76 protein-coding genes and 2 riboswitches (1 of these 78 only partly in view) are annotated in these 97,226 nt (G+C 37.3%); of the genes, 27 read left to right on the forward strand and 49 right to left on the reverse strand.

Features of this window, described 5'->3' with window-relative positions:
• The 22 genes from metF to ABD792_RS06095 all read right to left on the reverse strand — a co-directional run.
• On the reverse strand, window positions 1-200 hold the 5' end (the start) of the coding sequence (gene metF / locus ABD792_RS05990) for a methylenetetrahydrofolate reductase [NAD(P)H] (RefSeq protein ID WP_345004942.1). It extends 757 nt beyond the left edge of the window; only the first 200 of its 957 coding nucleotides appear in the window; the start codon lies at window positions 198-200; its stop codon lies beyond the left edge, outside the window.
• A 74-nt stretch (window positions 201-274) separates the two neighbouring features.
• Window positions 275-2,950 carry a methionine synthase gene (gene metH, locus ABD792_RS05995; RefSeq protein WP_345004943.1) on the reverse strand — a complete coding sequence of 892 codons (2,676 nt, stop codon included), beginning with the start codon at window positions 2,948-2,950 and terminating at the stop codon, window positions 275-277.
• Window positions 2,950-3,231: an antibiotic biosynthesis monooxygenase family protein gene (locus ABD792_RS06000; protein WP_345004944.1), complete on the reverse strand. Its 282-nt coding sequence runs from the start codon at window positions 3,229-3,231 to the stop codon at window positions 2,950-2,952. Before ABD792_RS06000 ends, metH begins: the two co-directional genes overlap by 1 nt.
• Before the next feature lie 20 nt (window positions 3,232-3,251).
• A complete protein-coding gene (locus tag ABD792_RS06005) occupies window positions 3,252-3,713 on the reverse strand; it encodes a GNAT family N-acetyltransferase (RefSeq protein ID WP_345004945.1) in 462 nt (153 codons plus the stop codon).
• 9 nt (window positions 3,714-3,722) lie between these two features.
• A complete protein-coding gene (locus tag ABD792_RS06010) occupies window positions 3,723-4,730 on the reverse strand; it encodes a homocysteine S-methyltransferase family protein (protein WP_345004946.1) in 1,008 nt (335 codons plus the stop codon).
• A gap of 152 nt (window positions 4,731-4,882) precedes the next feature.
• A riboswitch (SAM riboswitch) is annotated at window positions 4,883-5,003 on the reverse strand.
• Window positions 5,004-5,089: 86 nt separating this feature from the next.
• Window positions 5,090-5,986 (reverse strand): metallophosphoesterase, encoded by an 897-nt coding sequence (locus tag ABD792_RS06015; protein ID WP_345004947.1) that lies wholly within the window; start codon window positions 5,984-5,986, stop codon window positions 5,090-5,092.
• A gap of 103 nt (window positions 5,987-6,089) precedes the next feature.
• Window positions 6,090-6,980 (reverse strand): cysteine synthase CysM, encoded by an 891-nt coding sequence (gene cysM, locus ABD792_RS06020; RefSeq protein WP_345004948.1) that lies wholly within the window; start codon window positions 6,978-6,980, stop codon window positions 6,090-6,092.
• Complete coding sequence (gene epsC, locus ABD792_RS06025) at window positions 6,967-7,701, reverse strand: serine O-acetyltransferase EpsC (RefSeq protein ID WP_345004949.1); 735 nt, start codon at window positions 7,699-7,701, stop codon at window positions 6,967-6,969. Before epsC ends, cysM begins: the two co-directional genes overlap by 14 nt.
• Before the next feature lie 43 nt (window positions 7,702-7,744).
• Window positions 7,745-8,797: an NAD(P)/FAD-dependent oxidoreductase gene (locus ABD792_RS06030; protein ID WP_345004950.1), complete on the reverse strand. Its 1,053-nt coding sequence runs from the start codon at window positions 8,795-8,797 to the stop codon at window positions 7,745-7,747.
• A 1-nt stretch (window position 8,798) separates the two neighbouring features.
• Window positions 8,799-9,386 (reverse strand): precorrin-2 dehydrogenase/sirohydrochlorin ferrochelatase family protein, encoded by a 588-nt coding sequence (locus ABD792_RS06035; protein WP_345004951.1) that lies wholly within the window; start codon window positions 9,384-9,386, stop codon window positions 8,799-8,801.
• Window positions 9,387-9,390: 4 nt separating this feature from the next.
• Entirely contained in the window at window positions 9,391-10,152 is a 762-nt protein-coding gene (gene cobA / locus ABD792_RS06040) for a uroporphyrinogen-III C-methyltransferase (protein ID WP_345004952.1), read from the reverse strand.
• 10 nt (window positions 10,153-10,162) lie between these two features.
• A complete protein-coding gene (locus ABD792_RS06045) occupies window positions 10,163-12,274 on the reverse strand; it encodes a HEPN domain-containing protein (protein ID WP_345004953.1) in 2,112 nt (703 codons plus the stop codon).
• A gap of 61 nt (window positions 12,275-12,335) precedes the next feature.
• Window positions 12,336-13,583, reverse strand: coding sequence for a sulfate adenylyltransferase subunit 1 (locus ABD792_RS06050; RefSeq protein ID WP_345004954.1), 1,248 nt, complete (start codon window positions 13,581-13,583; stop codon window positions 12,336-12,338).
• A gap of 114 nt (window positions 13,584-13,697) precedes the next feature.
• Window positions 13,698-14,603, reverse strand: coding sequence for a sulfate adenylyltransferase subunit CysD (gene cysD, locus ABD792_RS06055; RefSeq protein WP_345004956.1), 906 nt, complete (start codon window positions 14,601-14,603; stop codon window positions 13,698-13,700).
• A gap of 22 nt (window positions 14,604-14,625) precedes the next feature.
• A complete protein-coding gene (locus ABD792_RS06060; RefSeq protein WP_345004958.1) occupies window positions 14,626-15,246 on the reverse strand; it encodes a phosphoadenosine phosphosulfate reductase domain-containing protein in 621 nt (206 codons plus the stop codon).
• Window positions 15,247-15,257: 11 nt separating this feature from the next.
• Complete coding sequence (locus ABD792_RS06065; protein ID WP_345004959.1) at window positions 15,258-15,515, reverse strand: DUF2061 domain-containing protein; 258 nt, start codon at window positions 15,513-15,515, stop codon at window positions 15,258-15,260.
• Between the two features lie 168 nt (window positions 15,516-15,683).
• A complete protein-coding gene (locus ABD792_RS06070; protein WP_345004960.1) occupies window positions 15,684-16,097 on the reverse strand; it encodes an RrF2 family transcriptional regulator in 414 nt (137 codons plus the stop codon).
• A gap of 66 nt (window positions 16,098-16,163) precedes the next feature.
• Window positions 16,164-16,931 carry a hypothetical protein gene (locus ABD792_RS06075; protein ID WP_345004961.1) on the reverse strand — a complete coding sequence of 256 codons (768 nt, stop codon included), beginning with the start codon at window positions 16,929-16,931 and terminating at the stop codon, window positions 16,164-16,166.
• A gap of 38 nt (window positions 16,932-16,969) precedes the next feature.
• Entirely contained in the window at window positions 16,970-18,145 is a 1,176-nt protein-coding gene (locus tag ABD792_RS06080) for a trans-sulfuration enzyme family protein (RefSeq protein WP_345004963.1), read from the reverse strand.
• A 7-nt stretch (window positions 18,146-18,152) separates the two neighbouring features.
• On the reverse strand, window positions 18,153-21,554 hold the full coding sequence (thrA, locus tag ABD792_RS06085; protein ID WP_345004964.1) for a bifunctional aspartate kinase/homoserine dehydrogenase I: 3,402 nt from the start codon (window positions 21,552-21,554) through the stop codon (window positions 18,153-18,155).
• Between the two features lie 11 nt (window positions 21,555-21,565).
• Entirely contained in the window at window positions 21,566-22,840 is a 1,275-nt protein-coding gene (locus ABD792_RS06090; RefSeq protein ID WP_345004965.1) for an O-acetylhomoserine aminocarboxypropyltransferase/cysteine synthase family protein, read from the reverse strand.
• Between the two features lie 115 nt (window positions 22,841-22,955).
• A riboswitch (SAM riboswitch) is annotated at window positions 22,956-23,101 on the reverse strand.
• A 78-nt stretch (window positions 23,102-23,179) separates the two neighbouring features.
• Window positions 23,180-24,730 (reverse strand): hypothetical protein, encoded by a 1,551-nt coding sequence (locus ABD792_RS06095; protein WP_345004966.1) that lies wholly within the window; start codon window positions 24,728-24,730, stop codon window positions 23,180-23,182.
• Window positions 24,731-24,878: 148 nt separating this feature from the next.
• Here ABD792_RS06095 and ABD792_RS06100 point away from each other — a divergent pair, with 148 nt between their 5' ends.
• From ABD792_RS06100 to ABD792_RS06140, 9 genes are all read left to right on the forward strand, one after another.
• Window positions 24,879-26,051, forward strand: coding sequence for a 2-isopropylmalate synthase (locus ABD792_RS06100; RefSeq protein WP_345004967.1), 1,173 nt, complete (start codon window positions 24,879-24,881; stop codon window positions 26,049-26,051).
• Window positions 26,052-26,070: 19 nt separating this feature from the next.
• A complete protein-coding gene (gene leuB / locus ABD792_RS06105; protein WP_345004968.1) occupies window positions 26,071-27,189 on the forward strand; it encodes a 3-isopropylmalate dehydrogenase in 1,119 nt (372 codons plus the stop codon).
• Between the two features lie 462 nt (window positions 27,190-27,651).
• The gene (locus ABD792_RS06110) at window positions 27,652-28,488 is read left to right on the forward strand and encodes a LytTR family transcriptional regulator DNA-binding domain-containing protein (RefSeq protein WP_345004969.1); all 837 of its coding nucleotides are present in this window, start codon (window positions 27,652-27,654) and stop codon (window positions 28,486-28,488) included.
• A gap of 148 nt (window positions 28,489-28,636) precedes the next feature.
• Window positions 28,637-29,854: a cytochrome-c peroxidase gene (locus tag ABD792_RS06115; protein ID WP_345004970.1), complete on the forward strand. Its 1,218-nt coding sequence runs from the start codon at window positions 28,637-28,639 to the stop codon at window positions 29,852-29,854.
• A 78-nt stretch (window positions 29,855-29,932) separates the two neighbouring features.
• A complete protein-coding gene (locus tag ABD792_RS06120) occupies window positions 29,933-31,441 on the forward strand; it encodes a parallel beta-helix domain-containing protein (RefSeq protein WP_345004971.1) in 1,509 nt (502 codons plus the stop codon).
• Window positions 31,442-31,504: 63 nt separating this feature from the next.
• A complete protein-coding gene (locus ABD792_RS06125; protein ID WP_345004972.1) occupies window positions 31,505-34,585 on the forward strand; it encodes a SusC/RagA family TonB-linked outer membrane protein in 3,081 nt (1,026 codons plus the stop codon).
• 11 nt (window positions 34,586-34,596) lie between these two features.
• A complete protein-coding gene (locus ABD792_RS06130; RefSeq protein ID WP_345004973.1) occupies window positions 34,597-36,075 on the forward strand; it encodes a SusD/RagB family nutrient-binding outer membrane lipoprotein in 1,479 nt (492 codons plus the stop codon).
• A 29-nt stretch (window positions 36,076-36,104) separates the two neighbouring features.
• Entirely contained in the window at window positions 36,105-37,025 is a 921-nt protein-coding gene (locus ABD792_RS06135; protein ID WP_345004974.1) for a PKD domain-containing protein, read from the forward strand.
• Window positions 37,026-37,089: 64 nt separating this feature from the next.
• Window positions 37,090-38,454 carry an aldehyde dehydrogenase gene (locus ABD792_RS06140; protein ID WP_345005042.1) on the forward strand — a complete coding sequence of 455 codons (1,365 nt, stop codon included), beginning with the start codon at window positions 37,090-37,092 and terminating at the stop codon, window positions 38,452-38,454.
• Window positions 38,455-38,548: 94 nt separating this feature from the next.
• Here the strand turns inward: ABD792_RS06140 and argH are convergent, their stop codons facing one another.
• The 20 genes from argH to ABD792_RS06240 form a co-directional block, all read right to left on the reverse strand.
• The gene (gene argH / locus ABD792_RS06145; protein WP_345004975.1) at window positions 38,549-39,823 is read right to left on the reverse strand and encodes an argininosuccinate lyase; all 1,275 of its coding nucleotides are present in this window, start codon (window positions 39,821-39,823) and stop codon (window positions 38,549-38,551) included.
• Between the two features lie 166 nt (window positions 39,824-39,989).
• Window positions 39,990-41,057: a M20 family metallo-hydrolase gene (locus tag ABD792_RS06150; protein WP_345004976.1), complete on the reverse strand. Its 1,068-nt coding sequence runs from the start codon at window positions 41,055-41,057 to the stop codon at window positions 39,990-39,992.
• Between the two features lies 1 nt (window position 41,058).
• The gene (argB, locus tag ABD792_RS06155) at window positions 41,059-41,835 is read right to left on the reverse strand and encodes an acetylglutamate kinase (protein WP_345004977.1); all 777 of its coding nucleotides are present in this window, start codon (window positions 41,833-41,835) and stop codon (window positions 41,059-41,061) included.
• Between the two features lie 101 nt (window positions 41,836-41,936).
• The gene (locus ABD792_RS06160) at window positions 41,937-42,878 is read right to left on the reverse strand and encodes an N-acetylornithine carbamoyltransferase (RefSeq protein WP_345004978.1); all 942 of its coding nucleotides are present in this window, start codon (window positions 42,876-42,878) and stop codon (window positions 41,937-41,939) included.
• A 54-nt stretch (window positions 42,879-42,932) separates the two neighbouring features.
• On the reverse strand, window positions 42,933-43,697 hold the full coding sequence (proB, locus tag ABD792_RS06165) for a glutamate 5-kinase (RefSeq protein ID WP_345004980.1): 765 nt from the start codon (window positions 43,695-43,697) through the stop codon (window positions 42,933-42,935).
• 2 nt (window positions 43,698-43,699) lie between these two features.
• Entirely contained in the window at window positions 43,700-44,896 is a 1,197-nt protein-coding gene (locus tag ABD792_RS06170; RefSeq protein ID WP_345004981.1) for a glutamate-5-semialdehyde dehydrogenase, read from the reverse strand.
• Window positions 44,897-44,958: 62 nt separating this feature from the next.
• Complete coding sequence (locus tag ABD792_RS06175; protein WP_345004982.1) at window positions 44,959-46,101, reverse strand: aspartate aminotransferase family protein; 1,143 nt, start codon at window positions 46,099-46,101, stop codon at window positions 44,959-44,961.
• A gap of 1 nt (window position 46,102) precedes the next feature.
• Window positions 46,103-46,897: a pyrroline-5-carboxylate reductase gene (gene proC / locus ABD792_RS06180; protein WP_345004983.1), complete on the reverse strand. Its 795-nt coding sequence runs from the start codon at window positions 46,895-46,897 to the stop codon at window positions 46,103-46,105.
• A 109-nt stretch (window positions 46,898-47,006) separates the two neighbouring features.
• A complete protein-coding gene (gene argC / locus ABD792_RS06185; protein ID WP_345004984.1) occupies window positions 47,007-47,984 on the reverse strand; it encodes an N-acetyl-gamma-glutamyl-phosphate reductase in 978 nt (325 codons plus the stop codon).
• A 3-nt stretch (window positions 47,985-47,987) separates the two neighbouring features.
• A complete protein-coding gene (locus ABD792_RS06190; protein ID WP_345004985.1) occupies window positions 47,988-49,163 on the reverse strand; it encodes an argininosuccinate synthase in 1,176 nt (391 codons plus the stop codon).
• 210 nt (window positions 49,164-49,373) lie between these two features.
• Window positions 49,374-50,000 carry a GNAT family N-acetyltransferase gene (locus ABD792_RS06195; protein ID WP_345004986.1) on the reverse strand — a complete coding sequence of 209 codons (627 nt, stop codon included), beginning with the start codon at window positions 49,998-50,000 and terminating at the stop codon, window positions 49,374-49,376.
• A gap of 537 nt (window positions 50,001-50,537) precedes the next feature.
• The gene (locus ABD792_RS06200; protein ID WP_425568121.1) at window positions 50,538-51,314 is read right to left on the reverse strand and encodes a 3-keto-disaccharide hydrolase; all 777 of its coding nucleotides are present in this window, start codon (window positions 51,312-51,314) and stop codon (window positions 50,538-50,540) included.
• Window positions 51,315-51,365: 51 nt separating this feature from the next.
• Window positions 51,366-52,103: a 3-keto-disaccharide hydrolase gene (locus ABD792_RS06205; protein ID WP_345004988.1), complete on the reverse strand. Its 738-nt coding sequence runs from the start codon at window positions 52,101-52,103 to the stop codon at window positions 51,366-51,368.
• Between the two features lie 39 nt (window positions 52,104-52,142).
• Window positions 52,143-52,850: a gluconate 2-dehydrogenase subunit 3 family protein gene (locus tag ABD792_RS06210; protein WP_345004989.1), complete on the reverse strand. Its 708-nt coding sequence runs from the start codon at window positions 52,848-52,850 to the stop codon at window positions 52,143-52,145.
• A 12-nt stretch (window positions 52,851-52,862) separates the two neighbouring features.
• Window positions 52,863-54,581 (reverse strand): GMC family oxidoreductase, encoded by a 1,719-nt coding sequence (locus ABD792_RS06215; RefSeq protein ID WP_345004990.1) that lies wholly within the window; start codon window positions 54,579-54,581, stop codon window positions 52,863-52,865.
• Window positions 54,582-54,613: 32 nt separating this feature from the next.
• Window positions 54,614-55,666, reverse strand: coding sequence for a sugar phosphate isomerase/epimerase family protein (locus ABD792_RS06220; protein WP_345004991.1), 1,053 nt, complete (start codon window positions 55,664-55,666; stop codon window positions 54,614-54,616).
• Between the two features lie 100 nt (window positions 55,667-55,766).
• Window positions 55,767-56,906, reverse strand: a complete 1,140-nt coding sequence (locus ABD792_RS06225) for a Gfo/Idh/MocA family protein (protein ID WP_345004992.1) — start codon at window positions 56,904-56,906, stop codon at window positions 55,767-55,769.
• A gap of 43 nt (window positions 56,907-56,949) precedes the next feature.
• On the reverse strand, window positions 56,950-58,131 hold the full coding sequence (locus ABD792_RS06230) for an MFS transporter (protein WP_345004993.1): 1,182 nt from the start codon (window positions 58,129-58,131) through the stop codon (window positions 56,950-56,952).
• A gap of 30 nt (window positions 58,132-58,161) precedes the next feature.
• Entirely contained in the window at window positions 58,162-59,115 is a 954-nt protein-coding gene (locus tag ABD792_RS06235) for a sugar phosphate isomerase/epimerase family protein (RefSeq protein WP_345004995.1), read from the reverse strand.
• Window positions 59,116-59,236: 121 nt separating this feature from the next.
• A complete protein-coding gene (locus ABD792_RS06240) occupies window positions 59,237-60,259 on the reverse strand; it encodes a helix-turn-helix transcriptional regulator (protein ID WP_345004996.1) in 1,023 nt (340 codons plus the stop codon).
• A gap of 110 nt (window positions 60,260-60,369) precedes the next feature.
• Here ABD792_RS06240 and ABD792_RS06245 point away from each other — a divergent pair, with 110 nt between their 5' ends.
• From ABD792_RS06245 to ABD792_RS06330, 18 genes are all read left to right on the forward strand, one after another.
• Window positions 60,370-62,094, forward strand: a complete 1,725-nt coding sequence (locus ABD792_RS06245; protein ID WP_345004997.1) for a GMC oxidoreductase — start codon at window positions 60,370-60,372, stop codon at window positions 62,092-62,094.
• A gap of 12 nt (window positions 62,095-62,106) precedes the next feature.
• Window positions 62,107-62,697 carry a gluconate 2-dehydrogenase subunit 3 family protein gene (locus ABD792_RS06250; RefSeq protein ID WP_345004998.1) on the forward strand — a complete coding sequence of 197 codons (591 nt, stop codon included), beginning with the start codon at window positions 62,107-62,109 and terminating at the stop codon, window positions 62,695-62,697.
• Between the two features lie 42 nt (window positions 62,698-62,739).
• Window positions 62,740-64,458 (forward strand): GMC oxidoreductase, encoded by a 1,719-nt coding sequence (locus ABD792_RS06255; RefSeq protein WP_345004999.1) that lies wholly within the window; start codon window positions 62,740-62,742, stop codon window positions 64,456-64,458.
• Window positions 64,459-64,462: 4 nt separating this feature from the next.
• Window positions 64,463-65,071, forward strand: a complete 609-nt coding sequence (locus ABD792_RS06260; protein ID WP_345005000.1) for a gluconate 2-dehydrogenase subunit 3 family protein — start codon at window positions 64,463-64,465, stop codon at window positions 65,069-65,071.
• Window positions 65,072-65,087: 16 nt separating this feature from the next.
• Window positions 65,088-65,882, forward strand: coding sequence for a 3-keto-disaccharide hydrolase (locus ABD792_RS06265; protein ID WP_345005001.1), 795 nt, complete (start codon window positions 65,088-65,090; stop codon window positions 65,880-65,882).
• A 4-nt stretch (window positions 65,883-65,886) separates the two neighbouring features.
• Window positions 65,887-66,852 carry a formylglycine-generating enzyme family protein gene (locus tag ABD792_RS06270; protein ID WP_345005002.1) on the forward strand — a complete coding sequence of 322 codons (966 nt, stop codon included), beginning with the start codon at window positions 65,887-65,889 and terminating at the stop codon, window positions 66,850-66,852.
• A 22-nt stretch (window positions 66,853-66,874) separates the two neighbouring features.
• On the forward strand, window positions 66,875-68,197 hold the full coding sequence (locus tag ABD792_RS06275) for a Gfo/Idh/MocA family protein (protein ID WP_345005004.1): 1,323 nt from the start codon (window positions 66,875-66,877) through the stop codon (window positions 68,195-68,197).
• Window positions 68,198-68,209: 12 nt separating this feature from the next.
• The gene (locus tag ABD792_RS06280; RefSeq protein WP_345005005.1) at window positions 68,210-69,139 is read left to right on the forward strand and encodes a hydroxypyruvate isomerase family protein; all 930 of its coding nucleotides are present in this window, start codon (window positions 68,210-68,212) and stop codon (window positions 69,137-69,139) included.
• An 8-nt stretch (window positions 69,140-69,147) separates the two neighbouring features.
• Window positions 69,148-70,587, forward strand: a complete 1,440-nt coding sequence (locus ABD792_RS06285; RefSeq protein WP_345005006.1) for a Gfo/Idh/MocA family protein — start codon at window positions 69,148-69,150, stop codon at window positions 70,585-70,587.
• A gap of 316 nt (window positions 70,588-70,903) precedes the next feature.
• On the forward strand, window positions 70,904-71,272 hold the full coding sequence (locus ABD792_RS06290; RefSeq protein ID WP_345005007.1) for a transmembrane 220 family protein: 369 nt from the start codon (window positions 70,904-70,906) through the stop codon (window positions 71,270-71,272).
• Window positions 71,273-71,306: 34 nt separating this feature from the next.
• Window positions 71,307-72,113, forward strand: a complete 807-nt coding sequence (locus ABD792_RS06295; protein WP_345005009.1) for an EboA domain-containing protein — start codon at window positions 71,307-71,309, stop codon at window positions 72,111-72,113.
• Between the two features lie 7 nt (window positions 72,114-72,120).
• The gene (locus tag ABD792_RS06300; protein ID WP_345005010.1) at window positions 72,121-73,020 is read left to right on the forward strand and encodes a TatD family hydrolase; all 900 of its coding nucleotides are present in this window, start codon (window positions 72,121-72,123) and stop codon (window positions 73,018-73,020) included.
• A gap of 78 nt (window positions 73,021-73,098) precedes the next feature.
• Window positions 73,099-73,989 carry a UbiA-like protein EboC gene (gene eboC, locus ABD792_RS06305; protein WP_345005011.1) on the forward strand — a complete coding sequence of 297 codons (891 nt, stop codon included), beginning with the start codon at window positions 73,099-73,101 and terminating at the stop codon, window positions 73,987-73,989.
• Window position 73,990: 1 nt separating this feature from the next.
• Window positions 73,991-75,139, forward strand: a complete 1,149-nt coding sequence (locus ABD792_RS06310) for a 3-dehydroquinate synthase (RefSeq protein WP_345005012.1) — start codon at window positions 73,991-73,993, stop codon at window positions 75,137-75,139.
• 14 nt (window positions 75,140-75,153) lie between these two features.
• Window positions 75,154-76,365 (forward strand): metabolite traffic protein EboE, encoded by a 1,212-nt coding sequence (gene eboE / locus ABD792_RS06315; RefSeq protein ID WP_345005013.1) that lies wholly within the window; start codon window positions 75,154-75,156, stop codon window positions 76,363-76,365.
• Window positions 76,366-76,368: 3 nt separating this feature from the next.
• On the forward strand, window positions 76,369-77,751 hold the full coding sequence (locus ABD792_RS06320) for an alkaline phosphatase family protein (protein ID WP_345005014.1): 1,383 nt from the start codon (window positions 76,369-76,371) through the stop codon (window positions 77,749-77,751).
• Between the two features lie 290 nt (window positions 77,752-78,041).
• Complete coding sequence (locus tag ABD792_RS06325) at window positions 78,042-79,106, forward strand: NHL repeat-containing protein (protein ID WP_345005015.1); 1,065 nt, start codon at window positions 78,042-78,044, stop codon at window positions 79,104-79,106.
• Between the two features lie 125 nt (window positions 79,107-79,231).
• Complete coding sequence (locus tag ABD792_RS06330) at window positions 79,232-82,594, forward strand: ThuA domain-containing protein (protein ID WP_345005017.1); 3,363 nt, start codon at window positions 79,232-79,234, stop codon at window positions 82,592-82,594.
• Between the two features lie 63 nt (window positions 82,595-82,657).
• On the opposite strand, the gene ABD792_RS06335 is transcribed toward ABD792_RS06330, so the two are convergent.
• The 7 genes from ABD792_RS06335 to ABD792_RS06365 form a co-directional block, all read right to left on the reverse strand.
• Window positions 82,658-83,353, reverse strand: a complete 696-nt coding sequence (locus ABD792_RS06335; RefSeq protein WP_345005018.1) for a fibronectin type III domain-containing protein — start codon at window positions 83,351-83,353, stop codon at window positions 82,658-82,660.
• The gene (locus ABD792_RS06340; RefSeq protein WP_345005019.1) at window positions 83,350-87,360 is read right to left on the reverse strand and encodes a discoidin domain-containing protein; all 4,011 of its coding nucleotides are present in this window, start codon (window positions 87,358-87,360) and stop codon (window positions 83,350-83,352) included. The genes ABD792_RS06335 and ABD792_RS06340 overlap by 4 nt, the downstream gene beginning before the upstream one ends.
• Before the next feature lie 215 nt (window positions 87,361-87,575).
• Window positions 87,576-89,153: a discoidin domain-containing protein gene (locus ABD792_RS06345; protein WP_345005020.1), complete on the reverse strand. Its 1,578-nt coding sequence runs from the start codon at window positions 89,151-89,153 to the stop codon at window positions 87,576-87,578.
• 18 nt (window positions 89,154-89,171) lie between these two features.
• On the reverse strand, window positions 89,172-90,371 hold the full coding sequence (locus ABD792_RS06350) for a DUF5000 domain-containing lipoprotein (protein WP_345005021.1): 1,200 nt from the start codon (window positions 90,369-90,371) through the stop codon (window positions 89,172-89,174).
• 27 nt (window positions 90,372-90,398) lie between these two features.
• Window positions 90,399-92,294, reverse strand: coding sequence for a RagB/SusD family nutrient uptake outer membrane protein (locus ABD792_RS06355; RefSeq protein ID WP_345005023.1), 1,896 nt, complete (start codon window positions 92,292-92,294; stop codon window positions 90,399-90,401).
• A gap of 12 nt (window positions 92,295-92,306) precedes the next feature.
• The gene (locus ABD792_RS06360; RefSeq protein WP_345005024.1) at window positions 92,307-95,708 is read right to left on the reverse strand and encodes a TonB-dependent receptor; all 3,402 of its coding nucleotides are present in this window, start codon (window positions 95,706-95,708) and stop codon (window positions 92,307-92,309) included.
• A 203-nt stretch (window positions 95,709-95,911) separates the two neighbouring features.
• A complete protein-coding gene (locus ABD792_RS06365) occupies window positions 95,912-97,108 on the reverse strand; it encodes a FecR family protein (RefSeq protein WP_345005025.1) in 1,197 nt (398 codons plus the stop codon).
• Window positions 97,109-97,226: the final 118 nt, after the last annotated feature.

Consider the following 97,226-nt stretch of genomic DNA (forward strand, 5'->3'; position numbering starts at 1 on the left):
TCATAAAGCCCATTACCTTTATCAACATAGATGTACTCTTCTCTAGAAGTTGTTACATCTATAAATGGTGGTTTGAACTCCATTAACGGATCTATATTATTATACAAATCCTGAATATTTTTTCCTTTTTGTGGGGGTACTACTTCAAAAGAAAACAATGTCTCTCCGTTGGCTCTTTTAATGTGTTCAGTTACTTTCATATGCGTTTTATATTGCTATAGTAATCTTTTTGGTTTGCTATTTTCTTGACGCTATTCTTCGCAAAAATATATAATTATTCTTCGGCCAAATTAGGATGCAACCATTTTCTGGCTTTATCTTTAGAGATCCCTTTTCGTGTGGCATAGTCGGTTAATTGATCGTCAGTAATTTTCCCCAAGCCCATATACTTGGCTTCAGGGTTTCCAAAGTAATAACCTGATACGGCTGCCGCAGGCCACATAGCTAAACTTTCGGTTAAGGCAACACCTATAAGCTTTTCTACTTCTAGCAGCTCCCAAATAGTTTCCTTCTCAAGGTGATCGGGACATGCAGGATACCCTGGCGCCGGACGAATTCCTTTATAACTTTCTTTAATCAGCTCCTCATTCGATAAATTCTCATCGGCTGCATACCCCCAATGCTTGGTTCTCACTTGCATGTGCAAGTACTCGGCAAAAGCTTCGGCGAATCTATCTGCTATGGCCTGAACCATAATAGCATTATAATCATCTCCTTTAGCTTTATATGAATCTGCTAGTTCCTGTGCACCAAATATGCCTACACAAAAAGCTCCCATATAATCTGTTTTACCAGTTTCTTTTGGCGCAATAAAATCGGCCAATGCAATATTAGGCACACCTTCTCGCTTTTTTAATTGCTGACGTAAGGTTCTAAAAACAGCTATTTCTTTTCCTTTCTTTTGAATGGAGATATCGTCATCATTTACCGTATTGGCCTCAAACAAACCAAAAACTGCTTTTGGCTTCAACAATTGTTTTGCTACGACCTCCTTTATGATTGTTTGCGCATCTTCATATAACTGCGTAGCTTGCTCACCTACAACCTCATCGGTTAAAATATCAGGAAACTTACCGTGTAAATCCCACGAAATAAAGAAAGGCTTCCAATCGATATAAGGTAACAATTCTTTTAAACTTAGTTGTTTTAAAACTTGTACGCCTAACTCTTTTGGTTTTACTATCGGTGATGTTTCCCAGTCGATCTTATACTTTTTATTTCTGGCTTCACTAATAGATATATAAGACTTTTGCTTTCCTCGCTTTAGGAATTTTTCCCGGAATTCATCATAATCTCTTTTTAGCTTATCCGTGTATTCATGTCCTGTTTTCTTGTTCAATAAATCACCTACAACGGTTACTGCTCTGGAGGCATCATTAACGTGCACTACAGCGTTTTCATATTGTGTATCAATTTTAACAGCTGTATGTGCTTTCGACGTTGTTGCCCCACCTATTAACAATGGCAACTCGAAGTTTTGGCGTTGCATTTCTTTTGCCAAATACACCATTTCGTCAAGCGAAGGTGTAATGAGTCCTGATAAACCAATCGCATCTACTCTTTCTTTAATGGCTGTTTCAATAATTTTTTCTGGTGGTACCATGACCCCCAAATCTACTATCTCATAATTATTACAGGCCAATACAACACTAACAATATTTTTTCCAATATCGTGCACATCTCCTTTAACTGTAGCCATCAATATTTTACCTACAGGTTCTTGCTTGTCTGTTTTTTCGGCCTCAATAAATGGGTTTAAATAAGCTACCGCTTTTTTCATCACTCTTGCCGACTTTACTACCTGTGGTAAGAACATTTTTCCTGCACCAAATAGATCTCCTACTACATTCATTCCGATCATTAAATGACCTTCAATAACATCGATAGGCTTTTCTGCTTCCAATCTGGCCTGCTCGACATCTTCAATAATGTAGGCATCAATACCTTTAACCAAAGCATGGGTAATGCGATCCTGAATAGGGTTTTCCCTCCAGGACAGATCCAGAGTCTTTTCCGTTTTTGTACCCTTTACTGTTTCGGCAAAGTCCAACAAACGTTCGGTAGCATCGTCTCGTCTGTCCAGAATTACATCCTCCACGTATTCTAACAGATCCTTCGGAATATCGTCATATACTTCCAAAAGTGCCGGGTTTACAATCCCCATGTTCATACCTGCTTGAATCGCATAGTATAAAAACACCGAATGCATAGCCTCACGTACCCTATCGTTCCCTCTAAACGAGAACGAAACATTACTTACCCCTCCACTTACACTGGCATTAGGCAGATTTTCCCGTACCCAACGCGTAGCCTCTATAAAATCGATCGCATTCTTTCTGTGCTCTTCCATCCCTGTGGCTACTGGGAAAATATTTAAATCGAATATTATGTCTTCTGAAGGGAAGCCTACTTTATCCACCAGAATACGGTAGGATCGTTCACATATTTCTATTCTACGTTCATAAGTATCTGCCTGTCCAACCTCATCAAAAGCCATGACTATAACGGCAGCACCGTAACGCTTAATCTGTTTGGCCTCCCATATGAATTTGTTTTCACCTTCTTTTAGGGAAATGGAGTTTACCACACATTTGCCCTGCACAACCTGAAGCCCTGCCTCTATGATTTCCCATTTGGAACTATCTATCATGATTGGCACACGGCAAATATCCGGTTCGGCTGCAATTAGGTTTAAGAACTTAACCATGGCTTCTTTACCATCAATAAGACCATCGTCCATATTAATGTCAATTATCTGGGCGCCTCCGTCTACCTGATGTCTTGCTATATCTAAAGCTTCATCAAATTTTTCTTCTTTAATAAGCCTTAAAAATTTTCGCGACCCGGCCACATTGGTACGTTCACCAACATTAATAAAATTACTGTTCTCGTTTAAAACTAAAGGTTCTAAACCAGATAATTTCATGTATTTTGTTTGTTTTATCTTCATTATTTATAATGCTCTACTGTTGGAAACGGTTCATAAAAATGGTGCAACATTTTTTTCCACTCCTGATATTCAACAGATTTTCTAAATCCTATTTCATGGTCTTCGACGGACTCCCAATTAACCAATAAAATGTATTTATTGTCATGCTCCAAACACTTTTTCAATTCATGCGATATATATCCCTTCATGGAAGAAATGATGCCTTGTGCTTTTTGAAAGTTGTTTTCAAAATCTTCTGAAAGTCCCTCCTTTATATTTAAAATAGCTACTTCTAAAATCATCTCTAGTTATTAGTTTCTGGTTATTGGTTATTAGCAATTGACATTATCAATAATTTTCTATTTTCATCAATGGCTTCAACACCTTCTTCTATAAACCCCATTAATTTGTATAATTTTATTGCTCTTTTATTGTCTGCATACACGTCCAACCAAATCTTACTTGCTTTATAACCTTCAAAACAAATCTTCTTAACCAATTGGACTGTATCTTTCCCATATCCAGATCCTTTTTTAGATATTACAATTCTTCTGAATTCAATAATCTTATCCGAACTCAAAATCCCGGCTAAAATCACAAATCCAATGAGTAAATTACTTTTTCTTTCAAAAACAGATAAATGACTCTCAGATTCTAATATTTCTTTATGCTCACTAAAATTATATTGTTGAACAAATTGATTATTATCCGCTTCAAAATTCAATATCCTTTCAATATCTTCAAGCTTGGTTTTTCTTAATATTATTTTATCTGTTTCTACCAACCTGACAATTCAATAACTATTAACCAATAACCTCTCCCGTGGTTTATATTTTGCGGCAATATCTGCGATCACCCTAATGTGTTCGGGCGTTGTACCACAGCAGCCACCAATGATATTAATTAAGTTTTTCTTTAAATATTCTTCAATTTGCGCTCCCATTTCTTCTGGTGTTTCATCGTATTCACCAAAGGCGTTTGGTAATCCCGCATTAGGATGGGCAGAAATAGCAAAATCCGTTTTATTTGCAATAGCCTCTAAATGGGGCTGCAACAAATTAGCTCCAAGAGCACAATTAAACCCAATAGAAAACAATGGAACATGTGACACCGAAATTAAAAACGCTTCGGCTGTTTGCCCCGATAAGGTGCGTCCGCTCGCATCGGTTATAGTACCGCTTAACATGACAGGCATTTCAATATTGCGTTCTTCTTTTACTTCCTCAATAGCAAACAATGCTGCTTTTGCATTTAAGGTATCAAACACCGTTTCTACCAGAAGTAAATGCGCTCCTCCATCTATCAATGCTTCAACCTGTTGCTTATATGCTACTCGTAATTCATCAAAAGTAACCGCTCTGTAACCAGGATCGTTTACATCGGGAGACATACTAGCCGTACGGTTTGTTGGTCCTATAGAACCAGCTACAAATCTAGGTTTATTAGGTTCTTTAGCTGTAAACTCATCTGCAACTTCCCTTGCTATCTTTGCCGATTGATAGTTTAACTCATACACCAAATCTTCCATTTGGTAATCTGCCATGGCTATAGTTGTGCCAGAAAACGTGTTTGTTTCTACAATATCGGCTCCTGCCTCAAAGTATTTAGCATGGATTTCCTTGATAGCTTTTGGTTGGGTTATAGAAAGCAAATCGTTATTCCCTTGTAAAGGAATAGGATAATCCTTGAACCGCTCTCCTCTAAAATCGGCTTCATTAAACTTGTAAGCTTGAAGCATGGTTCCCATAGCCCCATCTAACACGAGAATACGCTCTTGTAAAACCTCTTGTATATTTGACATCTTTTCGATATTTTTTTATTATCTACCAAACGTAACACGCAATCTTACTGTATTATAGCAAACACAATACAGTGCGTAACTATCTATCGCTTTTAATTAAAACCGACAAATTCTTTTAATACTATGTTATCAGGAAAAGTAATGGAACATTTCCGTTATCTTTCCAACAATCCTTTATCTTCTGACTGTTAGTAGAACGTAGCACCTTCTTTACAAGATAAAGGGTTGCCAAGGCTTCACTGGGTCTATTCCCTCTGCCTTTCTTGATAACACTATTAATACGTTTATGAACTAGTGTGCAAAATTAACACTTTATTTTTGATTAATCATTATCTAAAGCATAGATAGTAAAAGGCTGTTTAAGGCTCTTTTATTTTTAACCTTCTAGACACCTCTCTTCCATACCCTTTTATAATGATGGAATCCTTCTTAATTCTTGCCACCGAAAAAGCCGTTTTGTCCTCGCTATCTACCATCCCTTTAAACGTAAGGAAATGCACTCCATTTTTTTCAATGTAATCACCATGGTGATTATGCCCATTAAAATAGAACTTAACATTGCTATAGCCTTCTATTAGTTTTAAAAACTGCTTAAAGTTCCATAGGTTATGGACTTCTTCTTCTTTGGCTACAGGAAAATGACTATAAAAACCAACCATTTCTTTATTATGTACAGCTGTTTCTAACTCGTCTTTTATCCACTTCAGCTGTTCATTGCTCAATCCGCCATTCCATTTTTGTAAGTTTGGCAAACTGTCTTTCTTCAATAGGTTAAACAGAGAATCGGTCTCTTGTTGTTTTCTTTCAGAATCTGCCGCATAATAACTTAGGTCGTTTCCATCCAAAACAATAAAACGCCAATTATTCGTTTTAAAACTATAATAGCGTTTAGACAAACCCATTCTTTTTGGGACTAAAGGTTTTAAAGAATCTGAAACACTAAAATCATGATTGCCTAAAACATGCTTTGTATTCGATTTCAACTTTTCCCAAACAGGAAAAACAGAATCAAAACTGGCATAATCCCTATCAATAAAATCTCCTAAATGAATTACATAATCTAATTCTTTGGAATTCAACACACGTACAGCTTCCTGAAGTTTTTCCTTTGCCCCTTTATAAAACCTAGTGTTGGTACTAGCACAATCGCAATATTGACAATCGGCAATAACACCAACATTAATATATTCTGGAACATTGCTTTTTTTGTTTTTACAAGCAGTAAATAAAAGTAATAAACATAATATATACTTCATTTTCTAAGAAGGCTTACGTAAGTATTATAAAATAACCTTTATTGATACGCTGGGAGGTTTAAATGTTTTCTCATACACCTCTAGGACTTCGTTCTGAAGTAATTTATTCAAATAATGTTGATGACAGGTAACGATCGCCTCTGTCACAAATAATGGCGACTATAACTCCTTCTTCTAATGTTTCCGCTAATTTTAAAGCGGTAAACACGGCACCTCCACTACTCATACCAGCAAAAACACCTTCATCTTTAGCCAATCGTTGGGTCATCGCTTTAGCTTCCACTTCGGTAACTTCAATTACTTGATCAACCTTAGAACGGTCGAAAAATTTGGGCACATATTCGGGTGACCATTTTCTAATACCTGGAATCCTTGAGCCATCGGTTGGCTGGGCTCCAATAATTTGAACAGCTTTGTTTTGTTCCTTTAAGTAGGTAGACACGCCCATGATGGTACCGGTAGTTCCCATAGCCGATACAAAGTGGGTAATCTCACCATGTGTATCTTTCCAAATTTCAGGTCCGGTAGTTTTATAATGTGCCATCCAATTATCATCATTCTCAAACTGATTGAGTAAGGTATACCCTTTTTCATCCCTTAACTGAAACGCAACGTCCCTAGATCCTTCAATACCTGCATCAGCTGGTGTTAAAATAACCTCAGCACCATAGGCTCGCATTGTTTTTACGCGCTCTTCTGTAGAGTTCTCTGGCATAACTAAGACCATATTAAGCCCTAAAAGTCGTGCAATAAAGGCTAGGGCAATTCCTGTATTCCCACTAGTTGCTTCAACCAAATACCCTCCTTCTTTAATGTCGCCTCGCTTTAAAGCTTCATTAATCATATTAAAGGCGGGTCGATCTTTAACACTACCTGCTGGATTATTACCTTCTAACTTTAAAAGAAGCTTTACTTTTTTATTTGGAATAAGCTGACTTGCCTCTACTAATGGGGTATTGCCAATAAGGTTCAAAATACTTCTACCGTATGCCATTCTTTTTGGGTCTTATCTTAATTTCTGTTTGATAGGTGACTAATGAGTTTTCTGGTACCGATTGGGTAATCCAAACGTTAGCTCCTATGGTACTATTGGCACCTATAACGATATCACCACCCAAAATGGTAGCATTGGCATAAATACAAACGTTATCTTCAATGGTAGGGTGTCGCTTTGTGGATGCTAAGCTCTTGGCTACTGAAATCCCTCCTAAGGTAACTCCTTGGTATATCTTAACTTGGTTACCTATGATGGAGGTTTCCCCAATCACGATTCCCGTACCATGATCTATGTAAAACGCTTCACCTATGGTAGCACCTGGATGAATATCTATCCCTGTAATACCATGTACATATTCACTCATCATCCTAGGAATAATTGGCACTTTTAAAACGAATAGCTCGTGACTTAGACGGTACACCGAAATTGCCAAAAAGCCAGGATAAGCCAGATAAACTTCTTCTATGCATGTAGACGCCGGATCATTTTTTAAAAATGACGTGGCGTCTAAATCTAATTTTTCTCTAATAGCGGGAAATTGCTCTTCGAATGTTTCCCAAATAGTCTCTGGATTAGCAATGGAAAGCTTTTCGGCTACCTCCAAAAACGTTTGTTTTAAAAATAACGTTTCGGATTCTTGAGGGTCAAAGAGGTTATAAAACAACCGCTTTGTAAACGTTTCCATTACTTCTCTTAAACGTACATTATAATTTTTCATCTATTACTTATCGTAAAATACATGCGAAATTTACATAAATATTTTATGATATAGACTGCACTACAGCTTTTGGTGCTTCTTTACGAGAACCATCAAACCCATCAATACCACTTACAGTTGTATACTTTAAAACATATTTTTTTCCAGGATTGATAATTCTGTATGCTGCCTGACACATCAATGTTGCCTCGTGGAAACCACAAAGGATTAATTTTAATTTTTCAGGATAGGTATTTACATCACCAATAGCAAAAATACCAGGAATGTTTGTTTGATAATTTAGTGAATTATCTACCTTGATGGCATTTTTTTCTATTTCTAAGCCCCAGTTACCAATAGGCCCTAGTTTAGGAGACAACCCAAATAATGGAATGAAATGATCTGTTTCCAATACAGTTTCTTCTCCATCTTTGGTTACGGTAACAGCTTCAATTTTCCCATCGCCATGTAAACCTGTTACTTCTGCCGGCGTAATTAAGTTTATTTTATTTAAAAGAGTTAGTTCTCTTACTTTTTCTACTGAATCTAAAGCACCTCTAAATTCATTTCTTCTGTGAATTAATGTAACTTCGGAAGCAACATCTGAAAGGAAAATACTCCAATCTAATGCAGAATCACCACCTCCTGAAATTACAACTCTTTTATTTCTGTAAATTTCTGGATCTTTAATAATGTACTCAACACCTTTGTCCTCATAATCCGTAAGACCTTCTATTGATGGTTTTCTAGGCTCAAAAGATCCTAAACCGCCCGCAATGGCGACAACAGGTGCTTGGTGTTTAGTTCCTTTATTTGTTGTAACAATAAAAGAACCGTCTTCTTGCTTTTCAATGGTTTCAGCACGTTCCCCCAATGTAAATCCGGGTTCAAACTGCTTACCTTGTTCTAACAGGTTTTTAGTTAAATCGCCTGCTAGTATTTCGGGAAATCCAGGAATATCGTAAATAGGCTTTTTAGGATAAATTTCTGAACATTGTCCACCTGGCTGCGGTAAGGCATCAATTAAATGACATTTTAACTTCAACAATCCAGCTTCAAAAACCGTAAACAATCCAGTTGGTCCCGCTCCTATTATTAGTATATCTGTTTTAATCATTTTATGCTTCTTTTTTTTCAATTAATCCTTTAGTAAATTCATTTAGCTTTTCTACCTTTTGCTCGAAATCGCCTTTTATTGTTTTTCTATATTTATTTAAATTTATTACCAATTCGTCTACATTCTCTGGAAGTACATCTTCAAAAAACTGTCTTAACCTCTTGGCTGTTGTTGGTGATTTTCCATTTGTTGAAATCGCCACTTTCACATTACCTTTTGTAACGATACCACCCATATAAAAATCACAATATGGTGGGTTGTCTGCTACGTTAACCAAAATACTTCTTTTTCTACAATGCTTATACACTTTAGCATTTACTTCTTGTTTATTGGTTGTAGCTACAACTATATGGTGTCCTTTTAAATACTTTTTATCATATGCATCTTTCACTAAGGTCACATCGCCCTGCTTTGCTAGGTTAATGGTATCTTCCCTAAACTCAGGGGATACAATAGTAACGTGAGCATCTGGACTCGACTTTAATAAAAACCCCAACTTCTCTTCTGCCACAAAGCCTCCACCTACTATTAGCACCTTGAGCTGTTGCACTTTTAAAAAGATAGGATATAAATTATTACGTCCTTCCATCTTATTACTTTATAGCCAATGCATTATAAACCGTATCTAAAATAACACGCTCTTTTACCACGTCTCCAATAACAATAATGGCTGGAGAGGCTAATCCCTTTTGGGCAACGAGCGCTTCCATAGTGCTCACTGTTCCGATTGCAACCTTTTCACTCTCCCTTGTTCCATTTTGAATGATCGCCATTGGTGTGTTTTGTTTGTTCTCTTTGGTAAACACCTTTACAATCTCATTCAATTTATGCATTCCCATCAAAATAACTACTGTAGCAGTAGACTTGGCCGCTAAAGGCACATCGGTTGATAACTGATGATTCTTTGTTGTTGCTGTAATTACCCAAAAACTTTCGGATACATTACGTTTGGTTAACGGGATACCTTGGTATGCAGGTACTGCAATTGCCGAAGTTATTCCCGGAACAACATACGTTTCTAAACCATATTTCCTTACATAGTCTATTTCTTCTGCACCCCGTCCAAAAATAAAAGGGTCTCCTCCTTTTAATCTAACAACATGGCCTTTTTGCTTCGCCTTTTCGACAATAAACTCATTTATTTGGGCTTGTTGAAATGCATAACACCCCTTACGCTTACCTACAAAAATAAGCTCTGCTTCTTTTGACGCATAAGCTAACAGTTCGTCATTGATAAGCGCATCATACAGGATAACATCGGCAGACTCGATTGCTTTAATGGCTTTAAGCGTTATCAAGTCCTTGTCTCCCGGCCCGGCACCTACAACTGTTAACTTAGGGGTTTTAGTACTCATTTATATTTTTTTAAACAGCTTTTACTTCTAGCTTATTATCTTTATTTTCAGCATCACGATATGTTCTTACCTTTTCTAAAAATCGCGTTGCATCTTCTATATATCTAATGGCAAACTCTTCTGTCGGCGCATTTTTGTTTATCTGATAAATTAATTCAGAAAATGTTCCTGTTAAGTCTATCTTATTGCTTTCAACAAAAAGTTCATCAAACTGACTAATAATACCTGCATGTGTATTTGTTTTCTTGTTTTCTGACAACAGTAATGCCTTTGCCGAATTTACCATAGAACTGTAGGCATGGTAAACAGCACTTGAATAGACTTTATTATCCAAAGATTCCTTTGCATTATCAATTTTTTCTTCGCTTTCAAAAAACAAGGTTGCAATTAAATCTATTACTACACCTGCACATTCGCCAATACCAATTTCTTTTACATATGCTTCTTCGGTTCCCCAATCAATAAAATCGTCTTGGGTTAGATTAGTAACATCCGATAAGTCGGTTAACAAATCGTAAAAATACTTCTCACCAGTTACTTTATAATACTCTAAAAACGTTTTCCCGTTGGCATTTGCTTCAAAATCATTTAAAATTCTACGCAAAGCTTCTGGTCCTCTTTTACTTGGCACTTTTACAACCTTATCGGCAAAAACGCCTTTCCCGTCACCCAAATTACCACCTCCAAGCAGTACTTGTAATGCTGGTGCTACCAACTTATCTGGTGTACGCACAGACATTCCTTGAAATCCTATGTTAGCCATATTGTGTTGTCCACAAGCATTCATACAGCCACTAATTTTTATAACCAGATCTTCATTATTTAAATACTGTGGGTACTCAGCCTTTATAACACGTTCTAATTCATCAGCGATACCAGTACTACTTGCTATCCCCAAATTACATGTATCTGTCCCTGGACAGGCTGTAATATCAACTGCTTTATTATATCCAGCCTCTACAAACCCAAGTTTTTCTAATTCTGTATAAAAAAACGGAACTAATTCTTCTTTAACAAATGGAATAACAATATTTTGTCTTAACGACAGACGAATTTCCCCAGCGGCATAGTTTTCTACCAAGTCTGCTAATAATCTAGCCTTATCGGTGTAAAAATCACCTAAAAGCACTTTAATGCCTATGGCTACATAACCTGCCTGCTTTTGCGGTATTAAATTGGTCGATTTCCAAATATTGAATGCTTCCTGATCTTTAATGGTTACTTGAGGCGCTTCAACCGATACTGGTTTTGACACTTTATACGCATCGGCATCAATAGGCACCGATTTAAGAGCAATGGCCTTTTGTTCCGCAGCAACCAAATCCTTAAATGCTTCTAGACCAATGTCCTTAATAAGAAATTTCATTCGCGCCTTAGAACGGCTTTTACGCTCTCCATGACGATCAAATATTCTTAAAACGCCTTCCATTAACGGAATAATCTTATCTGAAGGCAAAAAGCTATAGAGCTCATCGGCTTCACGTGGTTGAGAACCCAATCCACCACCAATCATTACTTTAAAGCCACGAATGCCATTTTCTACTTTAGCAATAAAACCAAGGTCATGCATATATGAGAGACCTGTATCTTCATCGGAAGCAGAAAAAGAAACCTTAAATTTACGTCCCATTTCTTGACAGATAGGATTTCTTAAGAAGAAACGAAACAAAGCATCGGCATAAGGCGACACATCAAAAGGTTCGTTAACATCAATCCCTGCAGTTTCCGAAGCTGTTACATTACGCACTGTGTTTCCACAAGCCTCTCTTAACGTAACATCATCTTTTTCCAATTCTGCCCAAAGCTCTGGTGTTCTGTTTAAATCGACATAGTGAATTTGTATATCCTGGCGTGTTGTAATATGCAAACGACCACGTGAATATTCGTCGGACACATCCGAAATGCGACGCAATTGATTGCTTAACACCTTTCCATAAGGTAATTTAATACGAATCATCTGCACACCTTCTTGACGCTGACCATAAACACCACGTGCCAAACGAAGGCTTCTAAATTTCTCCTCATCAATTTTACCGTTGTTAAATAACTCTATCTTATTGGCTAATTCAATAACATCCCTTTCAACAACAGGATTCTCTATTTCTGTTCTAAAACTTTGCATTTTACCCACCTTCTTAAGAAGGATTTTTTTTAGTGTTTATCTTTTGAATAGAACAAGCTTTTTACTGAATAAAGCCAGCTCCAACAGTATTATTTGATTGTGTATCAATTAAAATAAAAGACCCGTTTGTTCTATGATTTTTAAATTGATCGTAAAAAATTGGTTTATTTAATTTAAACGTTACCGAGGCGATGTCATTAACACCCAATCCAGTTACATCTTTTTCTATTCCCGAATAATCCGGGTGAATTTTATGATTGATACGATCTACTTTTGCCAACACTTTATTAACACCATGTTGTACAACATATTTTGCTCCTGGTGTTAATTGGTTTGCATCCATCCAGCATACATTTGCCGTAAATTGTTTATCTATAGTTGGTATGTCTCCTTCTTTAACAATCATATCACCACGGCTCACATTAATATCATCTTCTAAGGTTATCGTTACCGACGATCGTCTTGATGCTGTTTCATATTTCTCGTCATAGAAATAGATATCCTTTATCTTCGATCTCGTTTTTGATGGCAACACAATAACATCGTCACCTACACTTAAATTACCACCGTATACTTTACCTGCATAGCCTCTAAAATCGTGAAACTCATCTGTTTTTGGACGAATAACATATTGTACAGGAAAACGTGGCGTACCTACATTAAAAATATCGGCTTTATCTAATTGCTCCAAGTGCTCTAATAATGCTTCTCCTTTATACCAAGGCATTTTTTCTGACTTGTGTACAACATTATCTCCTTTTAATGCACTTACTGGGATAAATGTTATTTTTTGATCTTGGTAATCTCTTTTACTCATTAATTCCTCGAAATCTGCCTTGATACTATTGTAGGTCTCTTCGGAGTAATCAACTAAGTCCATTTTATTAATGGCAACCACAATATCTTTAATACGCAATAAGTTATTGATAAAAAAGTGACGGTTAGTCTGCTCAATAACGCCTTTTCTGGCATCTATTAAAATGATGGACGCCTGAGATGTTGAGGCTCCTGTAACCATGTTTCGCGTATATTCTATATGGCCTGGTGTATCGGCTATTATATAGCTTTTTTTAGCTGTTGAAAAATAAATATGTGCTACATCTATAGTTATACCTTGTTCTCTTTCTGCTACCAAACCATCTGTTGCTAAAGAAAAATCCAAATAATCGTAACCAAGTTGTTTACTTTTACTTTCTATGGCCTCTAACTTATCGGTTGTTAATGATTTGGTGTCGTATAGAATACGTCCTATTAAGGTACTTTTTCCATCATCTACACTTCCCGCTGTTGCTATTTTTAATACTTCCATTTTTTTATTCAGCTATTGGCTTTTAGCTTTTGGCTATCGGCCTAGTTTTTATTTTTTTAGTTTTGCTAATGACCAATTGCCAAAAGCTGGGGGCGAAATTTGCTTTTGCAAATTTTAAAAATACCCTTGTTGTTTACGCTTTTCCATGGCTGCTTCTGAACGTTTATCATCAATACGAGCTCCGCGCTCTGAAATTGAAGACTCACGAATTTCCTGAACAACCGTTTTAATATCGGTTGCATCTGAAAGCACTGCTGCTGTACAACTCATATCTCCTACTGTTCTAAAACGCACCATACGATCTACAACTTCTTCATCATCTTCGCGGTAAACCACATCGTCTTCAGCAGACCATATTAATCCATCTCTTAAGAATGTGGCTCTGGTATGAGCAAAATAGATAGATGGTATTTCTATATTCTCTTTTTCGATATACGACCACACGTCCAACTCTGTCCAGTTTGAAATAGGGAATACACGTACGTTTTGCCCCAATTCAATCTGACCATTCAACATATCGAATAATTCAGGGCGCTGGTTTTTTTCATCCCATTGACCAAAATCATCCCTTACTGAAAAGATACGTTCTTTAGCTCGTGCCTTTTCTTCATCGCGACGTGCACCGCCAATACATGCATCAAACTTAAATTCTTCGATGGCATCTAGAAGGGTGGTAGTTTGTAATTGATTTCTACTAGAATACTTACCAGATTCTTCTTTTACTTTTCCTTCGTCTATAGAATCCTGAACATGTCTTACGATTAATTCCAGTCCCAACTCTTTTACTAAACGATCTCTAAACTCTATGGTTTCTGGGAAATTATGCCCCGTATCTATATGCATTAAAGGAAACGGAATTTTAGCAGGATAAAATGCTTTTACAGCCAGCCTTACTAAGGTGATTGAATCTTTTCCTCCAGAAAATAACAATACCGGTCTTTCAAATTGTGCCGCTACTTCTCTAATAATGTATATAGCTTCGTTTTCTAGCGAATTTATATATGATGTATCTTTATTCATTATATTCATTTTATCAATTATCTTATGCGTGCAAACCACACTCCCTGTTTTCTAAAGCCTTAGTTGGATCAAAATATTTAAATTCATTTGGCAAATCGTGTTCTTCCAAATAGGTATCTAAATCAGCATCAGACCAATAGTAAAACGGACTTACTTTTAGGATACCATCTTTACTTAAACTAAAAATACCGATACTATCTCGAAATGCAGTTTGTCCTTGTCTTAAATTAGTAAACCACACTTCGGGCTTATGTGCTTCCATCGCACGTCTAAAAGGCTCTAATTTAACTTGTTCTGTAAATAGTGCATGCTCTGGAGCATCAACACTTGGTATCCCCATGACTACATCTCTATACGCCGCTGTTTGTTTAGGCACATATAAGGACACATTCAATTTTAAAGCGTCTATTACTTGATTGGCATGCCTGTATGTTTGCGGCGTATTATAACCTGTATCACACCAAACGACAGCAATTTCAGATTTTTCTTTGTTTACCGCGTGTAAAATAGCAGCTTCATAAGGTCTAAAATTGGTAGTTACAACAGCTTTACTGCTAAGCTCTAAAGCCTTTCTTATAATTTCAGAAGGCTTTGCATTTTTAAAAGCCTCATTCAAGTCCTGTATTTGATTTTCTGTAAACATATTTCTCTTAATTATCTTCCCCATTTTATGATATTCCAAATTCTCTCATGAAAAAAGTACAAAATCAATTTTGTAATAAAATCTACGGATGCAATAGAAGCGGCTATTTTAAAATCTCTTGCCAAAACAAAAGAAACCACTAACGTATCTAAAGTACCTACAACCCTCCAGCTTAGAGCTTTGGCGACACTTCGTATTGGCTTATCGTTGGTGCTATCTGCTTTATAAGTCGATTTTTGCTTATCTTTTAATATCACTTGTCCTATCATTTAAACTCGTTTTATATTAACCCTATCGGTTTAATAGGAATTACAAAAGTAAAACTTTTTTCCACATAAAAAACAGATTCTAACATTTTTTAGAATAATGGCATATTTTAAGGGTAAATGGAAGAAAATAAATAAAAAGAAGTAGTTTTATTATTAAATTTTCATTTTTTAGCTACCTGACAAATCGGCTAAAGTGGTATTTCTGAACACATTAAGCGTACTATCCCTAACTTGAATCATGAGTTTATGGACACTGCATTCGTTTTCATCGGGGCAATCGTCACACTTTTCATAAAAGTTCAAACTCACGCAGGGCACCATAGCTATGGGACCTTCTAAAATGCGCATAACTTCGGTCATAAGAATCTCTGAAGGTTCTTTTCTAAGGTAATACCCTCCATGTTTTCCTTTCTTGGACCCTAAAAACCCAGATTTTCTCAAACTGGTTAATATACTTTCCAGAAATTTTTGTGGAATCTTCTCGTTAGCTGCTATTTCACCTACCTGCACAGGTGCATCGCCTTCTACCCTAGCGATGTAGGTAAGTGCCTTTAATCCGTATTTTGTTTTTTTAGAAAGCATGGTGCTAAGATAGGTAATTTAAAAAAAGGAACAACCTCGAAGCAAAGCGTCTAAGAATTCTTTAGATTAAACTTCTTTAGTAACTGGTCTTGGCTCCATATCATAAACCATTTTAGAAATACTAACTTGAAACCATTTCTTAAACATTTTATAAGATCTTTTTTGAGGCCATTCTTTTTTATTCACATGCCAATCTTCCAATTCCATAACAAAAAACTTATCGTATTTCTTTTTCAACCATTTTTCTAAGTCCTGTATACCATCGTCAACGAGATAAACATTTGCCTCTTCAACCCTTGTAATAGTTTCTTCTGTATATATGGTATTAATCCATTCAAAAAAGGGTTCTAATGGTTTTAATATAACAGCATAACGGTTAACGTAATTCTGTTCAAAATCTTCTTCAATTGGTTCATACGAAAACCTATCTTCTAAACTTTCATGAAAAGCTTCGAAATCCCCAGCTACAACCTCTAATCTTAATTCATTGCTTACCTCCTTTAAAGTAAAATCAATTATAAAGCGTTCATACTGACCAAATGCATTGACCTTTGCCTCCAACATTTTTTCAAAAATCACTTTCTCTTTGGTGTTCAAGTTTTTTGATGGAGATAAAATTTCATCAAACTCTTCTGGAGGCACAACACTTTTTAAATTTCCAAAGTTCCAAACTTGAATGGCAAACTCCAGAACATCATCGATATCATAATTTTCATCAAAGTCATGCTCAAAAGGTTTTATAAAATCGTTTAAAAGTTCAGAATATTTTACACCTTCATTTTGAACGATTCTCTCCTTACCAAATAAATCAATTACTTTGTTAGTTTTCTTCATGATTTTGCTTTTAGTTAAAAAAGTACACTAATATCACATTAGACCCCTAAAGCTTGCCTTAAATCTGCAATAACATCATCCACATGTTCCAATCCTACAGACACCCTTACTAACCCATCAGTAATACTCACCTCTAATCGATCTTCTTCTGATAATTTACTGTGTGTTGTAGATGCAGGGTGCGTTACAATAGTTCGGGTATCACCGAGGTTCGCCGATAGCGAACACATTTTTATGGCATTTAAAAACTTTCGCCCGGCTTCTATACCGCCTTTAACTTCAAAGGCCACTATATTACCTCCAAGTTTCATTTGTTTTTTAGCCACTTCGTATTGTGGATGCGATTTTAAGAATGGATACTTCACCCAATTCACTTGTGGATGTACTTCCAAAAATTCTGCCACCTTCAATGCATTTTCACAATGCTTATCAACACGTACGGAGAGTGTTTCCAAACTTTTTGACAAAACCCAAGCATTAAATGGTGATAAGGCGGGGCCTGTGTTTCTGGAGAACAAATAAATTTCCCTTATCAAATCCGAACGTCCAACTGTTACACCGCCCAACACACGTCCTTGTCCGTCGATTAATTTCGTCGCGGAATGAATCACCAAATGCGCTCCGTACTTTATGGGCTGTTGTAAATACGGCGTTGCAAAACAATTATCAATTACTAAAATTAAATTATACTTCTTTGCAATGTCCCCCAATACTTCAAGATCCAAAATATCAACTGCCGGGTTTGTTGGGGTTTCTGCGTATAAAATTTTTGTTTGTGGCGTTATCAAGCTTTCAATGGTATCTGCCTCATCTACCTTAAAATAACTCGTGGTAATATTCCACTTTGGCAAATATTTAGTAAATAAAGTATGTGTTGAGCCAAATACAGAGCGTGAAGACACAATATGATCGCCACTGTTTAACAAAGCTGCAAAGGTTGAAAATACGGCCGCCATTCCGGTTGCAAAAGCATAACCACTTTCGGCGCCTTCCATTTTACAAATTTTATCTACAAACTCAGAGGTATTAGGATTTGTAAATCGGCTATAGATATTACGTTCCTTTTCTTCCGAAAAAGAAGCACGCATATCTTCTGCATCTTCAAAAACAAAACTGGACGTTAAGTACAACGGACTTGTATGTTCTAAAAATTCGGTACGCTCTAATTGCGTTCGAATGGCTTCTGTTTCAAACTGTTTATTCTTTTCGCTCATAATCCTTCTAATTAATGTGTTTAGACAGCCTTAAAATATCTCCAAAAACACCTCTTGCTGTTACTTCTGCTCCAGCACCGGCTCCTTGAATAACTATTGGTTGTTCGCCATAGGACTCTGTAAATATTTCGAATATCGCATCCGATCCCTTAACATGCCCCAAAGTACTATCCTCAGGTATAGATATTAATTTCACTTCCAAATTACCCTTATCTCGCGATAAATCTCCTGAAAGATCTCCTATATATCGCAGTACATGACCTGGTTTTTGATCTTCTTTTATCTTTTGGAATTCATCGTCTAATACATCCAGTTGTTTTAAAAATGCTTCTACGGGAATACTTTGATATGCTTCTGGTATCAAATTCAAAACAGACACATCTTCAAATTCATTTTGTAAATCCAACTCTCTCGCTAAAATTAATAACTTTCTGGCCACATCATTGCCCGAAAAATCTTCTCTTGGATCTGGTTCGGTAAAGCCCTTATCAATCGTTTCTTGAACAATCTCACTAAACGGCTTGTCTTGTACGGAGAAATTATTGAACAAATAACTTAGTGTTCCTGAGAAAACGCCTCTAATTCTGGTAATGTTTTCTCCCGATTCATGTAATAATTTAATAGTATCGATTAAAGGCAAACCAGCTCCAACTGTCGTTTCGTACAAATACTGCTTATTATTCACCTTTAGTTGCGCTCTCAAATCGGTATAAAACGTATGCGAAATCGTATTAGCTATTTTGTTTGATGATACGAGATCGAAACCAGCTTCTGCTAATGGAATGTAATTTTCATGAAAATTCGGACTTGCGGTATTGTCTACTGCAATTAGATTTTCCAAATGGTGGGCATCGGCAAAATCGATAACATCCTGTACCGAGCTGGATAAATTACTTGATGCTATGGCTTCTTTCCAGTCTGTATTTACGCCATCTTTGTCCAACAGCATTTTTTTAGAGTTCGCAATAGCAAACACATTAAGATTAATTCCTTTACGTGCTTCTATATCTTTACGCGATTTTAAAATTTGATTGATCAAAGCACCTCCCACCAATCCATGACCAAAAATGGCAATATTTATTTTTTTTGAAATACCAAATATCTCTCCGTGAATAACATTTAAGGCTTTATGAAGCTGCTCTTTTTTAACCACCAAACTCACATTTCTTCCGGTTACCGTATTGTTAAACAACAGCGGTGTGATCTGGTTTTTAATAAGGGCATTGAATGGTTTATGGAATGAACTTAGCTCGATCCCAATAATAGAAATAACCGATACATCATCAATAACTCCAATTTTATTGACATCTTGTGAATAAAAATCCTTTTCAAATTCACGTTCTAACGCAATAACCGCCTGCGTGGCATCATCTGCATTAACAATCAAACCGATACCTCTTTCTGAAGACCCTTGAGAAATAATACTAACACTTATATTCTGGTTTCCTAAAGCGCCAAATATCCTAGCATCGACACCACTTTTACCTAACAATCCGCGCCCTTCTAAATTAAGTAAAGCCACATTGTCCAGTACAGACAAAGAGGTAACTTCTTTAGAGCTTGGTTTGGATGTAATTAAAGTCCCCTCATCGTCAGCATTAAACGTATTTAATATACGTAAATTGATATTTTTCTCTACCAGCGGAATGATGGTTTTGGCATGCAAAACTGTAGCTCCAAAATTAGCCAACTCATTAGCTTCACTAAACGAGAGTTCCCTTATTTTTTGGGCATCGGCTACTAAATCGGGGTTGGCGGTATAAATACCATTTACATGTGTATAGTTTTCTAGTTCTTCGGCATCTAAATAATTAGCTAACAAAGCCGCCGTGTAATTACTGCCATTTCTACCCAAAGTGGTTGTTTCATCTTTTAAATTAGATGCTATAAAGCCAGTAACAATATGAACCGTTTCGGCTCCATTCTGTTTAAAATAGGCTTTGACATTATCTTTAGATAATTGCAAAATAGGTTGGGCATTACCAAAGGTTCCATCGGTTTTTATCAATTTTCTGGAATCTGCCGCCTGTGCTTTTATTTGCCTTACATTCAATAAAGCGGCTACCATTTTAATAGACATTAATTCGCCCTGAGCTAAAATTTCGTCTTTGGTTTTTTGGCTGCAATCATGCAATAAGCTAATACCTTCGAATAACTTCTCTAAAACCTCAAATTCACTTGAAAAATCGACCGTTGGCAATGGCTCTTTCTGATAATTTTTAAAGGCCTCAAAATCTTCGTGATAAGATAGGCCTTTTACAGCTTTATTCAAGATGGCTTCCAAATCATCCGTTGCAGATCCCCTTGCGGAAACTACCGCAGTAATTTTTTCTCCTTCATTAACTTTATCCTCGATAATTGAAATAACTTTATTCAATCCATCACCGTTTGATAAAGATTTACCTCCAAACTTTAATACTTTCATCCTTTTCTTTTTAGAATCTGGCACAAAAATGCCTTCTATTATTTTTTCAACTTGTTCGTATTCTATTAAAAATGCGTCATGCCCGTGTACCGAATTAATCTCATTATAGGTCACATTGGGATGTGTTAAAGCCAATTGCTTGTGTGTTTGCCTGTTTTCTTCTGCCGTAAAAAACAAATCGGAATCCACTCCTACAATATGTATATTAGCTTTTATGGTTTCCAAAACATTAAAATCTTCGGCTCTGTCTTTTGTTACATCAATAGTTTTCAACAATTGATTCATTAGCTTATAGGCAGATAATTGAAAACGTTCTTGCAATTTCTTTCCGTGATGGAGCAACCAGCTTTCTACGTTAAAAATCTCCAAATCTTCATTTTTTGAACGTTGAAAACGTTCTTTGAAAGATTCTGGAGTGCGGTAACATAACATGGCATGCATCCTTGCATCATGTACGGGATTTTTAGAATTTAATAGAAATTGTTCTTGAATCTGACAGTTGGCAATTAACCAGTCGGTAGACTTCCAGTCGGTTGCTACTGGTATAAGATGCTCTGTAATATCTGGTTTTAAAACAGCCATTTCCCAAGCTATTCCTCCTCCCAAAGAACCTCCTATAATTGCAAACAGTTTTTTAATCTTTAAGGTTTCAAGACCAATTAAAAACAATTTTGCAATGTCTCTAGCAACAAAATCTTTGTAGTTGTCAATTACAAAACCATCAAAACCATTACCAGGAATGTTAAATGCCAAAACCGTATACAATTTGGTATCGATAACTTTATCATCCCCTATCAAATCTTTCCACCAACCATCATTTCCGGCTACGTTGCTATTACCCGTTAAGGCATGGTTAACCAAAACAACAGGAGCATTCCCTAAAGCCTGACCAAAAACCTGATAACTAAGCTTTATCTCCTCATTGAGCGTATTGCTTATAGTGGTATAGTCTTTTACAACGATATGTTTCAATGTCTTTTTCAAGAATGTTTGTTTTAAATCTTATTAAATGCCGCTTTTAAATCGGCTTTTAAATCTTCTATGTTTTCTAGCCCCACAGACAATCTAATTAAATCACCTGTAACACCAGCCGATTCTTGCTCTGCTTCTGTTAACTGTTGGTGCGTGGTACTTGCTGGGTGTATAATTAGTGATTTTGTATCTCCTATATTTGCCAATAACGAAAAGATTTGTGTTTCGTCGGCAATGGTTTTTGCAGCTTCAAAACCGCCCTTAGCTCCAAAAGTAACAATCCCGCTTTGCCCCTCTGGCAAGTATTTATCTGCCAAATCTTTATATTCACCTGACTCCAAGCCCGGATAATTAACCCATGACACTTCGTCTTGTGCTTCTAACCACTTAGCCAACTCTAAAGCATTTTCACTATGCTGCTTTATTCTAATTGGTAATGTTTCTAAACCTTGAATGATATTAAAAGCATTTTGCGGACTCAATGCACCACCAAAATCTCTTAAGCCTTCTAGTATTAGCTTAAATGTATAGGCTGCTGCTCCTAAGGCTTCACTATAAACTAAACCATGATAACCAGCTGAAGGCTCTGTAAACTCGGGAAACTTTCCGTTTGCCCAATCGAACGTTCCGGCATCAATAATAGCACCTCCCAATGAATTTCCTTGTCCACCAATATATTTTGTTAAAGAATGAATCACAATATTTGCTCCATGCTTTATAGGGTTTAACAAGGCCGGAGTTGCCACCGTATTATCTACAATAAAAGGCACACCTGCCGTTTTTGAATGTGCTGCAATAGCTTCTAGATCCAATACATCTAATTTAGGGTTTCCTAAGGACTCTACAAAAAACGCTCTGGTATTATCTTGTACTGCTTCTTTAAAGTTATCTGGGTTATTGGCATCTACAAAAGTTGTTGTAATTCCCAGTCGGGGTAAAGTTACTTTTAACAAGTTGTAGGTACCACCATACAAGCTACTTGAAGCAACGATATGGTCGCCAGCTTTCAATAAGGTCAACAAGCCTGTAGAGATAGCCGAAGTTCCCGAAGCAAATACCACAGCTCCAATACCTCCTTCGACAGCAGCCAAACGCTCTTGTAAAATCTGGTTTGTTGGATTGTTGAGTCGTGTATATATAAACCCTAACTCCTTTAATGAAAATAAATTTGCTGCATGATCGGTGTTATTAAAAACATACGATGTTGTTTGGTAAATAGGAACCGCTCTTGTTCCTCCTGTTTGTGCTACATCGTGTCCTGCGTGTAATGCCTCTGTGGCAATGTTTTGAATACTCATTTTTCTAATTTTTTTGAATTAATAAATTAAACCAAAAGCCAAAATGCGTTATTACTAACGTACTTAATAGAAAAATGTTAAAAAGAAATCTTAAAACTACAGAAAGTAATTTTATCGGTTATCTATCCGTAAAATCCTAAAACCAACTTTAGGACGGGGTAGAATTTAGCACCTTCTTTAAGATCCTAAATTGGTGGCAGGACATGTAAAGGGTTGCTAAGGCTTCAAAGGGTCTAATCCCTCCACCTTTCTTGATAACATTTCAATAAGTTCTTGAACTTTGTGAATGCAAATATTCAGTTAGAAAAAGTTAAAATCCTAATTTTTTTTGTAAAAATTTTACTTTCGCGCTATATTTTCGTGAAATTTATTTCTAATTACGAGATCTATAGGTCTGTTTTGAATTTTAGATTCCAACCAGGAAATAATATCCAAATATAAAAAGGCGCGACTTTGATACGGATCTTCTTCATATTCCTTTAACTTTTTGTGTAGTTTAATAAACTCACCTTTAACCTCATGAGGATAGATATCGCCTAAACCTCTTAAAAACTTGATAAACTCTTTCTGTACTTCATAAAGATCCTCCATTTTAATCAAAAATTTATACGTGCTTTTAATAAGCACATCCAAATTATAATCCAGTCCCGCTTCATAATGGGCCACAAGATTTAATATTCTGGAAAAACACAATAAATCTTCACGCATCTGCAACGATTTATTGCTAATTATTTTGTCTAAATACAGAATACACTTCTTATTCTCACCTGCCCCAAAATACATACTTGCAATTTTATAATAAAACACCATAACATGGTGCTCATCAATTCGGTCGTTATATTGCTTTAAACGTTCCAAGACTTCCTCAACCAAAGAAAGCCCTTCTTTAAAACTTCCTTCGATAAAATGTAAATTAAACTTGTTGTTGTAGATATAAAGAAATGCCAAGCCTTTTAAGTTATCATCTACCGGAAACCATTTTTCATTGGTTACACTTTCTAAACGCAAAAGCGTTGTTTTAAACTTCCCATAACGGCGCAGATAAAACAAAGCTTCTAACAAATAATGGTTGCCTCTTAAAAAAAAGACAGGGTTTAAAACAATCATGTCTTTGTTATCATAAAACAAATCCACCCATTTAGAAGCATATTTATAGCAAGACAAAAAATCTGAGGTTAAAAAACTATACCACAAATAGGCTTTGTACAACCATAATTTTTCCCTAAACCCTAACTTATTTATATCATATTTAGGTAATCTGTCATTAAAATATTTGGTAACCCTTTTAAACTCCTTGTCATTTTTTATGTAACCGGTCTTTAAAAAAAGCCCATATAACTGAAGCGATATATTAGATAACTTACTTGCCATTACGTTTTGCATACTAAGCTCCTTAGCCTGAACGGTGAGCTCGTCTGCCCGGTTACTTAAACTCCGTGTAATATATTGCGATTCAATAACCTTTTCTAGTTCTACAATTTCGTAAGCTATATTCTTTTCTTCATTAGCAATAGCCAGTGCTTTTGCTTTATCAAGAATTTTTAAACTTTGTTTATACAGACCCTTATGATATAAAATAGTAGCAAAGTCTAACTGCTCCCTAATTTGAATTCTTGCATTTTGATGCGAAGGATTCAACCTCAAACTAATTAATATCTGTTTGTATAAATGGGCCTTTAAGTTAGATAGCTGCTGTTTCTTTACCACACCCCTTTTAAGGATTACCGATTCATCATAAACAGAAAGCTTATCCAAAATATTAAAAAGCGTTAGAAATTTGGAATCCTCATTAACTCCCAATCTTCCCACATAAAGTTTAAATTGTCGCTTTTCCGATTTAGACAGCGACTTTACTAATACAAACAAATTATCTTTTTGTTCTTTTGTCATAGTTACAAAATAACACTCAAATACCTGAAAAACAGATATTTGTGATTTAAATAAATATGTTAAACATCGTAAAAAACACCTATTGAATTATCCTTTTAGGAAACCAAAATATACATTCGTATTACAATACGAAAATATATTTTAATAAATGTCTGATACTAACGTACAAATTTTTGATACAACGCTTCGCGATGGTGAGCAGGTTCCTGGTTGTAAATTAAACACTGAACAAAAATTAATCATAGCTGAGCAACTTGACAATTTAGGTGTAGATATTATTGAAGCAGGGTTCCCTGTATCGAGTCCAGGTGACTTTAAATCGGTAGAAGCTATTTCTAAAATTGTTAAAAATGCAACAGTTTGTGGACTTACACGATCGGTTGAAAATGATATTAAAGTAGCCGCTGAAGCGTTAAAATATGCTAAAACACCTCGTATTCATACTGGGATAGGAACTTCTGACTCTCATATAAAGTATAAATTTAGATCCACCCGAGAGGATGTTCTTGAACGCGCCTATGCCGCTGTTAAATATGCAAAATCCTTTGTTGAAGATGTTGAATTTTATGCCGAAGATGCAGGGAGAACCGACAATGAATACCTTGCACGTGTTTGTGAAACTGTAATTAAGGCAGGTGCCACCGTACTTAATATTCCAGATACAACTGGATATTGTTTACCAAGTGAGTATGGTGCTAAAATAAAATACTTGAAAGAGAATGTAAAAGGTATTGATAAAGCAATTTTATCATGCCATTGCCATAACGACCTTGGACTAGCTACTGCCAACTCTATTGAAGGTGTTATTAATGGCGCCAGACAGATCGAATGTACCATTAATGGTATTGGCGAACGTGCCGGAAATACTGCTTTAGAAGAAGTAGTAATGATCTTGAAACAGCATCCGTACTTGAATTTAGACACTAATATTAAAACAGAAATGCTTTACGGTATTAGTCAATTGGTATCCGATAGCATGGGGATTTACACCCAACCAAACAAGGCAATTGTTGGTGCGAATGCCTTTGCCCATAGCTCGGGAATTCATCAAGATGGTGTCATAAAAAATCGTGAAACCTATGAAATCATTGACCCTAAAGATGTTGGCGTAACAGAGTCTGCTATAGTATTAACAGCCAGAAGCGGAAGGGCAGCCCTAGCCTACAGAGCTAAAAATATTGGTTATGAATTAACAAAGCTACAATTGGATGAGATTTATCAAAGCTTTTTAGAATTTGCAGATAAGAAAAAAGAAGTAGATGATAACGACATTCATCAAATTATAGAAAACAGCAGAATATACAAAGAGATTAACTCTTAACGATAATAGTTAAAAATACATGAAATTAAATATCGCCGTTTTACCAGGAGATGGTATTGGACCCGAAGTAACAGCCGAAGCCGTTAAGGTTTTAAAGGCTATTGCTATGGAATTTAATCATGTATTTACTTTTGATTATGGTCTTATTGGTGCTAGTGCCATTGATAAAACGGGCAATCCTTTGCCAGATGCTTCTTTAGAGCTTAGCAAAAAAGCAGATACAATATTGTTTGGCGCTATTGGAGAGCCTAAATACGATAATGATCCTTATGCTAAAATAAGGCCAGAACAGGGGCTTTTAAAGTTACGTAAAGAACTTGATTTGTATACAAACATAAGACCTGTTATCGCTTACGAAGACCTGTTAAACAATTCTCCTCTTAAGAAAAAATACATTAAGGATGTTAATATTTGTATTTATCGTGAGTTAACTGGCGGGATTTATTTTGGCGATAAAAAAGTAAGCGAAAACGGTAATAACGCATCAGATATATGCGAATATTCTAGGTTTGAGATAGAACGTATTGCCCATATGGCATTTAAGGCTGCTCAATCCAGAAAACAAAAATTAACTTTAATAGACAAAGCAAACGTACTTGAAAGCTCCAGGCTTTGGCGAAAAGTAGTTAAAGAACTTGCTTCTCAATATCAAGATGTGACTCTAGACTTTTTGTTTATAGACAATGCTGCCATGCAAGTTATTACAAATCCAAAACAATTTGATGTTATCTTAACTGAAAACATGTTTGGTGATATTATTTCAGAAGAAGCTAGTGTTATTGTGGGATCTATTGGTTTATTGGCATCAGCTTCCATAGGAGATACGCATGCTATGTTTGAACCGATTCACGGCACCTATACTATGGCTCGCAATAAAGGAATTGCCAATCCTATAGCGGCAATTCTATCAGCGGCTATGCTATTGGATCATTTTGGACTATATGATGAAGCGTCTCTTGTTAGGGAGGGGGTAGAAAAATCCTTGAAACTTCATATCACAACACCAGACCTAAACACCAAATACGATAATATAAGCACCAGCAAAGTTGGTGATTTTATTGAAGATTTTATAAATAATCCCGATGAAACGAATTTAAACTTTACAAACATACATTTAGGGCAGTCCACTATAATTTAATTATTTGGGTTAGTCACCAAAATTAAAATTCATGGAGTCCTTAAAAGCGTATTCGAAAGAGTACGCTTTTTTAATTATGCTAAAAATAACATACATTACTTGCTATTCATAATATGAACTTTGCTTAAAAGCAAGTAAATCTATTCTGTTAAAACCCTACAAGGATTTTGTATTTAGAAACACTTCGAACTTATGATTTTATTGCCTACCTAAAGACCGATAGACAGTTTTTCAACACACCAAATCACAGATTTGCAGACTTACTCACAAAAATTTCTATCTATAAACTCACGTCAATTACATCTTTCTAATAAGCATTCCACACTTTACCCAAAGTAAGAAGGCTCTGTTTAAAATCATTTTGTTATTTGCATTTTAAATAGTGTGCAATTGACTAAAATTTGTACCTTTATTTCTTAGGCAAGTAAAAACCACTAAATAATATTACCGATCTGTCCTAAAATGACCTCCATACTAAAACCATTAAAAAAAGACATTCCTCCTTTAAATTTTTTCAAGAATAGGTTTTTACTAGTAGCTTTTGTTTTTCTATACGCCCTTTTTTTTATTAATGTATACGAACCTTTTAATATTAAGGAGTGGGGACAAGCATATTATTGGAGTTTTACTTTGATAGGTTCAGGTATCCTACTAATTACTCAAACCCTCTTCCACTTTGTATTTAAATCATACAGATCAAAACTTTATAGTGCATTGTTATACTGTATTTTTGAAGTTTCCATAATAGCCCTGGTCTTTTTTTTATTGGAAAATGCCCCTTTAAACTCTTTCAATGAAAAGCTGGAAGAATACCTGCTCACCTTCAGGTACACTAGTCTAGTGATTATGGTGCCCTACCTTCTATTTTTATGGTACATTCAACTTAGGGTGAAGATTTCTGGTTTGAAAAAAATTGAAGAAACTGTAAAAGTCAACACCAATAAACTTATAACCATAACCGAAGAAAGTGGAAAAGTTTCTCTTGCCATAAAACCCAATCAATTGGTTTATGTAAAGTCAGCCGGAAACTATTTAGAGTTATTTTACTTAAAGGGCGATAAATTAGCAAAAGAGCTTATTCGAGGTAGCGTAAAAAACTTTGAAGCTAAAATAGCCGACAATACAATTATACGTACACATAGATCCTACCTTGTAAATTTACAACATCTCTCTTCCTTTAAAAAAACAAGAAAAGGATACGCCCTTACTATCCAACATGTTCCCAATGAAATCATCCCCATTTCACCTTCTTACAAACTAGGTTTTGAAGATGCCCTTAAAAACAGGGGTACCCATTAGTACCAATTAAGGGACATTTCATCACAAACCCCTGAAATTAGGCTTGTTAAAAATAGTAAGCTCATTAATTTCCCAACAGTTGTTTATACAAATAAATTAGATAGTCGATCTTTTAACGACTATTAATTTTAATGAATTAAAACGATTGATGAGCAGAAAAAACACAATTCTAAAATGGGTTGTTCCCGGAATTTTAATGATTACTTTATTGACTGTACTCATAGCAGCCAATAAAGTTTCTCATACCCATTACGTACCCAAACTAAACTGTAATTGTCCTCCAGGTTTTAAACTGAATGACAAAAACGAATGCATCGCTCAAAATCTTTATATGGCTTACAGCACAAATAATGACCCTGGGGTTGGTGGATTAAAAACAGCGCTCCCCAAAGTACGTGACGGGTTTTCGCCTCAACAAATCGATCTGGGAAGGTATCTCTTTTTCGATCCAGTCCTATCGGCAGATGGTACTATCTCCTGCGCTTCTTGTCACGATCCGCAAAAAGGATTTAGTGATGGCCTAACAGCCAGTGTTGGTATTAATGGACACCAATTAAAACGCTCTTCCCCCTCCCTGTGGAACGTTGCGTATTTAAAACTATTCTTTTGGGATGGTCGTGCAAGTACCTTGGAAGAACAAATGCAGGGTCCCTTGTTTTCCAAAGAAGAAATGGGAAACACGCCTGAAAATCTATTAAAAACGATTAATGGTATTGAAAATTACAGACATCTTTTTTCTGAAGCATTTCCAAACAAAAGTAGTTCAGATCCCATAAGCCTTAATGAAATTTATACTGCGATCACCGCCTTTGAAGCCTCTCTTATTTCGCTTAACAGCAAATACGATCGCTACGCCCACGGGTATCATGAGGCATTAAACGCACAGGAGATAGAAGGTATGAATATTTTTAGATCCTTTGTAGCCCGTTGTGCAGAATGTCATACCCCTCCATTATTTACCAATCAGCAAATAGCAGTTTTGGGTACTCCGGAGCCTAATGGAGCAACATTAGATCCAGGCGCTCAAATACCATTTAAAGATAGTACCCTAAGAGGTGGGTTTAAAGTACCCAGCTTAAGGAATATTGAAAAAACTGCACCATATATGCATTCAGGAAACTTTGCTACGCTTAGAGAAACTGTTCAGTTTTATACTGACGGACGTGGACACGCGGTTCCTAAAGAAGAAAACCTAAGAATACACTGGCATATTTGGGAACCTGAGCTAACAGACTTCGAACTGGACAGACTGGTCGACTTTTTAAAAACCTTAACAGACGAGTCTTTTATGCCCAAAGTTCCAAAAGTGCTTCCTTCAAACCAAGCAGCTTTTACCAATAACCAAAATCAAGAATCAATACAATGAAATTATCTTAGAGGTAGATTATACATACCCTATAGCATACCTGTTTTATAATTTTTAACAAACACTAAAAAATTTCATATGAGAACAAAATCCCGCTTTTTAAAAATTGTTGTATCCCTCGCTTTATTTGCCATGGGTATGTTATTTGGAAAAATGTTCCTTAAACCCCAACCAGCAGATACGGTACCTATGCCTACAACTATGAAATATCGCAACGTAGGTTCAACAAATGACACGCTAACTGTTACAAATCAAAATACCTTTAGTGGTAACATCATTCAAATAAAAGATGGAGAATCCATACAAGAGGCTGTCTTAAAAGCCAATCCAGGAGATTTGTTACGTGTTTACCCTGGCACCTATTCTGAAACCGTTTACATTGACAAGGACAACATTAGCATTCAAGGCGTTATAATTGATGGTGTATGGCCAACTCTTGACGGCAAAAAAGCTTTAAATGATGCTATTCTATACTCGGGGAACGGTATTACGGTCGAAAATCTAAAAATAATAGAGTATAAAGGAAATGGTATCATGGGGCAGGCTGGAAACAATTTTATAATCCGAAATAATTGGATTATCGATACTGGTGTATACGGTATTTTTCCTCAATATGGTAAAAATGGTCTCATTAGCCATAATATTTTAACAGAAATTGAAGATGCTGCCATCTATGTTGGCATGTGCGACAATGTAGATGTGAAATTCAATGAAGTATATGGTAATGTTGCCGGCATTGAAATAGAAAACTCCAGACATTGTCTGGTTGAAAGCAATCTGGCATATAACAATACAGGAGGCATTCTAGCATTTCTCACCCCCGGACTTCCGATCAAAACCGTATTTGATGTTATTATAAGAAACAATTTTATAAGTGGCAATAACCACGAAAACTTTGGAGCACCAGGCTCTATTGTTTCTGGAATTCCTCCCGGAACGGGCATTCTGGTTATGGCCGCCGATGATGTTATTATAGAAGATAATATTATTTCTAACAACGATAATGCAGGTATTACTATAGTAGACCTTCCAACTGGAGCTCCTACTGCAAACGATCCCAATTCCGAACCCAACCCCGACAGAGTTGTTATCCTTGACAACTTTATGATTGAGAACGGTAACAACCCTGTTGGTGAAATTAAAGCACTAATGCTATCACAACTTAAAACCAAAGGCCCCGACATTCTTGCTATGGGCGGTGGTGTCGGGAGTACTATTCGTGATAAAAACCGCTATCGCACGTTTGGATTGGACAACTATGCCCCAGCTCAAATTACAGACACAAAAGATGTAACAACGCTGATGTTCGATAAGCCTGTAGCCCCAAGATCGGTTTCCAAAGAAGAGTTAGGAGAACTTACCTACTATGGTGTTTGTGCTGGTTGCCACGCTTTTGACACACGCCTCATTGGTGTACCAACACAACTTATCCAAGCCATTTACAAAGACAATCCACAGGGCATTGTAGATTATATAAACGCTCCCAGAAACCTAAGAGACGATTACCCGGAAATGCCCCCACAGAATTACTTATCCGACGAAGCAAAAATAGCTGTAGCAGAGTATATTCTTTCCCTTAAAAGATAGGAACAGACACCAAAAAAATCACTAAAAACACTAATAATTAACCAAACTAAAAAAGACAACCGTATGAATAAACTCTTAACACTATGGGCTTTAATCACCTTATCGGTTACAGCCTCGGCTCAAAAAACAATTACAGGTCAGGTGTTGGAAAAAGACACCAACGAGCCTCTTTTAGGGGTTAGTGTACTCATAAAAGGAACGAACAAAGGCACCTCATCTGATTTTGACGGTAGCTTTAGACTCCAAAATGTTAACGAGGGGGAAGTCATGGTTTTCTCCTATATAGGATACACAACTTACGAAATGACCGTAAATGACCAGGATAAACTCGTCATTTACCTTGAACCTGGAACGGAAATTATAGACGAGGTGGTAATTACCGCACTAGACATACAAAGAGACAAAGCCTCACTAGGATATTCTGTGGACCAATTACAACCCGCTGAGTTCGCTATAGCACAGGAAAACAACATAATGAACTCACTCTCTGGCAAGGTATCAGGACTACAAATCACACAAGGTAACACAGGAGTAGACGGTTCGTCTCGAATTTTATTACGCGGTGTTACAACGATAAACGGAAACAACAGACCACTTATTGTTATCGACGGTATACCTGTTTCCAATGCCAGTAGTGGCGGAAACCCTAACGGAGGCAGAGATGGTGGAGACGCCCTTTCTGATATTAATCCAGATGATGTGGCTTCGGTAACTGTTTTAAAAGGTGCTGGTGCCGCCGCAGCCTATGGTTCCTTAGGTATGCACGGGGTAATACTTGTTACAACTAAGTCGGGTGTTAGTAAACGCGGTATAGGTGTTACAGTAACATCTTCATTTAACATTACCGAAATAGCGTTAACACCAAGACTTCAAAATGAATACGGTATGGGTGCCTTTGATGCTTTCTCTCCAGTTGGTAGTGACGGCAGACCTAATTTGGACTACCCGGGCTCATGGAGTTATGGCCCTAAAATGGAAGGTCAAACCTATACCAACTGGCTTGGCCAAACAGACACCTACTCCCCTAGAGGAAATCCTTATAAAGAATTTTATCAAAAAGGATACTCTATAACCAATGGTGTTTCCTTTGAAGGCACCACAGACAAAAGTGCCTTTAGAGTCTCTTTTACCAACCAAAACACACAAGGTATTATACCTAACAATACACTTGAAAAAAATACGGTAAATTTTCGGGCCTCTTCCAATTTAACCGAAAAGTTAAAGATTGACGGCAAAGTAACCTATATCAAGTCCCATGTAAAAAACAGACCAGAATTAGGCGAAGGCGCTTCCAATACAGCCTTACAACTATCCTTAATGCCAAGGGATGTACGCCTTACCGATGCCAAAAACAATACTATTGACGCTAACGGAAATGAAATTAAGTGGAATTTAGACAATACCTTTAACAATCCATATTGGGCTTTAAACAACGTTTTCAATGAAGACCATCGGGATCGCTTTCAAAGCGCATTCTCTGCCAAACTGGATATTTCAGACGCCTTCTATATTACTGGTAAAACAGGCTTAAACTACGTCGCAACAGAAGGCACCGAACACGCTGCCAGAGGAGGTCAGGCGAATTATAATGGGTTAGGAGGATACAGCACCAATACCAGTAAGAGCAGCTCTTGGAACTCCGATATATTAGCAACCTATACCACTAGCTTTTCTGGTCTTAACATCACCGCAAGTGTTGGAGCTAATTACAGATCCGATTCTGGTAAATCCATAGGCGTTTCAGGAAGGGATGAAAAAGTTCCTAATTTCTATAGAATCTCCAACTATGCCGTCGTTAGTGATTCCGATTATTTCTGGGAGAAGACCATGTATTCCTTTTATGGACTGGGACAAATTAGTTATGGAGGTTATTTATATCTGGATGCCACATTACGTAACGATAACTCGTCGGCTTTGCCAGCAGCCAATGATTCCTATTGGTATCATTCAGAAAATTTGAGTTTTCTTTTTTCGAAATTCTTCGGTTTAACTTCCAACACGTTTAACAAGGGAAAAATAAGAGCATCCTATGCTAAGGTAGGTAACGACACTAGTCCCTACAGAACGCAATCATCATACAGCATAGATCAAACCAGAACTTTGGATTATACGGTAGCTTCAATTCCAGGTTCCATACCAAACCCTAATTTACGTCCTGAAGTTTCCCATTCCTGGGAATTAGGTACAGAGTTGGGTTTCTTTAAAAACAGAATTCATTTGGACTTCACGTATTATGAAACACTAACCGAAGATCAAATCATGTCAATTCCCATTTCTGGAACTACTGGATTCGGGTCTTACACAACAAACGCCGGATCTATAAAAAACAAAGGATATGAGGCGCAATTGAACATCATCCCTTTTGAAACTGAAAACTTTAGTTGGGACATGGGACTTTCAATTACCAAAAGCAATTCAACTGTAAAAAGCATTGATGAATCGGTAGAGGCTATTACTCTAAACTCCCTAATGGCAGTATCAGTTGAAGCCAGGCCCGGAGAAGAGTTTGGTTCTATCTATGGCCTGGATTATTTGAGAGATAATTTTGGAAGAAAATTAATTACAGATGCCGGACTGGCACAACCAGGCGAACGCATTAAGCTAGGCTCTATTAATCCCGACTTTTATGGCGGTATCAGTAATAACTTTAAATACAAGAACTTCTCATTAAGAACGCTGGTAAGCTATCAAAAAGGTGGTGAGTTCTTTTCCTGGGGACGTGGTTACAGGCAAATGTTTGGTACAGACGAAACCTCATTAGTTGGTCGTGTAAATGGTATAGTTGAAGACGGCATCAACGAGCACACCGGCTTTGAAAATACAGTAGCTATTAATCCGCTGTTAAAAAATTACACAAACAATTTTGTCAGTAATATTAGAACCGACTTAATCTTTGATGCTTCAAACGTCAGAATGAAAGAAATTGCACTAACCTACAGTATACCCAAAAAAGCATTGGGAAATTCAGGCATTCAAGGTGTTAGTATATCAGCCACAGGTAGAAATTTGTTTTTCATCTACAATGCCGCTGAAGACATTGATCCCGAAGCCAGTAATGGTAGCAGTCCAACCGCAACAGCTTTAGAGCACGCCTCCTTACCCTCCACTAGGACTTATGGCATAAACGTAAACATCAACTTTTAAAACTTAAGGCAATGAAAAGAATACAAACTATACCCTATAAATTATTGGTTGTTTTACTAGTTGGAATGGTGATAACCTCTTGTGAGAATATTTTAGACGACGTAAGGCAAGATCCAAACAATGTGACCATCATAGATGATGCACCTCTATTCGCCAAAGCCGTCAGAAGTTTATTCAATGGCACTCTGGATGAAGGGTCGTATCGGTTTGCAGGGCAACATGCCCATTATTATGTTGCAGGAAGTACCGCCAGACCGCCAGATCAATATACAGATGGATTTGACGGTGCCTACAACGGCATTTACAACGGTATGTACAGTGGCGTAATTAAGCATATTGAGGAAGTATTGTATATTACCTCCCAACCAGAAACCGAAAACCCGGTCCGTTATGCTATGGCTGATATTATTGGGGTCATGGGATATGCCCGTATAACCGACGGTTTTGGAGAAGTTCCTTATACCGAAGGTGGCAAAGGTAAAACCGCTGATATTCTAACTCCAAAATACGATACTCAGGAATTTATTTATAACGATTTAATTCAGCGTTTAACGGCTAGCATTAATATTTTAACCGCTGCCGATCCTGCAATGGGCTACCCAAAGTCAGATCCTATTTTTAGCAACGATCTATCCAAATGGATACGATTGGCAAACTCGATAAAACTCCGATTAGGGATGCGATTAAGGTATGTTAACAACAGTTTATCTAAACAAATCGTAAACCAATGTTTAACCGCTCCTTTAATGGAAGACAATAGTCATAATGCGTCCATGATTGAAACCGAAGGAGATGGCAATGCTTGGTACAACAGACGCCTTGGCTATCCATCAATAAAAATGTCTACCATGTTAGTCAATCAATTAAAAGATACGTCGGATCCCAGACTTTCTGTTTTTGTGGCTCAGGATGCTAACGGTAATTATACCGGGCAAACCAACGGACTAAACGATGAAGCTTTTGGAAAATCAGATCTGGCGAGCAAATCCGATATGGGACTGACACTGTCTTCTCAGGACAGCAAACTTTATTTGATGACCGCTTCAGAAGTTTACTTCTTGAAAGCAGAAGCAGCCTTAGTTTACGACAACGATCCTGCAGAAGCTAATAACCTTTACAGAATGGGTATTGAAACTTCATTGAAACAATGGGATATTGATTCGGGGTCTATAACAACTTTCTTATCAAGCTCCACAGGAACTTTATCGGGAAGCACGACAGAACAAGAATCACAAATCGGCACCCAAATGTGGCTTGCTTTAACACCTAACTATTATGAAGGCTGGTGCCATATAAGAAGAACAGGATACCCCGCTATTGCAGAAAGAACCGATAGCGATCTGGAACGTGGTGTTACTAATGGTATCATGCCATCCCGCTTCTTGTATAGTTCTTTTGAATTAAGTACCAACGGCACAAATGTATCAGAAGCCATTGCCAGACAAGGAGCCAACAAGATTGACACACCTGTATGGTGGGATAAAAACTAAAACCGACAAAAATGATAAACCATATAATTATGAAACCATTTAAGATATTCTTCATTTTATTCATGTCGTTAACATGCATGCAATGCGACAGTAACGATGAGGCACCTCTGTTACCTATTGCCGACTTTCAGTTTCTGGTTGATGGTGCTTCCGTTACCTTCAATGGCACCGTTTCTAACGACACACAATCATACCTATGGGATTTTGGTGACGGCAATACGAGTACCGAAGAAGATCCTGTTTATGCTTATGCCGCGGCTGGCGATTATGAAGTTAGCCTAACAGCCACCAGTCCCAATGGTACTTTTGTAGAAACTAAAACAATTACCATTTTGCCCTCTTTTGAGATCTTGCTAACGGGTGGCCCTGCCAAACCAGAGGGAAAATCGTGGCGTCTTAAGGCCGCTTACACTGCCGGTCTCGAAGGTGCCAGTGGTGTAGAAAATTCGTTAAGCATCTTCCAGCCTTCGATTGATAATCTATTAAATGCTGTCGGGTTAGAAAAATCATATGAAGACACATTTACCTTTATTCATGATGGCAGCTACAAAATTGACAATGTAGACGGCAATAGTTTAATGGCCCTGATATATGCGAACTTCGAAAGGCAAGCAGACATTCGTGAAATTTCCTGGGATCCAAATCTGGTGCCTCTAGCCAATGTAATGTATACCCCTGTAACAGATGCCACCTGGAGTATTAGTGACGAAGATTTTTCGGTAACAGCAACAGATCCCGCAACAGGTGCTCCCTATCAAGCAGATTTTAGTGGAAAAAGGCGCCTTATTACCGGTGACTATTTCGGGTATAAGGATGCCAACGGGTTCGTTATTGTAAAGAGTATTACTGAAACTACAATGAATGTTGCCTTATCCATTGGCGCAGTGCCTCACCCCGACCTATACACGTTCCCGACTTTGATGTTTCATCTATCGTTTGAAGCAATATAAATAGTATTTTTAGTAGGTGAACAAAGAACGCATTTTATCGGTCAACACAAGTTATTTTGAAACAATGGAGATATTACAGAAACAACGTGATTTTTTTCAAACACAAAGAAGCCAACAAATGGCCTATAGAAAAGAGGCTTTAAAAAGGCTTGAACATGAGATCCTGTCGCGTGAGGACATGATATCCGATGCTATTTATGCGGATTTTAAGAAGCCTCGGTTTGAAACCATTTTTGCCGAAACCCAGTTTGTATTGGCAGAATTAAAAACATCCATAAAGTATTTAAGTACATGGGCAAAACCTAAACGCGTGAGACCATCCTTGGTCAATTTCCCATCATCCGATTGGGTTTACAAAGAACCTTACGGCAATGTTTTAATTATAGCCCCATGGAATTACCCATTCCAATTGGCTATTGCGCCTTTAATTGGTGCTGTTGCAGCGGGCAATACCGTTATTTTGAAACCATCGGAATTGACTCCCAACACCTCTAAGATCATTTCAGAAATTGTAGAAACCGCTTTTGCTCCCGAACATGTAGCGGTTGTTGAAGGAGGTGTTGAAGTATCACAAACTTTACTATCTCAAAAATGGGACTATATCTTTTTTACAGGTAGTACCCGGGTAGGCCGGATTGTTTATGAAAGCGCTGCTAAACATCTAACGCCCGTAACACTCGAACTAGGAGGCAAGAACCCCTGCATTGTGGATGAAACTGCTTCTTTAAACCTTGCCGCTAAACGGATTGTATGGGGTAAATTTTTAAATGCCGGTCAAACTTGTATCGCCCCCGACTATATTTTAGTGCATCAAACTATAAAAGACCAGTTCGTAGAGGCCCTGAAGAAGCATATTGAGATATGTTATGGTTCGAATATTGAAGCTTCTCCTGACTTTTCACGCACCGTTAGCGCGTCTCATTTTAACCAATTAATAGCGCTTTTAGAAGGTCAGGACATCCTTTTTGGAGGCCATAGTAATCCTGAAGACCGTTTTATAGAACCTACACTTGTTAACGAACCGGCTATGGACAGCCCACTTATGAAAGGCGAGATCTTTGGCCCCATACTTCCTATCCTTTCATATCAGGACGACACAGATATTGCCAAAATTATTACTACTTACGACAAACCTTTGGCTACTTATGTATTCTCTAACAAAAAAGACTTTCAGAAAAAAATTATAGACACCTACAGTTTTGGTGGTGGCGCTATAAATGACACCTTAATACAAATAGGCAATAAAAGGTTACCCTTTGGAGGCGTTGGACAAAGTGGTTTAGGTGCTTATCACGGAAAATTGTCTTTCAATCTCTTTTCGCATCAAAAAGCAATTATCAAAAAAGCAAACTGGCTGGACATCCCGTTACGTTATGCACCGTACAATTTACCTTTGCACTTAGCTAAAAAAATAAAACATTTTTTTTGAAAAGAATAAAAAAGCTATTATCAACATTTTGTTAGTCACCAAAACCCGTTTTTGGATATTAAAAAGCGTATTCAATTGAATACGCTTTTTACAACTAACTTGGAAATTTATCTCTAATTCTATCTAAACACAAATTATGGATACTCCCTTCGTGGGTATGGTGTTTAGACATATCTGGAACATAAGTACCATCTTGCACCTGCCCGCCAATTTTTTGATAGGCTTCTCTAAACGTCTGCCCTTCCATTACAAGCGTGTTGATGTTATCTACTGTGAATAAATACTTATATAAATCACTATTAATATCCACATCTTTAACGATAACCTGTTGGATAGAATAATTGAAAATATCTAAAATATCCTTGATCTCTTCGAAGGCAGCAATCATGTTTTCTTTTAATAGCTGATAATCCCTATGGTAACCACTTGGTAAATTATTGGTTATTAAGACCATTTCACTTTGTAGCGCCTGAATCTTATTACACTTGCCGCGAATCAACTCGAATACATCTGGATTCTTTTTATGAGGCATAATACTACTGCCTGTTGTTAACTCATCTGGAAAAGAGATAAATCCAAAATTCTGACTCATATACAAACAAATATCCATTGCAAAACGTGCCATGGTATTGGCTAAACTGCCTAATGCCGCAGAGATCGTACGCTCATTTTTACCGCGTCCCATCTGTGCTGCAACAACATTGTACTTCAATGTTGAAAAGGCCATCTCCTGTGTGGTAAACTCTCGGTCTATTGGAAACGAACTTCCATAACCAGCAGCCGATCCAAGCGGATTCTGATCTACGGTTTTAATGGCTGCATCTAACAAGAATACATCATCAATCATCAGTTCGGCATAAGCCGAAAACCATAATCCAAAGGACGAAGGCATGGCTACCTGCAGATGTGTATAACCAGGCAACACCTTATCTTTATAGGTTTCGGATTGTTCGAGGAGCGTATCGAAAAGCGCTTTTGTTTTTTCTCGAACGATGATTAAGTTTTCTTTGTAATACAAATGACAAGCTACCAGAACCTGATCGTTTCTGGAACGTGCAGTATGTATCTTTTTACCAACATCGCCTAAAGCCACCGTGAGTTCGTATTCAATTTTAGAATGTACGTCTTCAAACTGGGCATCGATAACAAATTCGCCCGCTTCAATTTCATTTTCCAAAACCTGTAAACCTCCCAACAGTTGCTCTAATTCAATTGTAGTGAGTATTCCTATCTTATGCAACATCTTAGCATGTGCCTTGGAAGCAATTACATCGTATTTAGCGATATGAATATCTATTTCCCTATCGTTACCTACTGTAAATTGCTCTATTTTTTTATCAATCGATATGCCTTTGTCCCAGAGTTTCATTTTAATATTTGTTTATGTGTTTAACCGTTTATTTGTTAAATTGTATGATTTATTACACACGATTACACGATTACACGATTACACGATTACACGATTACACGATTACACGATTACACGATTACACGATTACACGATTACACGATTACACGATTACACGATTACACGATTACACGATTACACGATTCAACAATTCTACGTAAATATTTATTCCTTCTTCAATTTCATTAAGATAAATAAATTCATTTGCCGAATGCGAACGTGTGCTATCTCCTGGCCCCAATTTCAACGACGGACAGCTTAATACGGCCTGATCGGATAATGTTGGTGATCCGTAGGTCGTTCTTCCCATAGCCATACCTGCTTTAACCAAATCATGATCCATTGGAATGGACGATGAATTTAAACGCAAACTTCGCGGTGTGATACTTGTACACGGCGATTGCGTTTGTAAGATCTCTGCTATTTCCGCATTGGTATAAGCATCATTTACACGTACATCGATAACCAAATCGACATGACCGGGCACCACATTATGCTGCGATCCTGCATTGATTTGAGTTACTGTTAGTTTTACATCACCTAAAGCTTCTGAACCTTTATCAAATTTAAAATCTTTAAACCACTGCAACACACCTATCGTATTATAAATAGCATTATTATCGTTGGGATGTGCTGCATGACTTGGTGTTCCTGCAACGACAGCATCAAACACAACCAATCCTTTTTCGGCTACAGCTAAATTCATTAGTGTAGGCTCCCCCACAATGGCCACATCAACCTTAGGAATTACAGGTAACATACTGTTTAACCCATTAGGGCCACTACTTTCCTCTTCTGCAGAAGCCACGATAACCAAATTGTATTTTAAATCTTTTGAATTGTAGAAATAGGTAAACGTTGCTATTAAAGACACCAAACAGCCTCCAGCATCGTTACTTCCTAATCCGTATAATTTACCATCTTCAACAATCGCTTTAAACGGATCTTTAGTGTACGCACTATTGGGTTTTACGGTATCGTGATGCGAGTTTAACAACAATGTTGGCTTACTGGCATCGAAATGCTTATTAACAGCCCAAACGTTATTTTGTGTACGCTTATAATCAATATCATAACGCTTAAACCAAGCCTCAATATGTAATGCCGTTTGATCTTCTTCTGAAGAAAAAGACTGCGTTTCTATTAATTGTTTTAATAGCGCAATCGCATGGGTTGTTAATTCTTGTTGCGTCATATTATAAGGTTATGGTTGTAAAGTTATTGTTTTCCCGGGTTAACATGGATGTATTCCCCATATTTATACTCGCCACACCATTATGCAACGCATCGAAACAATTTTCTAATTTCGGTAACATACCATCGGCAATAATACCTTGCTCCAACAACTCCTCATATCGTTTAGCATCGATATGCTTAATGACCGAGTTTTTATCATTTATATCTTCTAAAACACCATTAAGCTCAAAACAGTAGTAAATAGATGTTTCATAAAGGTTGCTCATGCCAACAGCTATCTGTGAGGTAATGGTATCGGCATTCGTATTTAAAAGCTGGCCATTACCATCGTGCGTAATCGCGCAAAAAACAGGCGTAAAACCGGCTTCAATTAGTTTATTTACGGAATGATATGCCACTGATTTTACATCACCAACAAATCCAAAATCAACATCTTTCACAGGGCGTTTATCGGAAGTGATGCTATTTGCATCGGCTCCTGTTAATCCTACGGCATCAATTTTTAGAGCTTGCAACTGGGCTACTATATTTTTATTCACCAATCCCCCATAAACCATGGTAATTACTTCTAAGGTTTCAGCATCGGTAATACGACGTCCATTAACCATTTTGGATTCGACACCTAACTTTGAAGCAATGTGTGTAGCACGTTTACCACCTCCATGTACTAAAATTTTCTTTCCCTCCAGCTTTGAGAATAGATTTAAAAAGGCTTGCAGTGCCGAAACATCTTCAATAATGTTCCCTCCTATTTTTACTATGGATAGTTTTTCCATGTATATTTTAATTAGTCATTACGAGTCGTATTCGACGAAGTGATCTGTATCTAATACAGAGATTGCTTCAATCGTTCCTCATTTGCAATGACGTTATTTTTCTATTTATTACTTTCTAATATTTTCTTAAGTACCAATTGCGCTGCATATGTTCTATTGTTAGCTTGTTCAATAACTAGTGAGCTATCACTATCTAAAACGGCATCTTCAACAATAACGTTACGTCTTACGGGTAGACAGTGCATAAACTTGGCATGGCCTAATTTTTCTTTGGTAATCATCCAATTGGGATCGGTATTTAAAACTTTCCCATAGTTCTCATAACTACTCCAGTTCTTAACGTAAACAAAATCGGCATCCTTGAACGCTTTTTCCTGATCGTGAATCACAGGGGTGTCCCCTACAACATCTGGACTTAAATCGTAGCCTTCGGGATTTGCTATCACAAAATCCACATCCATTTTTTGCATGGCCTGAGTAAAGCTATTGGCTACAGCATGCGGTAATGCTTTTATATGAGGTGCCCAGCTTAGCACCACTTTTGGTCGCTCTTTTTTAGCATACTCTGAAATTGTAATTGCATCGGTTAATCCCTGTAATGGATGCCCTGTGGCACTTTCCATATTTACAAGCGGAACCGAAGCGTAAGTTTTAAAGGCATTCAAAACCTCTTCACTTTCATCCTTTGCTTTATCCGTTAGTGTTGGAAATGCTCTAACCGCAATAATATCACAATATTGTGACACCACTGCTGCCGCTTCTTTAATATGTTCGGCTGTATTACCATTCATAACGGTACCATCACCAAACTCAATGCCCCAAGCATCTCCTGAAACATTCATTACAATCGGGTTCATCCCCAAGTTCAAAGCCGCCTTTTGCGTACTTAAACGCGTACGCAGACTAGAATTAAAGAATAACAGCCCAAGTGTTTTATTACGTCCTAATTCCAAATGCTTTAAGGGGTTCGACTTTAATGTTTTTGCTTCCTCAATCCAAGAATTTATATTATCTATATCATGTATAGAGGTGTAATGTTTCATGTTTTTATTTTTTTATTTGTTAGACCTATAAGGTTATACCCCTCTTGATAGGTCTTATTTAATTTTCGTATACGGTATTTTATTCTCGATAGCGTTCAATATAAACTGATCTTCCAACCCGTTGACTATCCAGGTCTCTATATTCGATTTTTTGGCTACAGCCGCCGCCTCTATCTTCGATTGCATCCCGCCACTACCATGCGATGACTTCGAATTGACCACTTCGCGCTGCAAAGCTTCAAAATCCTCAACAACCTCAATGGTTTTTGGCGTCCCATTTTCCATCGACTCTTTGGTATAAATACCATTGGTATTAGTAGCTATAATGAATAAATCAGCATTCAATAAAGAAGCTGTTAATGCGCCTAGTTTGTCATTATCTCCAAATTTTATTTCATCGGTCGCCACAGTGTCATTTTCATTAATGATCGGAATGTAATTATTATTTACCAGTACGTTAATGGTATTCACTATATTGGTCTTGCTTTCCCTCTTTTCAAAATCTGAATACGACAATAAACACTGTGAAGACAGTAAGCCATACTCTCTGAAAATTTCCTGATAAATCCTTATTAAGTGTGGTTGACCAATAGATGCCAGGGCCTGTTTTACAAAAACTTCCTTTTGTTTACTTTCCAGTTTAACAAACTGCTTGGCTACAGCTATGGCTCCCGAACTAACAATAATAAACTCATGCGTATCCTGAAGTGCAGCTATCTGGCTCGCTATATCCTCAATTTTACCTCTGGAGATGTTATTGGTCTCTTTAGTAAGCGTGTTAGAACCGACCTTTAGTAATATACGTTTCTTTTTTTGCATGCCTATCGTATTTGTCCGTTACCATGCACATACCATTTATTGGTCACTAAATGTTGTAACCCTATAGGCCCTCGCTGATGCAATTTATCTGTGCTAATCGCCAATTCGCCTCCAAGCCCTAATTGCCCACCATCAGTAAAACGGGTAGAAGCATTATGATAAACCGCTGCGGTATCTACATTTTCCATAAACACTTTGGCCTCATCTTCATTAGTTGTAATGATAGATGACGAGTGCCCTCCCGAATATTTATTAATCATGGCTATGGCTTCCTGTGTCGAATCGATTTCTGCTATTGCGATCTTAAAATCTAAAAATTCCTGATACCAAACAGCATCTGATTCGATTGGCTCAACACTTTCAAATTTAGTTACACTTTTATCTCCTAAAATATGAACATCAAACTTCTTTAATTCTGAAATTAAATTGACTATAAAAATTTCTTTATCTGGAAGGTTTGCATCTATCAATACCTTATCAAGTGCGTTGCACGCCGAAATTTTAGCTGTTTTAGCATTAATAATCACCTTTAAAGCGGTTTCCAAATCCGCCTCTTTATGCACATACACAAAATTATTACCACGGCCACTAACAATAACCGGACAGGCAGCGTGTTGTTTTACAAAAGCAATTAACCGTTCGCCCCCTCGAGGCACAATTAAATCCACTTTTTGTGTTGGCTTTTCTAAAAAGGCCTGGGTTTCGGTTCGGTTATATTGTAAATACTCAACCCAATCTGTTGTGGAGCCATTAGCCTTTAAAGCTTCGTGCCAAAGTTCAACAATTTTTAAATTGGACTTTGTGGATTCCTTCCCGCCTTTTAATAAAATTTTATTTCCCGATTTAAAAGCAATACCAGCCGCCTCTACAGTTACATCGGGACGTGATTCGTAAATAATCAATACCGTACCGAATGAGGCTGTTTTATTATACACTTGCATCCCGTTATCATGCTTAAAACTAAAACGCTCTACTCCCACCGGGTCCTCCTGTGAAGCCAAATGTGTCACCGAAGCAATCATTTCATCTACTTTGGCATCATTAACTTTCAAACGATCGTACATGGAAATATCATCACCATTATAGGCTTCTAAATCACCTTTATTAATGGCTATAATTGCAGCGCGTTCTCGTTCTAAAAGGGATGCCATTTCTAGCAATACAGCGTTTCTTGTTTCAATTGATAATAGGGTATTCATTTTTTAATTTCTTATTTTCAAAGCTTAAAACTATAAGATTACAGCTATTTCACTTCATTTTGTTATTCAACTTCTACCAATGCCAACGCTTCTTTAAGCGCCACGAAGAACTGATCTACATGTTCCTTTTTAATGGTTAACGGAGGTAGAATACGTAACACATTAGGATTTTTAGCACTTCCTGTAAATATTTTGTGTTTAAAAATGAGTTCTTTTCTCAGTTCCGCAATGGGGAAGTTAAACTCCAAGCCTAGCATCAACCCTCGTCCTTTTAACTGCTTTACCCCTTGTATGGCTTGGGCTTTTTCTATGAAATACGCCGAAACTTCCTCCGCATTTTGCATAAGGCTTTCGCTTTCCATAACCTCCAAAACGGCCAGTGCTGCAGCACATGCCAGATGATTTCCTCCAAACGTGGTACCTAGCAACCCAAAAGAGGCTTGAATATCGGGATGGATTAAAATACCACCTACTGGAAACCCATTCCCCATACCTTTGGCCATGGAAATAATATCGGGTACTATACCATGCTTCTGAAAGGCAAAAAAATCGCCCGTACGCCCATAACCGCACTGAATTTCATCGGCTATGTACAAAGCCCCGTACTGCTTACACAGCGTACTCAGGTTTTGATAAAAATCGGCAGAAGCTTCATCAAGTCCTCCTATACCTTGAATACCTTCAACGATAACAGCACATACATCATCTGTCTTTAAAGCTAATTCAACCGCTTCAACATCACCTAGATCGGCAAAAATCACTTCTTGTTGTGCATTGATAGGCGCAATAATTTTGGGATTATCGGTAGCTGCTACTGCCGCCGAAGTTCGTCCGTGAAAGCCATTTTTAAAGGCTATTACTTTTTTCTTTCCAGTGTGGAACGATGCGAGCTTTAAAGCATTTTCATTGGCTTCTGCTCCGGAGTTACATAAAAACAATTGATAATCTTCACAACCTGAAAGCTTCTCCAATTTATCGGCCAAAGCTACTTGCAAGGGGTTTTGAATAGAATTACTGTAAAACCCTAAGTTTTCCAGTTGCTCGCTCACTTTAGAAACATAGGTTGGATGTGAATGGCCTATGGAAATTACGGCATGTCCCCCATAAAGATCCAGATATTGTGTTCCTTCTTCATCATAAACCCAAACATCTTTAGCTTTTACGGGTGTTACATTGTATAATGGATAAACGTCAAATAATGGCATTTTAATTCTTTTTAATTTGATTAATTTTTTCAAATGAAGCGACGATACCTTGTATTAAGGCCGAGCTTAACCCTTGGTGCTCCATAGCATTCAACCCCTCAATAGTACAACCACTAGGTGTAGTTACACGGTCTATTTCCTGCTCCGGATGTTTTCCAGTTTCAATTAACAGACTCGCTGCTCCAAAACAGGTTTGTACAGCTAATTCGTGCGCTTCATGTGCTTCGAAACCTAATTGGATCGCACCTTGCGTGGTAGCACGTACCAAACGCATCCAGAAAGCGATTCCACTGGCACAAATAACCGTAGAAGCCTGAATAAGCTCTTCAGGAATAACCAAGGTAGTTCCTAACTGATTGAATATATCCTGTGCTAAAGCCACTTTATCCTGCGCTTTATCATTGGCCGCAATACAGGTCATCGATTTACCGATAGAAATGGCTGTATTTGGCATGACCCTGATAATATTTTTATCACTTCCAACAATTCCTTCTATTCGTGGTATTTCAACGCCTGCCGCAACCGAAATAACAATGTGCTTATCGGTAATTTTTGACGACACACTTTCCAGAACCTTATCAATATGTTTAGGCTGTAATGCAAAAATGACCATATCAGACTGTTCTACGGCCAACTCATTATCATTCGTAACAGTAACATTATCCAATGTTCTGTAACCATCCACATTTACCGTGTTTTTATCACTTAAATACAACGACGTAAACGTATTATTCTTAATAAGTCCTTTGGCGATCGAACTTCCTAAATTACCTGTTCCTATAATGGCTATTTTCATGTTATATTTTTTTATTTGTCATTGCGAATCACGTCAAAGCATGATGTGGCAATCTCTTTAATTTGAAGAGATTACTTCGTCGTACCTCCTCGTAATGACGTTTTAGTTATCAAAAATAGGTTCCTTTTAAATGCAATCCTGTTGTTTCTTCCAGCGCAAACATCAAATTCATATTCTGAATGGCTTGTCCTGAAGCTCCTTTTAATAAATTATCTATAACACTTGTTATTAACAATTTGCCATTGTGTTTATGTAAATGTATTAAACATTTGTTGGTATTAACAACTTGCTTTAAATGCAAAACATCATCTGACACAAAGGTGAAGGCTGCCTCTTTATAAAAATTAGTATAAAGTGTTTTAGCCTCTTCTACCGAACCTTCAAAATCGGTATATAGTGTTGCAAAAATACCTCTCGAAAAATTCCCTCGGTTAGGCATAAACAAAATATCGGAAGAAAACCCATGCTGTAATTGCTTAACCGACTGATTGATTTCACCCAAATGCTGATGCGTAAACGGCTTGTAATAGGAAAAGTTATTGTCCCGCCAAGTATAATGCGTCGTTGCCGATAACGAAGTTCCTGCTCCGGTCGCTCCGGTAACTGCATTGATATGCACGTCGTTATTCAACAATCCTGCATTCGCCAATGGTAATAACCCTAACTGAATTGCCGTTGCAAAGCAGCCTGGATTGGCAATATAATTGGCTTCTTTAATCGTTTCTCTTTGTAATTCCGGCAATCCGTAAACAAATGTTTTGTTATTAAAAATCTTGTCTGCTTCCAGCCTAAAATCGTTACCTAAGTCAATAATTTTAGTTTTTTCCGAAAAGGTATTAGCCGATAAAAATTTGACCGAATTCCCATGCCCCAGACATAAAAATAAAACATCTATATCGGGATACACCGTATCGGTAAACTCAAGTTCTAGTGAGCCCACCAGGTCCTGATGCACTTTACTTATTTTATTTCCTGCGTTAGATGTACTGTATACAAAGTTAATTTCTGCTTGTGGATGATTTATTAAGAGTCTAATCAACTCACCCGCAGTGTAACCTGCACCACCAATAATTCCAACCTGAATCATAATTTAAGAGTTTACTTGTTGATATATTTTGTTTTGGTTTCCAAAGATTTTAATAAATCCTTTCGCTTCGTCTGCTGTCCAACCTTTATTCTCTTCTCCATAACTGCCAAACTTCGCACTCATTAAATCATGTTCTGATGAAATACCATCCAAGGTAAAGTGATATGGCTTTAACGTTACAGTTACATCTCCGGACACTTTATCCTGACTACTTTGTAAAAAGGCTTCCATGTCTCGCATGACAGGATCTAAATACTGTCCTTCGTGCAAGTGCATCCCATAAAAACTGGCAATATATTCCTTATGTTGTAACTGCCATTTAGTAAGGGTATGCTTTTCAAGCAAGTGATGTGCTTTTATTGTGATTAGAGCTGCGGCAGCTTCAAAACCAACACGCCCCTTAATACCAACAATCGTATCACCAACATGGATATCTCTTCCAATGGCATAGGCAGAGGCTAAATTATTTAAAGTTTCAATATTTATCTCCGGATCGTTTTCTATACCATTTACTGCGACTAACTCTCCCTTCTCAAAAGTTAATTTCACCTTTTCTTCTTCAGTATGTTTTAACTGCGAAGGATAAGCTTCGCCCGGCAATGGCTTTTCGGAGGTCAAGGTCTCCGAACCACCAACGCTGGTTCCCCAAAGTCCCTTATTAATCGAGTACTTTGCCTTTTCCCAAGACATGTCAATACCATTGGCTTTTAAATAGTCAATTTCTTCCTGTCTAGTTAATTTTTCATCTCTAATAGGCGTGATAATCTGTATTTCTGGTGCTAGTGTTTGGAAGATCATATCAAAACGCACTTGATCGTTTCCTGCTCCAGTGCTTCCGTGTGCTATGTATTCTGCACCAATACTCTTAGCATACTCAATAATTTCAATAGCTTGAATAATGCGTTCTGCACTTACTGATAGAGGGTAAGTATTATTTTTTAATACATTTCCAAAGATTAGGTACTTTACCACTTTTTGGTAAAAGGTAGCCACAGCATCTATATTTTTATAGGTTGTAACTCCCATTTTATAAGCATTCGACTCAATGTGGTCAATTTCTGTTTTTGTAAATCCACCCGTATTAACACTTACTGCGTGTACGTCGTACTCCTTTGATAAGCTTACCGCACAATAAGAGGTGTCTAATCCTCCACTATAAGCTATGACTAATTTTTTCATACGTTTAAATTTTGATAATTCATTTGATTTTATATTAATTATAAAATTGAGAACGTATGCAATCGCTACGCTCTCACATTAAAAATTTTAAACATTCCCTTTTGTGAAAAAATGCTTAAATTTTATTAATGTTCATTTTATGTGTTCAATTTTATTGTTTTATCGAAAAGTAACTCCCAAATTATTCTATCTAAAACTATTATTTGGTCACTACCTGTCCGTTTTTTTATCTTTTTTTAAAAACATTGTTTCTTTAATATGCTTAAGCCTATTAAAAACCTTTTCTTTTATTATTTTATGTTTCCTTTTGCCTACAGCTTTAGGATCATACAACATGCCCGTACACAAGCACATTTTTCTATTGGTACGCGTTAACACATCGTAATTTTGACAGGTTTGGCAACCATCCCAAAAAGACTGGTCATCGGTTAACTCTGAAAACGGTACGGGTTTATATCCCAAATCGCTATTTAGCTTCATAACAGCAACTCCTGTCGTGATACTAAACACTTTAGCATCAGGAAATTTAGTCCTGGAGTGCTGAAACACTTTATGTTTAATTTTTTTAGCCAACCCTACACCTCTGTAGTCTGGATGCACTATCAAACCTGAATTCGCTACATATTTACCATGTCCCCAAAGTTCGATGTAGCAAAATCCGGCAAACTTATCACCATCTAAGGCTATAACCGCGTTACCATTCTCTAGCTTTTTTGTAATGTATTCTGGTGTACGTCTAGCGATACCAGTCCCCCTTACAGCAGCTGATTCGGCTATAGTTTCGCAAATAATTTCTGCGTATTTAGAATGTGATTTATCAGCAATAACAACTTTCATTGTTTTGATTTTGAATTAACTTTTGTAAAATATTTTCTATTGAAAAAAGAACCGGACTCACCTGTGTTCCAAATAAGAAGCGCACCCTTACGGGCGACGGGGAAAAAAGCGACGCTCACCACAAGAAATAACTGTAGTAGAATTGAAATATGACGATATGTTCAATATATCTGTAAACATCTTTGTTTTTAGAAAGGTAAAAGTATTATTTTATTTTTTACCATAAAAACGAATCTCTCAGTTTTTAGAAAATATTGCGAATTATTGACACATTAAGTTTTTTTGTGCAATAATTTACAAAATAACGATCGTTTATTGTGTTTTTACTAAAGCTCTTTTCTTATCCAGCTTAATACGCTTCTTGTCTACATCTAAAAGTATAAATAAAAGGCCATATACTTTTTCCCCTACATTGTTTCGTACTAACTATGTTATAAGACTTTGATATATGGGACTCAACCGTTTTTATAGTTACCACCTTAAATAAAAGCCTCTCAAGAATAAAATTGAGAGGCTTTTTTATCCATTATATTTCGGTTAATCCAATTCTCTTACCCAAATATTCCGATAACTAACACCACTATTATCGCCATGATCCTGAAGCATCAAAGCCGCCTTTCCGTGTGGTTTATTTTTTGGCCATCCAATATACTCAGTTGTCCCTTTAATCTCCACATGATCCTGAATTAAGACATTATTGTGCAACACTGTAATGGTTGCCGACTTAGTTTTAATACCATTGGCATCAAATTCTGGAGCGCGGTATATAATATCGTAGGCATTCCATTCGCCAGACGGCACTGAAGCTTTTACCAGTGGCACATGTTGCTTATAAATAGCACCTACCTGACCATTCACATAGGTATCATTATCATTATTATCTAACACTTGAACTTCGTATCGCTTTTGCAAAAACACACCACTATTCCCTCTATGCTGGCCACTCCCCCTTACCTCTTTAGGAGATCGCCATTCGATGTGCAACTGAACACTGCCAAATTTACGTTTGGTTTGAATATTTCCTGATCGGTCTTTAACGGTCATACTACCATCTTCATTTAATATCCAACTAACCTTACCTAAATCTTTTGAAGATTCCCATTCGTTGAAATTTGTTCCGTCAAAAAGCACAATAGCATCTGAGGGTGGCAAATTATTACTTCCGGGAATTACTTTTTTAGGTTTTGGCTCGTAAAACTCTGTGGCTTCAGGTCTTGTAGGTTCCGCTTTATGCTCTTTAACCGATATACCACCATTACCTTGAGCCTGTGTATAACAAGAGATACAGACAGCAGTACCGAGAATTATTTTCACAAACTTCATAGCTATTTATTGTATAAAACGTCCAATCAAATACTGTATCTATTAAAGCTCTTTGATCTTAATATTCCTAAACCAAACTGGATTTCCATGATCTTGCAAACCAATATGACCTGTTTGATATTTACCAAAGCCTTCCCAGCCTTTAAATTTTGAGTTATTTACCATTTTATCCCAGTCTTCGCCATGCACCGGAAATGTCATTACTTCGGTTCCGTTCATTGAGACTTTTCCCTGGTTTGTTTTATGATTCACTTCCAAAACACACAAATTCCATTCTCCCGCAGGCTTTACTAAGTTATCCGGACAAGCGATCATATCGTACAGCGAACCTGCCTTATGAGTACCTCCTTCCACGAACGAATCAGGATGTTTAGCATTATCCAACACCTGGATCTCAGGACCGGTCTGATAAGCTTCATTAAATTTTTCATCTTCAAAAACGCTCCAGAAAATACCACTATTGCCTTTTTCAGATATTTTCCATTCTAAAGACAGCACAAAATTGGTAAACTTCTGTTTTGTAATAATATTTTTTCCTCCTTTTTCTCCAGGTGTAAAAGCCATTGCTCCTTCTTCAATAGTCCATTCTGAGGGCATTTTATCCATACGATAGCCTCGCCAATTATCAAATGAAGTGCCATCAAAAAGTGTAACCCATTCCTTTTTGGTATTAGTTTCTATAACTTCAGCCGAACTTTCTTCAACAATTGCATTTTCTTTTTTTTGTTTGCAAGAAACAGTTACCACTAAGGTTATTAACAAATAAATAAATGATCTCATATGTTTAGTTTTAAGTTTTCTTTTTAAATAATTTGGTTCTTAACTAATTAAATTCCCTTCATCGTCCCATTGGGCAATGTCACCCCTTTTTGATTGGTCTACACATTTAGCCAACCAAGCTTCTTCATATTCAAAACCATGTTTTTTAAGAATATGATCTGGTACACCATCCCATACATTTGGTGTGTTACCTTTGTACCCCAACTCTTCCATTCCTATTTTTGAAGTATAGTAGCCCGTAAGCGTTAAATTACGTAGTCTGGTAAAAAAAGCTTCGCCTTGTATTAATTCAGGTTTTGTTTTACCTGGATAGGCTATTTGATCGCATATATTAAATTGTTCTTCTTCAGAACATTTAATAAATTCTTTGTTATACAGTTTATTACTAAAACTATCTAACCACATCACCCCTCCCCTTAATGGAGTTTGATGCTCCCGTATATCTTTTACAATAAATGCTATAAACTCAGCAGTATCTGCCTCGGTAGCCGAAGCATATGCTTCACTCTTTGGTAAGATTATATCACAGAGAACGGCGATTGTTGAAAGTTCATGCTCGCTAAAAAATACTGATTCAAATAGTTTTTTATCTCTTAACTTTTCACTCTCAGTCCTTCCATACAAAAGACCCTCTTCAGCTTTAGGTAATCCGTCTGGTTTTTGCACGTTTGAAGTACAACCATTTAGCGCCAATCCAGTTGCTACGGAACCTAACAGTATCGATTTTAAACTATCGCGTCTATTCATTTCTACAAATTACTAAATATTTTGTTTTTTCAACTCACTAACAATATAATCGCAAGTTCGCCAAGACAAAGCCAATATGGTCCACGTTGGGTTTTTATCTGCTTGGGACACAAAAGGCCCAGCATCTACAACAAATACGTTATCGGCATCATGCAATTGTTGGTACTTATTTGTAACCGATCTCTTCGGATCATTCCCCATGCGTGTGGTTCCCACTTCATGTATAATTCTGCCCGGAGCCAGTAATCCAAATTCTTCATCTTCTGTAGGCTTATTACCTAGGGCATGCCCCCCCATTCCATCTATAATCTCTTCAAAAGTATCGTGCATATGTTTGGCCTGCAAAATTTCATGCTTACTCCATTTATAATGAAATCTTAATACAGGGATTCCCCATTCATCAACAACATCAGGATCAATCTCGCAATAATTACTTTCCATTGGAATACTTTCACCTCTACCAGACAATCCTACCATAGCGCCATAAAACTTCTTAACATCGTCTCTTAAAGCATTTCCATAACCACCAACATTGCCTCCAATAAACTTATTCAAGGCATCTATATTAAACCCGAATCCGTATGCTGGCATCCCAAGTCCTCCAGATATTTCAATATGATAACCTCTTGGGAAATTTAATTTTTTATTGTCTCCCCACCATGGTGTATAGACATGCATCCCTCCAACACCATCTTCATTGTAGGTTTCTCTATTCATTAAATCGGGCACAAATGCAACACGTCCCGATCCGGTAGAATCATGCAGGTATTTACCAACTAACCCGCTACTATTTCCTAATCCATCCTTATGTGTTTTGCTCTTGGAATTTAACAAGATCCTAGCCGTACTACATGCTGAAGCTGCTAAAACAATAACTCTGGCATTTAATTTATATTCCTTTCTATCCAGTTTATTTATAAAAATAACACCTGTTGCTTTTCCAGAATCATCTGTAACGACCTCCCTAACCATAGAATCGGTAAAGAGCTTGATCTGTCCGCCAGATTTTTGAGCTGGAAAAATTAAGCAGGAACCCGAGGAAAAATCAGCATATGCACTACACGACCTATTACATTGGCTACAATAAAAGCAAACGCCTCTCTCATTATTAATGGCCTTTGTTAAGATTGATAACCTTGAGGGATATACAGGCACATTGGCATTTCTAGCACCTTTAATATAATACATTTCATGGAGCCTTGGCTTTGGTGCTGGCAAAAAGAATCCATCAGGGTCATTGGGTAAATTTTCGTTACTACCAAAAACACCAATAAGTTTATCTACTTTGTCGTAGTAAGGCTTAACATCGTCATAGGAAATTGGCCAATCGTCTCCCAAGCCATCTAAACTTTTTCGTTTAAAGTCCAACGGCCCAAATCGCAAAGAAATACGTCCCCAATGATTTGTTCTTCCTCCTAGCATTCTAGAGCGAAACCAGTCAAACTTAGTTCCATTCTTTTTGGTGTAAGGTTCGCCTTCGATATCCCAGCCACCATAAGCAGCATCAAAATCTCCAAAATCCCTAGTTGTACTCGCTCCTCGCCTTGGCGATTCGTAAGACCATTTTAACTGTGTTCTTGACTCGGGATTTGCGGGATCGAAAAACGGCCCCGCTTCAATAACAGCTATATTTAAACCAGCTTCTGACAGTATTTTTGTAGCCATACCACCACCAGCTCCTGAACCTACAATAATAATGTCGAATGTTTCTGGAGCTTCTTTTATCTGCATGATTTAATTATTTTAAAAATGGATTGATTTACTTATAGTCCTAGTATTTTCTTTAATTGGTTTTCATCAATTTCAGCACCTGCAAAGTCATCAAAACTCTTTCCAACTGCCTCTATAATGTGTTTTTGAATAAAAGGTGCACCCTCTCTAGCCCCTTGCTCGGACGATTTGATACAGCATTCCCATTCCATAACCGCCCATAAATCGCAATTGTACTTGGTAAGTTTAGAGAAAATACTTTTAAAATCGACTTGCCCGTCACCTAAGGATCTAAATCTTCCTGGACGATCTTCCCAGTTTTGATATCCTCCATAAACACCACTCTTTCCTGAAGGTATAAATTCGGCATCTTTAACATGAAACATCTTTATATGTTCATGATAGTAATCTATAAACTTCAAATAATCCAATTGTTGTAGCACAAAATGGCTGGGATCGTATAATATATTCACCCGTTTATGGCCTCCTGTTGCTTCTAAAAACCGCTCAAAAGTCACACCATCGTGTAAATCTTCTCCTGGATGGATTTCGTAACATACATCTACACCATTATCTTCAAAAACATCCAAAATGGGTAGCCAACGTTTTGCTAATTCCCCAAATCCCATCTCCACAAGCCCTGCTGGTCGTTGTGGCCAAGGATACATGGTATGCCAAAGTAAAGCTCCCGAAAATGTAGCATGTGCATTAATCCCCAAATGCTTACTAGCTATAGCCGATTTTTTCACTTGATCTACAGCCCACTCGGTACGCTTCTTAGGATTATTTTTACAGTCGTTAGGCGCAAAATTATCGAACATTAAATCGTAAGCAGGATGAACTGCCACAAGTTGCCCTTGAAGATGGGTAGATAATTCTGTAATTTCCAACCCATACGATTGCACTTTACCTTTTAATTCATCACAATAGGTTTTACTAGTAGCAGCCTTATCTATATCGATAAAACGTGATTCCCACACCGGAATCTGAATACCTTTATAACCTAAATCTGATGCCCATTTACAAATACCATCTAATGTATTGAACGGCGCTTGGTCTCCTGCAAATTGCGCTAAGAAAACCGCAGGCCCTTTTATTGTTTTCATTTGTTTATTTTATTGTTTTAAAGAACATGTTAAATGTTCTTAACTGGTGTTTTGGTTAGTTGGTTATATCAATTCAATTAAGCTTTTTTCAAACGACAGCTTAATCTTCAATTTTTAACCAAACATTTCCTTTTTGATGAGACTCTACTGCTTTTTCAATAAAGCTCATTCCTCTAACTCCATCCATGACTGTTGGGAATTCTCCTGAATTATACGCTTCTCCCCTAACAGCTCTAGCCACACCTAAATAAATGTTAGCCATAGCATCAAAAATCCCCTCTGGATGCCCAGGAGGCAACTTTGTACCATCTAAAGATAATTCTGAATTATAGGCATGTCCAGGCTTATACACCTGTACTGGTTTATCATCGCTAAGCACATAAAGGAAATTAGGATTTTCTTGCTCCCATCTAAACCCTCCTTTATCTCCATAAATGGCTATGGTTAAATTGTTTTCTTCACCAGTAGCCACCTGACTGGAACGGATAACTCCTTTGGCATTGGTATTGAACCGGATTAATGCCGTACCATCTATATCCATTTTATTATCTTCATATAGGTAATTAAGATCCGCTAAAATAGCATCTATCTGCATACCCGTTGTAAACTCAATCATATTGAATGCATGCACCCCAATATCACCAAAACAACAACTAATACCTGCTTTTTCGGGATTTAATCGCCACGTAGAAGCACGCTTCTCTTTTTCGTGGATAACAGGATTTAACCATCCTTGATAGTACTGTGCATCTACTTTTTGAATTTTACCAAGCGCACCATCCTTTATCATTTCGCGCATTTGACGCACCATTGGGTATCCTGTATAGGTATGTGTAACGGCAAATACAGCATTATTCTCTTCTAAAACCGATTGCAGTATTTTGGCTTCGCTAAAGGTTGTGGTCATCGGCTTTTCACAAATAACATGAAAACCATTTTCCAACAATTTTTTTGCCATTGGAAAATGCAAAAAATTTGGCGTAAGTACCGAACATACCTGTATTCTATCCTCTTTTGGAAGTTTTAATTCTTCCTCTATTAAGGTGTCAAAATCTACATAAATACGATCTGTTTTAATACCTATTTGCTTTGCGAAATTGATATTCTCTTCCCAAACTGGATTAAATACCGCTCCAACTATTTCGTAATTATCATTAATAAAAGACGCTATCCTGTGAAGCACTCCAATAAGGGAGTCTCCCCCTCCTCCGATAATGCCTAACTTTATTTTTTTTGCCATATAATTTTAAAAACTATGTTTTTGATATTTTTTTAATTAATATTTATGATTCTTCTACAACCAATTCTTGCTTTCTTTTTTTCATATAGATATTCAAGCCTAAAAATGCTACTATTAAAATAGCTGGTAAAATCGACATGGTTCTTAACGCTTCATGCGCACTAGCATTATCCATAAGATTTCCCATTATTGGTAATACCAGAGACACTGAAAACATACCAGCTCCTCCCATCACAGAAAGCCCCAAAGCTCCTGTTTCTGGTAAATACTCTGCTACAAAGCCCAACATTGTTGGCCAGAAAAATGTAACGCCCATGGCAAAAATCGCAGCTGCAACAAAGGTCATTCCTCCACTCGTAACAGTTAATAACCATAACCCTATAAAGGTTAATATTGCAGAATACAACAACATACCTGAAGGCTTTAATTTATGGACTACTTTTCCAGCAAATAGCCTACCCAGCGCCATAATACCATTTATAAAAGCTAAAACTAAAAGCGGAACATCCACCGACGTTTTTAAAAGAGACTCTATACGTTGCGTGGTTCCCAACTCGGATGCCGCCGTAAGAAACATACAGGCAACCATAAAAAGGAACAATGGTTTTCCAATACTAGAAAACATTTTCTTATTACTTATTCCCATTTGTACACGCTCTGTAACTGGGAATTTTTGTCCATAAAACATGGCTCCATAAATAACCAATGGGATAAACAAAGTAGAAACCATAATTTGCCAACTCAGCCCCATTACATCCATTACCAACCAACCTATAAGCGATCCTATTACAATTCCGCCTGGGAACCACACATGAAACCTATTTAGCATCTTAGTCTTTTCGTTACTATACATAGAAGCCACCATAGGATTCAATGCAGCCTCTACCATTCCATTTCCTATACCTATAAATAAGGTTGCCAAAAACAACGAGGTCATAGAATCTGCCATAAGCGTCCATACTATACCAATAGCGTGTGTCACAAATGCAATCCATGTGATTTTTTTAATTCCTAAAAAGTCAACTAATGGCCCCCCAAATATCATAGCAAGCGTAAACCCAAAAAAGGCAGGTGTAAAAGCATAGCCTATTTGTTCCAGTGTTAAACCAATACCCTCAGGACCAAAAACGGTTTCTAATCTTGCTCTAATAGCAAAGGTCATAGCTGTGGTTATTAGTGCAAGGCAACTTGCCAAAAAGAGTCTGTTTTTATTAATATCCTCCATTTTTAATGTATTTAGTTAGTTAGAAATATTTTAGGAAAGTTTTTTACCTACTTTAATCAGCAAGTCCCTTGTTAGCTTAATACCTTCTTCTTCAGACACACCGCCCCCTTCAAACTCAACACCCACAAAACCTTTATAACCAGAGTCTTTAACCATTTTCATGACACGATAATAATCAATGGTTGTCTCATCGCCTTCCGTATTAAACGCATAAGACTTTGCACTTACCGCTTTGGCGTAAGGCAACAACTCCTGCATACCTACATACCTATCATATTCATCTGAGCAACCTCCGTTGCCTCTCGTAATACAAAAGTTCCCAAAATCTGGTAACGTACCACAATTTTCATTTTTTACCTGCGAAAAAACGTCACTCATCCATTTTCCATTTGAAGAGAAGCCTCCGTGGTTTTCTACCAAAATATTGATGTTCGATCCCTTAGCAAAATCTGAAAGCTGCGTTAACGAGTCGATACTAGCTTTTACAGCTTCAGCTTTATCTTTTCCCCCTGCCAGGTTTACACGAATAGCATGGCAACCTAAAAAGTGCGCTGCCTCTACCCATTTATGATGGTTTTCAATAGCCTCCAATCGTTTCTTTGTATCTGCATTGGCCAGTCCACCTTCACCATCAATCATAATCAAAACATTCTGTTGCCCTTCCGAATTAGCTCTATTGTTCATTTCCTTCAAATAAGCCATGTCTTTTGCCTTATCTTTAAAAAATGCATTCACATATTCCAAGCCTTCAAAACCATAACTTCTTGCTTTTGCTGCAAAATCAAGGTTATCCATTTTTTTATCAAACAGTGCCTTATGCAAAGACCATTGTGCTAAGGACAACTTAAAAAACAACGCCTTCTCTTCTTCTACAATGTCTGCCATAGTTGTTTTTTTCCCTTGTTGTTTACACGCATATAGACCTAGCACAGCCAGCGCAGCACTCGTTTGTGTAGTTTTGGTTATAAAATCTCTCCGTTTCATTTTTAAAATACTATTTTAGTTTGGTTAATTTGATTAGCTTGATAAATACGTGAAAATATACAATAGAATTTATAATCCTGTGTATTTTTATTCAGTGAAAGATTTTAAACAAAAGAACCGTTTAAGCCACAACTTCGGCAAACCTCAACCGATACTCATTAGGCGAACATTTTTCATGCTTCTTAAACACCGTTGAAAAATATTGACTTGTCGCAAAACCACACATGTATGCCACTTCTGTAATCGACAAACTTTTATTATCCTCAAGTATTCTTTTAGACATCTCCAATCGTCTCATCGTCAAATAACGCATTGGAGTTAAATTGGTTAACTGCTTACAATGGTGCGTAAATCGTGTTAACCCAACTCCAGCCGATTGCGCCATCAGCTCTATTGTCCAATTTTCTGATAGGTTTTTTTCCAGTTCATTCAAGAAAAACTGAACACTTCTGGAACTATCCGTCAAAGACTCATTCAAGACAATATCATCGGCATCCAATATATCAAGCAACAGTATCAGCAAATAATTAACAAGCAAACGTATCCTGGAAGCGTTACTTCCATTCTCATCTTTGTTAACCGCTTTATTAATACGCAAAAAACACTCTCTTACACGTTGATCGGTCTTAAATATCGACTTTTCGTTTTGCCTCAAGATAGTAGTAAGCCGCAACAAATCGGAAGGCGTTAAAGTTATCCAATCTGGCCAAACCCACTCCTGATGCGGCCTACGGACTCCCAAATCTATGATAACCCAATAAAACTTACCCATACCTATATTAGGATTACCCACTTTATGCGCCTCCCACGGCCTTGTTATCGTCAAATGATTTGGTGTCAACAAAACCTCTTTACCCTCCTGAGCATAAGGCATGGATCCCGACTCTAAAAAATGAAACTCAATACCTTCGTTTCTATGCCAGTCCAAGCCCCAATCTTGCGGCTCATCAGCATCCCAATAACCAATACTATTGAGACCCAAAGTATTACCATCCAAACGATCGCCTGGATACGTATGCCTCGCCAAGGCCTTAAATTTTAGCTTTTTCCTATCTACCGCATCAACCAAAGGCAAACAAGTGTCGGCATGATACACTACCCCATCTGCCTCATATGGCTGTATTTCCTGTATATTTGTTTTCACTGAAAAAAATTGAACATTAAATCCCTGCAAAATAGTTAATTTTCATGAATTTAAACACCTTAACTTTTTAATTAACCTAATTTTTTTAGAATTTAAACCTAACAATCTACATGTATACAGCTTGTTTGAACCCAACCGAGGAAACCTATGACGCAATCGTTGTAGGTACTGGAATTTCTGGTGGTTGGGCTGCCAAAGAACTTTGCGAAAAAGGACTAAAAACCTTAGTCCTTGAACGAGGAAAAATGATTAAACACGTTGAAGACTACCATACTGCCCATCTAGATCCTTGGGATTTGCCAAACGGAGGTGCCCCAACCAGGGAAACATTAAAACGTAAATACAAACAGAACAGATCTGGCATATATATAATGTATGGAGCACAACAACATTATTTTGTAGACGACATAAAACACCCCTACAACGAAGACAGACGTTTTGATTGGATTAGAGGCTACCATGTTGGCGGACGCTCTATCATGTGGGGCAGACAGAGCTACCGCTTAAGCGATATCGACTTTGAAGCAAACAAAAAGGACGGTCATGGTGTAGATTGGCCAGTAAGATATAAAGACATAGCTCCTTGGTATAGTCACGTAGAAGAATATATAGGTGTAAGTGGCGAAAAACTAGGGTTACCACAATTACCAGATGGTGAGTTTTTAAAGCCCATGAACCTGAACTGTGTAGAAGCCCATTTAAAAGAAAAAATTACTGAAAATTTTGACGACAGGATTCTTACCATAGGAAGAACCGCTCACATTACAGAGGGATCAAAACCAGGTCTTGGAAGAAGCACTTGCCAATACAGGAACAGATGCATGAGAGGCTGTCCTTTCGGTGCTTATTTCAGCAGTAACTCATCAACCCTTCCTGCTGCAGAAGCAACCGGAAACATGACCTTAAGGCCTCACTCTATAGTTAGCGAAGTGATTTATGATGAAAACCTAGGAAAAGCCACAGGCGTTAAAGTTATTGACACAGAAACCAAAGAAACTTACACCTTCAAAGCTAAAATTATTTTCTTGTGCGCATCTTCTATTGCATCAGCCTCCATATTATTACAATCAAAATCCAAACGTTTCCCTAACGGCTTGGGGAACGATAGTGGCGAACTAGGCCACAACATTATGGACCACCATTTTAAAATAGGCGCAAAAGCCACAGTAGAAGGTTTTGATGACAAATATTATAAGGGAAGACGCCCTACTGGCATATACATTCCACGATTCAGAAACCTTGGCGGCAAAACAAACACACCTAATTTCTTACGCGGCTATGGTTTTCAAGGTGGTGCTACAAGAGGTGACTTTAGCGAACTGGTTGCCGAACTCAAGTACGGTACCGAATTAAAAGAAGAAATACTAAAACCAGGAACGTGGAATATTGGCTTACTAGGTTTTGGAGAGACCCTACCAAATCACAACAACAGGATGTATTTGGACTACAATAAAAAAGACGAATGGGGGCTACCAACCGTGACTTTTGATGCCGATTTTGGAGAAAATGAATTAGCAATGCGTGAAGACATGAAAAATGAAGCTGTTAAAATATTAAAAACTGCCGGCTATAAAAACGTCCAAGGTTACGATGAAACAGAAAAAAGAGCCATGGGTCTTGGCATACATGAAATGGGAACAGCAAGAATGGGGCACGATCCAAAAACATCGGTTCTTAATAAATACAATCAAATACATGTCTGTAAAAACGTATTTGTTACCGACGGTTCCTTCATGGCATCTTCTGGTTGTCAAAACCCATCGCTTACATATATGGCTTTTACGGCTAGAGCTGCAAACTATGCTGTCGAAGAATTAAAAAAATCTAATCTTTAATTGACAGGTTTTATGAAAAGAAGAGAAGCACTAAAGAAGTTAGGTCTAGGAACAGGCATGGTTATAGCTTCACCAGCTCTTGTTAGTTTTTTACAAAGTTGCAACGAAAAAACAAACACATGGCATCCTTTATTTTTAACAGAAGAACAAGGCCTAATTTTAACAGCCATTGTTGATGTTATCTTGCCAAAAACCGATACACCATCCGCCTCCGAGGTTAACATTCCTCAATTTATAGACACCTATTTTAATGATGTTTATGAGTTGGACGAACAACAAAAGACGCAAGCAGCATTCAAAAAACTAACCAACATCATTTTTTCGGAATACAACAAAAACATCCGTAAAGTTACCGAAGAACAATATAAAATGATCTTGGACAACAACATGGACTTAAAAGAAACGAAGCAGGACGACAGCAAAGAAATAACTGTTTCAAACTTATTAAACACTATAAAATGGATGACCATAAATGCTTATAGAACAACCGAGCTTATAGGCGAAACCGTATTAGCTTACGATCCAGTTCCGGGTGCCAGTTATTGCGATGATTTAAACAACTTGACACAAGGCAGAGCTTGGTCCATAAAATATGGTCAATAAAAAACTATTAAACAATCTTTTTAACTCTATAATCTCTATACCGTGAGTAAAAACAATTTAAATGCTAGACTCGAAAAATATGACGCAATCGTTATAGGAACAGGAGTAAGTGGTGGCTGGGCAACCAAAGAGCTCTGCGAAAACGGTCTTAAAACATTAGTCCTAGAGCGTGGACGCATGATAAAACACATAGAAGACTACCCAACCATGCACAAAGATCCTTGGGATTTCGAATTTAGAGGAAATACTACCGTTGAAGCAAAAGAAACACAATTAAAACAAAGCCGCACTGGTTACACTACTAAAGAAGCAAGCAGGCATTGGTTTGTAAACGATCTAAAACACCCGTACAACGAAATCAAACGTTTCGATTGGATGCGCGGTTACCATGTAGGTGGTCGATCCATAATGTGGGGCAGGCAAAGTTACAGACTAAGCGACCTTGACTTTGAAGCAAACAAAAAAGATGGTCATGGTGTTGATTGGCCTATTCGCTACAAAGATATTGCCCCTTGGTACGATTATGTTGAAGGCTATATAGGTGTTAGCGGTGAAAAATTAGGATTGCCACAATTACCGGACGGTGTCTTTAGCCCTCCGATGGAACTTAACTGTGTCGAACAGCATTTAAAGGAGCAAATTTCGGAGTATTACTCCGATAGGCTTCTAACTATTGGAAGAGTGGCTCATATTACCGGAGACAACACTCACCAAGGACGAAGCAATTGCCAATTTAGAAATAGATGTATTAGAGGATGTCCTTTTGGCGGTTACTTTAGCAGCAATTCCTCAACATTACCCGCTGCGGAAAGAACAGGCAATATGACTTTGAGACCATACTCTATTGTGCATGAAATTATTTATGACGATGCTACAAAAAGAGCCACAGGTGTAAAAGTGATTGACGCCGAGACCAAAGAGAATTTAGTTTTCAACGCAGATATTATTTTCTGTTGTGCATCTGCCATAGCATCAGCATCTATTTTAATGCAATCCAAATCCGAAAGATTCCCTAACGGATTAGGCAACGATTCCGGAGAACTAGGCCACAATATTATGGACCACCATTTAGGAGCAGGCGCTTCTGGCAGCTTTGATGGTTTTGAAGACAAATACTATAAAGGCAGACGCCCAAATGGCGTTTATATTCCACGATTCAGAAACTTAGGAAACAAAGAAACCGAGAAGAAAGAATTTTTAAGAGGCTATGGGTATCAAGGTGGCGCTGGAAGATATGGCATTTCCGAACATGTTGCCGAACTTGCCTATGGTGCTGAATATAAAGAAAAAATATTAGAACCAGGCCAATGGCGAATGGGGCTTGGTGGCTTTGGCGAATGCTTACCCAACCACGATAACAAAATGACACTGGATTACGAAAAGCTTGACGGTTGGGGTCTGCCTACCGTTACCTTTGACGCCGAATGGAAAGAAAACGAACTGAAGATGCGAAAAGACATGATTCAACAAGCAAAAGAAATGCTTGAAAAAGCAGGCTTTAAAGACATCCAGACCTTCGATAACAGATCAGCCCCAGGCATAGGCATCCACGAAATGGGAACTGCTCGTATGGGACGCGACCCCAAAACCTCTGTTTTAAACGAAAACAACCAAATACACGCTGTTCCTAACGTATATGTTACCGATGGAGCCTGTATGACATCTTCTGGTTGCCAAAACCCCTCGCTGACTTATATGGCGCTTACAGCCCGAGCTGCTAACCATGCTGTGAAACAGTTTAAAAAAATGAAAGACGTATAAGATTATGAATAGAAGAGACGTATTAAAAAACCTAGGATTATCAATAGGATACGCAGTAGCTACCCCTTCGGTTATGAGCCTTCTCCAAAGTTGCAAAACCGAAATAGATGAATGGAAACCCGTTTTCTTTTCAGCAGACGAAAGTGTTGTAGTCAGAAATATAATTGACCTTATACTACCAACGACTACCAAATCGCCAGGTGCTTTAGATGTTAATGTACCTGAATTTTTAGATCTGTATATCCACAAAACGTATGACAACAAACAACAGGAAAGCTACAAAGAAGGTTTATCGCACCTATTAAAAGCTTTGCAAGTAACAGATCAAGGCACCGGCTTTTTAAAGACGGGAGACTACGATACTTTACTAGCCAAATACTTAAAAGCAGAAAAAGCGCTTCAAGACAAATACAAATCCCACAACAAAGACGGAGACAATCATGATGCCATGACTTTTAAGGCTCTTGATAAATTAAGAAGCGTTGCTGTATGGAGCTATAAAACCAGTAAAGAAATTGGATTAAATGTACTATCTTACGATCCCATTCCCGGATCTCAAAAAGGATGCATCTCAGTAGAAGAAGCCACTGGAGGAAAAGCATGGTCTTTATAAAATAAATTACTATTATATGAACTATAAAAATATACTTTTTATTATATGCACGTTCCTTTTATTGAACTGCAAATCCAACAATAAAAATAAAAACCTTGAACCTAAACCCGAACAATGGGTTAAACTATTTAACGGTGTCGATTTAAAAGATTGGACTATAAAAATTAAAGGACGCCCTGTAAATGATAACTACAAAAACACATTTCGTGTTGAGAACGGTGTTTTAAAAGTAAATTATGACGAATATGATACTTTCGAAAATGCCTACGGACACATCTTTTACAACAAAGAGTTCTCTAATTATAAGTTTAGAATGCAATACAGATTTACTGGAGAACAGGTAAAAGGCGGTGCAGGATGGGCTCTTCGCAATAGCGGTGTTATGATTCATTGTGAAGATCCAAAAAACATGGGTGTTGATCAAAATTTTCCCGTTTCCATTGAAGTCCAATTGTTGGGCGGCCTAGGTAATGGAGAACGTTCTACTGGCAATTTATGCACTCCTGGCACGCATGTTGTTATGAATAACAAGTTAGAAACCAGTCATTGCTTCAATTCCATATCAGAAACATATCATGGAGATCAATGGGTCGACCTAGAAATTGTCGTTATGAACGATTCCATCATAACCCATAAAATTAATGGTGTTGATGTGATATCGTATAGCAAACCACAAATTGGAGGCTCCGTTGATTACAACAACGAGCAATGGAAATCTAAAGCGGGGACGCCTTTAAAGAAAGGCTTTATCTCGCTGCAAAGTGAAAGCCACCCTGTAGAATTTAGAAACATTGAAATTTTAGAACTTTAATAACATGACCATAAAACATTACTTAAAATCGAGTATTCTTTTACTTATATGTTTTCAAACAAATATAGCGCTATCACAAAACTTTAATAACTATTCACAGTCTGTAAAAGGTGAAGACATTACTATTGATATGATTGCCGTTAAAGGAGGTAGCTTTACAATGGGTGCTAACGCATCTGACACTAATCGCAAGGCCGATGAAAAACCCGCCCACAATGTGTCTGTTGATGACTTTTGGATGGGTAAATACGAAATTACCTGGGAACAGTACGATGCTTTTGTTTACGCACAGTTTGACGATTCTCAGTTTCAAGACCCTGCCAAACTTAAAGCTTTGGGGATTGATGCCGTATCCGGTGCCACCCCTCCATATGTTGACATGAGTTTTAATATGGGAAAAGGCAGTTCCCCAGCAGTGAACATGACCCAATATGCAGCCTTAATGTATTGCAAATGGCTAACATCAAAAACAGGTGTTTTTTATCGTTTACCAACCGAAGCAGAATGGGAATATGTCTGCAAAAAAGGTAATACGGACAAAAACAACAACTTAAATGCCATTGGCTGGTATGAAGGAAACAGCAAAGAAAAATATGAAAAAACAGGAACTAAACAAGCCAACGACTTGGGAATCCACGACCTGTTAGGCAATGTTTCTGAATGGGTTTTAGATCAGTACAGCACAAGTTACTATCAAAAATCTCCAAAAAACAACCCTTGGAATAAACCCACAAAACTTTACCCGCGTGTTCTGCGTGGTGGATCATGGAAAGATACTGCAGACAAATTATGCTGTACATCCAGACAAACATCTAACCCCAAATTAAAACGCAGAGACCCGCAAATTCCCAAAAGTGACTGGTGGCACACCGACGCTCCCTTTGTTGGATTCAGGGTCGTGAGACCAAAAGCACAACCTACAAAAGAAGAAATAAAAGCTTATTGGCTGGAAGCTATTGCTGACTTTTAGCCTTAATTAATTCAATATAATTATGGAACAAAAAAAAATATCTAGACGTAATTTTGTAAAAGAATCTTCTTTAGTAACAGGAGGTATTTTACTAGCTCCTTCCCTTTTCGCCACTCCTACTTTTAGAAAAGAAAAAACACTAAAATTAGCTCTTGTTGGCTGTGGAGGCAGAGGTACTGGTGCTGCTGTTCAAGCTCTTAAAGCAGACGCCAACGTTAAACTCGTTGCCATGGCTGATGCATTCGAAGATCAAATCGAAAAATCCTATGGTAATTTATCCAAATTATTTGACAAAAGTCGTGTGGACTTAAAGCCTGATATGAAATTTGTTGGTTTTGGCTCCTATAAAAAAGCTATCGACGAAGCCGACGTGGTTATTTTAACCACTCCTCCAGGATTTAGACCGCAACAATTCGAATATGCTGTTTCGCAAGGCAAACACGTATTTATGGAAAAACCTGTTGCAACCGATGTTGCTGGTATTAAAAAAGTACTCAACGCAGCCAAACTGGCTAAAGAGAAAAAACTAAACGTTGTAGTTGGCTTACAACGACGTTACCAAGCAGAATATACAGAAGTAAAAAGACGTATTCAAAATGGAGACCTAGGTAAAATTGTATCTGGCCAAGTCTACTGGAATGGTGCTGGTGTATGGGTGCGCCCAAGAAAGGATTCCATGACCGAAATGGAATACCAAATGCGAAACTGGTACTATTTTAACTGGATTTGTGGCGATCATATATTAGAACAACACATACACAATATTGATGTAGCAAACTGGTTTATTGAAGAACTCCCCATTAAAGCGCAAGGCATGGGAGGCCGAGAAGTTAGGAATGGAAAAGACCACGGTCAGATTTTCGACCATCATTTTGTTGAATTCACCTATCCCAGTGGCGCTATAATTTCTAGTCAGTGTAGACACCAACCAGGATGTTTTAGTCAGGTATCAGAAACCTTTCAAGGCACCTTAGGAACGTCTTATACTGGTGGAGGCAATACCGCTATTTTAAAATCCTATGATGGAAATAGTATTTACAAACATGATGGTGAACATGACAAAAACCCTTATCAAGTGGAACACGATCGCCTTTTTGCAGCCATTAGATCGGGTGAAGAAGTAATAAACAATGCGCAATACGCAGCCGAAAGTACCATGACAGCGATTATGGGACGTATGGCTACTTACTCTGGGAAAGAAATAAGCTGGGACAAAGCGATGAGTTCTGACTTAAAATTGGTACCTGATGAAGATTTACTCGATTTTAATTCTGTGCCTCCTGTTGTTCCTAACGAACTTGGAGAATATCCAATTCCTGTTCCTGGCAAAACCAATTTTTATTAAAAACTAAACATTGTGAAAAGACGATCATTCATAAAAAAAACGACAGCTTCAGCCTCCCTATTAGGAATAGGTATTTCTAGCCTACACGCCATGGGTAAGCCAAGCCCATCAAAGACAGCATCGACAAATACGTTTAAATTAAATTTTGCCCCGCACTTGGGCATGTTTAAAAATCATGCTGGCAACGATCCAATAGACCAATTAAACTTTATGGCCGATCAAGGCTTTTCTGCATTTGAAGACAATGGCATGAAAGGCCGTTCTGTTGAAACCCAGAAAAAAATGGCAGAGACCATGGCTAAAAGAAATATGACCATGGGCGTATTTGTGGCCCATAAAATTTATTGGCAAGAACCCAATTTAGCCAGCGGTAACAGAGAAAAACGTGAAGAGTTTCTAAGCCAAATTCGATCATCGGTAGAAGTAGCCAAGCGCGTGAATGCTAAGTGGATGACCGTCGTACCTGGACATGTAGACTTGAGACAAAATATGAGCTTTCAAACAGAGCACGTTGTTGAATCCTTAAAACAAGCTTCAGCTATTTTGGAACCCCATGACCTGACCATGGTTTTAGAACCCTTAAATTTCAGGAATCATCCTGGGTTATTTTTAAGTGAATCACCACAGGCCTATCAAATATGCAAAGCAGTTGATTCTCCAGCCTGTAAAATACTATTCGACATCTATCATCAACAAATACAAGAAGGCAATTTAATTCCAAACATCGAACAATGTTGGGATGAAATAGCCTATTTCCAAATTGGTGATAATCCAGGGCGCAACGAGCCTACCACTGGTGAAATAAACTACAAAAACGTCTTTAAATTTATCCACTCTAAAGGCTACACAGGTGTTTTAGGCATGGAACACGGCAACTCTATAAAAGGAAAAGAAGGCGAAGAAAAGGTAATTAATGCATACAGAGAAACTTCTAACTTTTAACGTACATCATGAATATAAACAAGAACACAAGTAGGCGTTCCTTCATAAAAAAAACTGCCATTGCAACAGCTGGAATAAGTATTGTTCCCAGACATGTTTTGGGGAATGGCTATATCCCACCAAGTGACAAACTTAACATTGCCGTAATTGGTGGTGGCGGAAAAGGGTATTCGGATGCTATTAACGCTTGGAATAAAGGCGCTTCAAACATCTCTGTAATTTGCGATGTAGATTGGAATATGGCAGCCAATGCATTCAAAAAATTCCCTAAAGCCAAAAAGTATAAAGATTTTAGAAAAGCTTTAGAAGAAGTTAAAGACATCGATGCAGTTACAGTATCAACACCAGATCACACGCATGCTGTTATAGCTATGGCCGCAATATCATTAGGTAAACATGTTTATGTCCAAAAGCCTTTAACGCATGACATTTATGAGGCCCGTATGCTTACCGAAGCAGCCAATCGCTACCAGGTGGTTACTCAAATGGGTAACCAAGGTGCATCGGGCAATGGTGTAAAGCAAATGATAAAATGGTTTGACGCTGGTATAATAGGGAAAGTCAATGAAGTGCATGTTTGGACCAACAGACCGGTATGGCCACAAGGCATTCCCACTCCTACAGACAAACCAAAAATGATAGACGGTCTTGATTGGGATACTTGGATAGGCCCTGCTAAGATGGTAGATTACCATCCACTTTACCATCCCTTTAAATGGCGCGGTTGGTGGAATTTTGGAACAGGTGCTTTAGGCGATATGGGATGCCATTTAATGGATCCTCCTTTTAGGGTTTTAGGCTTAGGATATCCTACCGAGGTTGAAACCAATATTGGGGCTGTTTTTGTGAAAGACTGGAATCCCGAATACTTACCAGACTCCTGTCCTCCTTCATCAAGAACACAGTTAAAATTCCCGGCCACAGAAAAAAATCCAACCGAGCTCAAATTATCTTGGTCAGATGGAGGGTTACGTCCATTCCATCCCGATCTTATTCCGGCAGATCATCCAATTGGAGATAGCGATAGCGGCAATGGTGTTATTATGATTGGAGAAAAAGGGATTATGACTTGCGGCACCTATGGTAGAACCCCTAAAGTATATTTAAACAATGGCGAAATTTTAACTTTTGACGATAATCAGGAAAGCACATTACCTGAACATGGCCATAACGCTGCTTGGGTAGAAGCTTGTAAAGAAGGTTTTGGTAAAGAAAAGCACAAAGCTTTAACATCATCTTTCGATTATGCAGGTCCATTAACCGAAAGTGTATTGATGGGCAATTTGGCAATTAGAAGCTACATGTTAAGGCATGAAACAAAACCGAACCGATTCCAATACCCGGGAAGAAAGAAACTATTATGGGATGGCACAAATATGACAATTAAAAACTTTGATGAAGCCAACCAATTTGTAAAAAGGGAATATAGAAAAGGCTGGAAATTATAATTTTATTGATTCTAAAAACATTCTGAACATATTAATAAAATTGGAGCATTTCATAAATTGATTAGCAACTACTACAATGCTTTTATTGTGAAAATGCAACAAATAACTCTATGAAATTAATTAATTTTACAGAATAGATATTTATTTTATTTACAGTCCCCTCTCAGTTTGTATTTTACAACAAAACATACTGGGTTAACAAATTAAATATTAATTATAATAAAAGCTCCCTACTTAAAACATTAGTAGAATAGTTTTAGTCTCCTGTTAAATTACATAACTAAACAAAGATTAAACAAACGTACAAACCTTAACAATGAATAGATCAAAAAAATTAATCAACGTAGGCTTATTTATACTATTTGGTATTTTCGCCTTTGTGCAGCTAAATGATCCCGATGCCTGGATATGGTTTGCTATCTATGGATTTGTTGCTGCTATTTGTTTGTATTCCAGTTTTAAAGTAATACCAAAAAAAGTTTTAATTGCCGTTATTATAGGACTACTAGCCTATTCGGCCTTCCACTTTTCTTTATTTGTTACGTACTTACAAACCGACCATAAAGAAGAAATATTTGGAAAAATGGTATACGAAAAGCCCTATTTAGAAGGTTCTAGAGAGTTCCTAGGGCTTTTAATCGCCGCTTTAGGCGTGTTATACCTTCTTAAACAAAACAAAAAATAGAATCATAACACACAACTTCTATTTTAACTATATTATGAGTTCATTAAAAGAACAAAAACAATTTACCGATCTGGTAAAATCTAAATTTAATTCCAAGGAATTAGATTGGATTTTGGCAAAAACGGCAATCGTTTCAAACATAGAGACTAGCAAAAAGTTCAACATGCTTTTTAGTCTTACCTCTCGATTCGTAAGTAATGAAATCATTGCATGGTCTCCTGAGGAAATAAAATCTTTAGATACCATATACCCTGGATTTGGCACAACCCAATGGAATAAACAAGATCTAACACGCATTTTGTTGATGTTAGCTTTGCCTCCTTCAATAAACAAAGCCATTATTGAATCATTTTTTGAAATAGCCGAAATGAAAGAGCAAGTCGTCTTATACAAAGGGTTATACCTATTGGAGAATGCTTCAGAATTCAGCAATCAAGTAGCCGAAGGCATACGAACCAATATGGCAAACGTTTTTGACGCCATTGCATCTGGCAATCCTTTTGCTCAGAAATACCTTGACGAAGAGGCTTGGAACCAACTTATCTTAAAGTCTTTTTTCATGGACAGACCACTCTATACGATCCAAAATATAGATCAAGGTAAGAACGAAAATTTAGCAAATATGCTCCAAGACTATGTAAAAGAACGTTGGGCTGCTGGCAGACAGGTATCTCTTGAAATTTGGCGTATGATAACCGGCTATCTTCGTGATGACATAAAACAGTTAATTTCTGAACGCAATTTTAAAGATCTAGAAAAAGAAGTAATAGATACTATTTCACAACAAAATAATCCCGATTTAAATAGTGAATATTGGGATGCCATTGGTAAAACAAAATAAAAACATTATGAATTACATCGACCCACACATCCATATGGTTTCCAGAACCACCGATGATTACGAAAATATGAGAGCTGCAGGTATCGTTGCTGTTATTGAACCGGCTTTTTGGTTAGGGCAAGCCCGTACCAATGTTGGTTCGTTTAAAGACTATTTCAGTATGCTTGTTGGCTGGGAACGCTTTAGAGCTTCTCAATTTGGCATTAAACATTATTGTACTATTGGATTAAATTCGAAAGAAGCAAATAATGAAGCATTAGCAGAACAAGTTATCGAAATCTTACCTGAATTTTTAGCTAAGGAAGGGGTTGTTGCTGTTGGTGAAATTGGCTATGATGACCAAACCACTGCTGAAGACAAGTACTTTAGGCAACAACTTGAGTTAGCCAAAGAATTCGACTTGCCCGTAATGATCCATACACCGCATCGCGACAAGAAAAATGGAACACTTAGAACTATGGATGTCATTGAAGAACATGGCATTTCGCCATACAAAGTGGTTATAGACCATAACAACGAAGAAACAGTTGAATGGGTTCGGGATCGTGGTTATTGGGCAGCGTTTACAATCTACCCTAAGACAAAAATGAGCAAAAAACGCATGGTCGAAATTGTTAAAAAGTATGGTTCTGAGCAAATTATAGTGGATAGTTCGGCAGATTGGGGCGTTAGCGACCCATTATCCGTCCCTAAAACAGCTGCTTTAATGAAAAAAAATGGGGTTTCAGACAAGGACATTCATTTAACTTGTTATCAAAATGCGTTAACCATTTATGGACAAAGCGGCCAGTTTAATGAAGCTGACTGGCTTAGCGAAATTACCGTAAATCAGGCCGATCTACATGAAGGCAATACCATATTAAGAGGACAAGAGGCTAAGACGATCCACTTTAAAGGTTCAAAATAACGCTTTTTAAACATGAAACAAACACTTATAAATTCCACAATTAGTGTATAATCCAATAATTAACTAAAATTTAAACGTGTGAAATGGTATGCTGCCTTGCAAATTATGCGCCCAGCTAATGTTATTACATCCATTGCAGATATCATTGCAGGTATTGCCATTGCAGGCTTTTTAGTCCCTGACATCTGGAACCAGGAAATAATAACCCATATCATCCTATTAAGTATTTCGACAGCATGCCTCTATGCTGGAGGCATTGTTTTTAATGATGTGTTTGATGTTGAACAGGATAAAACCAATCGTCCAGAGCGTGTTATTCCCAGTGGGAGATTATCGCTAAAAGCAGCACGGTCACTCGGCATGATACTTTTCGCATTTGGTATTACCGCAGCATTTTTTGTTTCTAACACAAGTGGTTACTTAGCAATAACCATTATGTTATTAGCGCTTTTATACGACAAATATAGCAAGCACCACGTCGCTTTTGGCCCATTAAACATGGGGCTTTGTCGTGGTTTCAATCTGATTTTGGGGATGAGTATTAATTTACAGTTAGATTCCAAATATTACTTGATAGGCATTTTACCCGTTTTGTTTATTTCGGCCATTACATTAACCGCCCAAAAGGAAACCAAAGGAAAAAACAAATTGGCAATTGCTTTTGCCATGCTGCTAGATACTCTTATTGTTGTTGGGTTTATAGTAATGCAACAGTATTACGATCTATCGATTAGGAAAGCCCTCATCTTTTTAATTTTTTGGTACGGCATCAATACGGTTGCCAAACTAAGGGCCATCCTTAACAATAATCCTAAACTAATACAAAAGGCTGTAAAACTGGGAGTTTTATCACTTATCCCACTTAACGCAAGCTATACAGCAGGTTTTAGCTCGGTAAGCATGGCGCTGTTGTTATTGTGCTTTCTACCTGTTTCCTTATTTTTATCAAAGAAATTTCCAGTTACCTAAAATGAATAAAACGACAATTATAAAACAAGCATTTCAAGTTAATATTAACTTCAACCTCATATTTACAAGTCATCTTTTTGAGATTGACAACCCAATACTTGTCGATTTATTTTCAGATAACGCCAATACCAAAAGCAATGCAATTGTTGTTATAGACGATGGGGTAACCAAAGCCCACCCACAATTAAAAGCATCAATAATAAACTATTTCAAAGCTCATAATGCATCAATAAATCTACAGGGAGACATCCTTGAAATTCCTGGTGGCGAACAGGCTAAAAATAGCGAAGCACATATCAAGACTATTTTAAAAAGCGTTAATAACTTTGGCATTGACAGGCATTCTTATGTCATTGCTATAGGAGGAGGCGCCGTACTGGATGCTGTTGGATTTGCTGCTGCCATAGCACATCGTGGTGTACGCTTAATACGAATCCCCACAACTGTTCTTTCACAAAACGATTCGGGAATAGGTGTTAAAAATGGCATTAATTACTTTGGAAAGAAAAATTTTGTAGGCACCTTTTCTGCTCCTTATGCCGTTATTAATGACGATACATTTCTTTCAACTCTAGACGATCGCGATTGGCGTTCGGGTATTTCGGAAGCCATAAAAGTGGCCCTAATAAAAGACCGTGTGTTCTTTGAATGGATTGAAGCAAACGCTATAGCGCTCAACAACAGAGATCAAGACGTAATGAACACCCTTATACATCGCTGCGCAAAAATGCATATGCAACATATTCAAAATTCAGGTGATGCTTTTGAACAAGGGTCGTCCCGTCCGTTGGATTTTGGCCATTGGGCAGCTCACAAATTAGAGCAACTATCCAATTACAGCATACGTCACGGAGAAGCTGTGGCCATTGGTATTGCTCTGGATAGCACCTATTCTTACTTAAGAGGCTACCTGACCGAAGATAGCCTGACCCGTATTTTAAATTGCATATTAAACTCTGGATTTGATCTCACCCATAGTCACCTGAACGACAAAGTTATAAATGGACTCAATGAATTTAGGGAACACTTGGGAGGCAAATTAACCATCATGCTGTTAAAAGCATTAGGAACTGGTTTTGAAGTGCATGACATGGACGAAACCATGGTGCTAAAAGCCATAGATTTACTTAATACTTACAATCAGGATTAGATACCCCGAACATTATGAAAATTGGAACAAACGCACATCTCAGTTATTGCACAAACATTCATTCCGGTGAAACCTGGGAGGAGGTATTTAATAATTTAAAACAATATACGCTAAGCGTAAAAAAAGAGCTTTCACCAGATGCTCCATTTGGCATCGGATTAAGACTTTCTCAAAAAAGTGCCTCTACCCTTTTAGAAGGTTCTAATTTAAAAACTTTCAAAATCTGGCTGGAACGCGAAAACCTCTATGTATTTACCATTAATGGTTTTCCCTATGGCGCATTTCATAATGTTGCTATCAAAGATCAGGTACACACCCCTGATTGGACAACAGTAGAGCGCCTGCAATACACAAAAGACCTTATGACAATTCTAGCGGAATTGCTCCCAGAGAATATGGACGGCAGCGTATCAACATCGCCATTATCATATAAACATTGGTTTAAAAACCAAACATCTATTGATAGCACAAAAAAGAAAGCTTGTGCTGCATTAATACAAATTGTTTTACAGCTGGTCTCTATAAAAAAGACGACAGGCAAATTATTACATCTGGATCTGGAACCAGAACCCGATGGCTTTTTGGAAAACACGCAAGAGGTCATTGATTTTTTCAAAGATTACCTTTTACAAGAAGGTCTTTTAGAGCTTCAAAAGAAGTTGAGCTGCTCTCATGAAATCGCAAAACAACACGTGTTAAACCACATACAAGTTTGTTATGATGTATGCCATTTTGCCTTAGCCTATGAAACTCCCGAATATGTTGTTTCTCAATTAAAAAAAGAAGGTATCAACATTGGAAAAATTCAAATCAGCGCAGCAATAAAAAGTGAGCTATCCAGCACCATTCCAATTAAGGAACAACAAACACACCTCCGTCAGTTTGATGAGCCTACCTACCTACACCAATCCGTTGTCAAACTTACAGATGGAAAACTGCTTCATTTTTCAGATTTGAGTGAAGGCATTGACGCTATGAAACTTAACAAGTTTAAAGAAATTAGAACACACTTCCATGTTCCCATTTTTATTTCAAACTTTGGTATTTTGCAATCCACTCAAGACGACATCATTAAAGCGCTAAATCTCTGGAAAGAAAACCAATACAGTAAGCATTTGGAAGTTGAAACCTATACTTGGTCTATTCTCCCTAAAACATTACAGGCAGACCTAACCAAATCTATCACTAGAGAACTAGAATGGGTACATAATCAATTATTAAATTAAGTTATGAATCAAACTGTTGTAATAGATATTGTTGGTCTATCAAGTGCGTTATTGAAGCATAAAGACCTGTTTTTAACACAATGGATTGAAAAAAATCAGCTTTCAAAAATAAAACCTGTACTCCCTGCAGTTACCTGTTCTGTACAGTCTACTTACTTAACAGGAAAATGGCCTAGCGAACATGGTATAGTTGCTAATGGTTGGTATTTTAAAGATGAATGTGAAGTTAAGCTGTGGCGACAATCCAACCATTTGGTACAAGCCCCCAAAATTTGGGATATGGCTAAGGCAGTCGACCCTAATTTTACCTGCTCGAACATGTTTTGGTGGTACAATATGTATTCTAATGCTGATTATAATGTAACGCCAAGACCACAATACAGAGCTGACGGTCAAAAAAAACCGGATTGCTATTCTAAGCCCGAAGGCTTAAGAGACCAGCTACAAAAAGAACTCGGCACCTTTCCGCTCTTTAACTTTTGGGGACCTAATACCTCTATTAAATCTACAAAATGGATCGCTGACGCTTCTAAATTAGTACACAACTGGCACGAACCTACTTTACAGTTAATCTACTTACCCCACTTAGATTACGTCCTACAAAAACATAGTGATGAAGCCAAGATATTAAAAGACTTAAAAGAACTGGATACTGTTTGCAAGGATCTTATATCTTTTTATGAATCTAAAAACGTTAAGATCATTTTACTTTCCGAATATGGTATTAATCCAGTAAAAGGTCCTTTTCATATTAATCGGCTTTTAAGAGAACACGGTTACATTAAAGTTAGACAAGAAAATGGTTTGGAACTATTGGATTGTGGCATTAGTGATGCCTTCGCCATGGCCGATCATGAAATAGCTCATGTATATATAAATAAGAAAAGTAAACTTGAACATATTAAAAAGCTTCTGGAAGACTATCCAGAAATTGACTTGGTCTTGGATAAAGAAAGTCAAAAAGCCTACAACATTAATCATGAGCGCTCTGGCGACTTAATTGCAGTTGCTAATAAAGATTTTTGGTTTACTTATTACTACTGGCTAGACGATAGGAAAGCTCCCGATTTTGCGCGAATGGTAGACATTCACAAGAAACCGGGATACGACCCTGTTGAACTATTTACAGACCCCAAAAAGAAAATGATGACTGCCAGAATCATTTTTAAACTTTTAAAAAAGAAATTAGGATTTAGAACCTTGTTAGATGTAATCCCATTAAATGCTCAACTCGTAAAAGGCTCGCATGGTTCTACTGGTGTAGATGAAACATATTACCCAATATTAGTTCAAGAAAAAACGCACCAAGAGCCCCCTTCACATTCAGGACTTATTGAACCAACCGATGTTTGTCAGTCTATACTAAAACATATATTCAATCAATAAGCCCACTACCTAATAAAACGGCACATACATTACGATGAAATAATTTAAACATTAAGACAACAAAACCTCAACACTACACTCCACTACAAATAAAAGCTTAAGAGAATTAGGTACATAAAACACACTTGAAGAATTTATTTATTTTTTTTCACTGAAATAATTTAAACATTATTGTTATAAAAATATTTTATTTTTAGAGCATCATTTCACATTTTATATATAAAATATTTAAGCCTTGAAAACGGTTTCAAGTTAATTTTTATGTTAATTTGTTTAAACAAGTTTTAATTATGAATTCTAACAGACGTACTTTTTTAAAAAAAACAGGTATTGTGGTAGGCAGTGCCTTAATAACCCCAACCGTTCATTCTTTTGGCATTATTAATAAACCCATACTCAGTGAAAACATTATTGGACATGGTGAATTTAGATATAAAGTTCACAAAGCATGGGGAAATTTAGACCCTAGCACAACCCCTGTAAACAATTGTCATGAAATGGTAATGGACTCAAAAGGGCGATTAATCATGTCTACAGATGAGCCTAAAAACAATATCATAATTTATGACAAATCAGGAAAGCTGTTAAATTCATGGACATTAAACTTTAATTCTGCCCACGGATTATCGATCTTTAATGAAGGTGGTACGGATGTTCTATTCATTACAGACCCTAATTCGGGAAGCGTAGTAAAAACAACAACCGATGGAAAGGTATTAATGAAACTTAAACACCCAAAGGACATAGGAATCTACACTGAAAAAGACAGATTTAGCCCAACTGAAACAGCCATAGCGCCTAACGGAGATATCTATGTAGCCGATGGTTATGGTTCACAATATATAATTCAATACAGTGCCAAAGGCGATTATATTCGTCATTTTGGAGGCTCAGGTGACAAAGACGACCAATTCAGTACAGCTCATGGTGTTACAATCGATACACGTGACCCCAATAACATAACCTTAATGTGCACTTCGAGAGCCCACAACTCTTTTAAACGATTCTCACTTGACGGCAATTATTTAAGCTCCATTTTCTTGCCTGGTGCTTATGTTTGCAGAGCTGTTATGGATGATGACATCATGTACTCTGGTGTTTGTTGGTCACGATTAAGGTATTTAAACCAAACACCCAATTCTGGTTTTATAACAATTTTAAACAAAGACAATAAAGTAATTTCAAATCCTGGGGGCACAGCACCTGTTTACGAAAATGGCAAATTAAAGCTAATGGTTCAAGAATCAACTCTTTTTAACCATTGCCATGATGTATGTATTGACAACGATAAGAACATCTATGTTTGCCAATGGAATGCCCATAAAACATACCCTATAAAACTGGAACGGGTATAAAATGAGCTTATCTAAATAAGTCATATAGTATTCTAACCGTAACTTAATATAAAAATATTTTCTTAGCTCAACTCTGTCCCATCTCTAAAAAACAATAAAGTATTTAATTAAGACATTACACATTTATGAAATTGAATCTGATCAAAACTTTAACAGTTTATCTAGCAATTGCATTTTTAATACTATCCTGCAACTCTAAAGACAAAACTGTTTTAGTTTTCAGTAAAACAGCCGGTTTTAGACACGGATCTATAGAATCTGGAATTGCTGCTTTAAAAAAATTAGGAGCTGAGAACCAATTTAAAGTTGTCGCTTCTGAAGATGCCGCTTATTTTGTTGAAGATTCCCTAAAACAATTTTCTGCTGTTATTTTCCTTAATACCACAGGAGATATCCTTAATCAGGCGCAACAAGCCGATTTTGAACGCTACATACAATCTGGAGGTGGTTTTGTAGGTGTACATGCCGCTACCGACACCGAATACGACTGGCCTTGGTACAACAAACTTGTTGGTGCTTATTTTAAAAACCATCCTCATATCCAAAAAGCCAAACTCAACGTTATAGATAAGTCACATCCATCTACAAAATTTATGGATGACACTTGGAGCAAGGAAGATGAGTGGTACAACTTCAGAGATATAAACCCCGAAATAAACGTGCTCATTAAAATAGATGAGACGAGCTATAAAGGAGGGACAAATGGCGACAACCACCCCATCTCGTGGTATCATGAATATGATGGAGGAAGGGCTTTCTATACAGAAATGGGACATACCAACGAAACCTATACCAATCCAACCTACCTAAAGCATTTACTTGGAGGTATAACCTATGCCATTGGTAAAAACGAACTGGACTACAATAAAGCTTCATCCGACCGCATTCCGCCAGAAAACAGATTTTCAAGACAGGTTCTCGATTTTAACCTAAATGAACCTATGGAACTTGATGAATTACCAAATCGAGGCATCCTATTCGTTGAACGTCGAGGTGCCTTAAAATTGTTTGATTTTCAAACGGAGCAAACCAAAACTCTTGCACAACTTGATCTTTTTTATGGGAATGAAGACGGCTTATTAGGTTTGGCCGTAGACCCAAATTACGAAACAAACAATTGGATCTACCTTTTTTATTCCGCTCCTGGCGACGAACCTTTGCAATACGTTTCCCGCTTCGATTTAAAAGATGATACGCTAGATTTTAAATCTGAAAAAATATTACTCGAAATACCTACCATTAGAAAATGCTGCCACAGTGGAGGCGCGTTAGAGTTTGGGCCTAATGGCAACTTGTTTATTACATTGGGGGATAACACAAATCCGTTTGAATCGTCTGGATATGCTCCCATAGATGAACGCGAAGGCAGAGCACTTTGGGATGCCCAGAAATCGGCTGCAAATACTAATGATTTAAGGGGTAAAATTTTAAGGATTAAGCCCGAAGCCGACGGCACCTACTCTATTCCCGAAGGCAATCTTTTTCCTGTAGGAACTCCTAACACCAGACCAGAAATTTATACAATGGGTTGCAGAAATCCATTTAGACCCTCAATAGATAGTAAGACAGGATATCTTTACTGGGGCGATGTTGGGCCTGATGCCGGAAAAGGACACCCTGACCGCGGCCCCAAGGGAATGGGAGAATTTAACCAAGCGAGAAAGGCTGGTTTTTGGGGTTGGCCGTACACAAGAGGAAACAACCAAGTATACAATGCTTATGATTTTACCACAAAAAAATCCGGCCCTAAATTCGATCCAAACCATTTAATAAACAATTCACCGAATAATACCGGCTTAAAAGAACTTCCCACTGCTCAAGAGTCCCTTATTTGGTACTCCTATGACAAATCGGAAGAGTTTCCTTGGCTAGGCACAGGTGGCGTAAATCCTATGGCCGGCCCTATTTTTCACGCATCCGATTATCCGGATGCCAAAACAACATTTCCTTCTTATTTTGAAGATAAGCTTATTTTATATGAATGGATGCGAGACTGGATATATATCGTTACCCTTGATGAAGACCATAACTACAAAAAAGCGGAGCGCTTTATGCCCAAAAGTGAATTTTCACATCCAATGGATATGATATTTGGTTCGGATGGTAATTTATATGTCCTGGAATATGGTCAAAAGTGGAACTCCCAAAATTTAGACGCCCGATTAAACCGGATAACATATATTGAAGGAAACCGAAAACCTATTGCTAGAATCACTAAAGATGTTGAAGTTGGATCTACGCCCCTAACCGTTAAGTTTTCTGGATCGGACTCTGAAGATTATGACAACGACCCCCTTAGTTTTGAATGGACCTTTACCTCCAATGAAACACAAGCAACAGAAGAAAACCCAAGCTTTACTTTTAATGAAGCTGGCACTTACACTGTACGTTTAAAAGTAACGGACAAAGAAGGCGAAGTTGCTATCGCAGAAACAAAAATATTGGTAGGTAACGATCCTCCTGAACTAAGCATAAAAATTGAACCTGATAATTTATTGTACTGGGATAACAAGAAAGTAAACTATACTGTAACAGTTACCGACAAACAAGACGGAAGCACAACTGATGGCTCTATAGACCCTAAAAAAGTTAAAGTAACACTAGACTATATTCCAGAAGGAAACGATTTAGTAAAAGCTACTTTAGGCCATCAACAAAATACAGTACCTGAAGGTCAAAAACTCATGGATGCTAGTGATTGCAAAGCTTGTCATGCTGCTAACGAAAAAGTTAATGGGCCAAGTTATATAGACATTGCCCAAAAGTATACTAAAAAAGACATTGGCTATCTGGTAAGTAAAATTATAAAAGGAGGATCTGGTGTGTGGGGCGAGCACATGATGTCTGCCCACCCCCAATTAAAGCCAGACGAGGTTGATAAAATGGTAAAATACATTCTATCCCTAAAACCAGATAAAGGATCAGACAAAAAACATTTACCAATAAGTGGCATTTTAGAATTTAAAGAACATATGGGAAAAGAGAGTCAGGGCATGTATGTATTAATGGCCTCTTATCTTGACAATGGCAATGATGGTCAGTTAGATTCCAAACTTTCTACAAGAGAACAAGTTATTTTTAAAGCACCTAAACTAGAAGCCGAAAAAGCTGATGAGAAAAGTGCTGGCTTGGGCACATGGAATGCCGAAGGCCAAACACTTGTTGGATCTATTGTCAACAATTCTTATTTGAAGTTTAACAATCTAAACCTTAAAGATCTGGAAAATATCAAGTTTTCAGCTTTCTATGCCAGTGATTACCCATATAAAGGCACTTTAGAAATAAGAGAAAATGCCCTTGACGGTAAACTTATTGGCTCTACTAAATTGGGATATCATAATGAGGATAAAGGTGCCATGAAATACTATCAGATATCTGTACGCCCTACTTTAGAAAAAGCATCCCTTTATTTAGTATTTAAAAATGACACAGATAAGGAACAGTATATCGCTAACGCTAACTGGATACTACTGAATTATAGACGATAAATTTATATATAAAAGGGAGCTGTTTTTTTACTTAGCTCCCTTTTTTTATGCTTTCATTTAGGTCTAATTAACCTTAAAACTAAACACATCAGACATCGAAGTATTTCCCTCTTCGTCTGTAGTTTTCACTTTCCAATAGTATATTTTTCCAGAGATTACTGCAACATTGTCCAACTGACTGGATGTTATATCGCTTTGGTGTATTTCAGGCATCGTAGTTTCTCCGAAATAAATAGTGTAACTACTAATATTATTATCTAAATCATTAGCAGACCACTTTAATGTAATCCCCCCTCCTGAAGCTGTTACTTCTGCGCCATTTAAAGGTTCAACTGTTTCGGCTGGAAAAGGTGCATGCTCTGTTACACCTTCTCCCGCATTATAAAACTTCCACGTATCACTTTTTGCTGTAGTTGTCGACTTTTTGGATTTTGAAACGACATACCACGAATAAGGTGTCCCTCTGTCGATTTCCACATTTAAAGACGTGTTTGTTGTTGTATGCAACTTAACCGTTTGATCATTTAAATTCTTTATGCTTATGTCATAGCTATCTGTTGAATTAGCTTTGCTCCATTTAAAGTTTACAGTACTCTTTTGGCTATTTATAATCTGCCCTTCTAGGCATTCTGAATTATTCTCTGGAAAAACCAAAACAGCTTTTTCTGGGTTTGAAGCCTTTTTCTCTTCTGAAGAATCACCTCCCGAACTACAAGAAACTGCCAATAGCACTATACCTATATAAATTAACTTTCTCATTTTTTTACAACTTTAAAATTACGCTCACTGTTTTCTGTTTTTAAAATGACATGGTACATGCCCGCAGTTAAAAACGACGCTTCAACCTTTACGGTTTGACCTGTAACCGATAAAACACGTGCCAATACAAGCTTACCATTTGTATTGAACATTTTTACAAAGGCTACATTTGCCTCATCATTACCAATGTTTACATACAAATCATCAACAAATGGATTAGGATATACCAGTATATCATCGTTAAGCACAATACGCTTTTCGAATATACCCTGACAATCTTTGTCGGTAGTAACTTTTATACTATTAACACCCGATTTTAAAGCTAACGACACTTTACTTTCTGTCGTTCTCAATGTCTCTTCATTAAGGGTTATCTCATAGATATCTCCATTAAACATAGATAAATCTAACGCCTTCGTAGTTACATCATATTTTGCTAGAACAGCCAAATCTGAAGGCTCTTTTATTGTTACATCAAAACAGCGCTCAAAGCTCGTTTCTCCTTCAACAGTTAGGCACAATTGATACACACCAGAACTTAAACTATCGATTGTTAGCTGGTTGGTAAAGCTAAAACTGGACTGTCCTCCATTCCCTTGCAATACTACTTGATAATTATGCGTTTCCAAAGCACTTATAATAACCTTACCATTATTACTCGCTCTACATGTTTCAGCAACTGTTGTGATTGTAAAATTATTAGCTGGCAAATTAAAGGCCTCACAACCATTTTCATCTACTAAAACGCCTAAAGGTGTTTCAGGGCACAGGTCGTCAATATCCAAAACACCATCGTTATCATCGTCGTCGTCACAAGCATCACCGAGACCGTCGTTATCAAAATCGGCTTGATCTGGATTATCCACATCTGGACAGTTATCATAGATACATCCAACCAGGGTCAATTCTGCTATAGATGTCCAAGCACCACCATTCACTTCAGACAAAGTCTTAATTCTCATGTACCTAGCTACAATAGGAGTTGTAAATTCTAAATTCTGTGGTGCAGATGTATTATCAAAATTCCCGGTAAAATCAGCCGTCCCCCAATTCGTATTATCTTTACTGAAATAAATTTCGTATTCGTTAATTCTTCCATTTTGCCCATTTTGTCTTGGTAAGTAGGTAAACTTACTGATGCTATAAAAGTTCCCCAAGTCTATTTGAATTTCATGAGGATACGGATCTGTTCCTGTACTCCATCTGGTGTGCCATATGGTATCTGGATCACCATCGAAAGCCATTGTTGCCAACCCTGGATAATTGACCTCCTCACTATCGGCATACAACAACGTCCACTCATTTTTTGGCAACTCGGCAGGATTACTACAGTCATCTATAGAAGGACATGTTGTTGTGGTAACCATACCTACTATGGTTTTGGTATACTCGATCCCGTTTTGCGTTACGGTTAATGTGACATCGTAAGAACCAGGGCTTCCTAAAACAACCTTTGGGTTTCTAATGTTTGTATCACTAATATATTGTGGCGCAGGAGATATCTCCCATTTCCACGAAGCACCACTATGTTTTAAAATGGAGTGATCGTCGAAATACAAGGTATCCGTCATACAGTTAAACTCTTTTCGCTGTACCCATGGATTAACAACGGGCTTAAAATCTTCTTGTAAAGGTGATTCCCATACACCACCGCCACCGGCAACTCTTATTTTACCATCACGATAAAATGGAATGGCGGTATTGACATCAAAATTTTGTGGATAGTTATTTTCAAATGCACTCCAACTGGTCATATCTGAGGTTCTATAATATATTTTTGCTCCAGTTCCATTTCGGCGTGTAGTAAATAAGTAAATAAGGTCCTTACCTGTACTAGTAGGTTGAATAGCCAAACATTTGGTATATGCGTCAACAGCTCCTGAGATGTTTTCCCAAGTATCCCCACCATCGGTCGACTTAAATACCAAACCTTTATCTGCAGACCAGGTTCCGTTTGCGTAACAAGTATAAATAGTATTCTCATCATAGGGCGAAATAACCAAACTTGTTCTGCCTCTCATTTTACTTCCTCCATTCGAAGCACTGCTTAAAGATGGTTTAAAAGTCCATGTTACACCTTGATCGGTACTTTTGTACAATCCATTCTCCTTTACATCGACATACATAACATTCGGATTTGTTGCGCTAATTGAAACGCCCATTACCTTATTAGCAAAGGTATGTAACGACTCAAAATTCACACCCATATCGGTACTTTTCCATAAATCATTACCTTCTCCCAAAAATATAACCTCATAATAATTTGGATGGTGTACCAAACTTCCTCTATTACCTCCATATTCCAACATATTGGGAAACTTAGTAAACAAGAATCGTCCTTCTTCTTGTTCCTCTGCGGTTTTGGGCAGTATCCATCCATTACCCAAATCGTTAAACGCTACATGCCTGCTTTTTCCTTGCAACACCCAACCTGTAGGCGATTCGGCTCCTCCCATACGCAATGCCTTATCTCCGTAAAAATCGGTTATGGCGGTATTACCGTTATGATATCTACCTCCTACAACAATATCTTCATTCCAACCTTGATCGAATCCCCACATATCGGATCCTATCAAATTATTTATCAAGGGCTGAAAATCGTTTTCGAAAGCATCTGTTGAAAAGCTCACACCTCCATCGGTTGCTACCCAAACTGAGCCATCGTTTAGCCATTTCATATCTTGGATGTCTGGATGTATAGAAAAACGCCCAAAATACCCTCCAATAGCATCAAAAGTGGCACCTCCATCATTTGTTTTGAATAAGGTGGTGGTTCCAACAAAAAATTCGTTAGCATTATTAGGATTGACCTCTAACACCAAATCGTAATACCCTTGGCCGTTATTATATTTAAACGTATCTGTATTACAATCTATAATTTTATTCCAAGACCAATTACCACTATTATTGGTTCCTTTATATAACTGAGGCGTATTATTATCACTAAGCAGGGTTGTATATACAATATTCGGGTTATCTGATGTTACCGCCAATAATCCGCCACTTCCGTCATTAAACTGATTTGGGAAATTTGGCAATGCAGTAAAGGTATTTCCACCATCTAAAGACATAATAGCATCTAATTTACTTGAAGCATTTTGCTTTAAAGCATATATTACATTGGCATCACCAGGTTTAAACTCCACATCATAAAACTTACCCGAAGCTTTATTGCTCCAATTAACGCCATCGTTAGTACTAATATAAATGCCATTATTTGCGGAAGCTACAATTTTACTCGGATTAGCAGCATCAATAAGAATATGGTTGACTTCAGCATTGCTTAAAACAACACTCCAAGTATTCCCTCCGTCTGTAGTTTTATGGATTTTACCATCACTCCCCATATAAACCATATCTGGATTGGTTGGATGTATGGCTATAGCCGTAACACCTCTTAGTGTATAATTAGGAGCCAACATATTCCAATTTTGCCCCTTATCAACCGACTTGTTAACATAACCCGTTTCTGTTCCTACATATATAATATTTGAATTTGAAGGGGCAACTGCCAAACTATATACATTAACTTGCCACGGTGCTACGCCCGGTATACCGGCAGAACCATCATTCAGCCAAAAGGTTTGTTTGGGGCCTAAGAATGACCAATTAGAATTAGAAGCATCGACTATTTTACTAACGCCTGTTGTTTTGGCGAAAACACTCTGTTCTTTTGCTATTTGAGCATAATCGGGAAGTAAAATTTCGCCCTTATCATTCACATAAGATGCCACAACTTGTTTCCAAATTTTATAGTAGCGTATAATGGGGCTCTTTTGCTTTCCGTAAATCGCAGTATAATCTTGAAACCCTTTTTCTATCTCAAAATAGTTAACTGGATATTCGTAGAGCTTTTTGGCCCAATCTGGAAAACCACTATCAAACAGGGGTTTATAGGTTTTAATTATCCCTGGCAAATCATCATAAGGGGTATACAGTTGCTGGGCGTTTAACGTACCAAGACACATCAGCAACATTAAACTTACAGTGTATTTAAGTCGTTTCATTATACTAATAGAGATTATTTTTAGATTAAAAGTTTATTAATTTACCATACCCTACAAATTTGGAAGGTAATTATAGATATGTGTGGGGTCATTTTAAGCGTAATGGTGGATTATTCAGCTTAAAGCAATTATTTTTACAGAGCAAATGTTAAAAAAAGGGCATAACTGATAAATCTACCTATTATGCCCTCTTTAATACTATAACTTACATGTTATTAATACCCTATCACATTAATTTCAGCCAAGAAACAATAGAAGTTAGGTCCTTCTGTGGCTTCATATTTTATATATCTGGCCTTCGTAGGAGCAACATCATATAATTGTCCTGCATCTATAGTCGAGTCCATATCATATTCGCCCAGATCTGTCCAATTAGTACCATCCAAACTTACATAAAACTTATGTTTAGTTTGTCCTCTTCCATCTCCTTGTCTTCTAAATACTTCAAAACTTGTAACGGTTTTTTCTACTCCCATATCGAAGGTGAAATGATGAGGATAAGGTGGTTGATTTGGACTCCATTCGCTGTGCCAAAAGGTTCCTAACTGACCATCAATCGTATTAGAGGCTGGCGCATCACCCATTTCCGATGAAAAGTCCGTAATAACCATTCCAGAACTATCAAAAACCTCTAGCACATTGATCTCTGCCAAGAAAGCATAGTAATCAGAACCTTCGGTCGCTTCATATTTTACGTAACGTGCTTCAATAGGATCTACCATATATACTTGTCCAGCATCAGTAGTTGCATCCATAACAAACTCTCCTAGGTCTGTCCAATTCGATCCATCCAAACTCACGTAAAACTTGTGTTTTGTTTGTCCATTACCATTTCCTTGTCTTCTAAACACCTCGAAGCCTTTGATAGTTTTTTCTACCCCCATATCGAAAGCAAAATAATGAGGATATACTGGTTTTTGATTTGCCCAATCTGAATGCCAGAAAGTTTCTAAAATCCCATCGATAGCGGCCTCTGCTTTTCCTTGATAATCGTAAGAACTCCAATTCGCTTCTGCTGGTTCTTCTGAAGAAAAATCAGTGATTACCCAATCTGATTTACCATAGTTAATGGATCCCGTTAAAACCAATTCCAGACTCTTCCAATCGGAAGGAAACTCATCAATCGAAGTTTCATTTCCATCGGAATCGGTTAAAGTCGGAACATAAAATGTTCTATACATAACCGGAGTCTCTGAAGACACATCTGTTAAAGTAATTGCAGATTCATCTGATCCTACCATTACAATAACTTCTTCGTCGTTCTTGTTAACATACTTAATTTCAGTGCTTCGCTGATACTCATCTCCACTCACGCCAAAACTGATTTCAGCATCAGTTCCATCATAAGTATTCGAATTAATACCTCTTGCCTCTAAGTTCGACCTAAAGGTTTCCCCATAAACGGTTCCAAATACAGTTTTCTTTATGGACTGATTACCGTCTGCATCTTTTGAATACACATCAAATTCATAAGATCTTTCTTCTAATCCGGTAATAATCAACTCTAACACATCGGTGTCGTTATCAGATTTAGAATAAGAAAATGTTTGAAAGGATTCTCCTTTATCCCAATAGACTGTAACTTCATTAACGGTAAAAGCCTTTGTAAGCGTTCCAACTAATTTAATCCTTCCATTACCTGGTAATGAATGCAGTGAATCTACTTTTGTCGAATAAATAATTTCACCATCCTTTATATATTTTTCATGGTGTTCAAACGTATCACTGCATGAAGTCATTCCTATTAGAAATAACAAAACTACAGGTATAATATAATGTTTTATTTTTTTCATAATTACTTCTTAATTTTTTTACTCAACTATATTGCCCCAAAATGTCATCTCTGAGAAATCGATATATCCTGCTCCATCCCATGTAGAATGCACTGCAAACCGGAAATACCTAATTTCAACAGGTTCATCAAATGTATATTCATCTCCAGCGTCAAAATGATCCATATCCTCATCCGTATTCGTTCCAATAGGGGAACCCGACGGCTTTATAGATTCACAATCGCGCAACTTAATCCAATCATCTAAATTTCCATCCTGACCAGGTAATTCCTTAGCTCCATAAACCGTATAGGTTTTTGGGTTCCCATGTGTAAATGCAAAATGACGGGCATTCTCAGGGCTTCTCTGTATTACATTAAAACGACTTAAGGTTACAACAACCCCCAAATCTACAGTCATAATACTTGGTCTGGGATGATCTCCTTGTGTATGTACAATAGTTGTAAGGTCATCATCAAAACAATTCCAGTAATCACCTTCCCAGGCATCCCAGTTGTCATCATTGTCCAGAATAACTTTCTGAAACTTTGTTTTATCTAGGCGCACTTCAAACAGTGGGGTTAATAATTGATCTGAAGTGTCTGCGTAAATTGTATCGGAGAAGTTATCGTAACGATCTCTAATTACAGCAGCGAATAACCTAGGGGACGATTCGTATCCCCTCAAAGAAGATCGTGAGGCTTCTTGCTCCGTATAAATAGTTTCCACCGTTGCCAAATCACCAATCTCGTTGGTAGTCATCAATTCAATGGTAATAGGTGTTTTCAAAGTATTATCCCAAGTAAATCTGGCACCGCCAAAATCGGCAGTTATTTCCATAGACTCCTGAACAAGGAATACTGGAGGCGTTAATGGCGTACCTGTAACCGTAATGGGCTCTGAATGATTTTCGGAACGATCTACAGAATAAAGTTTTACTGATTTTTCTGCAGTATCACTAAACCCTAAAATCTTTATCTCATTGTCATAAGCCGACGTTTTTACTTCTGCCTCCCGTCCTTTGGAATCGGTATAAACTGCTTTTACATATAGTAGATCTCCATTATTACTAGGCAAATCGTAACTAATATCCAGACCTCCATTTGTTGGAGTAACAACTACATTTTCTATAACCGACGGAATCGTACCGTCAGAGATAAGAGGCCCATGCTCATTTTCCTCACACGCTAATAGTACCAAACACATTGATACTAATATTCCAATTAACTGTTTCATCATAATATCTTAATTAAGTTAATAAATAAATTACCATCCCGGATTTTGAATCAAGTCAGGATCTTTGATCGTTTCTTGTTCCGGTATGGGCCATAGATAATCTCTTTCAGAATAAGTTGGATTATACAATGTTGTCAACGTATAATAGTTATCCGCTTCTTCTTCAAGAACATTCCATCCTTTTACTGGTTTATTCATATAGTCTCTGGCTAACTTCCATCGTCTTAAATCCCAAAAGCGTGTTCCTTCGAAGGCCATTTCAATCATTCTTTCCTGTTGAATAATCTCTCTCATTCCATTTTTTGTGGTTGGTTTAGAAGGATCATTTGAAAATGCCATCCAACTATCAACCACAGTCCCCAGCCCTGCTCTCTCTCTTACCAGATCAATATATTCATACACTTCAGAATCTGGAGTCGCTTTTACCTCATTCAAGGCTTCTGCATAGTATAGATATAAATCTGCCAAACGTACAATAGGAAATGCGTATCGTGTTGTACTTAAAAACCGCCCTTGTGTTACCTGGGTAGGCAATGCTACGAGCTTTTTAGGCCAGTACCCTGTAACAGAATATTGAGAAATTTCAAATACCGATGCAAACTCCCCCCCTCTTGCATGAATATACCAAGGATCATCCTCATCAGCGGCGCCATTACCAAACCACACGCCTCTATCGAAGGCCAGATCCGCATAAAACCGGGTTTCTCTGTCGAAATTCAAGATTGCTGTTTCTTGTCCTAGTTCCACATGATACTTATCAGCTTCTTCCGCTTCTCTTAATTTAAACCTATTATTATAATCGAAAGTAACATCCTCATCAATAGGCACGCCATTTTTAGAATAGTACATCTCCGCAATACGTATAGGTGGGCAATGTCTTGAGGCCACAGGATTCGTTATATAATTGTACAAGCGCGGCATGGATTCATATTCAATGTTAGAGGTGGATCCAGTATGCCCCCAAACGATCTCAAAGTTCCACTTTTCAGTCATTCTACTTCTAAGACCGGCTTTTAATAATGTGATGTCCGAATTGATATCTGAACTCGACCTATTTACATAATCTTCTTTTTGAAACAAACGAAAGCCAGCATCATGACATAAATCAATAGCTTCTTTACAAGCTGTAGCTGCCTGCACCCATTTATCCTCCGAATACGTTAGTGGAAAAAATGGTTCCCCTTCTTCATTAACAAAGTCCGAGTAAACCGAATTTCCGTTAAACAATGGACTTGCATAGGTCATTAAAACTCTTGCTTTAATTGCCGCAGCTATTGGTTTGGTTACTCGTCCTAGTTCTATACCAGGATTCTGTAAAGTTAATGGCAAATCAACAATCGCTTTGTCTAAAAGATCTAAAACATAAGCAAACCCCTCCTCCACTGTATTCCGTTTCGCTTTTATATTAGCTGTAGACTCCGACACAGGAATCAATTCTTCATTAATTACAATAGGCCCATACATTCTTAATAAATAAAAATGGAAATAGGCCTTTAAGAAATTAACTTCTGCCTTCCATATGGTTTTTTCGTACTCATCTATCCCCATCACTCCATCAATTCTACTTAAGAATATATCGCAGTTCCTTATGGCAACATACAAACCATCCGTATCATTATCCCCCCAAAGATTATATCTTGGTGTCGTTGCACTTTGAAAGCCTTGGGCAATAACAACACCATTTCTAGACTCCATAGATCGATTATACCATATCTCATCCCCTCCATTTAAAGCAGGATTATTAACATTTCCCGGGTTGGGAATGGCTGAATATATGGTATATAAAAACTTTTGTGTATTAAATCTATTGGAAAAAGCATTATCAATTGTAGCAACGTTATCCGGTACGACATCTAAATAATCTTTTTCACAAGAAAAAAACAGGCTTGCAACAAAAATTATTGCTATATATATATTGTTCTTCATAGTTTACTTTTTTTATAATGAAAGATTCACACCTAAATTAAACACCCTTTGGTTAGGATAATTTAAACCGTTTCCTGCCAATTCTGGATCCCATAATTTAAATTTACTCAGCACAAACAAATTGGTCCCACTCGCATAAAATCTTACTGTATTCATCTTTAGTTTAGAAACCAATTTTTCGGACAAGCTATACCCAATCTCCAGTTGTTTAAGTCTTAAAAAATCCCCATCCTGCATAAACCAAGTACTTCTTTGCGTATTATTAGTTACCAAGTTATTTGAAAGCCGTGGCCACTTGGCGTAAACATTTCTATTGGTTTCAGACCAATAATCGTCTGCCCATGCCTTCAATAATTGTCGTTGTCCAACGAAAGGCGACACATTGTTTTGGCCTCCTGTGTTAACCCAAAATGACGAATTAGCCGATCCCTGAAAAAAGCAGGAGATATCAAAGTTTTTGTACCCGGCAGAAATACCAAGACCATAAGTGATTTCTGGTACCGTTGGGTTACCAATTGGCACTTGATCCAACGTCGATATTTTACCATCACCATTGATATCGCGATATTTAATATCTCCACCTGTATACTCCCCAAAGGTCTGTTCAGGAGAGTTATCTACCTCAGCCTGATCTACAAAGAGGCGCTCGGCAATATAGCCCCATTGCTGATCAATAGGATGTCCTAATGCAGATAGCCAAGGTGTCGCCGAATAATCCGGTTCTTCCAACTTGGTTATTTTATTGGTCGCATAGGTAAAATTACCTCTAAACTGCAACCATCCATAGCCGTTGGCAAAATCATCAGAATATACTAAAGAACCATCAATCCCTTGGCTTCTTGCCTCACCTATATTGGCTCTCACACCGGCCTGTAATCCTAAACTGGCAGGTAATACTCTATCATATAAAATATTTTCCCTATCCTCTCTAAAGAAGTCTACTTCCAGATCCAGTTTATTAAACATCCCTAACTCAAAACCAAAGTTCATTTTTTTACCTGTTTCCCAGGTAATTTGATTGTTGGCATACCTTTCTATAGCAAATCCGGATAATGGGAAACTAAAGTTCTCTCCTGTAACATACCCTCCGGCATCCACATTAATCTGAGATAAATAAAAGAATCGATCATTAGGCCCCCCTATTCGGTCATTACCTACCAAACCGTAGGAACTCTTTAGTTTTAATTTAGTAATGACATCCTGAACAGGCTCAAAGAATGCTTCGTCGGATACCATCCACCCTAAAGCCAAAGCAGGAAAGAACCCCCACCGTTCCTTTCGGGCAAATCGTTCTGAACCATTATATCCAAAACTAAATTCGGCAAAATACTTGTCTCTTCTAGCATAAGTAAAACGACCAGACACCCCCATATTCCTAAAGGCCAAAGATTTTTGTAAATTTTCTGATTCAGAAAGGTTGTTTACATCCCAATCGGAAAGTGTGCTTCTCCTATTATTCGCTGTAAACACTAGTAAACCACTAACTTCATTATTTTCATCGATTGCCTTACTATATGACAAATTTGATTCGATGTAAGTCGAAGTGGCAATATATCTGTTTCTTTGATTAAAACTCAAAGTTTCTCTTCCCGTAGCTTCATTTAAAGAAGCTAATGATATTTCCCCGGTAAGAATACTTAACCGTGGCTGGTAATAATACGGATTATAGGATCTCACAGCCTCATATTTAGATTGATTGGTCCCGTTAAATACAAACCTAAAATCCAAGCCTTCTGTTATAAAATCGAAATCCTGGTTAAACTCTAACTGGGCAATTATTTTAGCTCCATCTCCCTCTTGGTAACCTCTAACCATTTCTGCATAAGGATTTAAATACTGTCCGTTATCATAATTCCCAAACAAAATATGGTTGGTAAATTCATGCTCTGCATCTTTTTCATAAAAGGGTCTAAACAATACCGGATTGGTTCGCATTACCTGATTATAAACATCAGACCCTCCACTTATTGGGCCTGTATAATCTTCAAAATTGACATTAAAGTTTAGCTTTAATCTGGAAGTCTTTGTTAAATTAATATTGGTACTGGAACGTAAATTATATTGCTTGTAATTTATATTAGAGTTAAAATTACTAACCTTAGGCACATCCAATATACCATTGTCCTGACTACCAGCAACAGAGACATAGTATCGTGCCGTTTTACCTCCACCATTCAAGCTAAAATTCATACGCTTGTTTATTGTATAGTCTTTAAATAACTCTTCATACCAATTGGTCGTAGGATACAATAAGGGGTTTGTTCCCGCTATTGTATTTTCGATTTTCTCCAAAGAATAAGGTAATTGCGCCAATGGATCCCTAGTTTTAACTGCCTCATTGCCTAATCTCATATAGGTAATTGGGTCGGCTAATTCAATATCTCTCGTTGGTTGCGACATAGACGCCTCCATTCTAACAGAAACATTTACAGGACCTTCCACCCCTTCTTTGGTTGTTACAAAAATAACCCCATTCGCTCCCCTAGCACCGTACAAAGCGGTAGCAGAAGCATCTTTCATGATAGAGAACTCTGCAATATCATCGGGATGTAATCGTCTCAAATCATCAACTGTCAGTTCTACACCATCAATAAGTATTAGGGGACTTGAAGCATACCCAAACGTAGTCACCCCTCTAACAAAAAACTCGGCGTTATCTCTACCTGGTTCTCCACCTCTTTGATATGAAATTAAACCAGGCGCACGTCCAGCCAAAGCAGTAGTCAAGTTACTTGACGGTATCTTAAGTTCTGAGGGCTTTACAGTAGTCATTGACGAAATAACATTTTTCTTTTTCTGTTTACCAAAACTTACTAAAACCACTTCTTCCAACTGGGCAGTATCTTCTTTAAGTGTTACATTAATAGTCGTTTTACCAGCTACAGGAATTTCTTGTGTCGCAAACCCTACATATGAGAACACCAATACAGCATTAGGTTCTTTTACCAACAAACTATAGTTACCATCAAAATCGGTAGAAGTACCGGTAGACGTTCCTTTAACAAGAACCGTAACACCCGGTAATGGCACGTTACCTTCATCTACAACTTGTCCCTTAATGATAGCATCCTGCAGTTTTTCTTCTTCTTGTTGGTTTTTGACTTCCTCTTTTTCTTTCTTTGTTAAGAATATTTGTTTATCGATAACACTGTATTCAGTTTCCGTTTTATCGAACACTCTATCCAAAATGGAAAATATCTTCTCATTTTTAGCTTGAATAGAAATAAGACGTTCTAAGTCTACATCTCTTATTTTGTATATAAAACGAAAATCACTTTTACTCTCAATAACATCTATAAGCTGATTAATTTTTACATTTTCAAGCTTTAAAGAAATTTTAGTTACCTGAGAATATGATGTATTTGCCTGAACCGTAAATAAGGTGACAAATAAAAACAAGGTACTTAATTTCATTTTGAGGTTAAATTTTAAACACAGGCAGTGTTTGTTCTTTTGATAAAGAATTTTTTTCATACTTTTAAGTTGTTTAATTGTGGTTAGTTTTTAATCACTTACACGAACCGGGAACTGGCTCCAACAGTTTTCGGTTTTTTTGTAAATAATTATTTAATCGAAATGTGATGAAAATAGTTTGTTTTATATCATAGGCATAATGATTATTGAATGGTTACAAGATTATTGTTTATTTTATAGTTTATATCGTATGTTACTTTTAAATATTCTAACACCCTTTCTATAGGTACATCTGTAAAACTGGCATTAAAAATCTCTTTTGCTAATGCATTATTCTTTATGGTAATTGCCACATTATACCGTCGCTCCATTTTTTTAAGGATATTCTCAAAAGTCATGTCCCTAAACACGAGTTCTCCATGTATCCAAGATGTATAAATACTTGTAATAACTGGTTCTGTTTCAATAGTCTTATCCGTTTTATTAAAGCTTCCTTTAACTCCTGGCACTAACATTACTTTTTCACTTTCTTGTGGATTTGATATACTATCTGCTTTGTACATACTTACCGATCCTTCTACTAAAACAACATCTGTATTTTGATCCTCGGGATAGGTAGACACATTAAACTTGGTACCGTATACCTCAACATTAACACCCTTATTATTTACAACAAATAGGTGATCCTTATCTTTAGCCACATCGAAATAAGCTTCTCCTTCTAAAAAGACCTCTCTACTATGACCTTCTAAGAACTTTACTGGGTACTTAATGGATGTACCTGCATTTAAAAACACGACCGTCCCATCTGACAACAACAACTCAAATGTCTGACCATAAGGAATGTTTAGTGTATTATACGTAAGCGTTTCTACCTTAATATCTTTAGAATAGGTGATACTATTTTTAACCTGTTTACCAACTACACTTCCTTTTACATCAATTAAGTCTTGCACCTCTTCTGTATCGATCACTTTTACTTCTCCGTTATCCAATTGAAGCGTAATTTTACTTTGTTGAATATCCTCTTGACCAAAACTTTGTTTGTTTGACAAATAATTATTCCTATACAACACCCCCAGAACCATAAGACCAGTGAAGACAGCGGCAACCTTTAATAATCGCTTAACAGATCTTTTACTCTTTTTCGAAAAGTTTCCTTCCTTTTTATGTTTGTCGTAGCCTATTATTTCTTGATAGATATGTAGGGAAGCATCTTCATCGATTTCCTGAAACCCTTCGTCTAAAAGCTCATTTATCTCCTCTACACTAGGTATAGACTCAATATCCAAGACGCTATTGTTTTTAAAAAAATCTATAAGTACTTCCTTTTCTTCTCTGGAACAAGTATTAAGAGCATGTTTTTTAAGTAAATACCTAATATGTGAATCTTTAATCATTTTTATTCTATAATACAGTTAGGGTGATTCTACATATAATACAGTTGGGGAGACTTCGAGTACTATTCGAATTATAGTTTTTTTTAAAAAAAGCCACAAAACAAATACAAACGACTGA

This window comes from Snuella lapsa (assembly GCF_039539345.1).
Classification (GTDB): Bacteria; Bacteroidota; Bacteroidia; order Flavobacteriales; family Flavobacteriaceae; genus Snuella; species Snuella lapsa.

Excerpts from the sequence above, each read along its gene's own strand:
- metH (WP_345004943.1), bottom strand. The coding sequence starts at position 2,950 with ATGAAGATAAAACAAACAAAATACATGAAATTATCTGGTTTAGAACCT.
- ABD792_RS06000 (WP_345004944.1), bottom strand. The coding sequence starts at position 3,231 with ATGATTTTAGAAGTAGCTATTTTAAATATAAAGGAGGGACTTTCAGAA.
- ABD792_RS06010 (WP_345004946.1), bottom strand. The coding sequence starts at position 4,730 with ATGTCAAATATACAAGAGGTTTTACAAGAGCGTATTCTCGTGTTAGAT.
- ABD792_RS06015 (WP_345004947.1), bottom strand. The coding sequence starts at position 5,986 with ATGAAGTATATATTATGTTTATTACTTTTATTTACTGCTTGTAAAAAC.
- cysM (WP_345004948.1), bottom strand. The coding sequence starts at position 6,980 with ATGGCATACGGTAGAAGTATTTTGAACCTTATTGGCAATACCCCATTA.
- epsC (WP_345004949.1), bottom strand. The coding sequence starts at position 7,701 with ATGAAAAATTATAATGTACGTTTAAGAGAAGTAATGGAAACGTTTACA.
- ABD792_RS06030 (WP_345004950.1), bottom strand. The coding sequence starts at position 8,797 with ATGATTAAAACAGATATACTAATAATAGGAGCGGGACCAACTGGATTG.
- ABD792_RS06035 (WP_345004951.1), bottom strand. The coding sequence starts at position 9,386 with ATGGAAGGACGTAATAATTTATATCCTATCTTTTTAAAAGTGCAACAG.
- cobA (WP_345004952.1), bottom strand. The coding sequence starts at position 10,152 with ATGAGTACTAAAACCCCTAAGTTAACAGTTGTAGGTGCCGGGCCGGGA.
- ABD792_RS06045 (WP_345004953.1), bottom strand. The coding sequence starts at position 12,274 with ATGCAAAGTTTTAGAACAGAAATAGAGAATCCTGTTGTTGAAAGGGAT.
- ABD792_RS06050 (WP_345004954.1), bottom strand. The coding sequence starts at position 13,583 with ATGGAAGTATTAAAAATAGCAACAGCGGGAAGTGTAGATGATGGAAAA.
- cysD (WP_345004956.1), bottom strand. The coding sequence starts at position 14,603 with ATGAATAAAGATACATCATATATAAATTCGCTAGAAAACGAAGCTATA.
- ABD792_RS06060 (WP_345004958.1), bottom strand. The coding sequence starts at position 15,246 with ATGTTTACAGAAAATCAAATACAGGACTTGAATGAGGCTTTTAAAAAT.
- ABD792_RS06065 (WP_345004959.1), bottom strand. The coding sequence starts at position 15,515 with ATGATAGGACAAGTGATATTAAAAGATAAGCAAAAATCGACTTATAAA.
- ABD792_RS06070 (WP_345004960.1), bottom strand. The coding sequence starts at position 16,097 with ATGCTTTCTAAAAAAACAAAATACGGATTAAAGGCACTTACCTACATC.
- ABD792_RS06075 (WP_345004961.1), bottom strand. The coding sequence starts at position 16,931 with ATGAAGAAAACTAACAAAGTAATTGATTTATTTGGTAAGGAGAGAATC.
- ABD792_RS06080 (WP_345004963.1), bottom strand. The coding sequence starts at position 18,145 with ATGAGCGAAAAGAATAAACAGTTTGAAACAGAAGCCATTCGAACGCAA.
- ABD792_RS06090 (WP_345004965.1), bottom strand. The coding sequence starts at position 22,840 with ATGAGTATTCAAAACATTGCCACAGAGGCATTACACGCAGGACACGAT.
- ABD792_RS06095 (WP_345004966.1), bottom strand. The coding sequence starts at position 24,730 with ATGACAAAAGAACAAAAAGATAATTTGTTTGTATTAGTAAAGTCGCTG.
- ABD792_RS06100 (WP_345004967.1), top strand. The coding sequence starts at position 24,879 with ATGTCTGATACTAACGTACAAATTTTTGATACAACGCTTCGCGATGGT.
- leuB (WP_345004968.1), top strand. The coding sequence starts at position 26,071 with ATGAAATTAAATATCGCCGTTTTACCAGGAGATGGTATTGGACCCGAA.
- ABD792_RS06110 (WP_345004969.1), top strand. The coding sequence starts at position 27,652 with ATGACCTCCATACTAAAACCATTAAAAAAAGACATTCCTCCTTTAAAT.
- ABD792_RS06115 (WP_345004970.1), top strand. The coding sequence starts at position 28,637 with ATGAGCAGAAAAAACACAATTCTAAAATGGGTTGTTCCCGGAATTTTA.
- ABD792_RS06120 (WP_345004971.1), top strand. The coding sequence starts at position 29,933 with ATGAGAACAAAATCCCGCTTTTTAAAAATTGTTGTATCCCTCGCTTTA.
- ABD792_RS06125 (WP_345004972.1), top strand. The coding sequence starts at position 31,505 with ATGAATAAACTCTTAACACTATGGGCTTTAATCACCTTATCGGTTACA.
- ABD792_RS06130 (WP_345004973.1), top strand. The coding sequence starts at position 34,597 with ATGAAAAGAATACAAACTATACCCTATAAATTATTGGTTGTTTTACTA.
- ABD792_RS06135 (WP_345004974.1), top strand. The coding sequence starts at position 36,105 with ATGAAACCATTTAAGATATTCTTCATTTTATTCATGTCGTTAACATGC.
- ABD792_RS06140 (WP_345005042.1), top strand. The coding sequence starts at position 37,090 with ATGGAGATATTACAGAAACAACGTGATTTTTTTCAAACACAAAGAAGC.
- argH (WP_345004975.1), bottom strand. The coding sequence starts at position 39,823 with ATGAAACTCTGGGACAAAGGCATATCGATTGATAAAAAAATAGAGCAA.
- ABD792_RS06150 (WP_345004976.1), bottom strand. The coding sequence starts at position 41,057 with ATGACGCAACAAGAATTAACAACCCATGCGATTGCGCTATTAAAACAA.
- argB (WP_345004977.1), bottom strand. The coding sequence starts at position 41,835 with ATGGAAAAACTATCCATAGTAAAAATAGGAGGGAACATTATTGAAGAT.
- ABD792_RS06160 (WP_345004978.1), bottom strand. The coding sequence starts at position 42,878 with ATGAAACATTACACCTCTATACATGATATAGATAATATAAATTCTTGG.
- proB (WP_345004980.1), bottom strand. The coding sequence starts at position 43,697 with ATGCAAAAAAAGAAACGTATATTACTAAAGGTCGGTTCTAACACGCTT.
- ABD792_RS06170 (WP_345004981.1), bottom strand. The coding sequence starts at position 44,896 with ATGAATACCCTATTATCAATTGAAACAAGAAACGCTGTATTGCTAGAA.
- ABD792_RS06175 (WP_345004982.1), bottom strand. The coding sequence starts at position 46,101 with ATGCCATTATTTGACGTTTATCCATTATACAATGTAACACCCGTAAAA.
- proC (WP_345004983.1), bottom strand. The coding sequence starts at position 46,897 with ATGAAAATAGCCATTATAGGAACAGGTAATTTAGGAAGTTCGATCGCC.
- argC (WP_345004984.1), bottom strand. The coding sequence starts at position 47,984 with ATGATTCAGGTTGGAATTATTGGTGGTGCAGGTTACACTGCGGGTGAG.
- ABD792_RS06190 (WP_345004985.1), bottom strand. The coding sequence starts at position 49,163 with ATGAAAAAATTAGTCATAGCTTATAGTGGAGGATTAGACACCTCTTAT.
- ABD792_RS06195 (WP_345004986.1), bottom strand. The coding sequence starts at position 50,000 with ATGAAAGTTGTTATTGCTGATAAATCACATTCTAAATACGCAGAAATT.
- ABD792_RS06205 (WP_345004988.1), bottom strand. The coding sequence starts at position 52,103 with ATGAGATCATTTATTTATTTGTTAATAACCTTAGTGGTAACTGTTTCT.
- ABD792_RS06210 (WP_345004989.1), bottom strand. The coding sequence starts at position 52,850 with ATGAATAGACGCGATAGTTTAAAATCGATACTGTTAGGTTCCGTAGCA.
- ABD792_RS06215 (WP_345004990.1), bottom strand. The coding sequence starts at position 54,581 with ATGCAGATAAAAGAAGCTCCAGAAACATTCGACATTATTATTGTAGGT.
- ABD792_RS06220 (WP_345004991.1), bottom strand. The coding sequence starts at position 55,666 with ATGAAAACAATAAAAGGGCCTGCGGTTTTCTTAGCGCAATTTGCAGGA.
- ABD792_RS06225 (WP_345004992.1), bottom strand. The coding sequence starts at position 56,906 with ATGGCAAAAAAAATAAAGTTAGGCATTATCGGAGGAGGGGGAGACTCC.
- ABD792_RS06230 (WP_345004993.1), bottom strand. The coding sequence starts at position 58,131 with ATGGAGGATATTAATAAAAACAGACTCTTTTTGGCAAGTTGCCTTGCA.
- ABD792_RS06235 (WP_345004995.1), bottom strand. The coding sequence starts at position 59,115 with ATGAAACGGAGAGATTTTATAACCAAAACTACACAAACGAGTGCTGCG.
- ABD792_RS06245 (WP_345004997.1), top strand. The coding sequence starts at position 60,370 with ATGTATACAGCTTGTTTGAACCCAACCGAGGAAACCTATGACGCAATC.
- ABD792_RS06250 (WP_345004998.1), top strand. The coding sequence starts at position 62,107 with ATGAAAAGAAGAGAAGCACTAAAGAAGTTAGGTCTAGGAACAGGCATG.
- ABD792_RS06260 (WP_345005000.1), top strand. The coding sequence starts at position 64,463 with ATGAATAGAAGAGACGTATTAAAAAACCTAGGATTATCAATAGGATAC.
- ABD792_RS06265 (WP_345005001.1), top strand. The coding sequence starts at position 65,088 with ATGAACTATAAAAATATACTTTTTATTATATGCACGTTCCTTTTATTG.
- ABD792_RS06270 (WP_345005002.1), top strand. The coding sequence starts at position 65,887 with ATGACCATAAAACATTACTTAAAATCGAGTATTCTTTTACTTATATGT.
- ABD792_RS06275 (WP_345005004.1), top strand. The coding sequence starts at position 66,875 with ATGGAACAAAAAAAAATATCTAGACGTAATTTTGTAAAAGAATCTTCT.
- ABD792_RS06285 (WP_345005006.1), top strand. The coding sequence starts at position 69,148 with ATGAATATAAACAAGAACACAAGTAGGCGTTCCTTCATAAAAAAAACT.
- ABD792_RS06290 (WP_345005007.1), top strand. The coding sequence starts at position 70,904 with ATGAATAGATCAAAAAAATTAATCAACGTAGGCTTATTTATACTATTT.
- ABD792_RS06295 (WP_345005009.1), top strand. The coding sequence starts at position 71,307 with ATGAGTTCATTAAAAGAACAAAAACAATTTACCGATCTGGTAAAATCT.
- ABD792_RS06300 (WP_345005010.1), top strand. The coding sequence starts at position 72,121 with ATGAATTACATCGACCCACACATCCATATGGTTTCCAGAACCACCGAT.
- ABD792_RS06310 (WP_345005012.1), top strand. The coding sequence starts at position 73,991 with ATGAATAAAACGACAATTATAAAACAAGCATTTCAAGTTAATATTAAC.
- eboE (WP_345005013.1), top strand. The coding sequence starts at position 75,154 with ATGAAAATTGGAACAAACGCACATCTCAGTTATTGCACAAACATTCAT.
- ABD792_RS06320 (WP_345005014.1), top strand. The coding sequence starts at position 76,369 with ATGAATCAAACTGTTGTAATAGATATTGTTGGTCTATCAAGTGCGTTA.
- ABD792_RS06325 (WP_345005015.1), top strand. The coding sequence starts at position 78,042 with ATGAATTCTAACAGACGTACTTTTTTAAAAAAAACAGGTATTGTGGTA.
- ABD792_RS06330 (WP_345005017.1), top strand. The coding sequence starts at position 79,232 with ATGAAATTGAATCTGATCAAAACTTTAACAGTTTATCTAGCAATTGCA.
- ABD792_RS06335 (WP_345005018.1), bottom strand. The coding sequence starts at position 83,353 with ATGAGAAAGTTAATTTATATAGGTATAGTGCTATTGGCAGTTTCTTGT.
- ABD792_RS06340 (WP_345005019.1), bottom strand. The coding sequence starts at position 87,360 with ATGAAACGACTTAAATACACTGTAAGTTTAATGTTGCTGATGTGTCTT.
- ABD792_RS06345 (WP_345005020.1), bottom strand. The coding sequence starts at position 89,153 with ATGAAAAAAATAAAACATTATATTATACCTGTAGTTTTGTTATTTCTA.
- ABD792_RS06350 (WP_345005021.1), bottom strand. The coding sequence starts at position 90,371 with ATGATGAAACAGTTAATTGGAATATTAGTATCAATGTGTTTGGTACTA.
- ABD792_RS06355 (WP_345005023.1), bottom strand. The coding sequence starts at position 92,294 with ATGAAGAACAATATATATATAGCAATAATTTTTGTTGCAAGCCTGTTT.
- ABD792_RS06360 (WP_345005024.1), bottom strand. The coding sequence starts at position 95,708 with ATGAAATTAAGTACCTTGTTTTTATTTGTCACCTTATTTACGGTTCAG.
- ABD792_RS06365 (WP_345005025.1), bottom strand. The coding sequence starts at position 97,108 with ATGATTAAAGATTCACATATTAGGTATTTACTTAAAAAACATGCTCTT.